Here is a 106,225-nt window from a genome sequence, read left to right on the forward strand (position 1 = left end):
CCTTGCCGGCGTCGATCTCCTCGCCGGACGCCATGTCCTCGAGCCGCTGGTGCGAGAGCTTGCCGTAGCCGGCGAAGCGGCGGACGCGGAAGTACACGCTGCCGCCGGCGACGGGGTAGGCGAGGCCCTTGGCGACGAGCCGCGCGATCATGGCGAGCATGTCGGGCACGTGCGCGGTGGCGCGCGGCTCGTGATCGGGCGGCAGGCAGCCGAGCCAGCGCACGTCCTCCTGGAAGGACGCGATCTCGCGCTCGGTGAGGGCCTGCGGCGTGATCCCCTCCTCGGCGGCGCGGCGGATGATCTTGTCGTCGATGTCGGTGAAGTTGCGCACGAAGGTGACGCGGGTGCCGCGCGCGCGCAGCCAGCGGCAGAGGACGTCGGCGGTGATGAGCGCGCGCGCATGGCCGACGTGGGAGCGCGAGTAGACGGTGACGCCGCACCAGTAGAGCCGCGCGTGACCCGGCTCGCGCAGGACCAGCGGCTCCTTGCGGCCGGAGAGGGTGTTCGTGAGGACCAGGGACACGGGCCGGCTACTCGTCTTCCTCGCGCAGCTTGGCGAGGACGGAGTAGTCCTCCAGCGTGGTGGTGTCCCCGACCGTCTCCTTGCCGGCGGCGATGTCGCGTAGCAGCCGGCGCATGATCTTGCCGCTGCGCGTCTTCGGCAGCGCGTCGGTGAAGCGCAGGTCGTCCGGGCGCGCGAAAGCGCCGATCTCCTTGGCGACGTGCTCCTTCAGCGCCTTCTCGAGCGCCTTGTCGGCCTTGTGGCCGCCCTCGAGCGTGACGAACACCGCGATCGCCTGGCCCTTCAGCTCGTCGGGCCGGCCGACGGCCGCGGCCTCGGCGACGGCGGGGTGGCTCACGAGCGCGCTCTCGATCTCCATCGTGCCGAGCCGGTGCCCGGAGACGTTGACGACGTCGTCGATGCGGCCCATCACCCAGAAGTAGCCGTCGGCGTCGCGGCGGGCGCCGTCGCCGGTGAAGTAGACGCCCGGCTGCTGGCTCCAGTACTGCTGCACGTAGCGATCGGGGTCTCCCCACACCGTGCGCAGCATGCCGGGCCACGGGCGGGTGACGACCAGGTAGCCGCCCTGGTTCGCGGGCAGGCGCTGGCCGTCGCGGCTGCGGATCTCGCACACGATGCCCGGCAGCGGCAGCGTCGCGGAGCCGGGCTTGGTCGGCGTCGCGCCGGGCATGGGCGCGATCATCATGCCGCCCGTCTCCGTCTGCCACCACGTGTCGACGATCGGGCAGCGCTCCTTGCCGATGACGCGGTGGTACCACATCCACGCCTCGGGATTGATCGGCTCACCGACCGAGCCGAGAAGGCGCAGCGACGCGAGCGAGTGCTTGCGCGGCCACTCCTCGCCCCACTTGATGAAGGCGCGGATCGCGGTGGGCGCGGTGTAGAAGATGGTGACGCCGAGCTCGTCGATGACGCGCCAGCAGCGGTCGGGCTCGGGGAAGTTCGGCGCGCCCTCGTACATCACCGTGGTCGCGCCGTTGGCGAGGATACCGTAGACGACGTAGCTGTGCCCCGTCACCCAGCCGATGTCGGCGGTGCACCAGTAGGTGTCCTCCTCCTTCAGGTCGAACACCCACTGCGACGAGCAGGCGGCGTGGAGGAGGTAGCCGGCGGTCGTGTGCACGACGCCCTTCGGCTTCCCGGTGGTGCCGCTGGTGTAGAGGATGAAGAGCGGGTGCTCGCTGTCGAGCGGCACCGGCGGGCAGTCGGCCGAGGCGCCGTCCATGAGCTCGTGCCACCAGTGGTCGCGTCCCGGGTGCATCGGTACGGCGTCGCCGGTGCGGCGCACGACGACGACGTCCTGCACGGTCGGCACCTCGGCGAGCGCGGCGTCGACGTTGCCCTTCAGCGGTACGACGCTGCCGCGGCGCCAGCCGCCGTCGGCCGTGACCAGTACCTTGGCCGCGGCGTCGTTCAGGCGGTCGCGCAGCGCCTCGGCGGAGAAGCCGCCGAAGATCACCGTGTGGGTGGCGCCGATGCGCGCGCAGGCGAGCATCGCGACCGCCGCCTCGGGGATCATCGGCAGGTAGATGCCGACGCGGTCGCCGGCGACCACGCCGAGGCTGCGGAGCACGTTCGCGAAGCGGCAGACCTCGCGGTGCAGCATGGCGTAGGTGAGGACGCGGCGATCGCCTGGCTCGCCCTCGAAGATGATCGCGGCCTTGTTGCGGCGCGGGCCCCTCAGATGCCGGTCGAGGCAGTTCTCGGCCAGGTTGATCTGGCCGCCGACGAACCACTTCGCGAACGGCGGCGTCCAGTCGAGGACGCGCTCCCACGGCTTCGACCAGCTGAGGCGCGCCGCCTGCTCGCCCCAGAAGCCGGTCGGATCCTCGACCGACTGCCGGTACAGCTCGTCGTAGTGGTCGCGGGTCGGGACGTACGCCTCGCTCGCGAAGGGCTCCGGCGGTGGGAAGACCCGATCCTCGCGGAGGACGGAGTCGATGGTGGCGTGGGTCGTCGGATCGCTCATACAGCCCCCTCCGGAACGTCGCGTAAAGTAGTGGCGGGCCCCGTGGGGTGCAAGCTGGAAGTGGCGGCGAAATGCGAATGGCGCCGGGGGCTTGGCGCCGCAGTGGGAACGGGTAGGGTGGCGCACCCTCCATGCGCTTCCAGGCCCTCGACGAGCATCAGCTCCTGGTCTTCTGGACGCAGCTGCTCGTCCTCGTGCTGGTGGCACGCGGGCTCGGCGGCGTCGTCCGCCGCTTCGGTCAGCCCGCGGTGATCGGCGAGCTCGCGGCGGGCGTGATCCTCGGCCCGTCGGTGCTCGGCGTCATCCTGCCGCAGGCCTGGGACTGGCTCTTCCCGCCCGATCCGGTCCTCGCAGGCGTCATGAACGGCGTCGCCTGGCTCGGCGTCTTCCTGCTCCTGATCCTGGCCGGCTTCGAGACGGATCTCGGGCTGATCCGCCGGCTCGGCCGCGCCGCCGCCTGGGTGTCTGCCGGAAGCCTGGTCGTCCCGCTCGGCTTCGGGCTCGCGGTCGGATGGGCGATGCCGGAGCGCTTCCTCGGACGGGCCGAGGATCGCCTCGAGTTCGCGCTCTTCATGGCGACGGCGCTGGCCATCTCGGCGCTGCCGGTCGCGGCGAAGGTGCTCTCCGAGCTCGATCTCATGCGTCGCAACTTCGGGCAGCTGACGCTGGCGGCCGGCATGGTGAACGACGTCGCCGGCTGGGTGCTGCTCGGCATGATCGCGAGCATGGTGCAGTCGGGCGGCGTCGCCGCCGCGCCGCTGCTGGTCACGCTCGGCGGGGTCGCGGCGTTGGCCCTGGCGTCGTTCACGCTCGGGCAACGGGCGATCGACGCGCTGCTACGCGACGTGCGCCGGCATCGCGGCGGCGTCGTCGGCGCGCTGACGGTCGTGCTGCTCGTCGCCCTGGCCGGCGCGGCGCTGGCGCAGGCCATCGGGCTCGAGGGCGTGCTGGGGGCGTTCGTCGCCGGCATTCTGCTCGGCCGCTCGCGCTTCCAGGACAGCGAGGTGTACGCCTACCTCGAAGCGATCACGCTGGCGTTCTTCGCGCCGCTCTTCTTCGCGCGCGCCGGGCTGCGCGTCGAGCTCGGCCTGCTCGCCGACCCGGTCGTGCTGCTGTGGGTGGTGCTCGTGCTGGCGGCGGCGAGCGCCGCGAAGTTCCTCGGCGCAGCGATCGGCGCGCGCTTCGCAGGCCTGTCGCCGCGCGAGGGCTTCGCGCTCGGGGCGGGCCTCAACGCACGCGGTGCGGTCGAGATCGTCATCGCCAGCGTCGGGCTCGGGCTCGGCGTGCTCTCGCCCGCGTCGTACACGGTGATCGTCCTCCTCGCGATCGCGACGTCGATGATGGCGCCGGTGCTCCTGCGCGTCATCGTGCGCGACTGGCAGGGCTCGGCCGAGGAGCAGGAGCGGCTCGGGCGCGAGCGCATGCTGGCGCAGAACGCGCTCGTGCGCGGCGAGCGTCTCCTGCTGCCGAGCCACGGCGGCCCCAACTCGATCCTCGCCGCGCACATCCTCGGCGCGGCGTGGCCCGACGACGTCGAGGCCACGGTGCTCTCGGTGGGCGACGTCGAGGCGGCCGAGGTGGCGCCGGTGCTGGCGGCGTTCGGCGCCCGGCCGGTCGAGCACACGCATCTTCCGGGCACGACGCCGCTCGCCGGCATCGTCGCCCAGGCGCGGCTCGGCTACGGCGCCATCGGTGTCGGCGCGACGGATCGCCGCGTCGCCGGACGGCTCGTGTCCCCCGTCGTCGACGACCTCCTCGGCGCGAGCCCGCTCCCGGTGCTCATGGTACGCCGCGGCGCGCACGCCAACGGTAGCCTGCCGACCTTCCGTCGCATCCTCGTGCCCGCGATCGGGACGGTCGCGGCGCGGGCCGCGCAGGAGGTCGGGTTCGCGCTCGCGCGCCGCATGGACGCCGACGTGCTGCTGGCGCACGTGCTGACGGCGCCGCGATCGGCCGTGATGCCGTCGCTGTGGCCGTTCCGCCGCCGCGCCGACGAGGCGCCGGCGGACGAGCGCATCGCGGTCGCGAACGCCGTTCTCGACGAGGCGGCGGCACGCGCCCGCGCGATGGGTGTCCGCATCGAGCCGGTGCTGCGCCCCGGCACGTCGGTGGCCGAGGAGCTCTTGGCGCTGGCGCGCGAGCGCGGCGTCGACCTCGTCGTGGTGACGGCCAGCCTGCGCCAGCTGTCGGGCCGGCCGTTCCTCGGTCACGGCGTCGAGCACCTGCTCGAGGAGGCGGAGAGCACGCTCGTCATGGTCGCGACGCCGCCCGGATGGGGCGGCGCTCGCACCGCCTGAGGCGGGGTCTCAGGCGCCGGCGCCGCCGCCGCGGCGTACGAACACGACCGTGGCCCAGTCCGGGCGCTCGCCGTCGTCGCCGTCCGGCGGCGCGGACGCCGGCAGCGAGCCGAGCACGCTCGCCGCCTCGTGCGCCAGCGTCTCGAGCGGCCCCGCCAGGCGGTGGAGCGGCTCACGCGCCTCCGACCCCGCGAGCGTCGCGAGCCGGTCTGCGATCGTGCGCAGCAGCACCACCGCCGCGTCTCGCTGTCCCTCGATGCGCCTCGCGGCCAACTCGTCCATGTCAGCCCCTTTCCCCCGGCGCGGAGGCGTACGCCCCGTGGCCGACCGCGTCAAGACGCGTCATTCGACGCCGCGACGGGGTGGCGGCACGGCGGGCGCGTGCCGCAGGTGGCGCGACAGATCGCCGACCAGATCGACGTGGATCGTGCGTGAGGCGAAGCGCCATCCGCGCCCGTCGCGGACGAAGGCGTCGTCGTACCGAGGGTCGCGGCCCCCGACGCGCCCGCCGACGCCGGTTCGACGTCTTCGACGTCGAGGGCGCGGCCCCCGCAGACCTGCTGGCGGTGACGCGGCGCAGCCCGTCGCTCGCGTTGCACGGCCTCGAGGGGCACGCCGCCCGGTCCGTCGTGTCCCTGCCGTCGAATCACGGCGGATCGACGGCGGTGCTCGGCGGGAGCCCGACGGCAGGGGCGATTCGTCTAGTGCGCCCGGAGGGAGTCGAACCCCCAACCCTCAGGTTCGAAGCCTGATGCTCTATCCGGTTGAGCTACGGGCGCAGCGCGGAAGGACGCGGGCTTAGCAGCGGCGCACCCGACGCGGCAACCCCGTTGGTAGAACTTGCGCGAGCGAGGCCGGAACCTACGCGGGCACAGGCCCGGATCCACGCGGGAAAGCCCTCGCCGGCCGTGGCATGCGCGTTGCTCAACCGTGCATGGCGATACCTCATCCCAGGCCCTACGACCCCGAGCCTTCCGCGGCGATGCCGACCGGTGCGTCGCCGCGACGTCACGTGCCCGCGTCGCGCGTGCCCGAGGCGGAGGCGACCACGGGCGGTGCGCGGCGGCTCGACGTCGCGCCCGAGCCGGAGTCGATGCCGGAGGCAGAGGGACACCAGTCGACCACCTCGTTCGCGATCGCCGTCGGGCTGGCGCTCCTCGGCGTCGTCCTGCTGTTCGTGAGTCCGATCCTCGGCGCCGCGGCGCTCGGCTTCAGCGTGGCGGCGCTGCTCTGGGCGGCGTACGGGCTCGGCATCGAGGCGTGGCGCGCGGAGCGTCAGATGCGACGCCGGCCGCACCCGAGCGCTCCCGACGGCATGCCCGAGTAGCGCTGCGTCTTGCCGGCTCCGCCGGCACCGACATAGGCGCCGGCGGAGCCGATGTCCGATTCCGACGCCCACCGCGCGATCGCCGCGCTCGTGTACGCCTATGCCGAGCGCATCGACGCCGGTGACCTCGACGGCGTCGTCGATCTCCTCGCCGAGGCGTATGGTGCTCGGCGGCGGTGCCCGGCGGCGTGCGCGGTCGCGACGCCATCCGCGCCCGCTACGCCGACGTGCTGCTCTACGACGGCGTACCCGCGACCCAGCACGTGGTGACGAACCTCGTCGTCGACGCGCACGGGGACGACGCCACCGCGCGCTCGCGCTTCACCGTCTTCCAGGCGTGTCCCGACTTTCCGCTGCAGGCGATCGTCACCGGCGCATCTTTGTGGGCTGACGGCTCGTCCCGTCGAGGCTAGTCCCATGGCGGGAGGTCGGATGGCCGGGACCGTGAGCGCGCGCATGCGGGGTTGGTGGGAACGGTGGCGGCGCCAGACCCCATCGAGCGTGCTTGCGGCAGGGGGCCCGGTCGTGGTCGCCGCGGCGGAACGAGTCGTCGATCGGGTGCGCCGCCACGGCGCCACGTGGATCAGCGAGGAGAGCACCGTCGCGAGGGTGCTGGCGATCCGGCGGCACGCGGGCCGTGCGGCTCGCGCGGCGGAGCTGGTGGTCGAGGCCCCGTTGGTGGCGCGCGCGTACCGCTACGCCGCCGTGCGCATGGACGCTCCGCCGTCCGCGAGCTTCGCCCGGCTGTCGTGGTACGGAACGGGCGGGCGTGCCCAGGTCGTGTGGCGGCTCGGGTCGGGTTCCGCGACGTGGGTCGTCGACCTGCGCGGCACCGCGTGGGACGGGGCAGGTGCCCTGGCGCGGCTCGAGGTCGCCGCGGATGTCCGGGACGGCGTGCGCCTCGAGTGGTGTGCGCTCCTCGGCGACCTCGGTCAGCTCGGGGGCGGCGACCTGCGCTGGGACCTCGCGTCGCGGCATCTCCGAGGGGTCGGCGTCGAATGCGGCGCGCTCCAGCATCCGCTGCCGTTGCCGCCGCAGGCGCGTGTTTTCTATCTCGACCGCCTGACGGCCGCCGGCGCGCGCGCGGACTATCCCGAGCTGGACGGTCATCCGCTGACCGTCCCGAACGTCGTGGGCGATGTGCAGCGACTGCCGTTGCGTACCGCCAGCGTCGACTTCCATGTCGGCAATCATCTCCTCGAGCACGCGCGGGATCCGATCGGCGGGCTCGAGGAGATGCTCCGGGTGGTGCGCCCGGGGGGTGTTCTGTACGTGTCGGTCCCGGACTGCGCCAATCCCCTCGATCGCCTCCGTCCCGTGACGCCGTTCGAGCATCTGCTCGCGGACCACGAGGTCGAGCACGATCGTGCGGCGGAGGATGCCGCGCACTACCGCGAGGCGCTGCGGAGCGCCCACCCGACGATGGCACGCGCGGAGCTCGACGATTTCGTCGGCCGGATGTGGGCACAGTCCTACAGCATCCACTTCCACACCTTCGACGAGCCTGCCTTCCGCGCGCTCCTACGCTGGGTCGGAGAGCGGTGCGGGGCACGCGTCATCGAGTTCGCGCGCAATCCCGGATCCGAGTTCGACGAGTACGTCGCCTGTCTGCGCCGCGTCGCCTGATCGTCGCACCCGCACGCGTCCCGCCGCGGGCGGCGCGGCGGCTGCCGCATCCCCGCCGGCCTGCTAGACCCGTCGCGTGACCAAGCTCCTCCTCACCATGCTCCTCCTCGTGTGCTCGAATCTGTTCATGACCGCGGCGTGGTACGGGCATCTGCGCTTCGCGAGTGCACCGGTGGTGGTGGCGATCCTGGTCAGCTGGGGCATCGCGCTCTTCGAGTACTGCTTCCAGGTGCCGGCGAACCGCATCGGCTACCAGGTCGCGTCGGCCTATCAGCTGAAGATCATCCAGGAGGCCGTGTCTCTGCTGGTCTTCATGGGCTTCGCGGCGTTCTGGCTGGGGGAGGGGCCGCAGCCGAAGTACGTCCTCTCCTTCCTGCTCGTGCTGGCAGCGGTGGCGGTGGCGCGATGACACGTCGGGGGCTGACAGCGCCTGCGACGGGGGTAGGCTCGGCGGCGTACCGGCAGGCGGCTGCCGGGTCGTCGCGTGCCGCGCGATCATCTGCATCGGGTTCTGCTCGTCGGCTGGCCGGCGGACGTTCGCGCCGCCCACGACCTCGTGTTTCGACGCCACGGGGTGGGTGTCCGGGTCGCGGACGGCGAGACGGAGATGCTGGCCCGCCTCGCCGATGCCTCGCCCTGCCTCGTCCTCCTGTACCTCGGCCCGTCTGTCGATGCGGCCACGCATCTTCGCCGGCGCATGCTCGTGCACGGCCACGCGGGGGTGCCGGCTGCCTTCGTCACGACCTCGCGCTATCCGCCCCGCCCGCCGCCGGACCTCGGCCTCGTCGGCGTGCTGTCGCTCGACGACGCCATCGACCTGGCCGCGGCCATCGCGACCTGCTGCCGGGTGCGCACGCGCGACCGGGGTTGAGGGGGACGCGGTGCCCGCACTACAGTCGGACGCGTGGCCGTTCGCGTGACGACGCACGCCGCCCCGACGGGCGGGTTCCGCTTCTGCGAGGCCCGCTTGCCGCATCTCGCCGGCGTGGCCGACGTGCTGTGGCACTTCGCGGGGCCCACGACCGCGGCGCGCAAACGCATCCTGCCGAGCGCGACCCTGGAGCTGCTGGTGAACCTCGGCGATCCGTACGTCGCCCACGAGCGCGACGGCGACCGCACCCTGCGGTGCGCGTGGGTCGCGGGCGTGCACACGACCGCCGCGGTGTGCTCGCAGCCCGCGCGGCAGGACGTGCTGGGCGTGCGGCTGCGTCCCGCGGCGGCGGCCGCCGTGCTCGGCGTGCCCGTCGGCACGCTCGCCGAGCGGACGGTCGCTCTCGACGACGTCCTCGGCCGCGAGGCCGGGGCGCTCGCCGAGCGCTGCCACGCGGCGCGCTCGATGGAGGCGCGACTGCGCGTCGTCGCCGACTGGGTGCAGGACCGCGTCCGCAAGGCGCACTCGGTGGCGCGGCCGATCGTGTGGGCGACGGCGGAGATCGTGCGGCGCGGCGGGGCGGTGCCGATCGCGGAGCTGCGCGAGGAGACGGGGTTCTCGAAGGCGCGCCTCGTCGGCGGCTTCCGCGAGCACGTCGGCGTGTCGCCGAAGGTCTACGCCCGGCTCGTGCGCTTCCGCCGCGTGAGCGAGCTGCTCCAGCGCGGCGGCATGCCGCTCGCCGAGGTCGCGCTCGCGGCCGGCTACTACGATCAGCCGCACATGACGTCCGACTTCCATGCCCTGAGCGGCCTCACGCCCACGGCGTTCCTGGCCGCCCGCCACCCGGTCGGCGACGGCTCGACGGCCCGCGACGCCGTCGGCTGAGCTCGCTCAGCGCGGCAAGCCCTCGCTCGCGAGCCAGCTCTTGATCGTCTTCGTGACCAGCGCCGGTGCGTCGTGCTGCACGAAATGCGCGGCCTCCGGCACGGTGACCAGCGTCACGCCGCGCGCGACCCAGTTCCACATGCCGTCGAGACAGTCGGCGAGCAGGAACTGATCGCGCAGACCGTGAATGACGAGCGTCGGCATGGTCACCGCCGGCAGCGGCAGGTCGGCGTACGGCGCGCGCGGGTAGTTGGCCTTGTAGTAGGCGACCATGCCTTCGAAGCTCGAGCGCCGGAAGGCCTCGGCGTAGCGCGCGCGCACGGTGGGGTCGGCGAACCCGGATGCGAGGCTCTCCGGGGTGAGCCCGAGGTGCGAGCCCTCCTGCTGGAAGAACCGGGCGTAGGCGCTGTTCGCCTCCTGCCGCGGGTTCTCGCGCAGCTCGCGCAGGAGGCCGCGCGGGTGCGGGGAGTTGAGGATGATGAGACGCGTCGTCATCTCGGGGCGCGTCATGGCGAAGCTCCAGGCGACCGCGCCGCCCCAGTCGTGGCCGACGACGATCGCTTCCGTGGCGCGGTTCGCGCGGATGACGGCGGCGACGTCGTTCACGAGCAGGCCGAGAGCGTACGATGCGACGCCGCTCGGCTGACCGCTCAGGTTGTAGCCGCGGAGGTCCATCGCCACGACGCGGTAGCGCCGCGAGAGCGGGGCCATCTGGTCGCGCCACGAGTACCAGAAGTCCGGGAAGCCGTGGATCATGACGATCAGCGGCCCGCGTCGCCCGAGCGCGGCATAGTGGATCGGGACGCCGTCGCTGTCGGCGTAGCCGTGGCGGACGCGCGTGAAGACGTCGCTGCGCGGCGCGGCCGCGGCCGAGGCGGCGAGGACGAGGGCGAGGACGACGACGAGCAGGGCACGCATCGGGCGAGACCTGTAGCACGCCGTGCCCGCGCACGGGGATCTCGGAAGCCCGAGCGGTCGGAGCGCGGGTGCGAACCCCCCGGCGCCGCTTGCACAGGCGGGGAGCGCACGGCAGCTTCGGCCGGATGCGCGGGGGGCGGGGGCGACTGGTCCTGGCGACGGCCGTCGTCGTGCTCCTGCGTGTGGTCGCGGCGGCCGCGCCGCTGCGGGTGGCCTCGTTCAACATGCTCCACGGCGGGCTGACGTCGGCCCTGGGCGGCGACGGCGAGCGCCTCGAGGATCGCCTGCGGCTGGCGAGCGCCGATCTCGCCGGGCTCGATCTCGACGTCCTCGGCCTCCAGGAGGCATCGGTCGCCCGCGACCGGGGCGACATGGCGGCGCGGCTGGCCGCGGCGCTCGGCATGCCGGCGGTGGTCGGCGCGCCGCCGCTCACCTGGTTCGACCGGCTGACGGCGGCGGTGCTGCGGCTCTCCGAGGGACCGGCGCTCGTGAGTCGCCATCCCCTGATCGCGTCGCGCGTGTGGCCGCTGCCGCGCTGCGGGGACAGCTCGGCGCGCAGCCTCGTCTGCGGTGAGGTCGCGGCCCCGGGCGCAACGGTGACCGTGTGCTCGACCCACATCGACGGCGGCGCCTGCCAGCTCGCGGCGCTCGCCCAGCGCATCGCCGCACGCTGCCCGACGACGCCGCTCGTCGTCCTGGGCGACCTGAACGCGACCCAGCACGCGCCCGCCGTCGTCCAGCTGCTCGCCGTGACCGGGCTGCGCGACACGTTCCGTACGGCGCATCCCGACGAGCCGGGGGCGACCGTCTGGCAGCCGGTGACGAGCGAGCGCTCCACCGTCCATCGCCGCATCGACTACGTGTTCGTCGCGCCGGGCGGCGGCGTCGACTTCGACGTGCGCGACAGCCGCGTGGTGCTCGATCGCCCGCATGCGACGCCGGCGGGACCGCTGTGGCCGTCGGACCACCGCGCCGTGCTCGCGGAGCTGGCGCCGGTGCCCGCACCGGCGCCGGCGTCGCCGCCGCACTGCGTGCGCCTCGGCGGCGTCTGATCCGGCGGCGGCCGGTGCTCCGGCGCCGGCGGTTGGCGGTCGCGCCGCGCGTCGGGCATCGTCGCGCCATGTCGGTCTCCCTGCGCCATGCCTGTCCCGACGATGCGACCACGATCCACGCGCTCGTCACCGCTCTCGCGGTGTACGAGCGGGAGCCCGACGCGGTCCGGGTCACGCCCGAGATCCTGCGGGCCCAGCTCGGCGCGCCGCAGCCGCCGTTCGAGTGCCTGCTCGCCGAGGACGACGGCGTCGTGTGCGGCTTCGCGCTGTTCTTCTCGACTTACTCGACCTGGGTGGGGAAGCCGGGGCTCTGGCTCGAGGATCTGTTCGTGTTGCCGGCGCATCGGCGCCGCGGCGTCGGGCGGCTGCTGCTCCAGCGCCTGGCGCAGCTCGCGGAGGAGCGCGGCGGCGGGCGCCTCGAGTGGTCGGTGCTCGACTGGAACGCGCCGGCGCTCGCCTTCTACCGCGAGCTCGGCGCGCAGGCGATGGATGCGTGGACGATCCACCGCGTGCACGGCCCGGCGCTGCGCGCGCTGGCCGCGGGCTGACCGGCGTCTCAGAGCAGGAAGTTGCCGATGCCGGCCGCGACCGGCTTGGCGGGATCGTCCTGCCAGGCGACGACGCGGACGTTGGCGATGCGCCGCCCGTGCTTCACGATCGCGGCACGCCCGCGCGTCGTGCGCGGCCCGACCGAGCGCAGGTAGTCGACGGCGAAGTTGATCGGCTTCGGCACGCGCTGCGTCTCGCCCACCGCGAGCAGGCCGACGAGCGCGGTCAGCTCGAGGAACGCGCCCACGACGCCGCCGTGGATCGCGGGCAGGGCGGCGTTGCCGACGAGGTCGTCGCGGAACGGCAATACGCAGACGATGCCGTCGGCGTCCTCCTCCACGCCGACGTCGAGGAAGCGGGCATAGGGGATGTTGTCGAGGGCGTCGCGCGGCTTCATGCCGGCTCCTTGTCCGCGCGCAGCGCGCGCGCCACCGGGCTGAGGCTCGAGTTGGCGCCCAGCATGAAGGTCGCGAGGCAGCTCGCGAAGGGATCGTCGGGCGTGACCTCCCATGCGGCGGCGCGCACGAAGGCGACGTGACGGGTGAGCTTGTAGCAGTGCGCCTCGCCGACGAGCGCGTGGTCGGGCGCCGCCGCGCGCAGGTAGTCGACGCGCAGGTCGAGGGTCGCGATCGCGGTGAGCTCGGGCAGGCTGCAGAACACGGCGAGCCCGCTCGCGTGGTCGACGAGCGTCGTGATGGCGCCGCCGAAGACCACGCGCCGGACCGGATCGCCGATCAGCTCGTCGCGCCAGGGCAGCCGCACGCGCGCCATGCGCGGGCCGACGTGCTCCACGACCATCCCGAGGCGGCGGCAGTGCGGGATGTGGTCGATCAGCTCCTGGCGGCCGTCGCCGAAGAGCTCGGCCAGCGCCAGGCGTTGCTCCGGAGGCGGCACAGCTGGACGCGAGTATCGTTCGGCCGTCGGCGAGGCAACCCGCGCGGTCGGCGGCGGCCGCGGCCGACCGACGGCCGCGCGGCTTGACCCCCGGGGCCGGGTCGGGGAACTTCGGGAACGGTGCAGCATCCCTGGCGACACGCCCTCGTGGTGGGGGCCTCCTCCGGCATCGGTGCGGCGGTGGCCCGGCAGCTGGCGGCGGGCGGCTGCCGTGTCGCGCTGGTGGCGCGACGGCAGGCCGAGCTCGATGCGCTGGCGCGCAGCCTCGACGACGCCGGCGGCGGGGCCGGCCCGCGCGCACTGGCGTTCGCGCACGACGTCACCGCCTACGACGAGGTGCCCGAGCGCTTCCGCGCCATCTGCCGCGAGCTCGGCGGGCTCGACCTCGTCGTCTACGCGGCGGGCGTCATGCCGCGCATCGCCCCCGACGAGTACACGTTCGCGAAGGATCGCGAGACCGTGGCGGTGAACGTCCTCGGCGCGATGGCCTGGCTCAACGAGGCCGCGCAGCGCTTCGAGGCGGCGGGGACGGGGACCATCGTCGGCATCGGCTCGGTCGCGGGCGACCGCGGGCGGCGCGGCAATCCCGCCTACCACGCGTCGAAGGCGGCGCTCGACACCTACCTCGAGTCGCTGCGCAACCGGCTCGCGCGGCACGGCGTGCGCGTCGTCACCGTCAAGCCCGGGCCGGTCGACACTCCGATGACGCGCGGCATGGATCGCCTGCCGTTCCTCGTGCCCGCGGACGACGCCGCGCGCGACCTCCTCGCCGCCGCGCGACGCGGCGTGCGCACGGCCTACGTACCGGCGCGCTGGCGGCCGATCATGTTCGTCCTGCGCAACATCCCGTCAGCGATCTTCGAGCGTCTCGACCTCTGAGCCGATGCACGCGCCCCTCTCCCACCTCGCGTCGGACCCGTCGGCGCTGAGCCGCGACCGCCTCCAGCGTGTCGCCGGCTGGGGCGGTGCGTCCAGCGCGATGAGCTGGGTGTACCGGCCGACGACGCTCGAGGGCGTCCACGCGGCGCTCGCGGCGGCGCGCGCGCACGGCCTGTCCGTCGGGCTGCGCGGCGCCGGGCAGAGCTATGGCGACGCGTCGCTGAACGGCGAGAACGTCACCCTCGACCTCTCGCGCATGACGCGCATCCTCGACTGGAACCCGGACACGGGCGTGGCGCGCGTCGAGCCCGGGGTGACGATCCGCCAGCTGTGGGAGTACGCGGTCGAGGACGGGTGGTGGCCGATGGTCGTGCCGGGGACGATGTTCGTCTCCCTCGGCGGCGCCGTCGGCGCGAACGTGCACGGCAAGAACGCCTGGAAGGTCGGCCCGATCGGCGACCACGTCCACGCCGTCGACCTGCTGCTGCCGAGCGGCGAGCAGCGCACGCTCACGCGCGACGCCGACCCGGAGCTGTTCCGCGCGACCATCGGCAGCTTCGGGCTCCTCGGCGTGGTCACCAGCGTCACGCTGTCGCTGAAGCGGGTGTACTCGGGCCAGGTCCTCGTCGAGGCGGCGACCGCGCCCCACCTCGACGCGCTGGTCGACGCGTTCGAGGCGCGCGCGCCCGAGGCCGACTACCTCGTCGGCTGGGTCGACCTCTTCGCGCGCGCCCCCGCGCTGGGGCGCTCCGTCATCCACCAGGCGAGCTATCTCGCTCCCGGCGACGATCTGCGGCCGGCGCGCACGCTGCGGCGCGAGAGCCAGGAGCTGCCGCCGACGCTGTTCGGCGTCGTTCCGAAGACGGTGCTCGGCCCGCTCATGCGCCCGCTGCTGAACGATCTCGGCGCCCGCCTCGTCAATACCGCCAAGTACCGCCTGAGCGTCGCGCAGGGGACGCACCGCTTCCTCCAGCCGCACGCCGCCTTCCACTTCCTGTTCGACTACATCCCGCAGTGGAAGCGCGCCTACGGGCCGGGCGGGCTGATCGAGTGGCAGTGCTTCCTGCCCGCCGCGGCCACGCGGGCGACGCTGCGCGAGATCGTCGAGCGCATGCAGCGTGCCGGCGTGCTGCCCTATCTCGGCGTCTTCAAGAAGCACCGCCCCGACGCCTTCCTCGTGAGCCACGGCGTCGACGGCTACTCGCTCGCCTGCCACTTCAAGGTGACGGCGTCGCGGCGGCCGGCGCTGTGGCGGCTCTGCCGCGAGCTCAACCGGGTGGTGATCGAGGCCGGCGGCCGCTTCTATCTCGCGAAGGACTCGACGCTCGAGCCCGGCGACCTCGAGCGCTCGCTCGGGGCCGGGTCGGTGGCGCGTCTGCTGGCGCTGAAGCGCACGTGCGACCCGGAGACGCTGCTCCAGACCGAGCTCTTCCGCCGCCTGTTCCCCGACGCCCTGCCCGTCGCGCCGTCGCGCGCATGACGGCGCGGCCGTCGGCGCGCATGACGGCGGGGGCGTGGGCGGCGCTCGGGGTGCCGCTCCTCGCGGGGCTCGTCTGGTGGACGTGCGCGCCGGTCTGGCAGCACCCACAGCTCGACCCGGACGACTATCGCTATCTCGCCATCGCGGCGGCGCCGGACGCCTCGCTCGGCTCCGGCTGGGTGGTCGAGAACCGCTGGGACCACCTGTGGTGGGTCGATGCGGCGCCGGTGCGTTTCTTCCGCCCCGCCGTGATCACGAGCTTTCGCCTGGATCATGCCCTGTGGAGCGCCGGCTCGGGCGGCTTCCAGGCGACCAACGTCCTGCTGCACGCGCTCTGCGCGCTGCTCGTCGTCGCCGTCCTGCGGCGCTGGTGGGGTTCGGCGCCGGCCGCGTGGCTCGGCGGACTCGTGTGGGCGAGCCTGGCCTGCCACGCCGAGACCATCTGGTACCTGTCCGGGCGGACCGAGACGCTCGCCGCGGCGGGCTTCCTCGGCGCGCTCGCCGCGCAGGCGCAGCCGCGACCGGCCGTGCGCGTGCTGGCGCCGATCGGCTACGCGCTCGCCCTGCTGTCGAAGGAGCTGACGCTCGCGCTGCCGCTGGTCGCGCTCGCCGCCGATCGTTGCATCCTCGGCCGCGGCCCCACGCTCGGCGCGCTCGTGCGTGCGGACCGCGGGCTCTACGCCGGCTACGCGGCCGTGCTCGTCGGGTGGGCGACGCTGCGGCGCTGGGCGCTCGGTCCCGAGGGTACGGGCATGCTGCCGTTCCCGTATTTCGTCGCGCCCGATGCACCGGGCTTCGCGGCGCACGTCACGACCCAGCTGCGCAGCTATGCGGCCAACCTCGTCGCCGGCGACCTGACGCCGCCGTTCCTCCAGCCGGCGCAGCTCGACGCCTGGCTCTCGCCGGCGGGGCGCTGGCTCGCGCCGGTCCTGGCGGCGGCGCTGCTCGCGAGCCAGGTCGTGCGGCCGGCGGGCCGCGTGCTCGTCGGACTGGGCCTCGCCACCTGGTTGCCGACCGCGCCGGTGTACGTGAGCGAGCGCTACCTCGAGCTGCCGTCGTTCGCCGTCGTCGCGGCGCTGGCGGGAATGGTCGCCGGCCTCGCTCGCCGGCGCGGCGCAGCGGGGGCGCTCGTCGCCCTCCTCGTCGCCTGGGCGCTGCTGCAGGCGGGCGAGCTGGCGCGCAAGAACCGGGTGATGGCGGAGGTGCCGCGTGCGCCGGCGGCGGTGGCGGCGCGCCTCGCCGACCTCGGTCCGGCGCTGCGCGACGGCCGCCCGCTGCTTTTCGTCGACTTCCCCGGCGACTGGGTGCATGCGCAGTTCCTCGAGGATCAGCTGCGGGTCGATTGGCGGCAGCCCGCGGTGCGGGCGCGGGTGCTCGCACCGATGGGACCGCCGTGGCGCGAGCCGGCGCCCGCGGTCACGCCCGAGGGCGCGGCGCGCCTGCGGGTGCGCGCGGCCGGGGCGCTCGTCGACCGCCGCGAGCAGCTCTTCCCGACCGTCCCGCTCGTCGACGGTACCCGGATCGCCGGCCCGCACCTCGGCCTCGACGTCACCATCGTCGACGGCGACGGCGCGCGAGCCCGGGCGATCGTCGCCGATCTGCCGACGCCGGTCGCCGACTGGCACGTCGTGCGCTTCGTGCCCCCCGCGGGCGCGGAGCCGGACACGACGCCGGGCTACGTGATCCTCGGCGGCCGCTTCGAGCTGCTGCGCTGAGCCGGCGCGGCCGATGCTCCGGCAGCAGCGGTCGGGACGGCATTGCGACTCGGCCGGGCGTCGCGTAGGACGGCCAGTGGGGCTGCCATGGGGCAGGGATGGGTCGGGTACGGGGTGTGGGGGGTGACCGCGCTGGCGCTCGCGCTCGGCGGCTGTGCTGCGAAGCGCCCGGTGCTCGAGGTCGAGTCCAACGTCACCAACGTCTGGAGCGGCGATCAGCGCCAACGGGCGGCCGCGGGCGAGACAGGCGAGGCGCCGGCAGAAGGCCTCGGGAGCGGGCCTGCGGCCGGCGGAGCCGGTCCCACGGGTGCGGTGCCGGCGGCGATCGCGCCGGGCGCCCCGACGGAGGTGCCCGCGTCGGCCGGCTGGACCGTCACCGCGGGCAGCGCGGCCGGAGGCCCGATGCCGGCCGCGCCGGAGCCGTCGCGCATGATGCCGGGATATCCACCCGGCTTCGCCGATCCCGAGGCCGTCGCGAGCGACACGGCGGTGCCGGCGCCGGCGGCCGCTTCGGCCACCGTGGGCCGGACCGCACCGCCGCCGCCGGGCGGCGCGGACATCGCGGCCCCGGTCGAGGCGCCAGGGCAGGGAGCGGGCGCGCCGGGTGGGACGGCGTCGGTCCCCGGCTTCCCGGCCCAGAGCGGTACGCCCCAAGGCGGCGTGCCCCGGGACGCTCCCGCCCAGGCCTTTTCGGCGCACGGCACGCCGGCGCAGGCGATCCAGGTGCGCGGCTGGCAGACGCCGGACGGGCGCGGCTGGGCACGTCCCGACCGCCGCCCGGCGGCTCCCGCTGCTGCGACGGCTCCGGCCGTGGGGCCAGGCGCCGGCGCGGGCGCCGACTGACGGCCGGGTCAGAATCACGGTGCGGCAGGCGCATCGGCGCCGCGCAGGTGGGTTCCAGCGCTGTCCACGTCGGCGGCGGGCATGGAGCGCATCGCCTCGGCGGTCGCGCGTACGACGTCGAGGAACGTGTTCCGGCGGCGGGGATGCACGCGGTGCCACAGCTCCATGTACTCGGCGAGGTGCGGTGCCTGGAGCATCCGCAGCCCCCCCACGTCGTCGAGCGTCTCCAGCACACCGCTGCGCTCGTGTGCGAGGGCGGCCTGCGCGTCCGCCGACAGCTGTCGTGGGTCGATGCGGGCGAGACACTGCTGGAACGCCTGCTGGATGCGCACGACGACCATGAGCGGCGTCGACAGCCCGCGTCCGCCTTCGAGGCGGCTCACCGCACCCTGGCTCACCCCGGCGAGACGCCCGAGCTGCTCCTGCGTCAGGCCGAGCAGCGTGCGCAGCCGCCGCGTGCTCGCCCCGAGGCCGTGCATCCAATCGCACCACCGCTCCGCCTCTTCCCGGGATCGGATCCGTCGTGCCATGGGCCCGCTTTGTCGCGCCGGGCGTGGGCCGGCAAGACGCAAACGGACGCGCGACTCTACATAGGTCGGTACTAGCGCGATCGCATGTCGCGCCCGCGTGGCGCGTGCTAGAGCGAGGCATGCCGACCCGTGCCCCGACCCTCGTCGCCGCGCCCACCCGCATCGTCGCCGCCGGCAACAAGCCGAAGGACATCGACGAGTACGTGGGTCGCGTGACGACCGGGACCGCGGGCGTCAGCGTCGCGCACATGCGGAGCCCCGCCGGCTGGGTCGAGCCGGGGCAGACGCCGGCGTTCGACGAGTACACCCTCGTCCTGCACGGCATGCTGCGCGTCGAGCACCGCGACGGGGCGCTCGAGGTGCACGCCGGCCAGGCGGTGATCGCCCATGCCGGCGAGTGGGTGCGCTACGGCTCGCCCGCCCCCGGGGGCGCCGAGTACGTCGCCGTCTGCCTGCCGGCGTTCTCGCCCGACACCGTGCACCGGGACGGTTGAGTCGACGGCCGTCGGACGGCAGGGACGAACGGTGGGCCGGCGCACGCTCCTCGGATACGCCGCGCTCGTCGTCGCGGCGCTCGCGCCCACCGCGGCGGGCGCGCAGGCCGTGTACATGGAGCCGGTGCGCGCCCGCCTGGTGGCCGACGTGCGCGCGGTCGAAGCCGGCCGGCCGTTCCGCGCCGGTGTGCTCTTCGAGGTGCAGCGCGGCTGGCACGTCTACTGGCGCAATCCCGGCGACAGCGGCCTGCCCACCAAGGTCGTGCTCGGCGCGCCGAACGGCTTCGCGGTCGGCACGCTCGGTTGGCCGCTGCCGCAGCGGTTCACGCAGCCCGGCGATCTCGTCGGCTACGGCTACGCCGACCGTCTGCTGCTCGCCGCCGCCGTGACGCCGCCGGCGACGCTCGCGGCCGGCTCGACGGTGGCCCTCACCGCCGACGTCGGCTGGCTCGCGTGCGCACAGCTCTGCCTGCGCGGCACGAAGCAGCTGACGCTCGCGCTGCCGTCCGCGCCCGCCGCAGCGAGCGACGACGCGCCGGCATTCGCGACCTGGGCAGCAGCGCTGCCGATCCCCGCCGCCGAGGCGCGCGACACGGTGGAGGTCGCCTCGCACGGCGCCATCCCGTCCGACGACACGGAGGGCACGGTGACGACGACGCTGCGCTGGCACACGCCGGTCGCCGACGTCGAGTGGTTCCCGCCCGGCGACCGCGCCCTGCTGGTCGCCGCGGCGACCAGCCGCACGACGGGCGATCGCACCGAGCTGGTGTTCCGCGCCCGCCGCGTCGCCGGCCAGACGCCCGACGCGCGCGTGCTCGACGGCGTCGTCACCTGGCGTACCGTGGACGGCGGGCGCCGCGGCGTCGTCGTGCCGCTGCCGCTCGACGCCACCGCAACCAAGGAGGGTCCCTCGTCATGACGACATTCCCCGGGTTCGATCGCGCCCGCCGTACGGGCATGGTGCTGCTGCTCGCGCTGGCCGTCGCGCTGCCGGCGCACGCGGCCACCGTCGGACAGCCGGCGCCGGCGTTCACGCTCAGCGATCAGGACGGTGCCACCGTCGCGCTCGAGTCCTTCGCCGGCAAGGTCGTCGTCCTCGAGTGGACGAACCCGGACTGCCCGTTCGTGAAGCGTCACTACCGCACGAAGACGATGACCACGCTGGCCGAGCGCTTCGGCAAGGAGGGCGTCGTCTGGCTCGCGGTGAGCAGCACGGCGACGCTCGACCCGGCGCGGCTGCGCACGTGGCGCAGCGAGGAGGGCATCACGTACCCCATCCTCGACGACCGCGCCGGCACCGTCGGCCACGCCTACGGCGCCAAGACGACGCCGCACCTGTTCGTCATCGATCCGAAGGGCGTGCTCGTCTACGCCGGCGGCATCGACGACGACCCGGCGGGGGAGAGCGGCGACAAGGCGACCAACTACGTCGCGCTGGCGCTCGAGGACGTGACCGCCGGCAAGCCGGTGCGCACGCCGGAGACGAAGCCGTACGGCTGCTCCGTGAAGTACGCCAACTGACGCGGTCGCTCGGCGGGCGGGTCCGGGACGCGGGCCGCGCCGGCGTCGCGCCGGTGACGGGCGGCGCGTTCTGGTCGGTCCCGGTGGCACCGGCGCCCCGCGCCCACGTGCTGGTGCGGACGGCATGGTTCCTGCTGCCCGCATTCGCCGATGCGGTGCATGCGCGGCGGCGGGCTTCCGCTGTGGCTGCTGGCGTGGCTGCTGGTCGCGGTGCCGGCGGCGGCCAGCATGCTCGTACCGATGTCGGACGCGGACCTGCTGGCGGCCTCCGATCTGGTCGTGCGCGGCACCGTGCGCCGCATCGAGACGGTCGCGCTGGCGGACGGGCGGGTCGTCACCGAGACGGTGCTCCGCGTCCGCGACGTGCTGAAGGGCCGCCTGCGGCGCCAGAAGATCGTCGTCACCCAGCCGGGCGGCTGGCTCGCCGAGCGGCTGGTGTGGATCCACGGCGCCGCGGAGTTCGCGCGCGGCGAGGACGCGATCGTCTTCCTGCGCCGCACCCGCGACCGCCGGCTGCGCACCACGGCGCTCGGGCTCGGCAAGTGGCACGTCGATGCCGCGGGCACGGCGTGGCGGACGATCCCGCGGCGCGAGCGGCGGAGCGCGGCGGCGTTCCTCGCCGAGCTGGCGCGCGCGGGCGCGGCGCAGCCCGCCGCCGCGGTCGTGCCCGACGGCCGCGTCGTCGCCGCGGGCGACCGCCATGCGACGGCGCGCTACACCTTCCTCGGCAGCCCGCCCGGGCGCTGGCCGTCGCCCAAGGTGGTCTTCACGCAGGGCCCGCTCGATCCCGTTCTCGGCGCCGCGCTGACCACCGGCGTGGTCGCGGATGCGCTCGCCGCCTGGAACGGCGTCGCCACGGCCGCCCTGACGCTGTCGACGAAGGGCCTCGCGCCGGCGCGGAGGTCGGTGGCCGGCGGCGTGTGCGACGGCGTCAGCGTGATCCAGTTCGGCGACCCGCTCGACGAGATCGACGATCTCAGCCCCGGCTGCACGGGCGTCCTCGCCGTCGGCGGCTTCTGCGCGTCGGCCACGCCCAGCGTCGTCGGCGGCACGACGTTCCGCACCATCACCGAGGGCGACCTCACCATGAACGACCGCCTCGGCGTCTGCTTCACCGCCGCCGAGGTGGCCGAGGTGGTGACGCACGAGCTCGGCCACGCCATCGGGCTCGGACACTCGTCCGAGAACCCGAAGGAGGCGAACGCCGCCCTCGCGAGCGCGACGATGTACTTCCTCGCGCACTTCGACGGCCGCGGCGCGGCGCTGCGCGCCGACGATCGGGCGGGCGTGACGGCGATCTATCCGGGCCCCGCCGCAGGCGCGCCGGACGCCGACGGCGACGGCGTTCCCGACGCCGCCGACGCCTGCGCTGCGACGCCGCCCGGCGCGGCGGTCGGCGCCGACGGCTGTGCCTGCGCCGACGCCGGGCACCCCGGCTGCGACGACGGCTCGGCCTGCACCGCCGACGCCTGCAACCCGGCGAGCGGCGCCTGCGTGCACACCGCCGTCGCCTGCGACGACGCCGATCCGTGCACCGCCGACGCCTGCCACGCAGCGCTCGGCTGCACGCACGTCCCCGTGCCCGACACCGACGGCGACGGCCTCTGCGACGCCATCGACGACTCCGACGGCGACGGCGTCTTCGACCTCGGCGACCGCTGTCCCGACACCGCGCCGGGCAGCGTCGCCGACGCGACCGGCTGCGCCTGCGCCGACGCCGGCCATCGCGGCTGCGACGATCGCGACGCCTGCACCGCCGACGCCTGCGATCCGGCGACGGCCGGCTGCACGCACGTGGCCCGCAGCTGCGCCGACGACGACCCGTGCACGGCCGACGCCTGCGATCCCGCCGCGGGGTGCCGGCACACGCCCGTCGGCGACACGGACGGCGACGGGCTCTGTGACGCCGAGGACCGCTGCCCGCGATTGCCGAACGCGTCGCAGGACGACGGCGACGGCGACGGCGTCGGCGACGCGTGCTCGTGCAGCGCGGCGCGGCCCGGGGTCTGCGTGCCGGCGGGCGGCAAGGCTTTCGTGCGCTGCCTCGTCGAGTGGCGGCCGGCGGCGCCCACGACGCTGCGCCGCGGCCTGCCGGCGGGCCGCGTCGTGTGCCGCGACGGCGATCCGGCCTGCGACGCCGACGCGCTACCGGGACAGTGCACGCTCGTGGCGCAGCCCTGCATCAACAACGTCGACCCGCGCTTCCCGGACTGCGTCGCGCTGGCGACGAGCCGTCTCGCCCTGGTGGGCGCGAAGGGCGCGCGGGGGCGGCGCGCGGCGGACGCGGCGCTGGCCGTCGCGCTGGCGGCGGCGATCGATCTGCGTGCGCAGACGCCGAACCAGTGCGGCGCACCGCTCTCGCTCGTCGTCCCGACGCGGGGCGCACGGCCGGGCAAGCGCGTCGTCGCACTGCGCGCCGAGACCCGCACCGGCCGCGCCACCGCGACGCTGCGGCTCACCTGCCTGCCCTGAAACGACGAACCCCCGGGCGCCGTGCGGCGCCCGGGGGCCCGGGTTCGGGGGCGGAGGACGTCCTCCGCCCGGGTCAGTGACCTACGGGCACCGGCCTACTTGCACTTGAGCGTGCTGCCGCCGGCGAGGGTGCACGACGGCACGGGCGGCGGCCCGGGGAAGAAGGCCTCGCCGCACTGGCCGCTGGCCGCGAAGGGCGGATCGAAGATCACCGTCACGGTGACCGGGATGTTGGCCGGCAGTACGCCGTAGGAGCCGTTCTTGCCGGAGATGCCGACCTTGAAGAGGCCGGGGGTCTTGGTGATGTTCTTGATGCTGATCTTCTGGATGCCGCCGACGAGCGGCACCGGGTTGCCCGCGTTCTTGTACGTGAACGAGGTGCCGGCCGCGTTGGCCTTCCATCCCGAGCGGGTGGAGACGTTGTAGGCGCCGCCCGGGATCGTGGCGTCGACCACCACGCTCTGGGTGTTGTCGGTGACGAGGATGCGCACCCCGTTCGCGACCGGATCGATCGTGGGCGCGAGCGGGACGTTGCCGAAGGACGTCTTGAACTTGAGCTTGTCGTCGCCGGGCGGCGTCGACAGCTTGGTCACCGTCAGCTTCGGCTTGATGGCGCCGGTGGGGGCGACGTTGGTGCACGGGTCACAGGCGTCGCCGCGCCCGTCGCCGTCCCCGTCGGCCTGGAGCGGATCGGGGATGGTGGGGCAGACGTCCTGCGCGTCGCAGGTGCCGTCGCCGTCGCTGTCCGGCAGGCCGGTGTCGGCCGGACAGGTCGTGCTGCTGCCGTCGCAGGTCTCGGCGACGTCGCAGGCGTCGGCGGCGGCGCGGCAGACGAAGCCGCTCGGCCGCAGGGCGTCGGCCGGGCAGTCGTTGCCCACGCCGTCGCAGCTCTCGGCGACGTCGCAGGCGCCGGCGGCGCCGCGGCAGACCGCCGTGCTCTTGGCGTCGGCCGGACAGTCGGCGCTCGAGCCGTCACAGGTCTCGGCGACGTCGCAGACGCCGCCCGCCGCCCGGCACTCGGTGCCGTTCGGCGAGAGCAGGTTCGCCGGGCAGACGGGGTTGGTGCCGTCGCAGGTCTCGGCTGGATCGCAGGCGCCGGCCGAGGCACGGCACTCGACGAACGCCCCGGCCACGCTGTCGGCGGGGCAGTCGTCGCCGACGCCGTCGCACGACTCGGCGAGGTCGCAGTCGCCGGCCGCCTCACGGCACTCCGCCGTGCTCTTGGCGTCGGCCGGACAGGTCGGATTCGTGCCGTCGCAGGCTTCGGCGACGTCGCAGACGCCGGCGGCGGCGCGGCACTCGGTGCCGGCCGAGACGACGACGTCGGCGGGGCAGTCGTTGCTGACGCCGTCGCAGCTCTCGGCGACGTCGCAGCTTCCGGCCGCGGCGCGGCACTCGCTCGTGGCCTTCAGGTCGGCCGGGCAATTCGCCGACACGCCGGTGCAGTTCTCGGCGACGTCGCAGACGCCCGCGGCGCCGCGGCATTCGACCGAGCTGGGGACGAAGGCGTCGGCCGGACACGCCGGGCTCGAGCCGGTGCAGGTCTCGGCGACGTCACAGACGCCGGCCGAGCTGCGGCAGGGGAAGCCGTTCGGCCGCAGCTGATCGGCCGGGCAGGCCGCGCTGGAGCCGGTGCAGGTCTCCGCCGGGTCGCAGATGCCGGCCGACGGGTTGCAGACCGTTCCGGCGGTGACGAAGGCGTCCGCCGGACACGCGGCGCTGGAGCCGGTGCAGTTCTCGGCAAGGTCGCAGATTCCCGCCGACGCCCGGCACTGCGTCGAGGAGGAGAGGAAGCCGTCGGCGGGGCAGTCGTCGCTGACGCCGTTGCAGCTCTCGGCGACGTCGCACACGCCGGCGACGCCGCGGCACGGGGCCGTGCTCTTGGCGTCGGCCGGACAGGTCGCGCTCGAGCCGGTGCAGGTCTCCTGGAGGTCGCAGACGCCGGCCTGCGCGCGGCAGACCTGGCCGGCGGTGCGGAACTGGCAGGTCGCCGTGCAGCAGGAGCCGCTGGTGCCGTTCGCGGGCCCCTGGTCGCACTGCTCGGTGACCGGGCCGACGTTGTCGATCACGCCGTTGCCGCACAGGGAGGTGTACGTGATGGTCACGAAGTGGCCGTCGTTCTCCAGCGTGCGGCTCGGATCGCCCGGATAATCGCAGGCGCCGCAGCTCGTGGTCGTGCCGTTCTGCTGCCCCATGCGGACGGAAGCCTCGCACGAGTTGGAGCGCACGGCGCCGCTCCAGGTGAAGGTGAGGGTGTGGCTCTTCCCGACGCCGTTGCTCAGGGTGTGGATCACGGCGTTCGCCGTCTGGCTGAACGGCAGCGTGGTCATGCCGCCGCCGTTCGAGATGACGCCGGGGTCGGCGATGCTGAGGCTGCCGCTGGTGATGGTCCCGTCGTTGGTGAGCGCGCCGGTGATTCCGGTCGTGTCCGACGCCCCGTCGCAGCCGGGGGCGTCGTCGTTGCGCTGCATGATGCCGACGCGGGACTGGGCCACGTCGAGGCGGTACCCCCCGGGGGCGACCGCGTTGAAGGTCACGCGATGGCTCGCGTTGCCCGAGGTGTCGCGCGTGCTGCCCACGCCGACGTCGGCGTTGATGTTCCAGGCATAGCGGCTCCGGACCGTGGTCCCGGTGTTCGTCTGCAGGGCCGACGAGAACCCGCAGAAGCCGTCCGAGTTGTTGCTGCCCGTACAGGTCGAGCCCGTCGTCGACGATACCGCCCCGGACATCTGCGCCCACGACGGCGCGCCGAACGCCAGCAGGGCGGTCGCAACGACGACCCAGCCGGTCCCCCCCATGTGCTTACGCATGCCCATGACCTCCCTCGATGCGTGATGCTACTTGCACTTCAGCGTGCTGCCGCCGCCCACGAAGGTGCACGACGGGAACGGCGCCGGCCCGTTGAAGAAGGCCTCGCCGCACTGACCTGTGGTCGCCACCGGCGGATCGATGACGAGGATGCCGCGGACCGGCGCGTCCGCAGGCCCGACCGGGTAGCTGCCGTTCTTGCCGGTGACGCCGAACTTGTAGAGGCCCGGCGTCTTCTGCTTCTTCAGCGTGATCTTGTTGATGCCGTTCTCGAGCGGCACGACCGTGCCGGCGTTGCGATAGGTCCAGCTCGTGCCCGCAGCGTTGCGGGTCCAGCCGGCGCGCGTCGCGACGTTGTAGGCGCCCCCCGGGATGGTTGCGTCGAGCGGCGTGTCGCCCTGCGCGTCGACGAGGAGGACGCGGATGCCCTTCGTCACCGGGTCGACGACCGGCGTCGCCGGCACGCCCGCGAACGAGCCCTTGAACTTGAAGCGGTCGTCGCCGCCCGGGGTGAGCAGCTTCGAGAGGCCGATCTGCGCCTTGATGGCGGTGGTCGGCGCGATGTTCGTGCACGGGTCGCACGCGTCGCCGCGTCCGTCGTGATCGGCGTCGGCCTGCGCCGGGTCGGGCACGTCGGGACATACGTCGACGGCGTCGCAGACGCCGTCGCCGTCGGTGTCCGCGTCGCCGACGTCGGCCGGGCACGCGCCGGAGGTGCCGTTGCAGTATTCGGCGACGTCACACGCGCCGCTCGCGGGGCGGCAGAGCGTGGTCGCCGGCAGGACCGTGTCGGCGGGACAGTTGGCGTCGGCACCGGAGCAGGTCTCGGCGACGTCGCAGTTGCCGGCGAGTGGCCGGCAGGTGAAGCCGTTCGGCCGCAGCTGGTCCGGCGGACAGGTGTTGGACGTGCCGTTGCAGCTCTCCGGCGCGTCGCACAGGCCGGCGGCCGGGCGGCAGACGCCGGTGCTCTTGGCGTCGGCCGGACAGGCGGAGCTGGTGCCGGTGCAGGTGTCGGCGACGTCGCAGACGCCGGCGGCGGCGCGGCACACGAAGCTCGACGGCCGGAAGCCATTCGCAGGGCAGGCGGGGCTGCTGCCGGTGCAGGTCTCGGCGACGTCGCAGTCGCCGACGGCGGGCCGGCAGACGGTGGCCGGGCCGGCGAAGCCGTCGGCCGGGCAGGCGTTGCTGGTCCCGTTGCAGACCTCGGCGACGTCACAGACGCCGACGGCGGCACGGCACGGCGTGCCGAGCGGCATCTTGTCGTCCTGCGCCGGGCAGTCGGGGCCGGTGCCGTTGCAGAGCTCGGGCTTGTCGCAGGGGCCGGCGGCCGGCCGGCAGACGAACGATCCCATCGTGCTGCCGAGGAACGCGTCGGCCGGGCAGCTCTTGTCGACGCCGTTGCAGGACTCGACCTCGTCGCAGACGCCGGCCGCGCCGCGGCAGACCTTCGAGGTGGGCTCGACCGCGTCGTTCGGACAGATCGGCGAGCCGCCGTCGCAGACCTCCGCGATGTCGCAGACGTCGCTCGCCGCGCGGCAGGTGAAGCCCGCCGGACGCAGCATGTCGGCGGGGCAGCTGTCCGACGAGCCGTTGCAGGTCTCGGCGACGTCGCACTGGCCGCTGGCCGCGCGGCAGGTGAAGCCGTTCGGCCGCTTCGCGTCGGCGGGGCAGGCGGCGCTGAGGCCGTTGCAGTTCTCGGGCGCGTCGCAGGGGCCGACGGCGGCCCGGCAGGTGAAGCTCGGCGGCTGGAGGGCGTCGGCGGGACAGGCGTTGCTGACGCCGTTGCAGGTCTCGGCGACGTCGCAGAGGCCGGCGGAGCCGCGGCAGACCGTGCCGCTCGGCTGCTTCGCGTCGGCGGGGCAGACGGCGCTGGCCCCGCTGCAGGCCTCCGCCAGATCGCAGCCGCCGGCGGCGGCGCGACAGGTGGAGCCGGCCGTGCGGAACGTGCAGGTCGACGTGCAGCACGAGGTCGGGTCGCCGTTCAACGCGCCGAGATCGCACTGCTCGCCGCGCGCTCCGTTGACGACGCCGTCGCCGCAGAGCGAGGTGAGCTTCACGGTCACGAAGTGGCCGTCGCTGGCTGCCGTGCGGTTGCCCTGACCGGGATACTTCCCGGCGGTCTCGCCGCCGTAGGCGATCGGGATGCCGAGGCGGACGGCGCACTCGTCGCCACCGGTGAAGGTGCCGTTGCTGCTCGAGCAGCTCGACATCCAGGTGAAGCGCAGCGTGTGGGCGACCGGCGAGCCGTTGCTGACGCCCTGGATGGTGGCGCTGCCGGTCGGGTTGAAGGGCGTGTTGCCGGGCGAGTTGCGCGAGCCGGGGTCGGCGAGGCCGAGCGAGCCGCTCAGCGCGTTGCCGCCGGTGCGCGTGCCGGTGACGGCGGTGACGTCGGCGTTGGCCGGGCCGTCGCCGTCGTCGACGATCGTGAAGGCACCGTTCAGGCTGGTCGTGATGTTGAGGTCGTAGGCGCCCGCCGCGGTGACGTTGAAGCTGATGGTGTAGTCGCTGGAGAGGCTGTTCGAGCCGCTGTCGAACGCGCCCGAGTCGACGCCGACGCCGAGCTGATACCGCGCCCGGAAGAAGCCGAGCCCGTTCTGGATCAGCCCGGCGCTGCTCGTGCGCTGGTAGCTGAGCGTGATCCCGTCCTGGAAGTTGTCCGGGCTGTTGCCGGCGTTCTTGACGACCGAGATGCCCGTCAGCTGGGCCGACGCCGGTACGGTCGTGACGGCCACCACGATGGCGGCACAGGCGACGATCCCGATGCTTCGCAGAAGCCCGACACGCGTCATGCTCTTCCCCCCCTGAAACGACTCACGACGGCGGGCGTTGGTCTGGTACCGCACGCTCGTTCGCGGGGGGCCGTACCATGGACCGCGCCCGCGATGTCAAGAAAAATTGCGCCGTTGGTTGGCGTGGATGCGCCGCGTCGCGCACGTCGTTCGCGCCCCGCTCAGCGGCACTTGATCGCGTCGCCGCTGGGGCTGGTCTTGCAGTCGGCGAGGCTCCACGTGCGCTCGGCACACTGCCCGGTGGTGGCGTACGGCGGATCGAGGACGAGCGAGAGCCCGAGCGGCATGTCCGCCGGCTGGATCGGATAGCTGCCGCTGCGGCCGACGACGGTCACCTTCCAGCGCCCCGCTCGCGACGCCTTCACGCTGGCGCGCACGATGCCGTTCACCGCCGGGATCACCTTGCCGGTGTTGCGATAGGTCCACGACGTCCCGGATGACGCCGCCGACCAGCCCACGCCGCCGAGCGTGCCGGGCGGGAGCATGGCGTCGATGGGCGTGGCGCCGGCGGCGTTGCGCACGATGAGGCGCAGGCCGCGCGCCGCGGGATCGATCCCGCTCGGGACGCCGGCCATGAGCGCCGTCAGCTTGATGCGGTCGTTCCCGGGCGGCGGGCGCAGACGCGAGAAGCCGACCTTCGTCGAGGTGAACGCGCCGGTCGTGAGCGTGCAGGGGTCGCAGAGATCCCCAACGCCGTCGCCGTCGGTGTCGAGCTGGGCGGGGTCGGGGACGAAGGGGCACACGTCCTCGCCGTCGCACACGCCGTCGCCGTCGCTGTCGACGCCGGGGCCGCCGCCCACGTCGGCGGGACACGCCGGATCGGTGCCGGTGCAGGCCTCGGGCAGGTCGCACGCGCCGGTCGCCGGACGGCACTCGACCCCGGCCTCGACGAGCACGTCCGCCGGACAGGCGGTCTCGGCGCCGTCGCACGTCTCGGCGACGTCGCAGGCGCCGGCGGCGGCTCGGCAGGTCGTGCCGGCGGCGGCGCGCGCGTCGGGCGGACAGGTGACGTCGCTGCCGGAGCAGGTCTCCGCGAGATCGCACGCGCCCGCGGCCGGGCGGCAGGTCGCGCCGCTCGCGCGCAGCGCATCGGCGGGACAGGCGACGGCGCTGCCGTCGCAGGTCTCGGGTCGCAGTCGCCGGCGGCGGCCGCGGCACCGTGCCGGCGGGGCGACGCGGGCATCCGGCGGGACACGCCGCTGCGCTGCGCCGTCGCAGGTCTCGGCGAGGTCGCAGTCGCCCGCCGACGCCCGGCACTCGGTGCCTGCCGCCACGACCACGTCGGCGGGACACGCGGCGGCTGCCCGTGCAGTGCTCGGCGACGTCGCAGGCGCCGGCGGCAGCGCGACACTCGACGCCGGCGCCGACCAGCACGTCGGCGGGACGGGCGACGGCGCTGCGTCGCAGTGCTCAGCGACGTCGCAGCTCCCGGCCGCGGCGCGGCAGGTCGTGCCCGCCGGCGCGATCGCGTCGGCGGGACACGCGGCGCTCGTGCCGGTGCAGGTCTCGGCGAGGTCGCACGCGCCGGCGGCGGCGCGGCAGACGACGCCGCTCGCGGCCAGCGCGTCGGCCGGGCATGCGGGGCTGCTGCCGTTGCACGTCTCGGCCGCGTCGCACAGGTCCGTCGCCGCGCGGCAGACGGTCCCCGCCGCGGCGAGCGTGCAGCGGCTCGTGCAGCAGACGCCGGGCTGCCCGTTCTGGGCGCCGAGGTCGCACTGCTCGGCGTAGGACGGGCCGGTGTCGATCGTGCCGTTGCCGCAGAGGCTGGTCAGCGAGACGGTCACGAAGTGCCCGTCGTTCACGGCGGTACGAAACGGCGTGCCGGGATAGTCGTCGGCCGTCGAGCCCGGATCCTGGCCCGCGAGGCCGAGGCGCACCGCGGCCTCGTCGCCACCCGTGAAGAAGAACGTGCTGGTCGCCTGCTGCGTCCAGGTGAAGCGCAGCGTGTGCGGTCGCGGCACGCCGTCGCTGACGCCGAAGATGGAGGCGCTCGCGCTCGGGCCGAAGGCGAAGTTGCAGCCGCCGCTGCAGTCGGCGAGCGCACCGGGATCGGCGATGCCGAGCGCGCCGGTCAGCACGCCGCCCGTGTGTGTGCCGGTGACGGCGCTGATGTCGGCCGAGCCGCTGCCGATGCCGTCGTCGTGGACGTTGAGATCGCCGAGGAGGCGCGTGGTGATCGCGAGCGCGTAGGCGCCGGGTGCGGTGACGTTGAAGGCGACGCTGTAGTCGCTGCTGAGCTCCGTTTGCTGTCCGCCGCCGTTCTGGCAGACGCCCCCGATCGCACCGCAGTCGGCCGAGGTGATCGCGGCGTAGCGCGTGCGCAGCTGGGTTGGGCTCTGGGTGACGACTTGCGTGGTGCTGCGGACCTCCCAGGCGGGGCTCGGGCCGGGAACGAATCGATCGGCGGTGTTGCCGGCGTTGCGCGTGAGGGTGACGTCGTCGATCGACTGGGCGTGTGCGCCGAGGGCGAAGCTCCAGGCGAGGAGCGCGGCGGCAGCGGCGAGGCGGGGCGGGCGGACGGGCATGGGCGTCGGTTCCTCCGAGCGGTGCGCGAGGTGCGCGGCGCGCGGCGACGTTGCCCCCGTCGCGCGCGCGGCTGCGTACCATGCCCCCGGTCGCGCGCGTCAAGCGAAATCGGCCCGAAGCGACGCGGGCCGGGCTCCCGGACGGGAGCCCGGCCCGCGATGGGTCCGCCGAGGGGCCCGCTCAGTTGCAGCGCAGGGTGGCCCCGCCGCCGACGAAGGTGCAGTACGGGCGGGCAGGCGGGCCTGCGTTGAAGATCATCTCGCCGCACTGGCCGGTTGCGGCGATCGGCTGGTCGACGACGAGGGTGAACTTCACCGGCGCGTCGCCCGGGGCGATGGCATAGCTGCCGTTGCGGCTCGCCACGTTCACCTTGGTGAGGCCCTGGCCGTTGCGGAGCACCATCTTGACGCTGGTGATGCCCGCGATGGTCGGGGTGATGCGGCCCGAGTTCTTGTACTGGGCGGTCATGCCGCCGGGGAAGACGTGGGCCTTCCAGCCCGACTTCGTGGCGTTGCTGTAGGCGCCGCCGGGGATCACCGCATCGAAGATGGCCGTTCCCGCGTTGTTCTCGAGGATCAGGCGCACGCCGTTGTTCAGGGGATCGAAGGCGGGCGTCTCGAGGAACGGGATGAAGCGGCCCTTCAGCTTCAGCTTGTCGTCGGCCGCGGGCGTGTTGAGCTTCGAGATGATGATCTTCTGCCGATCCGAGAACGACGGCAGGATGTTGTTGCACGGGTCGCAGGCGTTGCCCTTGCCGTCGCCGTCGTCGTCCGCCTGGGACGGGTCGGGCGTGTCGGGGCAGGTGTCGATGCTGTCGCACACCCCGTCGCCGTCGCTGTCGGGCGAGAGGACGTCGGCCGGGCAGGCGGCGCCGGAGCCGGTGCAGGACTCGGCGACGTCGCACACCCCGGCCGCCGGGCGGCAGACCGTGGTGGCGGGCTCGAAGGCGTCGGCGGGGCAGTCGTCGGCCACGCCGTCGCAGGACTCGGCGACGTCGCAGACGCCGGCCGAGGGGCGGCAGACGCCGGTGCTCTTGGCGTCGGCCGGGCAGGCCGCAGCGCTGCCGGTGCAGGTCTCGGCCACGTCACACATCCCGGCCGAGGCGCGGCACTCGGTGGTGGCGGGCTCGAAGGCGTCGGCCGGGCAGTCGGTGCCCGCACCGTCGCAGCTCTCGGCGACGTCGCAGGGACCGGCGGACGGACGGCAGGTGACGAAGGCGCCGCTCACGCTGTCGGCCGGACAGCCCTGGTCGGCGACGCCGGTGCAGGACTCGGCGACGTCGCAGGCGCCGGCGGCGGCGCGGCACTCGGTGCCGGCCGTAGCGACGGTGTCGGCCGGGCAGGCCTCCCCGGCGTTGCCGGAGCAGGTCTCGTCGGGATCGCAGAGGTCGCCCGAGCCCGGGTTGCAGACGGTGCCCGCCGGCGTGACGACGTCGGCGGGGCAGGCCTCCCCGGCGCTGCCGGAGCAGGTCTCGTCGGGGTCGCAGGCATCGCCGGAGCCGGCGCGGCACAGGGTGCCGGCGGAGGCGACGACGTCGGCGGGGCAGGCCTGGTCGGCGACGCCCGAGCAGGTCTCGTCGGCGTCGCAGAGGTCACCCGAGCCGGTGCGGCAGGTGGTCCCGGCGGGCGCGACCGTGTCCGCCGGACAGGCCTGGCCGGCGCTGCCGGAGCAGGTCTCGTCGGGATCGCAGAGATCGCCCGAGCCCGGATTGCAGACCGTGCCGTTCGGCGCGACCACGTCGCTCGGGCACGCCTGGTCCGCGACGCCGGTGCAGGTCTCGTCGGGGTCGCAGACGTCGCCCGAGCCGGTGCGGCAGATCGTGCTGCTCGGGGCGACGACGTCGGCCGGGCAGGCCTCGCCGGCGACGCCGGTGCAGGTCTCGTCGGGGTCGCAGAGGTCGCCGGAGCCCGGGTTGCAGACGGTGGAGGACGGCGCGACCACGTCGGCGGGGCAGGCCGCGTCGCTGCCGTCGCATACCTCGTCGGGATCGCAGGCGTCGCCCGATCCCGTGCGGCAGGTGGTGCCGGCGGCAACCAGGACGTCGGCGGGACAGTCGTCGTCGACGCCGTCACAGGCCTCGGCGAGATCGCAGGCATCGCTGGCAGCGCGGCAGACCGCGGTGCTCTTGGCGTCGGCGGGACAGGCGGCGCCGGAGCCGGTGCAGGTCTCGGCGACGTCGCAGATGCCGGCGGCGGCGCGGCACTCGGTGCCGGCGGAGACGAAGCCGTCGGCCGGACAGGCCGCGCCGGCACCGGTACACACCTCGGCGACGTCGCAGATGCCGGCGACGGCGCGGCACTCGGTGCCGGCGGAGACGAAGCCGTCGGCGGGGCACGCGGCGCTGGAGCCGGTGCAATTCTCCGCCACGTCGCAGATGCCGGCGGAGGGCCGGCAGGGCGTCGACGACGACGCGAAGCCGTCGGCGGGGCAGTTGTCGTTGACGCCGTCGCACGACTCGACGACGTCGCAGACGCCGGCGGAGCCGCGGCAGGGCGCGGTGCTCTTCAGGTCGGCGGGACACGCCGGGCCGCTGCCGGTGCAGTTCTCGGCGAGGTCGCAGACGCCGGCGGAGGGCCGGCAGGGCGTCGACGACGACGCGAAGCCGTCGGCGGGGCAGTTGTTGTTGACGCCGTCGCACGACTCGACGACGTCGCAGACGCCGGCGGAGCCGCGGCAGGGCGCGGTGCTCTTCAGGTCGGCGGGACACGTGGAGCTGGAGCCCGTGCAATTCTCGGCGAGGTCGCAGACGCCGACCGCGGCGCGGCACAACGTCGCCGACGACGCGAAGCCGTCGGTGGGACACGTCGCGCTGCTGCCGGTGCAGGACTCGGCGACGTCGCAGACGCTGACCGCGCTGCGGCACACCTGGCTGCTGGCGCGGAACTGGCAGTTCGCCGTGCAGCAGGACGTGGCGGTGCCGTTGGCGGCGCCCTGGTCGCACTGCTCGCCCACCGCCCCGTCGACGGTGCCGTTGCCGCACAGCGAGGTGTAGGTGACGGTCACGAAGTGGCCGTCCGCCTCCAGCGTGCGCGACGGATCGCCCGGGTACTCGCAGGCGCCGCAGCTGCTCGTCGAGCCGTTCTGCTGGCCGAGGCGGACCGAGGCCTCGCAGGAGTTCGAGCGCACGCTGCCGTTCCAGGTGAACGTCAGCGTGTGGCCTTGGGCGACGCCGTTGCTGACGCGGAAGATCGTCGCCGAGGAGGTGGAGTTGAAAGGGGTGTTGATCGAGCTGCTCGTGTTGCCGATCGCGCCGGGGTCGGCGACGCTGAGGCTGCCCGAGCTGAGCGCGATGTTGGAGTTGCCGGTGACGCCGCTCACGTCGGCGCGCCCGTCGCAACCGGGGGCGTCGCTGAGCGTACGCATCGCCCCGACGAAGCTGGTCGCGATGTCGAGGCGATAGCCGCCGGGCGCGGTCGCGTTGAAGCTCATGTTGTGCTGGGCGTTGCCGCTGGTGTCGCGCGTGCTGCCCACGCCCACGTCGGCGTTGATGTTCCACGCATAGCGGCTCTGGAACGTGGTGCCGTTGTTGATCGGCACACTGGTGCTGGAGCCGCAGAACCCGTCGCTGTTGTTGGCGCCGGAGCACGTGGAGCTCGCGTTGCTCGACGACGCCGACGTGATCTGCGCGCCGGCGTTGCCTGCGAGGGCGAGAACCAACGCCGCCATGAGCGCGCCGACTCGTCGACCGAAACCCGTTGTCATCTGACGTCCCCCCCCGGCTCGGTGTCGCACCGTGCCCTATGGCTCGTTCGGGATACCGAGCGCGTCGCGGGGTACCATGCACACGCGCCATGGTGTCAAGAAGAAAACCCGGCGGCGGATGGAAAACGATTCGCCGGCGAGGCGCGCCTTGCGCATTTCGCGGCGCGCCGGGTACTCTCGCCGGCCACGATGACCCGATGCGTCGCGCTCGCCCTCGTCGTTGCGCTGCTGGCGGCTCCGCGCGCCGGCGCCGCGGAAGCCGCCAAGGAGCCGCCGCGGCCCACCGTGATCTGGACGCACGACGCGGTGACGGTGCGAGCGGAGCAGGCGCCGGCGTCCACGGTGGTGTCGCTGATCGGCAAGGAGTCGGGGGCGCAGGTGCGCGGAGTGGTGCCGCCGGAGCGCACCGTCACGCTCGACCTCGAGAAGGTGCCGGTGAAGGAGGCCCTCGAGCGCATCCTCGGCGAGCAGAACTTCACGCTCACCTACGCCGACGACGGCACGCTCAAGACCATCGAGCTGAAAGGCTGGCGTCAGGAGGCGCCGCCGACCACCGTGCCGGCGCCCGACGTCGCCGGCCGCGACCGCGGCGACACGCCGGAGATGTGGTACCGGATGTACCTGCTCTTCGAGGATCGGCAGCCGGTTGCGGTCGACGGCAAGGTGGCCGAGGTCTCCGGCAAGGAGCAGCTCAACTGGGACTACCTCGCCAACGTCACCTACGGCGTGAACGACGCGCAGACGCGCCGCGAGGCGGTGCGCACCGCGATGCGGGCCATCGAGTCCGATCCGGAGTTCAAGGCCGCGATCCTGTCCGCGGCACGCGGCGTCAGCGCCGCCGACTTCGCGCAGTTCGCTCGCGCCACGACCTTCGACCGGGCCGAGGAGCTCATGCGCAACATCGCGCGGGAGTCGAAGATCCCGGAGTTCCAGCAGCAGGCGCGCGCGGTGCTGATCGAGCTGCGCAAGATCCCGTTCAAGGGACCCTCGCCGCTCGCCGGCGACGGGCCGAAGTAAGCGGGGCCGGGTGGCCGAGCGACGCCGGCGCCGGTCGCGCCGCGAGGAGTCGCGGCCCGCCGCGGCGGCCGCACGCCTTCCGGTCGCATCCGTCGCGCCGGCGCCGAGCCTACCCGCAGCGGCCGCCGGGCCGCGCTGGCTGCCGTGGCTCGGCGCGCTCGTCCTCGTGCTGCTGACGGTGGTCGCGTACCGGCCCGCGCTCGACGCCGGCTGGGTGTGGGACGACGACGACTACGTGACCGACAACGCCGCGCTGCGGACGCCCGACGGCCTGCGCCGCATCTGGCTCGAGCCGGGCGCCACGCCGCAGTGGTATCCGGCGACCTTCACCAGCCTCTGGCTCGAGTGGCAGGTCCACGGCCTCGATCCGCGCGGCTACCATCGCACCAACGTGCTGCTGCACGCGCTGAACGCGCTGCTGGCCTGGGCGGTGCTGCGCCAGCTCGCCGTGCCGGGGGCCTTCCTCGCGGCGGCGCTGTTCGCGCTCCACCCGGTGCACGTCGAGTCGGTGGCATGGGTGACGGAACGCAAGAACGTCCTCTCGGGGGCGTTCTTCCTCGCGGCGCTGTGGTGCTGGCTGCGCGCCGCGCTCGGCGGCGGGCGGGCGGCGCTGTGGGCGGCGAGCTTCGTGCTGTACGGGGGCGCGCTGCTGGCGAAGTCGGTGACCGTGACCCTGCCGCTGGTGGCGGTCCTGCTGGTCTGGTGGCGGCGCGGGCGCCTCGAGCGCCGCGACCTCCTCGTCGCGCTGCCGTTCGTCCTCGTCGGCGTCGCCGCCGGGCTCATGACGATCTGGGTCGAGCGCACGGTCGTCGGCGCGCAGGGCGTCCACTGGGATCTGTCGCCGCAGGGCCGCGTGCTCATCGCCGGGCGCGCGCTGTGGTTCTACCTGCACGCGCTGGTCTGGCCGCAGAACCTGACCTTCGTCTACCCGCGCTGGGAGGTCGACGCGGCCGTCCCCTGGCAGTGGCTCTTCCCGCTCGCCGCGCTCGGCGCGGCGGCCGTGCTTTGGGCGGCGCGCGGGCGTCTCGGCCTCGGGCCGCTCCTCGCCGCGGCGTGCTTCGCGATCCTGCTCGCGCCGGCGCTCGGCTTCGTCGACGTCTACCCGATGCGCTACTCGTTCGTCGCGGATCACTTCCAGTACCTCGCGAGCCTCGCGCCGCTGGCGCTGGTCGCGGCGATCGTCTGGCGCGGCGGCCGGCCGGCCTGGCTGGCGGCGGGCGTCGCGATCGCCGTGCTCGGCGTGCTCACCTGGCGGCAGGCCCACGCCTATCGCGACGCCGAGACGCTGTGGCGCGACACGCTGGCGAAGAACCCGTCGGCGGCCATGGCGCACGTGAACCTGGGGATGCTGCTCTACGGCCAGGGCCGCGTGCAGGAGGCGGTGCGCGAGTACGAGCAGGCGCTGGCGGTGGCGCCGCCGGAGGCCGACGTCGTCGGCAACCTCGGCATCGCGCTGCACGCGCTGGGGCGGCCGGCGGAGGCGCGGGCGCGCTTCGAGGAGGCGGTGGCGCTGGCGCCGGGCGACGCCGGCGTGCGCCTGAACCTCGCCAACGGGCTGGCCGCGGCAGGCGAGTACGATCGCGCCGTCGCCGAGTACCTGGAGGCCCTGCGCCGGCGGCCCGCCTATCCCGACGCTCACGCGAACCTCGGCAACGTCCTCGTGATGCAGGGACGGGTGAAGGAGGCACGCGCGCACTACGAGGCGGCGCTCGAGCTGGATCCCGAGTTCGCGGAGGCGCATCGCAACCTCGCCCTGCTGCTCGTCCGGCTCGGCAACGTCGAGGGCGCGCGAGCGCACCTGACCGCGGCGATCCGCCTGCGCCCGAGCTGGACGCAGCCGCGCGAGGACCTGGCGCAGCTCGAGGCCGAGGGTGGCGGCGTCGCGGCGCCGTGAGGCGGGAAGCGCGCGCCGCGCGGCGGCCCCGCCGGCGGCGCGCTTCGGCGCGATCCCCGGCCGCGATCTCGTGCTGGCGCTGGCGCTCGCGCTCACGACCCTCGCCGTGTTCGCGCCGGCGCTCCGGCTCGGCTGGGTGAACTACGACGACCCCGAGTACGTCCTCGACAACCCGCACGTCCGCGGCGGCCTCGACGCGGCGAACGTGCGCTGGGCGCTGGGCGCGGTGCATCACGCCACCTGGCATCCGTTGACCACCCTCTCGCACCAGCTCGACGCGACCCTGTTCGGCCTCGATCCGGCGGGGCACCATGCCGGCAACGTGCTGCTGCACGTGGGCAGCACGCTGCTGCTCTTCGCCTTCCTCCGTGCGGCGACCGGTGCGGTGTGGCCCGCGCTGCTCGCCGCGGCGCTCTTCGGCCTCCATCCGCTCCGCGTCGAGTCGGTGGCGTGGGTATCGGAGCGCAAGGACGCACTGTCGACGTTCCTGTGGCTCGCCACGTGCTGCGCCTGGCTCGGCTGGGTCCGGCGCGGCGGGGCCGGGCGCTATGCGCTCACGGTCGCGTGCTTCGCGCTCGGCCTGCTCGCGAAGCCGATGCTGGTGACGCTCCCGGCGGCGCTGCTGCTGCTCGACTGGTGGCCGCTCGCCCGGCTGCGCGGCCGCGCCGACCTCTGGCCGCGGGTGCGGGAGAAGCTGCCGCTCGTGGCGCTGGCGGCGGCGATGGCCGCGATCACCTGGCGGGTGCAGATCGGGGCGGGCGCGGTGGCCGAGGCGACGGCGTGGCCGCTCGGCGTGCGGCTCGCGAACGCGGCCGTCGCCTACGTCGCCTACGTGCGGCAGACGGTGTGGCCTGCCGGGCTGGCGGTGTTCTACCCGCCGCGGCCGCTCGGCGCGGGGGAGACCGCGCTCGCGCTCGCGGCGCTGCTCGCCGCGACGCTCGGTGTGCTGCGCCTGGCGCGCCGCGCACCGTGGCTCGCCGTCGGCTGGCTGTGGTTCCTCGGCACGCTCGTTCCCGTGATCGGCATCGTGAAGGCCGGTGAGCAGGCCATGGCCGATCGCTTCACCTACGTTCCCGGCATCGGGCTCGGGCTCGCGCTCGCATGGAGCGTCGACGCGCTGGTGCGTGCGCGGCCCGCGTGGACCCGCGTCGTCGCGGCCACGGCGGGCGTGGCGCTCGTCGCGCTCGCGGTGGCGACGCGGATGCAGCTCGCGCACTGGCGCAGCAGCGAGGCCCTGTTCCGGCACGCGCTCGCGGTGACCACCGACAACCACCTCGCGCACACGAACCTCGCCGTCGCGCTCGAGGTCGCGGGGCGAGCGGAGGAGGCGCGGTCGCACTGGGAGGCGGCCGTCGCCCTGCGGCCGCGCGCGCCGTCCGCGCACGCGAGCCTGGGGCAGGCGTTGGCGCGTGCCGGCGACGTCGCCGGTGCGGAGCGCGCGTATCGCACCGCCCTGGCGCTCGATCCGCGCTCGTCGCTGGCGCTCGTGAACTACGGCGTGCTGCTCGTCGCGCAGGGACGCCTCGACGACGCGGCCGCGCATTTCGGCGAGGCGACGACGGTCGCACCGGACTACGCCAAGGCGTGGGCCGGCCTGGCGGCGGCGCGCGCGGCGCAGGGCCGGGCCGCGGACGCCGTCGGCGCGGCGCGGCGCGCGCTCGCCCTCGACCCCGGGATGGCCGAGGCGCACCACGCTCGCGATGGCGCTCGAAGCGCAGGGCGACGTCGACGACGCGCTGGCGGCGTACCGGCAGGCGGCGGCCCTGCGGCCCGACGAGCCGCGCGCGGCGCTGAACCTCGGGGCCGCGCTCCTCGCGCACGGCGACGTCGCGGCAGCCGCCCGCGTCGCGGACGCGGTGGTCGCGCGCTGGCCGGCGCTGCCGGAGGGACGGCAGCTCCAGGGCGAGGTCGCACGACGGGCCGGGACGCCTTGACGGCGCGCGCGCGCGGCTGGTTCAAGCGGCGGTGATGCGCGTCCTCGATCTCGCACGCTTCGCCGCCACGTGCGAGGCCGCACGGGCGGCGTTCGCGGCGGCGCAGCCGTTTCCGCACCTCGTGCTCGACGACTTCCTCGCGCCGGCGGCGGCCGCGGCGATGGTGGACGAGTTCGCGGCCGTCGGCGACGGCTGGACGCATCTGCACCACGTCAACGAGAAGAAGCGCATCTGCGGCGCGCCCGCGCACCTCGGTCCCGCCACGCGCGCCGTCGTCGACGCCCTGCACGCGCCGGCGTTCGTGGCCGCGCTCGAGCGGCTCACCGGCACGGCCGGGCTGCGGCCCGATCCGGCGCTCGACGGGGCGGGGCTGGCGGAGATGTTCACCGGCGGCTTCCTCAACGTGCACCGCGACTTCCTCACCCATACGCTCGCGCCGCAGTGGCGGCGCGAGGTGAACCTGCTCGTCTTCCTGAATCCCGAATGGCCGGCCGTCTGGCGCGGCGACCTCGAGCTGTGGGACGCCGGCGTCACGCGGCCGGTGCAGACGATCGCGCCGCGCTGGAACCGCTGCGTGATCTTCCGTACCAGCGCGACCTCGTTCCACGGCGTGCCCGACGCCATCGTGAGCCCGGCGGACCGCCCGCGGCGCTCGCTGGCGCTGTACTACTACCGCGACGAGGGCACGGCGCTCGGGCTCGATCCGACGCGGTACGTGCCGCGCCCGGGCGACGGCCCGCTGCGGCGCGCGCTCATCGCCGCCGACGGCCTCGCGCTGCGCGTGTACTCCTGGGCGAAGCGACGCGGCTGGTTGCGCGACGCCACCGTCGGGCGCTTCCTGCGGCGGCTCTGAGACCGGCGACGCCGCTACGGTGCGGCGGGACGCTTGCTCCAGGCCCAGCCGTCGAGGCCGAGGCCCTTCGCCGCCGTGTAGCCGACCGCGTAGCTCTGCACGCTGCCGTCGGCGCCGACGAGGACGAACGTCGGCATGCCGCTCACGCCGTAGGCGAGGAACGCCTGACGGTCCGTGTCGGTGGCGACGATGGGCGGGAACGGACCCTTGTGCGACTTGAAGAACGGGTCGAGGCGCTCGGCGCCCTCGTCCGTGACCGCCACCACGGGGATGCCGCGCTCGCGCGCGAAGGCGTCGAGCTCCGGCAGCGACGCCTTGCAGACGCCGCACCACGTCGCCCAGAAGAAGAGGAGGTGCGGTGAGCCGGGCGCCACGGCGGCGGTGGCGTCGCCGCGGTAGTGGCTCAGGCGGAGCGGCGGCGCCGGCGCGCCCACCTTGGGCGGCGCGGCGAGCTTCGGCCACTTCTGCGGCATGGGCTTCGGCAGCAGCGTCACCGCGAGCGGACGGCCGTCGCGCAGGACCTCGAGCGGCGCCGGCGTGTCGACCTCCGAGAGCATCGTCCACTCGCGCACCTGATCGCGTTCCTGGAAGGGACGCCCCGGCGGCCCGACGACGATGTCGCCGGCCTGGAGACCGGCGGCCTTGGCGGGCGAGTCGGGATAGACCGCGAGGATCGATGCCGCCCCGGGCGCCAGACCGTGGGCGGCGCGGAGATCGTCCGTCGCCTGGCGGAACTGGATGCCCATCCAGGCGGGCAGGACGCCGTCGGCGAGCTCGACGTCGTCTTCCAGCGCCGGGAAGCGCTCGGGCCGAGCGAGCTCGGCGCCGGGCCGCACGCCCGGGACGGGGACGACGAGCCGCTCGCAGCGACGCAGCGCCTCCCAGGCGTCGCGCTCCGCCGCCGTGGCGTCGTCCGCCAGCCAGACGCGGCCGGCCACGCCGAGCAGGATCGTCCGCATGCGCAGCAGCGCGCCCAGCCGCACCTCCATCCGATAGGAGACCTCGCGCGCCGTCCGTGCCTGCGTCCGCAGGCGCCGCAGGCGATTGGACGTCGTCGTGTCCTTGCGCGTGGCGGGTCCGAGATCGGCGAGCAGGTCGTGGGTCAGGGCGCGGGCCTCGGGCTGGGGCAGGTCGCGCACCTTCGGCTCGGCGAGGCGCTCGCGCCAGGCGGGGTGCGCGGTCGTGAAGCGGTCGAGGTTGGCGCGGCGCGCGGAGTCGAGGGCGGCGTCCCAGGCCTTGCCGTGCTGGCGCAGCTGGCCGCCGCTGGCCGCCAGCTGCTGCGCCTGCGCCTCGACCTCCGCGAGCGAGCGCGGGCTGAACGAGCCGAAGGCGCGGCCGATGTCGTCGAGCAGGCGGATGTCGGGCTCGAAGCGCCCCTGGTCCTTCCAGGCCCGGCGCAGGAGAAGGTCGGCGTACACGTTGAGCGGCTGGCCCGCCGCCGCGGCCGCCGCGGTGAGGCGGGCTTCGAGCCACACGTCGGAGGTGCGCAGCGGCACGTCGGGCGTCGCGTCGAGGACCAGCACCTCGCGATGCGCCTCCTCGAGCTGGCCCGTGCGCGCGAGGCCGTCGAGGAAGTGGAAGGAGTGTCCGACGTTGTTCTTGCCGCGGTTCTCCGGGTAGCAGCCGTAGGCCGGGCGATCCGCGGTCGAGGAGAAGTAGCCGCACGTCTTGCCGTCGGGCAGCTCGCGGCCGCTGCGCGCCTTCGGCAGGTTCGCGAAGCTGCCGGAGAAGCACTGCGACATCACGGTGACGACCCGCACGCCGGGATCGAGCGTCGCCAGCAGCGCGCCCAGCTCGCGCACCGAGATCGACTCGCCGACGCCCCAGAGGGTGATCGCGTTGTCGCCGAGGTCCTTCGCGTTCCTGGTGCCGTGGTCGGTGACGTAGAGCAGCAGCGTGTCGTCGGACGTCAGCGTGCGGCCGGCGGTGTCGAACCAGCGTCGCAGCTCTGCCTGCGTGGCCGGCGCGAGGACCGTTCCTTCGACGGTCGAGTCCTCGTAGACGATCGGGGTGCGCAGGGGCGCCTCGAGACGGCTGCCCTCGAGGAGCCAGAACTCCTCCTCGGGTTGGGTCTGCCGCACGGCGACGTCCTGGCCCGGGTCGTCGCCGTCGCTCGTCAGCACCGCGACGCGCGCGTCGGGCACGCCCATGCGAGTGAGCATCGCGCGCAGCTCGCGCACGTGGAGCAGGTGCGACTGGTAGTTCTGCGCGGGCAACCCGCCGCCGTTCAGCAGGAGGGCGTAGAGACGGGCCGTGTCGGTCGGTGGCGGGGCCGGTGCCGGCCGCACCCGACAGCTGGTGCCGGCGAGAAGCACGAGCGCCACCGCCAGGAGGTGGCGGGCCCGGAAACAGGAGGGGGAACGCATGCGGACCGCGATCGCGATCCGAGTGTAGCAGCGGTCTCCCGAGGGGCAAACGCACGCGCGGGCACGCGTGCGGCGGGATCAGGAGGTGGCGGACTCGGCGCCCAGGGACGCGGGCGGCAGGCGGGCGTCGCTGGCGGTTCGGGCGCGCATCCGGGTCAGCGTGCGGCGCAGCTCGGGTCCGAAGGCGACGCCGACGGCGAGCGCTGCGAGGAAGCCACCGATGACCATTCTTTCCAGGAAGTACGGATCCATCATGCTCGGCACCTATGAACCTCCAGCGTGCGTGATGAGGCGTCTTTCTGACCTGTGATCGCCCGGCGCGTCAACAGAAATCTGCATGACGTGGCTCTCTGGAGCGCGGGTGAATGGGCAGTGCCTTGCGCCCGCCGACGGCAGGCGTCACAAGGCGCGCATGCGGGGCGGCAGGACGCGCAGGGCATGCCGCAGCGGCGCGTCCGTGGTCCTGCTGCCATTCGTGTTCGCATGTCCCCTGCGTCCGGCGACGCCGGCGGCGCCGCGCGTGCTCGTCGGTGCGGTGGAGTCGCGGGGGCTGCCCGGCTTCCTCGCCGCGCATCCCCTCGCTCCCGGTCAGGGCCTTCGCGCCGACGAGGTCGGTCGCACCGCCGCCGCGAGCCATCACGTCGTGCAGGTCGCGACCGCCGAGACGCCGCATCGCCACCGCAGCCACGATCTCACGGTCACGGTGCTCGAGGGCGAGGGCGTGCTCCACGTCGAGGAGCGCGCATTGCCGATGCGCGCGGGCGACGTCGCCGTCGTCGCCCGCGGCGTGCCGCATTGGTTCGCGCGCACGGGCGCGCGCACGGCCGTCGCGTTCGTGGTGTTCACGCCCCCGCTCGACGCGCCGGACACCCAGCCGGTCGAGCCGCTCGCACCCGCCGCGGTTGACAGCGCAAAGGGCCGCCGTTAGCCGACACCTCGAAGGAGGCTCTGCATGCGGAACTCGTGTTGGTCGGCCATGCGCGCGTGCGTCGTCGCGGGCGCGATCGCGGCGGCGACGATGGGACCGGCCGGCGTCGCGCACGCCGCCGACGCCGTCACCGGCGAGGTGGTCGACATGTCCTGCTACCTCGGCCATCCGGAGACCGGGCGTGGCGCCGGGCACCGGAAGTGCGCCGAGACGTGCGCGAAGAAGGGGCTGCCGATGGGCGTCCTCGCGGAGGACCAGACCGTCTGGCTGCTCCTCGAGGATCACGACAACCCGAAGGCCTACGCCACCGCGCTCGAGGGCGCGGCGAAGACGATCACCGTCGAGGGACGCAAGGTCACCGTCGGCGGCGTCAACGGGATCGTCGTCGAAGGCGTGAAGTAACGCGAACGGACGGCGCGCCCGCCGCGCGCGGGTGCGCCGTCAGAAGAACATGTGGAGCTCGAAGAGGAGCTCCGGCTGGTTCTGCTCGGGCTTGTTCGCCGGGCCGTTGTTGATCCGGTACTGGATCCGCGGCTGCAGGAAGCGGTCGATGAACGGCTCGAGCCCGATCGCGTAGCGCACCCGGCTGTTGTCGTTCGACACCTTCACGAAGTCGAAGGTGCCGCGCACGTTGAGCCAGTCGAACAAGAGCCAGTCGACCTCGCCGTAGGCCGCGTACTCGGGGCGCGCGTTGGTGGTCGCGACGGTCCGGTCGTCGATGAGGTCGAACTCGGCGAGGTAGGTGAACTTCCAGAGATTCGCCCCGGCATAGAATGCCGACACCCAGCGCTTGTTCGACTGCCGGGCGTAGGACGCGCCCGCCAGCACGTTGCGCACGACCGGCACGTCCTCCCACACGCCGTACCCGTTGACGCTGGTGAGCACGTCGCGATCGCCGCCCGCCCCGTTCGTGATCGTGGTGGCGAGGAAGAACGGCCCCGGGATGATGCCGATCTCGGCACCCTCGTCCGGGTTCGCGAAAGTGAACCCGGTCTGGGAGCGCACGAACGCCTCGTCGTCCCACAGGCGGAGGCCGAAGGCCGGATAGAGACGGCCGGCCTTCAGGTAGACGTCCTCGGCGTACTTCCAGGGCATGAAGTTGCGCAGGATGCCCACCGTCTCGCGGGCGGTGACGCCGCCGTTGAGATTGAAGTCGCCGTAGAACTGGAGCATGTCCGGGATGAGGTCGACCTGGAGGTAGGCGAGCGCCTCCTGGACCTCGAGGTCGGACGACTTCACCCTCGAACGGAACGCCTTGTTGCGCGGTACGCGCCCCTGGGCGTTCGGCGTGTCCTCGAAGATGATGTCCTCGCGCACGCGCAGGTCGCCGCCGATGGAGATGTAGCGGTTCACCTCGCCGTTGAAGCCCTTCACGCCCTGCGGGATCGGCAGGATCTGGAGGTCGTGGAGGATGTCGTGGGCGTGGATGTGGGCGAACGCGGTGCGCTTGCCGCCGCCGTCGAGGTTGGTGTGACAGTCGCTGCACTTCGCACCGCTGCGCACGGCCATGTACGGCTCGGCGGCGGCGGGCGACGCGCCCAGCACGAGGGCCGCCAGCATGAGCGCGGCGGCGCCAGGGATCAGTTGTTGGGCGCGCATTCCTGGATCCAGGTGCGGATGGCCGCGATGTCGTCGCCGCTGAGGCACACCGCGCCGCTGTCGCCGCTGCCGGGACAGCCCTGCGGCATGAGCGCGCCCGGGAAGGTTCTTCCCGGCTTCCCCGCGCCGATCTTGATGACGAGGAAGCTGTCGTCGGGGTCGCCGGGTTTGATGCGCAGGATGGACGGATCCTCGACCGAGCGCACGCGCACCCAGTTGGGGATCACCTGCCCGACGGACAGGTTGCTGCCGCCGAACGAGGCCGGTCCGGCGTGACACGCCGCCGCGACGGCGCAGGAGCGATTGAAGATCGGCTGGACGTTCGCCGACAGCGAGATCGTCGGCGTCGGCGGGTTCTTGCAGTTCGTGGTGCCGCCGCCCCCGCCGCCGCCCCCACCGCCGCCCCCACCGCCCGCGCAGCCGCCGACGGCAGCGACGAGCGCGAGCGCGAGCAGCGTGCGTGCCGCCGTGTGCATCCGTGCAGGGGCGGGGACGTTCCGCGGAGCCGAGCGGCTCAGTGGCCGGTCTGCAGCGCCGCCTTGAGCGCCGCCAGATGACCGAGCTCGTCCGACAGCTTCTTCAGGCTCTCGAGCACTCGCGCGACCTCGCCCTGCGCCCACTCGATCTCCTGCGCGCTCACCTTCGCCAGCGCGCTGCGCAGCTGGTCGTAGAGGCTCACGAGACCGTCGACGCCCTGGACGCCCGACTCCGACATCCGGCGATTGATCTCGCGCGTGAAGTTGATGATTTGATCGGTTTGACGAACCATCTCTTCCATCGTCGGCTCCTCTACGTATGTAAACTGGGGCGCGTCCATAGCACCCGATCCGATGGGTGACAACAGTTTCCAACCGCGGCGTATCGACGGATTCGACGCGATCTGCGCGGCCCTGCGCGTCGGCGGCGCGCGTGCGGACGCGATCGCGTTGTGGACGGTCGAAAACCTCGCGCGACACGTCGATCGCGACGCGCTGCTGGCCGGCGAGAATCCGCCCGAGCCGCCGTACTGGGCGCATCTGTGGAGCGGGGCGCGCGTGCTCGCCGCCGCCATACCCCGCGACGCGGGTGCGGCCGTCGAGCTCGGCTGCGGGCTCGGGCTGCCCGGTGTCGTCGCCGCCCGGCGCGGCGCGCGCGTGACGTTCGTCGACCGCGTCGCGACGCCGCTGCGCTTCGCGCGAGCGAGCATGGCGGCCAACGGGCTCGCCGCCGCGGGCTTCGTCGTCGCCGATTTCACCGGCGCCGCGCTGCGCGGGCAGTGGGACCTCGTCCTCGCCGCCGAGGTGCTCTACGACCGCGCGGCGTTCCCGACGGTGGCGGCCACCCTGGCCGCGCGCCTGCGACCCGGCGGCCTCGCGCTGCTCGCCGACGCCGCGCGCATCGACACGCGCGCGTTCTGGCCGCACCTCGAGGCCGTCGGGCTGCGGGCCACGATCGGCGAGCATCGCGTGGTCGAGGAGGGCTTCCCCGTCATCGTGCGCCTCGCGGCGCTGCGCCACGCCTGACCGCCCGTGCGGCGGATCAGAGGTGGTACTTGGCGATCTTCCGGTAGAGCCGCTGGCGGTCGATGCCGAGCATGCGGGCGGCTTCGTTCTTGTTGCCGCCCGCGCGCTGGAGGGCGGCGCCGACGAGGCGACGCTCCGCCTCGGCGAGGGTCGGCACCGGCCCGTCGGCGTCGGGCAGGGGGGCCGATCCCAGCGACGCCGCCCTCGGCCCGGGCTCGGCGACGCTCGCGGGCGACGCCTGCACCGCCGCCGGCAGGTCGGCGAGCGCGATGACGTCGGACTGCGAGAGCGCGAAGGCGCGCTCGATCGCGTTCTGGAGCTCGCGGATGTTGCCGGGCCAGGGATAGTGCTGGAGCGCGGCGTAGGCGTCGGGCGCGATCGACTTCGGCTCGACCTGATACTGCGCGGCGTAGCGCGCGACGAAGTGCTCGACGAGGAGCGGTACGTCCTCGCGGCGCGCGCGCAGCGGCGGCAGCTCGATGTGGACCACGTTCAGCCGGTAGTAGAGATCCTGGCGGAAGCGCCCGGTGCGGACCTCGTCGGCGAGGTCGCGGTTGGTCGCGGCGATGAGGCGGACGTCGACGGGCACCGGGCGGCTCGAGCCGAGCGGCGTCACCTCGCGCTCCTGGATCGCGCGCAGGAACTTCGCTTGCAGCGAGAGCGGGATCTCGCCCACCTCGTCGAGCAGCAGCGTGCCGCCGGTCGCGGCGCGGAAGACGCCGTCGTGGTCGCTGGTCGCGCCGGTGAAGGCGCCGCGGCGATGGCCGAAGAGCTGGCTGTCGAGCAGGGTCTCGGAGAGGCCGGCGCAGTTGATGGCCACGAAGGCCGCGTCGGGCGTCGGCCCGCGGGCGTGGATGGTGCGCGCGATGAGCTCCTTGCCGGTGCCGCTCTCGCCGGTGAGGAGCACGGTGCTCTTGTTCGGCGCGACCGCGTCGACCAGCCGGTACACCTCGTGCAGCGCCGGGCTGCGGCCGACGATCTCGCCGAAGGGCTCGCGGCGGCCGAGCTCGCGGCGCAGGCGCTGGTTCTCGCGCTGGAGCGACGCCAGCTTGAGGACCCGCGCGAGGGTCATGAGCACTTCCTGCGGGCGGGCGTCCTTGATGAGGTAGTCGGCGGCGCCGAGCTTCATCGCCTCGACGGCGGTCTCGATGGTGCCGAACCCGGTCAGGACGACGGCCTGCGCGCTCACGTGGCGCGCGTGCATCGCGCGCAGCAGCGCCATGCCGTCCATCACCGGCATCTTGAGATCGGTGAGGACGACGTCGAACTCGTCGGTGGCGAGGCGGGCGAGGGCGGCTTCGCCGTGCGGCGCGTGCTCGACGCGGTGGCCCGCGCGCTCGAGGTTGCGGGCGAGCGTGCGCGCCATGTTGGGCTCGTCCTCGACGAGCAGGATGCGCGCGGCGCCGCTCACACGCCGCCGGTGTGGACGCCGGGATCGGCGTCGTCGTGACAGGGACAGGGCAGCTCGATGCTGAACGTCGTGCCGACGCCGACCTCGCTGGCGACGAAGATCTGCCCGCGATAGCGCTTCACGATCGCGTCGACGACGGACAGCCCGAGCCCCGTACCCTGTCCGGGATCCTTGGTGGTGTAGAACGGGTTCCAGATGTCGTTCAGGTGCGCGGACGGGATGCCGATGCCCGTGTCGCCGACCTCGAGCCGCATGCGGTCGCCGGCCACCTTCGCCGTACGCAGCGTCAGCTCGCCGCCCTGCGGCATCGCCTGGACCGCGTTGGTGACCAGGTTCAGGAGGATCTGGCGCATCGCATTCGCGTTCGCGACGCAGGGCGGGACCGGGCCGAGATCCGCCGTCACGCGCACACCGGCGTTCTGCAGGTACTTCTGCATCAGCTGGAGCGTGCGCGTCAGCATGTCGTTGACGTTGACGCGCTCGACCTCGGCGCCCGACTCGCGCGAGAACTCGAGGAGGTTCTTGATGATCGCCTGCGCGCGCGTGATCTCCTCCTCGGCGATGTGGAGGTCCTCGCCGACCTCGGGGCCGGGATCCGGCAGGAGCTGGTGGAGGTCGTAGAGCGCGTTCATCACGATCGCCAGCGGGTTGCGCAGCTCGTGCGCGATGCCGGCGGCGAGCTGGCCGATGGCCGCCATCTTCTCGGACTGGATGAGCTGGGTTTCGAGGCGCTCCCGGTCGGAGATGTCGACGCACATCAGCTGGATCCAGTGGCGGTCCCCGTAGTCGATGTAGCCGGCGCTGCACACGATCGGGACGCGTCGGCCGTCGCGGCCGAGCAGGTGGACGTCGTCGCGGCTCGCATAGCCGTGCTGCTCGGCGGTGCGCAGCAGCGTCTCGACGCGCGGGCGCTCGTCGGACGGGTAGCAGTCGACGAGGAGCCGCCCCTCGAGGCCGCCGCGCGGGCTGCCGATCAGGCGCTCGGCGACCTGGTTCGCGAGGAAGATGCGCCGCTCGGCGGCGTCGGCCATGAGGATCACCGACGGCGCGTTGTCGATGGCGCGGCGGTAGCTCGTCTCCTGCTCCAGCAGCAGCTCCTCGCGGCCCTCGACGAAGAAGTCGGTGATGTGGAGGACGCGGACGTTGAACTCCTGCTCGAGCAGGCGCGCGATCTCGGCGCCGCGGGCGGGGTCGGCCGCGTACTGCTCGGCGAGATCCGCCCGCAGCACCTGGAGAAAGCGCATCTGTGCGGCGAGGAAGCGCGAGGCGGGGAACTGGGCGATGAAGCCGCGTCGCGTGTGGCTGCGCAGGAAGAGGTAGGTCTCGAGGTTCGCCGGGTTGGCGATGTGGCGGGCCCAGCGCACGAGCGCCGCCTCCTGGTCGGCCTTGATCCCCGCCCAGTCGCGCTCGGGGATGGCGAGCGTGGTGCCGACGTCGCGGATCCAGCCGTCGAGCACCATGGGCGAGCGGTTGGTGATGAAGGAGGCGAGAGCCCGGCGCAGGTCCGGGCGGTCGACCGCCGGGTCCACCAGACCGGTCCCCTGCGCATACGCCGTGATCCGTTCCAGGTGGCTCGCCAGGGACGGGTCCGTGGGTCCCGCGCTCACATTTTCGGGGGTTACCAGCTTCCCCGAGGCCAGGCCAGCCGCGCGCAACGGCGTCGGGCTCCGGGTGTTCATGCCCGCGTGTCGTGCGCGACGATCTGTCCCACCCCGGGAACTTGGCCTACAATCCGCGCTCCGATGACCCGGCTCCCGGTGCGGGAGGCCACCGGCCGCCGGGTCGCCGACCCGTCCGCCGGCGCCGCCTCCGATCCCGACGTCGCCCTCATGCTGGCCGTCCAGCAGGGCGACGGCGCCGCGTTCCCGGAGCTGTTCCGCCGCTTCGGTCCCCGCGTCCATCAGTATGTGCGCCGCCTGCTGTCGGGGCACGAGGCGCGGGCCGAGGAGATCACCCAGGACGTATTCGTCCAGGTGTACCGCTTCCGCGAGCGCTACCGTCCGGAGAGCCGGCTCGCGACCTGGATCTTCACCATCGCCACCAATCTCTGCCTGAACGAGCTGCGCCGTCCCGAGCGCCAGCTGCGCGTCGACCTGTGGGACGATCGGCGCGCACCCGACGGTCCGGGCGAGGGCCCGCCGTTGCCCGACCCCGAGGCGATCACCCCCGAGGAGGGGGCGGCCAGCCGCGAGCTGGCCGAGGCGCTCGAGCGCGCGATCACCGAGCTGCCGCCGAAGCAGCGCGCGGCGTTGCTGCTCTCGCGCGTCGACGGTCTCGCCTACCGCGACGTGGCGGCGGCGCTCGGCAGCACGGAGGGGGCCATCAAGGCGCTGCTGTTCCGCGCCACGCACGCGTTGAAGGAACGGCTGCGGGATTTCCTGTAATGGAAGGGACGACGCCCATGCGATGCGGCACGGCTCGGGAATGGTTCACCGCGGCGGTCGACGGCGAGCTCGCCGTGCGCCAGCGCCAGGAGCTCGACGCGCACCTGGCGGCATGCCCGGCGTGTGCGGCCGAGCGCGCCCGGACGGCTCGCCTCCTCGGTGCCCTCTCGGTCCTGGCGGCCGACGCCGCCCTGCCGCCGCACCTCGAGCAGGACACGCTGCGCCGCGTGCGTCAGCTGGCCGCCGCCGATCGCGAGCGCTCCGCGGCACGGGTGCGCGGCGGCGTCGGCCGCTGGCTCGGGCTGGCGGCGCCCGCGTTGGCCGCGGCGGCCGTGCTCGTGCTGGCGGTGCGGCCTGCGCCGCCGCCGGTCCCGGCGGTGGTCGTCGAGCCGGCGGCATCCGTTGCGCCTCCCGCCCCGCCGCCCGTCCGCGTGGCACGCAAGACGACACCTGCACCGCGGGCGTCGGGGCCAGCGGCGGTCCGGCCGGAGGCGCCTGCCGATGCGCCCGCGGCGATGGCACGGCGTGAGGCGATGCCGAGCCCGGAGCGGGCGGACGATGTCGCGCTGAGCGAGCCGCCGCCGGAGCTGATCGCGCGCCCGGACCTCTATCGCGACCTGCCGATCCTCCAGAACCTCGAGAAGCTCGAGAACTACGACGCCATCGAGACGACCACGCTCGATGCGGCACACCGGGGCCCGAACGGGTGACGCGCCGCGCGCTCCTCGCGCTGTGCCTCGGCGCCGTGCTGGCGGCGCCCGCGCTGGCGCAGCCGCCGCCCCGGCGCTGGGACCAGCTCTCGCCGGAGGAGCGCGCACGGGCGTGGGACAACTACCGCCGCTACCAGAAGCTGCCCCCCGAGCGGCAGCAGTTCCTGGAGAAGCGCTACCAGCGCTATCAGCAGCTTCCGCCCGACGAGCGCCAGCGCCTGCGTCAGAACTACGATCAGTACGAACGCCAGGCGCCGGACCAGCGCCGGCAGTTCAACCAGAAATACAAGCGCTGGAAGCAGGAGAAGAAGTAGCGCGCCGGCCGGGCTACTTCGCGTGGCAGTTCGCGCACGCCTCGGCGCGGGCGCCGATGATGGGGGGATCGTTCGCCGGGTCGGCGTCCTGGTACAGCGCGGCCCGTCCCGCGGGGTCGGCCAGGCGCCGGTCGAGCGCGCTCTGGAACCTGTATGGAGCGGGGTTGCGGGCGGCGAGGGCTGCCGCCAGGCCGTACCACTGGGTCGCCTGCGCGACCTCGCCGCCCTTGGCGTAGATGTCGCCGAAGAGGATGAGCGCGCCGGCAGCGTTGTGCGGGGCGAGGCCGGCGTCGCCGCAGATCTCGGGTTGCGTCGCGATGCAGGTCGCGTTCGCCGGGTTGGCGAGGTAGGCGTCCATGCGCGCCAGGATGTCGGCGAACATCGGGTCGCTCGCCGGAACGGCCTGTGCCACCGGAATGTAGTCGAAGAAGTTGAAGATCTCGTTGATCGCCACGGCGTACTCCAGCTCGGCGAGGCCCTGGGCCTGCAGCGCGGGGTCGCCGGTGACGAAGCCGAGGCCGAACGTGGTCGCGGCGGCGAAGCCGGGTACGCGCGAGTCGCCCGCGTTGGTGGCGGGGTTCCAGAGCATCGGGACCGCGGCGCCGAAGGCGTCGGCCGCGGCGGCGAGATCGGCCGTCGCCTCCGGCGTGGCGTCGTGGTAGCCGTCGACGGCCTGCCCGAAGCGATAGAGGCGCATCATCGCGAGCAGGAAGCGCGAGCGACCGTCGCGCTTGTCGCGCTTCGCCGCCTTCGCCAGCAGGGCGAGGGCCTCGGCTTCGCGCGCGGCCTTCGCGGCGCCGGTGACGTTCTGGTGCAGCACGTCCCAGAACGCCGCCTCGCCGTCGGCCGCCGCCTTCGACGGCTGGCGGGTGAGCAGCGCGGTCGCGTCGTTGCGGCGGAAGTTGTGGAAGCGCGTGTGCAGGCGGGTGTCGCCGATGGTGAGCCAGGTGTGCACGTAGCCGACCGGGCCTGCCGGCGCGTCGAAAGCGACGCCGGAGAACTTCACCAGCAGCTTCTTGGGCGCGTAGACGACCTTGCGGATGGCGCCGTTGCCGCTCGGATCCTCCCAGACGAAGCCGCCCGCGGCGGTGCGCCAGCCCTCGCAGGCGAGCGCGACGTCGAGGTGCACCTTCACGAGCTTCGTCGCCTGCGGGTACGACGACAGCGAGAGGCGCGACGTCTCTGGGCAGAGCGGCGACGTCGGCGCCGCGAGCCCGCGGTCCTTGCCGACGCGGATCATGCCCTTGCCGTTCTTGAAGGTCGCGACCTTGCCGGTGTTGAGGACCGTGAGCGCATGGACGGGCGGCGCCCAGACGAGAGCGAGGGCGAGCAGGGCGAGACGGACGGGCATCGGCGGGACCTCCCGGGTCGACGTGGGCGCGCGGACGCTATCCGTGGCGCCTCCGGGGTGTCAATGAATCCGTCGTCCCGATCGCCGCGGGCCGTTAGGCGAGCGACGTGCGGCGCGAGCGTCCGCGGGCGGCCGCCGCGCGTTGAGCGACGGGTCCGCCCTGCTATGATCCGCCTCCGCCATGCGCCGGGAAGGGACGTTCCAGCTCCGTGCCGACTTCGCGCCGCAGGGCGATCAGCCGCAGGCGATCGCGCAGCTCGCCGCGGGCGTTCGGGCCGGCGAGCCGCATCAGGTCCTGCTCGGCGTGACCGGCAGCGGCAAGACGTTCACGGTCTCGCAGGTGGTCGCCGCGGTCAACCGGCCGACGCTGGTGATCGCGCCGAACAAGACGCTGGCGGCGCAGCTCTTCCACGAGTTCCGCACCTTCTTCCCCGAGAACGCGGTGCGCTACTTCGTGAGCTATTACGACTACTACCAGCCCGAGGCGTACGTGCCCTCGACGGACACCTACATCGCCAAGGACTCGTCCATCAACGACGAGATCGACAAGATGCGCCACGCCGCCACGAAGGCGCTGCTCGAGCGCAACGACGTGCTGGTGGTCGCGAGCGTCTCGTGCATCTACGGCCTCGGCTCGCCGGCGTCGTACTTCGACATGCTCGTGGTGGTGGAGCGCGACGACGTCATCGAGCGCGACGCTCTGCTGCGCAAGCTGGTCGACATGCAGTACCAGCGCAACGACTACGACTTCCACCGCGGCACGTTCCGCGTGCGCGGGGACGTGGTCGAGATCTATCCGTCGTACGAAGAGGGCCGGGCGGTGCGCGTCGAGCTGTTCGGCGACCAGGTCGAGGCGATCGCCGAGATCGATCCGCTGCGCGGCACGGTGCAGCGCCGGCTCGAGCGCATCGCCATCTATCCGGCCAGCCACTACGTCGCGACCGCGCCCACCCTGAAGCGCGCGGTCGACTCGATCCGCGTCGAGCTGAAGGAGCGGCTCGCCGAGCTGCGCGACGCGAACAAGCTGCTCGAGGCGCAGCGGCTCGAGCAGCGCACGCTCTACGACCTCGAGCTGCTCGCGGAGATGGGCTTCTGCCCCGGCATCGAGAACTACTCGCGCCATCTCGACGGGCGCCAGCCCGGCGAGCCGCCCTACACGCTGCTCGACTACTTCCCGAAGGACTTCCTCCTCGTCATCGACGAGAGCCACGTCACCGTGTCGCAGATCGGCGCGATGTACCGCGGCGACCGCTCGCGCAAGACGACGCTCGTCGACTTCGGCTTCCGGCTGCCGTCGGCGCTCGACAACCGGCCGCTCGACTTCGAGGAGTTCCGCGCCCGCGTCGGGCAGTCGCTGTACGTGTCGGCCACCCCCGGCGACTGGGAGGTGCGCCTGGCGCACGGACACGTCGTCGAGCAGCTCATCCGGCCGACCGGCCTCGTCGACCCGGAGGTCGTCGTGCGGCCCGCCCGCCATCAGGTCGACGACCTGGTCGAGGAGATCCGCCAGCGCGTCGCCGCCGAGGAGCGGGTGCTGGTGACCACGCTCACCAAGAAGATGGCCGAGGATCTGACCGACTACTTCCAGGACATCGGCATCCGCGTGCGCTACATCCACGCCGACATCGACACCATCGAGCGCACCGAGATCATCCGCGACCTGCGCAAGGGGCTGTTCGACGTCCTCGTCGGCATCAACCTGCTGCGCGAGGGCCTCGACCTGCCGGAGGTGTCGCTGGTCGCGATCCTCGACGCCGACAAGGAAGGCTACCTGCGCTCGGAGCGCTCGCTCATCCAGACGATCGGCCGCGCGGCGCGCAACGCCAACGGCCGCGTGCTGATGTACGCCGACACGGTGACGGACTCGATGCGCAAGGCGCTCGACGAGACCGCCCGCCGCCGTACCGTGCAGATGGAGTACAACCGGACGCACGGGATCACGCCGACCACGATCAAGAAGAAGATCGCCGAAGGCCTCGTGGTCGCGTGCGAGGGCGACTACCTGACCGTGCCGCTCGCTGCCGACGCCGCGGCGAACCTGCCGGTCGATCCGGCGGAGCTGGCCCGCACCGTACAGAAGCTGCGCGGCGAGATGCGCGAGGCGGCGCGCCAGCTCGAGTTCGAGCGCGCGGCGGTGCTGCGCGACGAGATCCGCGTCCTCGAGGAGCGGCTGCTCGGCGTCGCGCCCGAGGCAGAGCCCGCGTCGTGACGGTCGACGACGCGAGCGCGCCGCCGGCGGCGGAGCGGCCCGCGCCGTCGCTCGAGGACCGCCTCGCGTCGGTGCCCGCGGCGCCGGGCGTGTACCTGCTGAAGGACACCGGCGGCAAGGTGATCTACGTCGGCAAGGCGGTGAACCTGCGCAGCCGCGTGCGCACCTACCTGCGCGGCGGCGACGAGCGCAGCCAGGTGCGCTTCCTCGTCGGCAAGCTCGCCGACTTCGACACCCTCGTCACGGCGTCCGAGAAGGAAGCGCTGATCCTCGAGAACAACCTCATCAAGCAGTACAAGCCGCGCTACAACATCCGGCTGAAGGACGACAAGAGCTACGTCAGCGTCAAGGTCACGATCGCCGAGGCGTGGCCGCGCGTCCTCGTCACCCGGCGGATCGTGAAGGACGGCAGCCGCTACTTCGGCCCGTTCCACAGCGCGTCGGCGGTGCGCGAGACGCTCGACGCCATCCGCAAGATCTTCCCGCTGCGCACGTGCAGCGACCCGGTCTTCAAGAACCGCAGCCGCCCGTGCATCGAGTACGACATCAAGCGCTGCCTGGCGCCGTGCGTGCTGCCGGTCGACCGTGCCGCCTACGGCGAGCATCTGCGCGAGGCGATGCTGCTGCTCGAGGGGCGCAGCCGCGAGGTGGGGGCGAACCTGCGCGCACGCATGGCCGCCGCCGCCGAGGCCGAGCGCTTCGAGGAGGCGGCGCGCCTGCGCGACCAGCTGCGCGCCATCGACAAGACGCAGGAGCGCCAGCAGGTCGTCGCGCACTGGGGCGTCGATCAGGACGTGTTCGGGCTCTACCGCGAGGGGGGCGCCATCGAGGTGCAGGTGCTCTTCGTGCGCGACGGCAAGCTGGTCTCGAACCAGGCCTACGCCTTCGACGACTGGGAGCAGAGCGACGCCGAGGTGCTGGAGGCCGTGCTGACGCAGTTCTACCAGGCGACGGCGCGCGACGTGCCGGACGAGATCCTGCTGCCCGTCGCGGTCTCCGACGCCGCCGTGCGCGCCGAGTATCTCGGCGAGAAGCGGGGACGCAAGGTCGTGATCCTCGTGCCCCAGCGTGGCGACAAGCTGCGGCTCGTCGAGATGGCGCAGGCGAACGCGCGCCAGGGCTTCGTCTCACGGCGCGCGGCCGTCGACGAAGGCGGGCGGCAGGTGGGCGAGCTGCAACGCCGGCTCCATCTGCGCCGGGCGCCGGAGCGCATCGAATGCGTCGACATCGCGACCTTCCAGGGCGGCGAGACCGTGGGCGCGGTGGTGGCGTTCGCCGGCGGACGGCCGGACAAGGACGGCTACCGGCGCTTTCGCATTCGCACCGTGGAGGGTACGGACGACTTCGCGTCGATGCGCGAGGTGCTGGAGCGACGTTTTCGCGCCGGCCCGCGCCGGCGCGAGCCGCCGGACCTGCTCGTCATCGACGGCGGCCTCGGGCAGCTCGCGGCGGCGCAGGCGGCGCTGGCCGAGGTCGGGCTGTCCGAGCTGGCGGTCGTCGGGCTCGCGAAGGAGCGCGTCGCGCGCGACCCGCTGGCCCGCGAGGTCCAGACGCGGCCGGAGCGCATCTTTCTCCCGGGACGGAAGAACCCGGTGATCCTGCGCCAGAACTCGACGGCCCTGTTCCTGCTCCAGCGCGTGCGCGACGAGGCCCACCGCTTCGCCAACACCTACCACCGCGCGTTGCGGCGGCGGGCGCGGCTCACGTCGCGGCTCGACGCCGTCACCGGGGTGGGGCCGCAGCGGCGTCGAGCGTTGCTGCGCGCGCTCGGCAGCATCGCGCGCGTGCGGACGGCGTCGATCGAGGAGCTGTGCACGGTGTCGGGAATCACGCCGGCGATCGCCGCGCGCATCAAGGAGCAGCTCGGGCAGGGCTGACGCGGGGCCTGCCGGGGCTCCGCCCACCCCGGTCGGCGAAGGAGCAGCGGCACGGTGGACGTGCGCGGGGCGGTGTACTGCATGGCGGTCGGGGTGGTGGGGGCGCAGCTGATGCCGCCCGCACCGGCGTGGCTCGCCGCGGTCACCGGGCTGGCGGCCGGCGGCGCGCTGGGCCTCGGGTGGATGGGACGCAGCGGCGACCGGGCCCTCGGTGGGGCCGGCCGCGCGCTGCTCGGGGTCGCGCTCACGACGGCGGCCGGAGCGGTCGCGGCATGGCGGCTGGCGGCAGTGCTCGCCCCCGTTCTGCCGCCCGACCACGTCGCCGCCGGGACGCTGCCGCGGGGCGCGACGATCGCCGGCCGCGTCGCGGCGCTGCCCGTGGCGCGCGGTACGCGCACCTTCATCGTGGTCGACGTCGAGGAGGAAGGCGGCGTCCCGGCGCGCGGCCGTGTGCGGCTGGCGGTGCGGGGCCGGCCGTCGAAGGTGCGCTCCGGCGACACCGTGCGCGTCACCACCACGCTGCGACGGCCGCGCGGCTTCGCGAACCCCGGCGGCTTCGACGTCGCCGGTCATCTCGCGCGCCGCGGCGTCCACGTCATCGCGGCGGCGTGGGAGCCGGCGCTGGTCGTGCGCCGGAGTCGGCCGCCGCGGAGCCCGGGCGACCGCCTCGAGCGCTGGCGCGGCCGACTCGTGCGTGCCATCGCGCGCGCCGTTCCGGGCGCCGAGGGCGCCGTGCTGCGCGCGCTCGTGATCGGCGACCAGAGCGCGATCCCAGCGGCGCTGCGCGACGCGTTCGCGCGTGCGGGCGTGGTGCACGTCCTGTCGGTGTCCGGGCTGCACGTGGCGCTCGTGGGCGGGGCGAGCTGGGTGCTGCTGCGCTGGCTGCTCGCGCGCAGCACCTGGCTCCTCCTGCGCGTCGACGTGCGCGCGCTCGCCGCCGTCGCGAGCCTCGGGCCCGTGACGGGATACGCGGCGCTCGCCGGTCTCGAGTCGGCGACGGTGCGCTCGGCGCTCATGGCCGCGGCCGGGGTGGCGGCGCTGCTCGCGGGCCGGCGGCTCGGGCCGCTGCGCGCGCTCGCGCTCGCCGCGATCGCGCTCGGACTCGCGGTCCCGGGGTCGCCGCGCGAGATCGCCTTCCAGCTGTCGTTCGCCTCCGTCCTCGCGATCGCGCTCGCGACCACGCGCTGGAGCGGCAGCGGCGACGGCTGGCGCGCGCGCATCCGCGCCGGTCTCGTGGTGTCGGCGGCGGCCCTCGTCGGGACGGCGCCGCTGACCGCGCTCCACTTCGGGCAGGTCGCGCCGATGGCGCTGGCGGCGAATCCGCTCGTGGTCCCGCTCTGCGGCGGCCCCGTCGTCGGCCTCGGGCTCGTCGGCGCCGCGCTCGAGCCGGTGCTGCCCGCGGTCGCGGCCGCGGCCTGGCGCGTGGCCGGCGTCGCGCTCCGGCCGACGCTCGCCGTCGTCGAGACGCTGGCGGCCGTGCCCGGCGCGGCGGTCGGCGTGCCCGCGCCGAGCCCGGCGGCGCTCACGACGCTGGCGGTGCTGCTCGGGGCGCTGGTCGCGCCGCCGGGGTGCGGGCGCCGCGCGGCGCTCGCGGTCGCCGCGGCGTTGCTCGTCGCGCTCGCCGCGCATGACGTGCGGGCGCGCTGGGCGCCGGAGCGGCTGCGCCTGACGATCCTCGACGTCGGGCAGGGCGACGCCGCGGTCGCGGAGCTACCGAACGGCCGCGTCCTCGTGGTCGACGCGGGCGGCTTTCCCGGCGGCGACTTCGACCCCGGCGCGGCCATCGTCGCGCCGTTCCTGCGCACGCGCTCGATCGCGCGCATCGACGCTCTCGTCATGACCCACGCCCATCCCGATCACTTCGGCGGGCTCGCCGCGCTGCTGGCGTCGCCAGGCGCCGCGGAGCTGTGGTGGAGCGGGCACGCCGGGCGCGGCGTCGCCTGGGCGGCCCTCGAGACGGCGATCGCGCGCAGCGGGGTGCGGCTGCGTCGCCTGCGCGCCGGCCGGCCGCTGCCCGCCTTGGCCGGTCACGGCCGGGTGCTGCATCCGCCTGCGGGCTGGCCCGGGGGGCGCGCGAACGACGACTCGGTCGTCCTGCGGCTGCGCCTCGGGCGCGTCGCCTTCCTCCTGACCGGCGACGTGGAGGCACGCGCCGAGCGGGCGATGCTCGCCCGCGGGGCGCGGCTCCGCGCCGACGTCGTCAAGGTGCCGCACCACGGCAGCCGCACGTCGAGCACGCCGGGGCTGGTGGCGGCGACCGGCGCTGCGGTCGCCGTGATCCCGGTGGGTGCCGAGAACCGCTACGGGCACCCGGCGCCGGACGTGACGGCGCGCTGGCGCGCCGCCGGGGCATGCGTGCTGCGCACCGACGCGTGCGGCGCGGTCACGCTCGAGACCGACGGCCGCTCGCTGGCCGTGACGTCGGTCCGCGGCTGCGGCTGTCCCGAGGTCAGTACGCCCCGGCCGTGAGGTTGTGCTTCAGCGCATACATCACGAGCCCGACGCGGTCGCGCACGCCCAGCTTCTGGAAGATGTTCGTGAGGTGCGTCTTCACGGTGCGCTCGCTGATGGCGAGGGTGTTGCCGACCTCCTTGTTCTTGAAGCCGGAGGCGACGAGCTTCACGATCTCGAGCTCGCGCTCGGTGAGCCCGTTCTCGTGCCGCGTGCCGATGGGCTCGCTGTCGCCGCCCAGGTGGCTCAGCTCCTCGGCGAGTGCGCCGCTCATGCGCGGGTCCATCCAGACCTCACCGTGGCAGACGGTACGGATCGCCTGGATCAGCGTCTGGCGCGCGGAGTCCTTCAGGATCACGCCCTTCGCCCCGAGGCGGAACGCGCGCACGTGCTCCTCCTTCTCGTCGGACGCGGTCAGCACCAGCACCTGCGTGTTCGGGCTGATCTTCAGCACCGCCGGGATCGCGTCGAGCCCGCTGCCCTGCGGCATGCGGATGTCGAGCAGGAGCAGGTCCGGCCGGCTCTGCCACACCAGCTCGACGATGTCCTCGGCGCTCTCGACGTCGGCGACGACCTCGAGATCCTCCTCGGTGGCGAGAATGGTCTTCAGTCCCTCGCGGAAGAGCGTGTGATCGTCGACGATCACGATGCGCCGCTTGCGTAGCCCGATGGTCATACCTGTCCCCTTGCGACAGCGGCGGGGCGCCCGCCGCTGCCGGTCACTGGAATGAAGAGTGAAACCTCCGCGCCGCGGCCCGGCTCGGTCCAGATGCGGAGCGAGCCCCCCAGGGCCGCGGTACGTTCGCGGATGGACCACGGCGCGCTCGCCGGGCGCAGGAAGCCGTCGGCGTCGATGACGCCCGGCGCGCCCGGGAAGCCGCGGCCGTTGTCGCGGATGACGAGATAGACGTGCGACGGTCGTGCCGCCAGCTTCACCACCGCCTGCGTCGCCTGGCCGTGGCGGACGGCGTTGTGCAACGCCTCGCGCACGATCTGCGTCAGCTCGTACGCCGTCGAGGCCGGCAGTCCCGGATCGTGCTGCGGCCGCGCCATGTGCACCCGCAGGCGCTCACGGATGGCGAACTCGGCGGCGAGGCGGTCGAGGGTCGACCCGAGGTCGTCGGCGCGCCGGCTCGCGCTGCGCAGGACCGTCAGGTAGTGCCGCACCTCGCGGTAGCCGGCGTCGACGGCCTGATGCAGGTCTTCCAGCGACTTCGGCACCTTGCCGGGATCACGCTGGAGGAGATGCTTGGTCGCCTCGACGCGCAGGTCGATGCCGGCGAGCGCCTGGATGAAGCCGTCGTGGAGGTCGCGCGCGATGCGCGCCCGCTCCTCGAGCACGGCGACCTCCTCGGCCTTCTCCTGCAGGCGCACGGCTTCGAAGGCCGCTGCGGCCTGGCCGACGAGGACGAGGAGGAACTCGAGGTCGTCGCGCGTGAACTTTCGGCGCGAGCCGCGCGCCACGACGGCGCGCCCGCGCAGCTCGCGCTGGATCAGGATCGGCGCCATGAGCAGCGCCTGCGCGGGCATGGCCGGCAGGCCGGCGGGATCGTCGACCGGCCGGCGCTGCATGACGCCGGTGCGGACGTCGTAGCAGAGCGCGGTCTCGCGGCCGGGGCGCAGCTCGTTGGCGAGGAAGCTCTCGGTGTCGGCGCAGAAGCCGGAGGGGAAGGGCTCGCGCTCGGTGATGCGGATCGAGTAGCGCAGGCGGCGGCCCTGACGCTTCGCGGTCCAGGTGAACCAGCGCCCGCTCTCGGGATCGCGCAGCACGAGTACGCCGTGGTCGGCCTCGAAGAACGTGAGCGTGCGGCGGCCGAGGCGCGCGAGGGCGAGGAAGGGCGTGCGGCTGCGGCGCAGCGGCATCGTGAGGTCGAGCAGGAAGCCGAGCTTCCGTTTCGACCGCCGCTCGTGCTCGCCGAGGTAGCCGAGGAGGTAGCCGACCGCGAGAAGGTAGAGCGGCCGCACCAGGTGCGCCCGGTGGAATACCAGATCGTCGTCGACGAAGCGTCCGGCGATCATGATCGTCGCCGGATAGAGGAGGGCCAGGAGGATGGTCACCGGGATCGCGGCCGCGAGGCCCCAGCGCACGCTGACGCTCGAGATGACGAAGACGTGCAGGAGGAAGAACGGGCTCGGCCCGCGCTCGGTGAACAGGGTGATCACCGAGACCCAGACGATGTCGGCGGCCGCCGACAAGTAGCCCATGCGCTCCTGGGCGACGTACTCGCCGCGCACCAGGAAGAACAGGACGAGGCTGAAGACCAGGTAGCCGCCAAGGACGAAGTAGGCCAGGTCGGGCCGGAACGACGGCTGCTTCGGGTCGACGACCACCACCGACAGCGCCACCAGCGCCAGCAGCACGCGGCAGAAGGCGATCACCTTCTCGGTGCGCGAGAACGCCTCGAGCGGCGTCGCGCGCCGCGGGCCGCGGGGGCGGGGGAGCGAGATATTCATGTCGGAGCTTGGGCGCTGCGGCGAAGAGCAACCCATGTGCCACCGGACGGTGGTGTGGGCGCTGCATCGCTGCCACGCATTTCATGGCAGTGGTGCACGAAACGGAAGCGGGGCAACGTCGTCTGACCAGTGGGCAGTCGCTCCGCCCGGCGCGCGTTGACTTCACGGAACCCGGTCCCTATCGTCCAAAGCATGGCAGCGAGCTCCTCCGAGGCCACCATCACGCTCACACCCCTTGCCGTCGATGCGGTCAAGCGGGTGCGCGCGAAGGAGGGACTCGGCGAGGAGCACGCGCTGCGCGTCGCCGTCGTCGGCGGGGGGTGCTCGGGCTTCAGCTACCAGCTCGACTTCGACGACAAGGTCCAGGAGGGCGACCTCGTGGTCGAGTACGACGGGGTCCGCGTCCGGGTCGATCCCGAGAGCCTCCAGTACCTGGCCGGCATGGAGATCGACTTCGTGAGCAGCCTGCACGGAGGCGGCTTCAAGTTCCGCAATCCGAAGGCGACCAACACCTGCGGGTGCGGGTCGTCGTTCTCGGCCTGATCCGCCGCGCCGGTTCGGCTCCGGTCCTCGCGTGCGCTACCGGCACGTCGCCTTCGATCTCGACGGCACCCTCGCGGATACGCGCGCCGACATCGTCGCCGCGGCGAACGCCATGCTGACCGAGCTCGGGCGCCCGCCGCAGCCCCTCGAGGTCGTTCAGGGGTACGTGGGCGAGGGCGCGCGCCGTCTGGTCGAGCGGCTCCTCGGCGCGCCGGAGCCGGCCGCCGTCGCGGGCGGCCTGCGCCGGTTCCTCGATTTCTACGCTCGCCACCTGCTCGACGCCACCCGGCTCTATCCCGGCGTCGCCGACGCGCTGGCCGCGCTGGCGGCGCGGGGCATCGTGCTCACGGTCTGCACGAACAAGCCCGAGGCGATGAGCCGCACCATTCTCGACGGTCTCCGTGTGGGCAGGCTCTTCCGCGAGGTCGTCGGCGGCGACACGCTGCCGACGCGCAAGCCGGACCCGCAGGGGCTGCTCCTGCTCTGCGAGCGCGTCGGCATTCCCCCGGGCGATGCGCTGCTCGTCGGCGATTCCGGGATCGACGTGCACACGGCGCGGGCTGCGGGGGTCGCCTTCTGCGGCGTCGCGTGGGGGCTCACGCCGGAGGGCATGTGGGCCGCCGAGCCGTCGTTGGTGATCGACGACGCGGCGGCGCTTCTCGGCGTGGTCGAGGGCTGAGCCCGCTCACTCGCGTGACAAGGCGGCGTAGAGGTCGACGTACGCTGCCGCGGAGCGGTCCCAGGAGAAGTCGCAGGCCATCCCGTTGGCGATCAGCCGCCGCCACGCGGCCGTGTCGGTGCGGATCGCGAGCGCGGCGCGGGTCGCGGCGACGAGGGCCGGCGTGGTGCAGGGACGGAAGAGGAAGCCCGTGCCGTGCCCGGTCTCCGCATCCCATGGGGTCACCGTGTCGGCGAGGCCTCCCGTCTCGTGCACGATCGGCACCGCCCCGTAGCGCAGGCTGTAGAGCTGGGTCAGGCCGCAGGGCTCGAAACGTGACGGCATCCAGAAGAGGTCGGCGCCGGCTTCGAGGCGGCGCGCCAGCGGCTCGTCGAAGCCGATGCGTACGGCGACGCGGCCGGGATGCCGCGCCGCCAGCTCGTGCAGCGCATGCTCCCAGTGCGGATCGCCGCTCCCGAGGACGGCGAGCTGGATCGCCCCGCCGCCGACGAGCCCCCACGCGGCGCCGAGCGCGGTGTCGATGCCCTTCTGCTCCGCGAGGCGCGTCACCATGGCGACCAGCGCGGGGGCTTCGTCCGGCGTGAGCCCGAGCTCGCCTCGCAAGGCCGCGCGGCAGGCCGCCTTGCCGTCGAGCGTGGTCGCGTCGTAGTGCGCCGGCAGCGCAGGATCGCCGGCCGGATCCCACGCGACCGTGTCGATGCCGTTCAGGATGCCGTGCACGCGCTCGGCGCGCGCGCGCAGCACGCCGTCGAGACCTTCGCCGAGGGCGGGCGTCTGGATCTCGCGGGCGTAGCGCGGGCTCACCGTGGTGATCGCATCGGCGAAGACGAGCCCGGCCTTCAGAAAGTTGATCTGGCCGTGGAACTCGAGGAACTCCGCGGTGAACCAGCGCGGGTCGAGGTTCAGGAGGTGCCAGTCCGCCGCCCAGAATCGGCCCTGGTAGGCGAGATTGTGGACCGTCTGTACCGTTCGCGTCGCCGCCAGCTCGGGATACAGCGCCTGCGTGCCGCGCAGGAAGGCGAGCGCGGGCGCCGCCTGCCAATCGTGCGCGTGCAGCACGTCGGGCGGCGTCGCCAGCTCGCGCAGCCACTCGAGCGCCGCACGGCAGAAGACGACGAAGCGCTCCGCGTTGTCGGGGTGGTCGCGGCCGCCGTCGCCGTAGAGGCCCTCGCGGTCGAAGTAGCGCGGCGCCGCGAGGAGCAGCGTCGGCACCGGGGCGTTCGCGACGCGCAGGACGTCGACCGGCTCCATGCGGCTGCCGACCGGCGCGTGCACGCGGCCGAGCCGCTCGACCGTGCCCGCGGTGCGCAGCGCCGTACGGTACGCGGGCAGCATGACCGTGACGTCGGCCCCGCGGCTGGCGAGGGCCGGCGGCAGCGAGCCGAGCACGTCCGCGAGGCCCCCGGTCTTGGCCCATGGCTGGGCCTCCGAGGCCAGGTGGACGACGCGCACGCAGCGCTACTCCGGGGCGTCGCGCAGGAAGCGGGCGGCGTCCTCGGGCGGCACCGGGTTCGTGTGCAGCCCGCTCTCCCACTCGAAGCCGGCGGTGGCGGCGAGGCGCGGGATCACCTCGACGTGCCAGTGGAAGAAGGGGCTGTCGGCGTCGGCGAACGGCGCGGTGTGCAGGAGAACCGAGTAGGGCGGGTCGCCGAGGAGCGTGCGCATCCGGCGCAGGACGCCGCGCAGCGCCTTCGCGAGGTCGGCGTGCTCGATCGGGTCCGCGTTCTCGAAGGCGCCGAGGTGCCGGCGCGGCAGGATCCAGGTCTCGAACGGGAAGCGGGCCGCGAACGGCGCGAACGCCATCAGGTGGTCGGTCTCGAGGACGAGGCGGCTCTGCTCTTCCGTTTCCTGGTGCATGATGTCGCAGAAGAGGCAGCGCTCGCGGTAGTCGTGGTAGGCGCGCGCGTGGTGCAGCTCGTCGTTGAGACGCTGCGGGGGGATCGGCGTGGCCAGGAGCTGCGAGTGCGGATGCTCGTGCATCGGGCCGCGGTCGAGGCCGTGCGTCTTCACCACCACCGCGGCGCGGAAGCGCGGATCGCGCTTCAGGTCGCGGATGCGCTCGCGCCAGGCGCCGATCACGTCCTCGACGACCTGGAGCGGCAGGCTCGCGAGCACGTCGTCGTGCTTCGGCGACTCGACGATGAGCTCGTGCGCTCCGACGCCGTTCATGAGGTCGTAGAGGCCGTGTCCGCGACGCTCGAGATCGCCTTCGACGCGCAGCGAGGGGAACTTGTTGGGCACGACGCGTACGCGCCAGCCGTCGGCGGCGTCGCCGCCGACGGTCAGGATCGCGGGCGGCGTCTCCACCTCGTGGCCGCCGCAGAGCAGGCAGGGACCGCCGCGACGCTGGGGTCGCGCCTCGCGGAAGTCCTGGGGACGGCGCACACGTTCGGTATCGACGATCACCCAGCGACCGACGACGGGATCTCTACGTAGCTCGGGCATGATGGAAGCGCTTCAGGCTCGGACCGCACGCGCCTCGGGCGCGGCGGCGGGAAGGAGGGCGTGCTCGATGACCTCGGCGATGGTGTCGACGAAATGGAACTGGAGATGCTCGCGCACGCCCGCGGGCACGTCCTCCAGGTCCTTCTGGTTGCGGTGCGGCAGCAGGACGGTCGTGATGCCGGCGCGGCGCGCCGCCAGGACCTTCTCCTTGATGCCCCCCACGGGCAGCACCTTGCCGCGCAGGGTGATCTCGCCGGTCATGGCGAGGTTCGGCCGCACGGGGCGGTTCGTGAGCAGCGACGTCAGCGCCGTCACCATCGTGACGCCTGCGGACGGCCCGTCCTTGGGGATCGATCCCTGCGGCACGTGCAGATGGATGTCGCTGTTCTCGAAGAAGTCGGGCGCGACGCCGAGCTGGTCGGCATGGGCGCGCACGTAGCTGAGCGCCGCCTGCGCCGATTCTTTCATCACGTCGCCGAGCTGGCCGGTGAGCGTCAGGCCCTTCTTGCCGGTCATGCGCGTCGCCTCGACGAAGAGGATCTCGCCGCCGACGGGCGTCCACGCGAGGCCGACGGCGATCCCGGCCTCGTCGGTGCGCTCGGCCAGCTCCGAGAAGTAGACCTCGGGCCCGAGCAGCTCGCGCACCAGCGCCGGCGTGCAGACCGTCGGCTCGGTGCGGCCCTCGGTGATGAGGCGCGCGACCTTGCGGCAGACGCTGCCGATGCGCTGCTCGAGCTTCCGCAGGCCAGCCTCGCGCGTGTAGTCGTGGATCAGCTTGTGGAGCGCGTCGTCCTCGAACTGGAGCTGCTCCGGTCCGAGCCCGTGCTCGCGCAGCTGCTTCGGCACGACGTGGCGCTTGGCGATCTCGAGCTTGTCCTCCTCGGTGTAGCCGGCGAGGTCGATGACCTCCATGCGGTCGCGCAGCGGCGCGGGGATGGGGTCCATCATGTTCGCCGTGGTGACGAACATCACCTTCTGGAGATCGAACGGGACGTCGAGGTAGTGATCCTGGAAGGTCGCGTTCTGCTCGGGGTCGAGCACCTCGAGCAGGGCCGAGGCGGGGTCGCCGCGGAAGTCCATGCCGAGCTTGTCGATCTCGTCGAGGACGAAGAGCGGGTTGTTCGAGCCGGCGTTGCGGAGATTCTGGATGATGCGGCCGGGGAGGGCGCCGATGTAGGTGCGGCGGTGGCCGCGGATCTCGGCTTCGTCGCGGATACCGCCCAGCGACAGGCGCACGAACTTGCGGCCCATGGCGCGCGCGATCGAGCGGCCGAGCGACGTCTTGCCGACGCCCGGCGGCCCGACGAAGCAGAGGATCGGGCCCTTCGGGTCCTGCCGCAGCTTGCGCACCGCGAGGTACTCGAGGATGCGCTCCTTGATCTTCTCGAGGTCGAAGTGGTCCTCGTCGAGCACCTGGCGCGCGTGGTGGAGGTCGAGGTTGTCCTCGGTGGACGTGGCCCACGGCATCGCGGCGAGCCACTCGAGGTACGTGCGCACGACGCTGTGCTCGGCCGATTCGGGCGGGATCAGCTTCAGGCGGTCGAACTCGTGGTCGGCGGCCCTGCGCGCCTCGTCGGGCAGGCTCGCCTCGTCGAGCTTGCGGCGCAGCTCGTCGAGCTCGGCGGTGCGCGTGTCGCCCTCGCCGAGCTCGCGCTGGATCGCCTTCATCTGCTGCCGCAGGTAGAAGTCCTTCTGGTTCTTGTTCAGCTCGGACTGGACCTGCGACTGGATGCGGTGGCCGAGCTCGAGCAGCTCGATCTCGCGGGTGAGGATCGTCGTCAGCCGCTCGAGCCGCTGGCGGACGTTCAGCGTCGACACCAGCTCCTGCTTCTCCTCGAGCGCGATGTTGAGATTCGAGGCGATCAGGTCGCTGACCTTGCCGGGGTCCTTGATGTTCATCACCACGACCTGCAGCTCGTCCGGCAGGTAGGGGATCATGGAGACGAACTTGGCGAACTGGTTCACCATGTGAACCTGCATCGCCTCGAGGTCCGGCGAGGGCTCGTGGACGTCCTGCAGCTGGCGGATCGACGCGAGGAGGTACGGTTCGCGCTGCGTGTACTGCTGTACCTCGATGCGGCGTAGACCCTGCACCAGGATGCGCACGCTGCCGTCGGGGTACTTCAGCATCTTGAGGATGCGCCCGGCGGTGCCGCGCGCGTAGAGGCCGTCCGGCTCCGGATGCTCCTCTTCCGGGTTCTTCTGCGAGACCAGGCCGAGCATGCGGTCGCTCGCGAGGCGCTCCTCGACGAGCTTCAGCGACGCACCCCGCGAGATCAAGAGCGGCACGATCGCGGAGGGGAAGATGACGACCCCGCGCAGCGGCAGGATCGGCAGCACGTCCGGGACGACGATCCCGCTGATGTCCTCGTCGAAGCCGTAGAAGCGCTGCTGCGACTCGGGATCGCTGCCGGCGCCGGGCCCCTGGATCGGATCGTCGTCGGCCATCGTCGGCGGGCGGACTGTAACCCAGCCCCCTGACGCCGACAAGGTACGACGGCACCTCGACTCCGGTCGCGGGGCCCTGCTACGATCGCCCACGGTGCAGGGGCGAAAGCTGTTCTCGCTGGAGGAAGCGAACGCGTGCGTCCCCCAGCTGGCGATGCGCGTCGAGCGCCTCCAACGTGCGGCGTTGCGGCTCGAAGCGGAGCGCACCGGCCTCGCGCAGGAGCGCGGCGTCGACCCCGATCTCGTCGACACCGCCGACCTGCTGCGTGCGCGCCCCGCGGTCCGCATCCTGATCGAGGAGCTCGACGCGCTCGTCGGCGAGATCGAGGAGACCGGCGCGCAGCTGAAGGACGTGCGCCTCGGCCTCGTCGATTTCCCGCATCGGCGCGACGGCGAGGTGGTGCTCCTCTGCTGGCAGTTCGGCGAGCCCGAGGTCGCGTTCTGGCACGGCGAGGCCGACGGCTTCGCCGGTCGCCGGCCTCTGCCGGGCGCGCAGCGGGCGCGCTGGCTCCAGTAGCGTGTCGGCGTACCGCGGCGTCCTCTTCGACCTGTTCGGTACGCTCGTCCTGGTCGACGAGAGCCGGCTGTCCGAGCTGACGATCGACGGTCGGACGACCCGCACGACGCTCGGCGACGTGGTGCCGCTCGTGCAGGAGCTGATTCCGGAGGTGGCGCCGGCGGCGCTGTGGCACGCGCTGCGCACCGTGTCCGCCGAGATGGCGGCGAGCCGCGAGGACACGCACGTCGAGCATCCGTCGCGCGAGCGCTTCCGGCGCGCGCTGGCGACGCTCGGTATCCACGGCGCGCACGGTGCCGAGGTGGCGGTCGCGCTCTCGCGCGCCCACATGCGCGGCATCGCCGCCGCGACGGTGTTCCCGCCGTCGCACGCGGCCGTGCTCGCGGCCGCGCGGCGCGACGGCCCGGTGGGTGTGGTGTCGAACTTCGACGACACCGCGACCGCGTACGAGATACTCCGCCGCCACGGCATCCTGCCGCACCTCGCGACCGTCGTCGTCTCCGAGGCGGTCGGCGTGCGCAAGCCGCATCCCGCGATCGTGCGCGAGGCGCTCCGCTGCGTCGGCGTGGCCGCGTCCGAGGCGCTCTTCGTCGGCGACACGCTGGGTGAGGACGTTGCGGCGGCGGTCGCGGCCGGGGTCGACGCCGCGTGGATCGATCGGCACGGCCGCGGCGTTCCCGCCGGGACGCCGCCGCCGCGCTACGTGCTGCACGCGTTGCCCGACCTGCTGCCCGTGCTGGCATGAGCCGGCCGCTCCAGATCGCCGTCGCGGGCGGGGGAACGTGCGGACCGCGGGCGGCCCGCCAGGCGGAGACGCTCGGCCGCGCGCTCGCCGAGGGCGGGGCGGTCGTGATCTGCGGCGGGCTCGGCGGCGCGATGGCCGCGGTGTCGCGCGGGGCGCGTGCGGCGGGCGGGCTCGTGGTCGGGCTCCTGCCGGGCTACGCGCACGCCGACGGCAACCCGTGGCTCGGCGTCGCGCTGCCGACGGGGATCGGCCACGCGCGCAACGTCCTGGTCGCGGCGGCGGGTGACGTCCTCGTCGCGCTGCCGGGCGCGCACGGGACGCTCTCGGAGATCGCGCTCGCGCGCGTGCTCGGGCGACCCGTCGTGGTGCTGGGCGGCCGCGTGCCCGTGGCGGGCGTGGTGCGGGCGCGCTCGCCGGAGGACGCCGCACGCCGGGCGCTGCGCCTCGCCGCTACAGGCGGCGCGGCGAGGGCGAGCCGGACGCGCCGCGCTTGAGGCGCTTGCGCAGCAGCGGGATGGCATTGATGCGCAGCGCTCGGAGGAGGTCCCAGTAGATGCCGCGTGGGCGCGGGTGCGCCGGTCGCGTGGCGATCACCTCGGTCGGCGTGACCAGGAAGTCGACCGGCAGGTCGTGCGGCAGCATCGCGATGCGTTCGCCGAGGATCTGCACCGGGTGGACCGTCGTCAGGATGGGCGTCGACTCGCGGACCTTGCCCTCCTCGCGCAGGAGGCCATACTCGAGGTCGCAGTAGCCGCCGCCCTTGCCGAGCCGGGCGCCGTCGCGGCCGACCGCCACCGAGCCGCAGACGACGAGGTCGATCGGCCGCATCTCGCGCGGCGACACCGCGCGCCCGTACTTGCAGGCGCCGGCGATGCTGGCGGCGAGCGCGGCGCGGCGGCCGAAGCGCTGCGGATCGATCTCGATGAAGCACTTCTCGGTCCGCAGCTGCGGCACCGCCATGTAGACGATCTTGCCCTCGAGGAGGGCGAGGCGTCTCACCGGCAGCTGGGGCGCGTCGGGATTGATCTTGACGACGAGCGCGCGACGCCAGACGGCCATCTCACGGAGCAGCTGTGCGGCCTGCTCGGCACCCTCGAAGTTGGGGATGCGTCCGGGTGCCCAGGGGAAGCGACCGACGCCTTCGCGCTCAATCGTCTTCCAGACCTTCTGGCGGATCTCCGCCTTCGTCATCACGCGCTGGCCCCGCCGCGCGAGTGCGGCCGTCCCGTTCATCGGTACCGTAGGGGTCCCGGGGAGTCAATTCGGAACGCAGGTTCGCGCCGTCGGCGAGGCGCCGTGCGAAGACGAGGAAGCCGGTATGGGCGACCATCCGATGCTCGGGCCGCAGGCTGCGACCGCCGACGTGCCAGTGGCGCAGCATGGTCTCGAAGGCCTCGACGGCGCCGAAGCGGCCGTCGGCGCGGAGGGCGTCGACCAGGCTCTTCACCTGGAGCGCGGTCGGCACGAAGCCGGTGAAGCTGCCGCCCGGGCGCAGGGCGTCGGCGGCGTGGGGCAGCAGCTGCCAGGGCTCGGCGAGATCGACCACGATGCGGTCGACGTCGCGCTCGACGAGGCCGGCGAGGGCGTCCTGCACGCGGAGCGTCCAGTTCGGGGTCGGGCCGTGGAAGCGGGCGACGTTCTCGCGCGCCATCGCCGCGAAGTCCTCCCGCAGCTCGTACGACACCAGGCGGCCGCCCGGGCCGACGGCGTGGAGCAGGGCGAGCGTCAGCGCCGCCGGGCCGGTGCCGATCTCGAGCACGGTGTCGCCAGGGACGATGCCGGTCCACAGGATGATCGGCCCGACGTCCTTGGGATAGATCGGCTGGGCCTGGCGGGGGAGGCTCGGGATCAGCTGCGCGTAGGTCGGCCGCAGGACGAGCAGACGCTCGCCGGTCGGCAGGTCGACGCTCGTCCCCTCGGGGCGGCCGATCAGGAGATCACATGCGAGCGGCATGCCGCGCACGGTGATGCGGCCGCCGCGGCGCAAGGTGCGCAGGTAGGTGCGATCCTTGCGGTCGATCAGCAGGACGGCGTCGCGGTCGGCGAGCGCCGCCGCGTCCGTTCGCGCCTCGGGCACGCTCACGCCGACGCCGCGTGCCGGGCGCGCTTGCGCGCCACTTCGTCGACCAGCTTGCAGTACGCGCAGCGCGCGCCCCACGACGGCATGCCGCAGCTCTCGCAGGTGGACGGGGCCGACTCGGTGGCCGCCTGGGCGGCGGCGAACGCTGGTTGGCCGACGCGCAGGAAGTCACGCACGAAGGCCTGCTTGCTTCCGGGGCTCGCGGCCTCGAGACGGTTCAGGACGTCCTTGTGCGCGAGCTGCGTCGCACCCGCCGCGTTCGGGCACTCGTCGACGACGTAGTCGATGCCGCGCATGAAGGCATAGACCGCGGTCTCGTACTCCGAAAGGAGATGCAGCGGCTTCGCCTTGCGTACGAAACGCGGATGCGACGGCTCCAGCACCGGGCGCTGCCGGGCCAGGTGGTCGACCTGCCAGTGGAGGACGTTGCCGAGCAGGCGTGCGGCCTCGTCGTCGAGGTTGTGGCCGGTGACGAGGACGTCGAACTCGCCGCCGTACGCGGCCTCGTCGAAGAAGTGGCGCTTCAGCATGCCGCAGGCGGAGCAGGCGGAGCGGTTCGTGAGCGCGGCGACGCCGGGGATGTCGAGCCCCGGTCCCTCGTCGGCCAGCGTCACGATGCGCAGCTCGAGGTCGTGGGCGCGCGCGAACGCCTCGCACAGGGCCTGCGAGCGTGCGGAGTACTCGCCGATGCCCTGGGCGAGGTAGAGGCCGGTGGTCTTGTGTCCGAGGCGCACGAGCACGTCCCAGAGGGCGAGGCTGTCCTTGCCGCCCGAGACGGCAACCAGCACGCGGTCGTCGGGCCCGAACATGCGTCCCCTGTGGATCGCGCGCTCGACCTGACGCGGGAACCACTCGAGGTAGCACGGCCGGCAGAAGCCCGCGTTGTGCGCGCGCAGATGCACCTCGGCGCGCGTCCGGCAGCGCACGCACTTCACAGGGCGCCTCCGGAGATGACGGCGCGGATCTCGAGCTCGTCGTCCTCCTCCACCATCTCGCCGTCGGTGAGGAGCTCGTCGCGGCGGATCACCATCGCGGTATTGGGCAGGACGCCGAGCTCGCCGAGCAGGCGTCCCACGGTGCGGCGTCCGTGGATCTCGACCGTGCGACGCTCCGGTAGCAGCAGGACCCGCATGACGTGCGGCCCGGCTACCACGGGGTCCTGGACGCCACAAGGCGGTCGCGCCCGGCCGGCGTCGCGCCCGCCCGCACCTTGACAGGGTGCAACCTCGCCCATAGAAGACCGAAATTCCGCTCCAGCGCGGGGCGACCGAGATCATGGCAGAGAAGAAAGCGAAGACCGCGGAGAAGGGTGGCGACGCAGGCCGCAAGGTCGTGTGTCCCGAGTGTGGTGCCGAGTGCCGCGTCGTGCAGCAGGTCGGCGCCGGTCCGCGCGGGTTCTTCTGGACCTGCGACAAGGCCTGCGGCTTCTCTCGACGCACCCGCTGAGAGCCGTACGGAAGGAGCCACGCATGGCGCGTGCGCGGAAGGGCGACAAGGGCTCCAGCTCCAAGTCCAAGGCGACGGGCCTCTTCGACGAGGAGGAGTCCGGCGGCGACGAGACCGAAGAGGAGCTGCCGAAGGACGAGGCCGGGCGGCGCAAGATCAAGCGGCAGTACGAGGAGCTGCTCGGTATCCGCATCGAGAAGCTCAAGGGCCGCATCCTCAATCGTGAGCGCATCAACAAGACGATCGAGGGCATCTACTTCATCTGCGCCAACTGCAAGAAGGTCTGTCACAACATCGACGACGGCCTCGTCGAGGATCCGAACAACGTGAACAACCTCTGCACCGCGTGCGCGACCGCCAAGGAGCCGCGCGGCGGCAAGGGCGGCAAGAACGCCGCCGCCTGATCGGCGCTCAGCCGATCCCGAGCGTCGCCGCGAGCGCGGCGAGATCGTCCGGCAGGGGCGACCAGAACGACCACGCCGCGGCGCCGTCGCGCGAGGGCAGCGTCACACCGGCCGCGTGCAGCGCGTGACGCGTGAGCGGCAGGGCCGCGGCGACGCCGCCGTAGCGCGCATCGCCGACGACGGGGCAGCCGAGCGCGGCGAGGTGTGCGCGCACCTGGTGCGTGACGCCGGTGCGGATGGTCACGCCGACCAGCGCGGCGGCGTCCGCGCGGCGCAGCGTCGTGACCTCGCTGCGCGCCTCCCAGGCGCGGTCGCCCGGGCGCGCGACGCGCATGCGGCCGCGGATGCTGCGGTCGTGTGCGAGAGCGTGCGTCACCGTCGTCGTCGCGGGCGGCGTGCCCGTGACCAGCGCGAGATATCGCTTGGTCACGCTGCCGCGCGCGAATGCGGCGCGCAGGCGATCGTGCGCCGCGGCGTGTCGCGCCGCGACGAGGAGCCCGGACGTCCCGGTGTCGAGCCGGTGCACGAGGCCGCTGGCGAGGGCGTCGCCGACCGCGGCGGTCTCGGGGAAGCGCGCGGCGAGGAATGCCGCCACCGTGCCCGTCTGGCGCGGATCGAGCGCGTGGCCTCGCATGCCGCCCGGCTTGGCGACGACGACGAGGTCGCGCTCGACGTGCAGGACGTCGACCGCGAGGTCGGGCTCGGGATGCAGCCCGTCGAGAGGCGGCAGGGTGACGACGTCGCCGGCGACGAGCCGTGCGCCCTTCGCGGTGCGACGACCGTTGACGCGCACGGAGCCGTCCGCCACGAGCGCGCGCAGGACGCGACGCGAGCAGCCGAGCGCCGCGCGCGCGAGGAACGCGTCGAGACGCATCGGCGCGTCGACGCGGAGCGTGCGGGCGGCGGACATGCGTGGCGACGACAGCGGCGTCGTCGCGGACTGTCAAGCGCCTTGCTTTTCACCCGACGCGTGCCTACACGGATCGCGGGCGGCGCCTCCGGATGACACGCCAGTCGGGCACATCACGCGTTGCCGTCGTGCTGGCGGGCGGCTCAGGCACCCGCTTCTGGCCGCGCAGCCGGGCACGCGCGCCGAAGCAGCTGCTGGCGCTCGGCGGACGGCGCACGCTGCTCCAGGAAACGGTGCGGCGGCTGCGCCCGCTCGTGGGTACGCGCGGCGTGTGGGTGGTCACCGGACGCGCGCACGCCGCCGCGGTGCGGCGACAGCTCCCCGGGTTGGAAGCCGCGCGCGTCGTCGTCGAGCCGCAGGGGCGCAACACCGCGGCGGCGATCGCTCTCGCCGCGTTGCGCATGGAGGCGTGCACGCCCGACGCCGTCATGATCGTCGCGCCGTCGGACCACGTCGTCGGCGACGCGCCGGCGCTCCGGCGCGCGCTCGAGACCGCCTGTCGCGTGGCGGCCCGCCACGAGGCGCTGGTGACGATCGGTATCCCGCCGACGCATCCCGAGACCGGCTTCGGCTATGTGCGGCCGGGTGCGCCGATCGGCCGCGGCGCGGCCGGGGCACGATGGGCGAAGGGCTTCGTCGAGAAGCCGCCGGCGGTGACGGCGCGCCGTCTCGTCGCGGGCGGCGCGCTCTGGAACGGTGGCATCTTCGTCTGGCGGACCCGCGTCATCCTCGAGGCGCTGCGGGCGCATCTGCCGGCAGTGACGGCGCCGCTCGAGACGGCGCTGGCGCGGGGAGGCCCGCGTGCGCTCGCGGCGGCGTATCGCCGCGTGCCTGCGGTCTCGATCGACCACGGCGTCCTGGAGCGCGCCGAGCGGGTGGCGGTCGTGCCGGCGCGCTGCGGCTGGAACGACGTCGGCAGCTGGGCGGCGCTCGAGGCGCTGTGGCGCGACGGCGACGTCAACGCGGTGCGCGGCCGGACGGTGATGGTCGACAGCCGCGGGTGCGTCGTCGATGGTGGGCGGCGGCTCGTCGCCGTGCTCGGCGTCGACGATCTGGTCGTCGTCGATGCGCCCGACGCGCTCCTGGTGTGTGCGAAGGATCGCGCGCAGGATGTGCGGCTCGTCGTCGCCGAGCTGCGGCGACGCAACCTGGAGCGCTACCTGTGACCCCTGAAGCCAACGCCCTCGGTGCCACCGTCGCCTCCGCTCCGGCCCCGGCCGCGGTCTCCGAGCAGCGCTCGGCGATGCTCGCGCGCTTCGGGCTGCTCGCGCGCGTGCTCGTGCGGCTGGCGCTCGGCCAGGTGCGCATCCGGCCCGAGCTCGTCGAGCGCGTCCGCCAGCTCGCCAGCCAGGGCACCGTCATCTACGTGATGCGCTACCGCTCGACGATCGACTACCTGCTCGTCAACGCGGTGCTGCTGCGCGAGGGGCTGCCGCTGGCGCGCTTCGCGCCGGGCGTGTCGCTCACCTGGGCGCGGCCGCTCGGCGACCTCCTGCGCTGGGCGTTCCGGCCGCGGGCGCGACCCGGCGCCGGCCACAAGGCGTGTCAGCAGCTGGTCGCTGCCGGCGAGCCGGTGCTCGTCTTCATGCGCAGCCATGTGGTCGCGGGCCGCCGCCGGCGTGCGCTCGCGGCGGCGCGGCTCGGGCCGCAGTACCTGCGCGACGTCGTCCGCGCGGCGGGATCGTCGCCGCGCCCGACCTTCCTCGTGCCGGTCGCGATCTTCCGCGGCCAGGGCTTCCGCCGCCGCGAGTCGCGCTTCGCGACGATGCTCTACAGCGTGCAGGAGGCGCCGGGGGAGGCGAAGCGGCTGTTCACGTACCTGTGGAACGCCGGGCAGATGCAGCTGACGCTCGGGCGCGAGGTCGCGCTCGGGCGCTTCGTCGAGGAGCACCGCCGCGCCGGCGAGGAGCGCACCGTGCGGCGCCTCGCGCGCGCGCTCCAGATCGTCCTGTATCGCGAGGAGCGGGTGGTGCAGGGCCCGGCGCTGATGCCGCGGCGGGTGGTGCGCGAGACGGTGCTGCGCGATCCCGAGCTGGCGCGTCTCACCCGGCGCATCGCCGCCGAGCGCGGCGTTCCGCGCCGCAAGGTGGTGAAGGAGGCGCGCGGCTACGTCGACGAGATGGCCGCGAGCTTCAACGGCCTCTACTTCGGCGTCCTCGAGTTCCTCTTCAACCGCGTCTTCCCGCGCGTGTTCTCGGGGCTCGAGGTGGTCGGCCTCGAGCAGACCATCGAGCGGATGAAGGAGCACCCGATCGTCCTGGTGCCCTGCCACCGCAGCCACTTCGACTACCTGATCCTCACCTACATCTTCCACAGCAACTACCTCTCGCCGCCCCATATCGCCGCCGGCATCAACCTCAGCTTCTGGCCGATGGGGCCGCTCTTCCGCGGCGCGGGAGCGTATTTCATCCGGCGGACCTTCGACGACAACGAGCTCTACAAGATGGTGTTCCGGAAGTACCTCACGTTCCTCATCCGCGAGGGGTACACGCAGGAGTTCTTCATCGAGGGAGGTCGTACGCGCACGGGCAAGATCCTCACGCCGAAGCTCGGCATGTTGACGGCGATCGTGAACGCCTTCGTGCAGGGCATCCGCCGCGATCTCTATCTCGTGCCGGTGTCGATCCACTATGGCCGCATTCCCGAGGAGGAGTCCTACCGGCGCGAGGTGTCGGGCGAGGAGAAGGAGCGCGAGTCGCTCGGCGCGCTGCTGCGGGCGCGGGCGATCCTCTCCAAGCGCTTCGGCACCGCGTACGTCAGCTTCGGCACGCCGATCTCGCTCACCGACGCGCTCGGACCGCAGCGCGACGCGTTCGCGCACGGCGCCGGCCAGCCGCCGGTCGAGGAGGACAAGCGTCGCTTCGTGCAGCGGCTCGGCTTCCGCATCCTGCGCGAGGTGAACTCGGTCGCGATGGCGGGGGCGACGTCGGTGAGCGCCACCGCGCTGCTCGGCGCGCCGCGCCAGGCGTGTCGGCTGGCCGAGTTCCTCGAGGCCGCGCACGCGCTCGTCGCGCTGCTTCGTATGCAGGGCGTGCACCTCACCGAATCGCTCGTGCGCAACGAGGCGTCCGATTTCCGCGAGAGCCTCGCCTGGCTGGAGAGCGGCGGACTCGTCACGCGGCTCCAGGACGGCGAGGGCGTGGTGCTGCACGTGCCCGCCGACCGCCGCACGAACCTCGACTTCTACAAGAACAACACGATCCACTTCTTCCTGTTGCCCTGCCTCGTGGCGCGCGCGCTCCAGGCGGGCGTCGGTCTCGGCCACATGCGCGAGCACGTCTGGCAGTGGCTCGATCTCTATCGCTGGGAGTTCCCGCTGCCGGACCGCGAAACGCTGTCGGCGGAGATCGGCCGTTGGGTGTCCTACTACCGCGAGATCGGTGCGGTGAGCGGCGAGGTCGCCGACCCGGATCACGTGATGATGCGGGTGACGAGCGGTCTCCTCGAGAACTTCCGCGAGACGTACCTCGTCGCCGCGCGTACCGTGGGCGCGAACGCGGAGTGGCCGCAGAAGCAGACCGACCTCGTGAAGGTGATGCAGCGACAGTTCGCCACGAGCCTCCTGCTCGCCGAGGCCCGCCGCCCCGAGGGCAACTCGGTGGTCACCTTCGGGAATGCGTTGTCGCGGCTCGCCGAGCTGGGGTACGTCGAGTTCAGCCGCCGGCGGGGCAGCAGGGAACGTTGGCTCGAGCGCGGGCCGGCGTTCGATCGCCTGCCGGAGCTGGTGAGACGCCTGCGCGACTGAGAGGCCGGGACGTGCACGGCCGCACGATCCCTGCACGCTCGTCACGGCGCCGCGCGGTGCATGCGGCATTGCGCGGCCCAGGGCTGGCATCGGTCTTGCGACGCAGCGTGGGCACCGTGTGGAACGGATTCCTCGTCATCACGCTGCTGCTGGCGCTGCGCATGCCGGCTGCCGCGGCGAGCGCGCTGCTCGCGGCCGGTGATCCCTCGCCGCTCGGCCTCCCGTTCTCCACCTTCAGCACCGCCGCGCTCGACGCCGACGGCCGCCTCGTTCTGCACGGCGCCTCGACGGCGGCCTTCCATCGCGACGGCGACCGCCTCGTGCACCTGCTCGCCGCCGGCGACGTCCTTCCCTCCGGGCGGCGCGTGGCGGGCGTCGGCGTGCCGATCCAGGGCCCGCCCGGATGCGCGGTCGTCATCGGCTTCCTCGTCGGCGGCGGTGGTGCGGTGGTCCGCCGCTGCGGCGACGGGCTCGACGTCCTCGCGCAGACGGGCGACGTCCTCGACGCCGACGGTCCGCTCGGCGAGCTGCAGTCCGACGTCGCCTACGGCACCGCCGGCCACGTCGCGTTCACCGCACTGCTGTCCGACGGCCGGACGGTGATCGTGCGCGTGACGGAGCAGAGCCTGTCGGCGATCGTGCGCACGGGCGATCCCGCGCCGAGCGGCGGGAGCTTCGCCTCGCTGCGCACCGTCGGCGTCTCGGCGACGGGTCGTGTCGGCTTCCGCGCCTCGGTGTCGGCGGGCCGTGACGGCTTGTTCGTCGGCAGCGGCGGCATCGTCACGCCGGTCGTGGTGGTGGGCGAGCCCAGCCCGATCGGCGGGACGTTCACCGCCGTCGGCGGGGCGACGTTGAACGCCGCCGACGTCTGGGCGTTCCGCGGCGTCATCTCGAACGGCAGCGTCGCGGGCGTGTTCCGCGCCGTCGCCGCCGGCCCCATCCCGCAGGTGAGCGCCGTGGCAGTCGAGGGGCAGGGCACCGGCGAGCCCGACGTCACCTACCGCCAGTTCGCGTCGTCGCTCGTGCCGTCGATCAACGTCGGCGGCACGATCGCCTTCCGTGCGACGCTGGGCGGTGCGGGAAGCGGCTCGGCGATCTTCGCCGCGGCGCCCGCGGGGGCGCCGATCGCGCTCCTCAAAACCCGCGACGGGACCCCCGGCACGCCGTCGCTGGTCCGCTTCCGCGACCCGAGCCTCGCCGACGACGGCAGCCTCGTGGTGCCGGCGTCGATCAGCGGCAGCGGCCCCGGACTGTTCGTCTACCGCTCCGGCGCCGTGACCACCCTCGCGCAGGTCGGCGATCGCACCGACGTCGACACCGGACAGGAGCGCTTCCGCTTCGGCAGCCCGAGCGCGCGTCAGGCCGCCGAGGGCGCCGTCTTCCTCGGCAGCCGCGAAGGCATCTTCGTGCGTGAGTCCAGCGGCACGCTGAGGACGCTCGCGTTCGTCGGCGGCCCGACGCCGCTCGGCGGGACCTTCGCCGCGCTCGATCCGCCGGCGGTGGACGGCGCCGGGCAGGTGGCCTTCGGCGCCGAGATCCGCACCGCACCGGGCGACAGCCCGCGTGCGAGCCGTGCGCTCGTCGGCACCACGCGCCGCGGCGGCCTGCGTGCGCTCGCGGTCGCCAGCGAGCGCGTCGGCAAGGCGGGCCGGTTCGTCGACTTCTTCGCCGCCACCCTCGACTCCCTCGCCCGCGGCGGCGTCGGGCCGCGCGGCGAGGTCGCGTTCGAGGCGACGCTCCAGGGCGGCAAGACGCCGCGCGGGATCTTCCTCGTGACCGGCCGCAAGCCACGCATCCTCGCTCAGGCGCGCCGCAAGGCGCCCGGCGGCGGTCTCTTCGATACCTTCGGTACGCCGGCCGTCGAGCGCGGCGCCCGGGTCGCGTTCGTCGCCCAGATCGACCGCGACGGCACGCGCCTCCCGGCGCTCTTCCAGAAGCGCGGCGGCGGCATGCGGCGGATCGCCGTGCGCGGAGAGCGTGCGCCGGGCCGCCTCGTCGACCGCTTCGGCGATTTCGATCCGCCCGACTCCAGCTCGAGCGTGACCTACTGTCGCGCGACGCTCCTCGACACCGGGCGCGAGGGCATCTGGATGCTGCGGCGCAACTCCTTCGGCTTGCTCGTCGGCAGCGGCGATGCGCTGCCGGACGGCACCACCGTGCGCAGCGTCGGCCGGCCGCAGGCCACCGACGGCGGGGTGGTGTTCACGGCGCGCGTGAACGGTGCGAGCACGGGGCCGGGGCTCTACCGCGTCGCGGCCGACACGGTGCCGGGCCCGAGCGCGCCCGCACCGGCGATCGAGCGGCTGCTCGGTCCCGGCACGCCGTCGCCGCTCGGTGGGGCGATCGCGGCGATCTCCGGCGTCGAGGCGAGCCGCAAGGGTGGCATCGTCGTCATTGCCGAGCTCACGGGCGCGAGCGCGCGGAGCGCGATCCTCCTCGTCGATTGAGCGTCGCCGGGCTTCCTTGACCGGCCGGGGGCCCCCCGATAGAAACCCTCGACTTTTCCAACGTCGAGGATGCCGGACGACCACGAGCAGATCGTGGTCAGGCGGCGGAAGCTGGACGCGCTCCGCGCGCGCGGCATCACCCCGTATCCGAACGGGTTCCGCCCTGACCATACCGCCGCCGAGGTGCATGCGCGCTTCGGCGGGCTCGACGACGCCGGTCTGGCCGCGGCGCTCGACGTCGCCGTGGGTGGACGCGTGCTCGCGGTGCGCGACTTCGGCAAGGCCGGCTTCCTGCGCCTCCAGGACCGCGGCGACGTGATCCAGGTGCACGCGCGTCGCGACCGCCTCTCCGAGGACGACTTCGCGCACTACCGGCAGGTCGACGTCGGTGACCTGGTCGGGGTCACGGGGCGTCCCTTCCGCACGCGGACGGGCGAGCTGACGCTGGAAGCGCACGCCCTCGTCCATCTCGTCAAGTCGCTCCAGCCGCTGCCGGAGAAGTGGCACGGCCTCCAGGACGTCGAGGCGCGCTACCGCCAGCGCTACGTCGACCTCATCGTCAACCCCGAGGCACGCCGCATCTTCGTGCAGCGGGCGGCGATCCAGCGCTACGTGCGCGAGTTCCTCGTCGGGCGCGGCTTTCTCGAGGTCGAGACGCCGATGATGCAGCCGATCGCCGGCGGCGCGGCGGCACGCCCGTTCGTCACGCACCACAACGCGCTCGACATCGACCTCTATCTTCGCATCGCCCCCGAGCTCTATCTGAAGCGGCTCGTGGTCGGCGGCTTCGATCGGGTCTTCGAGATGGGCCGCGTGTTCCGCAACGAGGGCCTCTCCACGCGGCACAACCCGGAGTTCAGCCTGCTCGAGTTCTATCAGGCGTACGCCACCTACGAGGACCTCATGGACCTCACCGAGGAGCTGTTGGTCGGGTGCGCCCGGGCCGTGACCGGCGGGCTCCAGGTGACGTGGGGCGAGATGGCGATCGATCTCACGCCGCCCTGGCCGCGGCGGTCGATGGCGGAGCTGGTCGGGGAGCGGGCGGGCATCCCGGCCGAGCGCCTCCTCGACGCGGACGTGGTGCGGGACCTCGCGCAGCGCACCGGCGGCATCGAGCGCGCGAGCATGACGCCCGGCGAGCTGCTCGGCCTCTGCTTCGAGCGTCTCGTCGAGCCGCACCTGATCCAGCCGACGTTCGTCACGCAGTTTCCGGTCGAGCTCTCGCCGCTCGCGCGGCGCAACGACGCCGACCCGCGCGTCGTCGACCGCTTCGAGCTGTTCGTCGGGCAAAAGGAGCTGGCGAACGCCTTCTCCGAGCTGAACGATCCCGACGACCAGCGGGCGCGCTTCGAGGGGCAGCTCCAGGCGCGCGCGGCGGGCGACGAAGAGGCGCACGCGATGGACGACGACTACGTCCGCGCCCTCGAGTACGGCATGCCGCCGACGGCCGGTGAGGGCATCGGCATCGACCGCCTCGTCATGTTGCTCACCGGCGCGACGAGCATTCGCGAGGTCATCCTCTTTCCGCAGCTGCGGCCGGAGCGCGCGTGAGCTGGGAGCTGATGGTCGGCGTCCGCTACCTGCGCTCGCGGCGGCGCGGGGGCCTGCTGTCGCTGATCTCGGCGCTGTCGCTCGCCGGCGTGACGATCGGGGTCGCCACGCTGCTGATCGTCCTCGCGGTGATGACCGGCCTCGAGGTCGAGCTGCGCAAGAAGATCCTCGGCTTCAACCCGCACGTCACCGTGCAGAGCTATGCCGGGCCGGTGGAGCAGTGGCAGGACGCGCTCGCCAAGGTGCGGGCGGTGCCCGACGTCATGGCGGCGGCGCCGGTGGTCTACGGCCAGGCGATGGTCGGGATCGGCCGCACGGTGTCCGGCGTGGTCGTTCGCGGCATCGATCCGAGCTCGGTGGGCGGCGTGATCGAGCTTGAGAATCATCTCGCGCGCGGCAGCATGGAAGGCCTGAAGACGCCCCACCGCATCCCGCGCGAGGAGTCGGAGGGCGGCGGGTTCGTCGAGCTGCCCGGCCTGCTGGTCGGGCAGGAGCTGGCGCGCCAGCTCGGCGTCGGCCCGGGCGACGTCGTCAACGTGATCTCGCCCCTGGCGACGCCGACGCCCGCCGGCATGGTGCCGCGCCTGAAGCGCTTCGTCGTCGGCGGCGTGTTCGACTCCGGCATGTTCGATTACGACGCCACCCTCGTCTACATGAACCTCGCGGACGCGCAGCGCTTCTTCGATCTCGGCGAGGGCATCGGCGGCATCGAGGTGCGGGTGAAGGACGTCTACGACGCGCGCACCGCGGCGCGCGCCGTCGAGGACGCGCTGGGCGGCTTCCCGTACCGGGCGCGCGACTGGATGGAGCAGAACCGCAACCTCTTCTCCGCGCTGCGGCTGGAGAAGGTGGTCTACGCGATCGTGCTCTGTCTCATCGTCGTGGTGGCGGCGTTCAACATCCTCGCCTCGCTGACGATGCTCGTGAAGGAGAAGCGCCGCGACATCGCGGTCCTCAAGTCGATGGGGGCGTCCGGCGCGGCGATCGGGCGCGTCTTCATCCTGAACGGCGCCGTGATCGGCGTCGCGGGCACCGTGCTCGGCAACCTCCTCGGCCTCGCCGGCTGCTGGCTCCTCGCGCGCTATCAGTTCGTCGAGCTGCCGAAGGACGTCTTCCTCGTCACCACGCTCCCGGTGCGCATGGAGCCGGCGAACTTCCTCGTCGTGGCGCTGGTGGCGGTGGGCATCTGTCTCGTGGCGGCGCTCTCCCCCGCCCGACGGGCGGCGAATCTGGTCCCCGTCGAGGTGATCCGATATGAGTAGCGCCGCATGTCGGGCCGCATGACCCCGCTCGTGCAGGCGGAGGGCCTGGGGAAGACCTATGTCGACGGTCCGACCGAGGTGCAGGTGCTGCGGGGGCTCGACCTCCTCGTCGCACCCGGCGAGTCCGTGGCGATCATGGGCGAGTCGGGCGTCGGCAAGAGCACGCTGCTCCACATCCTCGGGCTGCTCGACGCGCCGAACGGCGGCCGGCTCCTGTTCGACGGCACCGACGTGCTCCGGCTCTCCGAGTCCGAGCAGGCGGCGCTGCGCAATCGGGCGGTGGGCTTCGTCTTCCAGTTCCATCATCTGCTCCCCGACTTCACGGCCCTCGAGAACGTGATGCTGCCCGCGCTGATCGGCCGCGAGCCGCTGCGCGGCGCACGGGAGCGCGCCGAGGCGCTGCTCGCGCGCGTCGGCCTCGGCGATCGCCGCGAGCACCGTCCGGGCGAGATGTCCGGCGGCGAGCAGCAGCGCGTCGCCGTGGCGCGCGCGATGATGCGGCGGCCGCGTCTCCTCCTCGCCGACGAGCCGACGGGCAGCCTCGACCCTGCGACGGGCGAGCGGGTCCAGGCCCTCATGATGGAGCTGAACGCCGCGGCCGGATCGGCGCTGGTCGTCGCCACGCACAACGCCCGGCTCGCGGCGACGATGGGACGCACGCTGCGTCTCGTCGACGGGCGGCTCGAGGAGAGCACGGCGCAGGTCGAGGGGCTGCGGGGGACGGCGGGCGGCGTGTGATGGGCGGGTTCGGTGCAGAGACACGAGGGAGCGGTATGGGGCGGAACGTCTCGGGGGTGATCGGGCTCGCGATGGCGCTCGGGCTGGCGCTGGCGCCGGGCGTCTGGGCCCAGGGCACGGCGCCGGCGCGGCGTGCGCCGGGCGCGCCGAAGCCCGCGCAGCCGGAGCCGGCCGCCCAGGCGACGGGGCAGCCCGTCGTCCGTATCGTCGTCGACGGCAACGTCCGCGTCGAGGAGGACGCGATCCGCGTCCACATGAAGACGCGCGACGGGCAGCCCTTCTCGCAAGAGGCGCTCGACGAGGACATCAAGGCCGTCTACCGGATGGGCTTCTTCGATCAGGTGACGGCCGAGGTGACGCCCGATCCCGGCGGCAAGGGCGTCGACGTGGTCTTCACGGTGAAGGAGCGGCCGCTCGTCCGCGCCGTCACGCTCGAAGGCAACGACAAGCTCACCAAGGAGGAGCTCGACGGCGCCCTGCGCGTGCGCCCGCACACCATCCTCGACGCCGAGAAGGCGCGCCAGGGCATCGAGGCGGCGAAGAAGCTCTACGCCGAGAAGGGCTATCTCGACGCGCGCATCACCTACACGACGACGCCCGTGGGCGAGAACGAGGTCGACGTCGTCTACACGATCGAGGAGCAGGAGCCGGTTCGCGTCCAGGAGATCGAGTTCGAGGGCAACGAGGCGTTCTCGGACCGCCAGCTGAGCCGCCTGCTCCAGACCCAGGAGGAGTGGATCCTCACGCCCTTCACCGGCGCCGGCAACCTCAACAAGGACGTCCTGCGCACCGACGTCGAGCGCCTCACCGCGTTCTACTACGACAACGGCTACGTCACCGTGCGCATCGACGAGCCGCAGATCGAGCGCAGCGACGCGGGCCTCAAGATCACCATCAAGATCGACGAGGGCGACCAGTTCAACGTCGGCAGGGTCGGCATCGAGGGCAGGGATCTGCCGCCCGACGTCGACGCCATGGCCGGCAGCCTCACCACCAAGTCGGGCGAGACGTTCAGCGCCAGCACCCTGCGCCAGGACGTCCAGACGCTCACCGAGCGGCTCTCCGAAGACGGCTTCGCGTTCGCGAGCATCGAGCCGGCCACGACGATCGAGCCGGAGGCGAAGACCGTCGACGTGATCTTCGAGGTCGAGCGCGGCAAGCCCGTCGTCGTCGACAAGATCGAGGTCACCGGCAACACCAAGACGCGCGACTACGTCGTGCGGCGCGAGATGCGGCTCCAGGAGCAGGAGCTGTTCTCCGGCACCCGGCTGCGCAAGAGCCGCGAGGCGCTCCAGCGCCTCGGCTTCTTCAACGAGGTCAACGTCACGACGCGCAAGGCGCCGGCGTCGGAAGACCGCATGGACGTCGTCGTGGACGTGAAGGAGGCGCAGACCGGCGCCTTCAGCGCCGGCGCCGGCTTCAGCTCGGCGGACTCGCTGCTCTTCAACGTCCGCATCCAGGAGAACAATCTCTTCGGCCGCGGCCAGCGCCTGGTCCTCAACGCCGACGTCGGCTCCATCCGTCGCAACATCATCCTGTCCTTCACCGAGCCGTACTTCATGGGCACCCCGCTCACGGCGGGCTTCGATGTGTTCAGCTGGCGGCTGCGGTTCGAGGACTTCGCCCGCGACGGTACGGGCGGCGGCGTGCAGTTCACGTATCCCGTCACCGCCTTCGGATGGGACTCGCTCTGGGGCTTCCCGCTCGACGAGGTGCGTATCGGCGCCGACTATCGGCTCGAGCGCGCGGCGATCGAGGACATCGACTTCGACGCCACCGCCTCGATCCGCGCGGAAGAGGGCAGCAGCCTGATCAGCAGCATCACGCCGCGCATCTCGCGCAACACCCTGAACCACTTCTTCGACCCGACGTCCGGCTCGGTGCAGGACCTCTCGATCGAGATCGCGGGGCTCGGCGGCGAGCAGTTCTACAAGGCCGAAGCGCGCTCGCGCTGGTACTGGACGTTCCTCAAGACGAAGACCTTCGGCGACTTCACCTACTCGCTGGGCGCGACGGCGGGCTACGGCGTCGGCAACGCGGGTGCGGACGGCGACGAGCTGCCGCTGTTCGAGCGCTACTTCCCCGGAGGCATCAACTCCATCCGCGGCTTCGAGACCCGCACCCTGGGTCCGCGCGAGCTGCGCAAGAACCGCTACGGCACCGTAATCTCGTCGTCGCCCATCGGCGGCAGCTCGCAGTTCATCCTGAACAACGAGGTCATCTTTCCGCTGGTGCCCAGCATCGGCCTGAAGGGCGTCGTCTTCGTCGATGCCGGCAACGCCTACGGCGGCGACCAGGACATCTCGCTCGACAACACGCGGGCCGCGGCGGGCGGCGGCGTCCGCTGGCTCTCGCCGCTCGGCCCCCTGCGGGTCGAGCTCGGCGTGCCGATCAAGGACAAGAAGCGGGATCAGACCAGCCTGCTCCTCTTCTCGTTCGGCGGCCCGTTCCAGTTCTGATTTTCTCGGGAGGAGAACACACAGCATGCGTCGGACGGACCGGATCGGGGCCCACTGGGCCCGGGGGGCCGCGCTCGTCGTGGCCGGCGTGCTCGCGTGTGCCGGCGTGGCACGCGCGGACAGCAAGGTGGGCATCGTCGACATGCAGCGCGCGCTCAACGAGTGCGACGCCGGGCGGCGAGCCAAGGATCAGGTGAAGTCGAAGTTCGAGCGCGCGCAGAATCAGCTGAAGAACCAGCGCGAGGAGCTCGATCGGGCGCGCGAGGACTACGAGAAGCGCGCCACCGTGATGCGCGAGGAGCAGCGCCGCGACCTGGAGAAGGATCTCGAGGGGCGCACGCTCGACTTCAAGCGCAAGTATGAGGACTTCCAGCGCGACCTGAAGCGCACCGACGCGGAGCTGACGTCGGGGATCGTCGAGGAACTCTACAACATCGTCGCCGACTACGGACAGCAGCAGCAGTACACGTTCATCCTCGAAGCCTCGAGCGGGGCGCTGCTCTACGGCGAGAAGTCGCTCGACATCACCGACGAGATCATCCGCCTGCACAACGGCGGCGCCGGCCGCGGCAGCGGCGGCAAGCGCGCGCCCTCGCGCCGCGGGGACGAATAGGGCTCCGTGCAGCACCGTGGTGCAACGCCCGCGTTCCCGTACCCGCTGCTCGACCGCGTGCTCGAGGTCGAGGCGGGGGTGCGGGGGCGCGCGGCGAAGCTCGTCTCGTCCAACGAGCCGTACTTCGTCGGACACTTCCCGGGCGTGCCGGTCATGCCCGGCGTGCTCCTGTGCGAGGCGCTCGCGCAGCTCGGCGCGGCGGTGACGGGCGAGGAGGACGCGACCCTCGCCTCGGTGGAGCGGGCCCGCTTCCGCCGGCCCGTCGTGCCGGGCGACGCCCTTCGTCTGGAGGTCGAAGCGCTCTCGGCAGGCCCCCCGGCCCGCCTGCGCGGGACGATCACCTCGGCCGACGCGGCGGTCGCGGAGGTCCTGTTCACGCTCGCGGTGCCGGAGGGGGCGCGCATCCATCCCACGGCCGTCGTCTCGCCACGCGCCGAGCTGGCCGCCGGGGTGCGCGTCGGCGCCTACGCCGTGGTCGGGCCCCACGTGGTGGTGGGGCCGGACACCCGGATCGCGCCGCACGCGGTGGTCGACGGACGCACCACCCTCGGGGCGCGCAACCGCATCTTCTCCTTCGCCAGCGTCGGCACCGTGCCCCAGGACCTCAAGTACCGCGGCGAGCCGAGCACGCTCGTGGTGGGTGACGACAACCTCGTGCGGGAGTACGTATCGCTGAACCCCGGGACCACCGGGGGCGGCATGGAGACGCGTATCGGCAATGGCTGTCTCTTCATGGTGTCGTCGCACGTCGCGCACGACTGCCGGGTGGGAGACCACGTGATCCTCGCCAACGGGGCGGCGCTGGGCGGCCACGTCACCGTGGAGTCGTACGCGATCGTCAACGGGCTCGCCGGCGTGCATCAGTTCGTGCGGGTCGGCGAGTCGGCGTTCTGCGCGGCGGGCGCCATGGTGTCGCAGGACGTGCCGCCGTTCTGCACGGTCGCCGGCGATCGGGCGCGGCTGTACGGGCTGAACCTCCTCGGGCTGCGCCGGCGCGGCTTCGAGACCGACACGATCGTAGCGCTGAAGCGCGCCTACCGCCTGCTGTTCCTCGGCCGCAGCGCGCAGCGTGAGGCGCTCGAGCGCACCGAGGCCGAGCTCGGGCAGGTCCCGGAGGTGGCGCGGATGGTCGGCTTCGTGCGGGCTTCGGAGCGGGGGGTCTGTCGGGCGTGAGCGAGCGCATCGGCCTCATCGCCGGCAGCGGCCGGTTCCCTGTCCTGTTCGCCGAGACGGCGCGCCGCAACGGCGTGAAGGTCGTGGCCGTGGCCCACGGCGGCGAGACCGACGAGCGTCTCGCCGCGGTGGTCGACTCGATCACCTGGGTAGTGCCCGGCCAGCTGGAGGCGCTCATCGCGGCGTTGAAGGCGGGCGGCGTGCGACGGACCGTCATGGTCGGCGGCATCGCCAAGCCGAAGCTGTTCCGCGAGTTCCAGCCCGACGCGCGCGCGCTCGCCGCCATCATGCGCGTCGGCAAGCTGCGCGACGACCTCCTCCTGCGCGCGCTCGCGGAGGAGCTCGAGTCGGAGGGGATCGCGGTCGTCGAGTCCACGCTGTTCCTCCAGGAGATCGTGCCGCAGCCCGGCGTGCTGTCGCGGCGCGTGCCCACCGAGGAGGAGTGGCAGGACATCCGTTTCGGCTTCCGCGCCGCGAAGCTGATCGGCCAGTTCGACATCGGCCAGAGCGTCGTCGTGCGCGGCGGCGCCGTGGTCGCCGTCGAGGGCATCGAAGGCACGGATGCGACGATCCGCCGCGCCGGCCATCTCGTGAACGGCGACATCGTCGTGGTGAAGGCCTGCAAGCCCACCCAGGACCTGCGCTTCGATCTGCCGGCGATCGGCCCCGAGACGATCCGCACCATCGTCGAGATGCGCGGGCGCGTGCTCGCCGTCGAGGCCGGGCGGACGGTGGTGCTCGACCGCGCCGAGATGCTGGCGCTCGCCGATGCCGCCGAGCTCGCCGTCGTGGCGGTCGATCCGGCGAAGGAGGCGCCATGAGCGCGCGTCTCCGCGCGGCCGTGGTCGGGGTCGGGTACCTCGGCCGCTTCCACGCCCAGAAGTACCGCGCGAACCCGCAGGCCGAGCTCGTGGCCGTCGTCGACGCCGACCCGGAGCGCGCGGCGGTCGTCGCCGGCGAGCTCGGCGTCGGGGCGCTCGCCGACCACTGGCAGCTCGCCGGCCGGGTCGACTGCGCGAGCGTCTCGGTGCCGACGCCGCTCCACCACGACGTCGCACGCGATCTCATGGAGATGGGAATCGACGTGCTGGTGGAGAAGCCGCTCACCACCACCGTCGAGGCCGGCAAGGCGCTCGTCGAGCTGGCGGTCCGCGGGGGCCGCGTGCTCCAGGTCGGCCACCTCGAGCGCTTCAACCCGGCGATCCAGGCCATCGTCGGACGCGTCACGCAGCCGCGCTTCCTCGAGTGCCAGCGCCTGGCGCCGTTCAGCGAGCGCGGCACCGACGTCGACGTCGTGCTCGACCTGATGATCCACGACCTCGACCTGATCCTCTCGATGGTGCAGTCGCCGGTGCGCGCCGTCGACGCCATCGGCGTGCCGGTGCTGACGCCGTCGGTCGACATCGCGAACGCGCGCATCCGCTTCGCCAACGGCTGCATCGCCAACGTCACGGCCAGCCGCGTCTCGCTGAAACGCGAGCGCAAGCTACGCCTGTTCCAGGAGGACGCCTACCTGTCCGTCGACTTCGACGAGCGGCGCGTGCGCATGTGCCGGCGCGAGCCGATGCCCGACGGCCAGTTCTCGCTCAGCTTCGAGGACCTCGAGGTGGCCGAGGGGGACGCGCTACGCCTCGAGATCGACGCCTTCCTGCGCGCGGTGCGCGCCCGCGAGACCCCGCCCGTGTCGGGTTGGGACGGCCTGCGGGCGCTGGAGGTCGCCGAGGTGATCCGGGAGAGCGTGGAGATGGAGGTGCGCGCGGCCCAGGCAGCTGCTCCGGGATGACCGTGCCGGCCGACGCCACGACCGCGGTGCCGGCGGCGGCCCCGCGCCGGGTGATGCTCGTGGCCGGCGAGGCCTCGGGCGACGTCCACGGGGCCGACTTCCTGCGTGCGCTGCGCCGCCGTCTGCCCGACGTCGAGGTCTTCGGCGTCGGCGGCGAGGAGCTGCGGGCCGGGGGCATGCAGACGTTCGCCGACGCCGCCGAGGTGGCGACGGTCGGCGTGATCGAGGGCGCGCGCAGCCTCGGCACCCTGCTGCGGCTCTATCGTCAGCTCGTGCGCCGGCTGCGTGAGGAGCCGCCCGACCTCTGCGTGCTCATCGATTTCCCGGAGTTCAACCTCCGCCTCGCCGCGCGCGCGAAGGCCGCCGGCGTGCCGGTCCTCTACTACATCGGTCCGCAGGTGTGGGCCTGGCGGCGGGGGCGGGTGCGCAAGATCGCCCGGCGCGTCGACCGCCTCGCCGTGGTGTTCCCGTTCGAGCCCGACCTCTATGCGGGGCGGGGCGTCGGCGTCGAGTTCGTCGGCCATCCGCTGCTCGACCGGGTCGCGGTCACGCGCGGGCGCGACGCGACGCTCGCCGCGCACGGTCTCGATCCGCGCCGGCACACGGTGCTCCTCCTGCCCGGCAGCCGTGCGAAGGAGATCGAGTACATCCTGCCGCCGATGCTGGGCGCGGTGCGCAGCCTGGCGGCGGCGATGCCCGACCTCCAGTTCGCGCTGGCGCTCGCGCACACGGTGTCGCGCGCGCACCTCGAGGCGACGGTGGCGGCGTCGCACCTGCCCGTGCCGGTACCGGTGATTCCGGGCGACGCCCACAATCTCATCGCCGCGGCCGACGTCGCGCTCGTCGCGTCGGGTACCGCGACGCTCGAGTGCGCGCTCCTCGAGCGGCCGATGGTGATCGTCTATCGCCTGTCGCCGCTCACCTACGGGCTCGCGCGCATGCTGGTGCGGGGCGTGTCGCACGTCGGCATGCCGAACATCGTCGCGGGACGCGAGGTCGTTCCCGAGCTGCTCCAGGGCCGTGCCACCGGGGCGGCGATCGCGGCGGCGGCGCGCGCCATCCTCGACGATCCGGCGCGCCGGGAGCGTATGATCGCCGACCTGCGCGAGGTGCGCCGCCGGCTCGGCCGCGGCGGCGCCGCGGATCGGGCGGCGGCGATCGCCTGCGAGATGCTCGGGGTGGGGGCGGCGTGACGTCGTACCGGCGCCTGCTCGCCTACCTGCGCCCCTACATCTGGCCGCAGGGCGTGGTGGCCGTGCTCTTCATGCTGGCGTTCAGCGCCACCGAGGGCGCGGCGCCCTTCCTCGTGCGCTTCACCTTCGACAAGGTCTTCACCGAGCAGAACCCGGACAACCTGAAGATCGCCGTCGCCCTGGCGCTGCTGCTCGGCGTGGTGCGCGGCGTGGTCGGCTTCGTCGCCTCGTACCTGAACGACTGGATCGGGCAGCGCATCGTCACCGACCTCCGCAACCAGGTGACGACCCACCTCCAGACGCTCGACCTGGCGTTCTTCAACGGCCAGCGGGCGGGGCAGATCGTCTCGCGCGTCACCGCCGACGTGACGCTGGTGCGCAGCTCGGTCACCGACGCGGTCCGCTCGCTGTTCCAGGACTCGACGACGCTGATCGTCCTCATCGGGACCGCGATCTACCTCGACTGGTTCCTCGCGCTGCTCGCCATCCTGCTCTTCCCGATCGCCGCCGTGCCGATCATCACGTTCTCGCGCCAGCTGCGCCAGAACGCCCGCCGCCAGCAGGAGGCGACGGCCCGGCTCAACGCGATGCTGCACGAGAACATCCAGGGCAACCGGGTGGTGAAGCTGTTCGACCAGGCGGCGTACGAGGCGGCGCGCTTCCACGCCCAGGACGAGAAGATATTCCAGCTCTACATGCGCAGCAGCCGGCTGCGGTCGCTGCCGGTCACCGAGGTCCTGGCGGGCTTCGCGATCGCGGGCATCATCTGGTACGGCGGGGCGAGCGTCATCGCGGACCCGGCGCGCAAGGGCAGCTTCTTCGCGTTCCTCGCGGCGGTCGTGTTCCTCTACGACCCGTTCAAGAAGCTGGTGCGGACGAACTACACGATCCAGCAGGGGCTCGCCGGCGCCGAGCGCGTCTTCGCGCTGCTCGACACGCGTCCGGCAGTGGCCGACCGTCCGGGCGCGCGCGAGCTCACGACCGTGGGCGAGGGCGTGCGGCTCGAGGACGTGGGGTTCGCCTACGAGCCCGGACGTCCGGTGCTCGAGCACGTCGACCTCGAGATCCCGCGCGGCCACGTGGTGGCGCTGGTCGGCATGAGCGGCGGCGGCAAGAGCACGATCGCCGATCTGATCCCGCGCCTCTACGACGTCACCAGCGGCCGCATCACGATCGACGGGATCGACGTGCGCGACCTCACCTTGACGAGCCTGCGCCGGCACATCGCGGTGGTCACGCAGTTCACGTTCCTGTTCAACGACACGGTGCGGGCGAACATCGCCTACGGCGACACCAGCGCCGACGCCGCGCGGGTGGAGGCGGCCGCCCGCGCCGCGAACGCGCACGACTTCATCGCGGCGCTGCCGAAGGGCTACGACACCGCCATCGGCGACCTCGGCGTGCGGCTCTCGGGCGGCCAGCGCCAGCGCCTCGCCATCGCGCGCGCGCTCCTCGCCAACGCGCCGATCCTGATCCTCGACGAGGCGACGTCGGCCCTCGACACGGAGTCGGAAGGCCTCGTCCAGGAGGCGCTGGAGCGTCTCATGGCGAACCGCACGAGCGTCGTCGTCGCGCACCGGCTCTCGACGGTGCGGCGCGCGAACCGCATCGTCGTCGTCGCCAACGGCGGGATCGTCGAGTCGGGCACGCACGACGAGCTGCTGGCGACGGGCCGTGAGTACCGGCGGCTGTACGAGCTCCAGTTCGGCGAGACCGCGGAGTCGCCGGACGAGCCGGCGTCGCGACTCGGCGGCGGGCGGGGCTGACCATGGCGACGGCCCGCGACGGCGGGGGCACGGCCCGGCGGGCGGCCGCCCGCGAGAGCGCGCGCGCCGAGGGCTCGGCCTTTCGCCGCCGGTGGACGTGGCGCGATCGTCTGGTCGTCGCCGTCGGCGGGGCCCTCATCGCCGCCATCCTGCGCCTGCTCTACCGCACGCTGCGCCTCGAGGTGGCCGATCCGGCGGGCGTGCTCGCTGCGCGCGCGCGCGGAGAGCGCGTCGTCTGGGCGACGTGGCACGAGGGCATCATCCTGCTGCCGCTCATGGTCTGGAAGGTCGATCCGCGCCTGCGCCCGCGGGTCATGCTCTCCTGGCACCGCGACGGCGAGATTGCGGCGCAGGCAGTGCGCCGGTTCGGCGTCGAGGTGATCCGCGGCTCGTCGACGCGCGGCTGGCTCGGCGCGCTGCGCGGGCTGCTCGACGCCGACGCACGCGGCGAGGACCTCGTCGTCGTGCCCGACGGGCCGCGTGGGCCGCGGCGCGAGGCGAAGGACGGCGTCGTGCAGCTCGCGCGCGCCACCGGCCTGCCGGTGGTGGCGATCGGCATCGCGGCCAGCGACGGACATCGCTTCGGCACCTGGGATCGGCTGCTCCTGCCGCGGCCGTTCGCGCGCGCCGCGCTCGTCCTCGGCTCGCCGGTGGCGGTGCCGCGACGGGACGTGGGCGACGCGCTCGGGCGCGTGCAGGCGGCGCTCGCGGCGGCGACCGCGGCGGCGGCGGAGATCGTCGGCAAGGCGGTCTGAGTGAGCCTCGTCGAAGCGGCGTATCGCGGCGTCATGGGCGGGGCGGCGCTGGCCGCCGGTGTGGCGGCGGCGGTCCCGGGGCTGCCGGTCGGATGGCGGGCAGCAGGCGACCGGCTCGGCCGCCTCGACGCCGGCGAGCGCGCCGCCGCGTCCAGCATGCCGGCGCTCTGGATGCACGCCGCGTCGGTGGGAGAGCTGACCGCCGTACGCCCGCTCCTCGGCGCGCTGCGCGAGCGCTTCCCCGGACGCCTGGCGGTGGTGACGACGCTGACCCGCACCGGGCTCGCGCTGGCGCGCACGCTCCCGGAGGCACACCTCGCCTTCCTCTTTCCCCTCGACGCGCCGGGGCCCGTCGCGCGCGTGCTCGACACCCTGCGCGTCGAGGCCTTCCTCTTCACCGAGACCGAGATCTGGCCGACGACCCTGGCCGCCCTGGCCGCGCGCCGCATCCCCGCGCTCATGGTGAGCGGCCGGGTGAGCGCGCGCACGGCGGCGCGGGCGCGTTTCCTGCGGCCGCTGTTCGCGCCGGCGCTCGAGACCGTCACCTGCTGCATGCAGACGCCGGAGGACGCCGCCCGCGTGGTCACGCTCGGCGCCGACCCGCGCCGCGTGCAGGTGGCGGGCAGCCTCAAGTTCGAGGTCGCCGGCACGCCGCCGCCGCCGGCCGTCGAGGCGCTGCGCGCGCGGCTTCTCGATCGGCCCGTCCTCGTCGCGGGCAGCACGCACGAGGGCGAGGAGGAGGTCCTGCTCGACGTCGCCCAGCGGCTCGCGCTCGGCCATCCGGGGCTCGTCCTGGTGCTGGCCCCGCGGCATCCGGAGCGGCTCGAGCGCGTCGCGGCGCAGGTGCGGGCGCGCGGGCTGGCGCTGCTGCGCTGGAGCCGGCTGGAGTCGGACGCGCTGCCCGAGGCGGCGGCCGGCGTCGTGCTGCTCGACGAGATGGGCGTGCTGGCGCACGCCTACGCGCTCGGCCGGGTGGCCTTCGTGGGCGGGAGCCTCGTCCCGGTGGGCGGCCACAACGTGCTCGAGCCGGCCCGGGCGAGCCGTCCGGTCGTCGTCGGGCCGCACACGGCGAACGCCGCGGACGCCGTCGACCGCCTCGTCGCGGCGGGGGGGGCGATGCGCGCAGCGTCGGCCGACGGCCTCGCGCTCGCGCTCGATCATCTCCTCGGCGATCCCGCCCGCGCGCGCGAGATGGGTCGGCGCGCGTGGGGCGCGGCGCAGACGGGGCAGGGCGCGCTCGAGCGGCACCTCAAGATCATCGCCGCCCGCCTCGAGTCGGCGACCTTCGCCCGCGCCGCCTCGGGATGAGCGCCGACGGCGGCCTGCACGACGCCGTCACGGCGGCCTGGACGTCGCCGGCGGTGGCGGCGCGGGTGGCGCGCGCGCTGCTGCTGCCGGCGGCCGGTGCCTACGCGGCGGTGATCGCCGCCCGCAACGCGGCGTACGATCGTGGCTGGCTGCCGGCGACGCGCGTGCCGGCGCACGTGGTGAGCGTCGGCAACCTGACCGTCGGCGGCAGCGGCAAGACGCCGCTGACGCTGTGGATCGCCGAGCAGCTGCAGGCGCGCGGCCACCGCGTGGCGATCGTCGCGCGCGGCTATCGCAAGCGGCTGCGCGGCGTCGTCGTGGTGTCGGCGGGCCACGGGCCTCTCGTCTCGGCGGCGGACGGCGGCGACGAGGCCGTCATGCTCGCGCATCGCTTCGCGGGGCCCGTGGTCACGGCGGAGCGGCGCGCCGAGGGCGCCGCGCATGCCTGCACCGCGCTCGGCTGCGACACCATCGTGCTCGACGACGGCTTCCAGCACCGCGCGCTGCGGCGCGACGTCGACGTCGCGGTCGTGGCCGACGACCCGGCGGCGGCGCACCTCCTGCCCGCGGGCAGCCGGCGCGAGCCGTGGTCGGCGTTGCAGCGCGCGCAGCTCGTCGTCGCCATGGACGGGGCAGCGGTGCCGGTGCCGGGTCACCCCGTGGTACGCGCCGCCACCCAGCCGCTCGCCCTCGTGACCGCGCACGCCGACGGCTGGGAGGCCTCGCCCCTGGCGGCGCTCGCCGGCGCCGAGGTGGTCGCGGTCGCGGGCGTGGCCCGCCCCGGCCGCTTCGTCGCGACGCTCGAGGCCCTCGGCGCGCGCGTCGTCGCCACCCTGGCGTTCCCGGATCACCACGCCTACGGCCCCGCGGATCTGGCCGCGATCGGCGCCGTCGCCGCGCGCGGGCGCCTGGTGACGACGGAAAAGGATCTGGTGAAGCTGGGCGGCGCGGGGCTTCCCGGGCTGTGCGCGCTGCGCATCGGTGTCGCGGTCGCGGACCCCGCGGCGCTCCTCGCGCGCCTGGCGCCGTCGGCGTCGGGCTCGGTGGCATTCCCGCCGGTTTGACGATAGACGGCAGCCCATGGCGATCCATCAGGAGCTGCTCGAGATCCTCGCCTGCCCGCAGTGCAAGGGCGAGGTCGTCCTGACGGAGGCGCAGGATGGGCTCGTGTGCGAGGCCTGCAAGCTGCGCTATCCGATCAAGGACGACATCCCGATCATGCTGATCGATGAGGCCGAGCGCCTCGCCTGAGCCGACGCCGGCCGGCCCGAAGCTCCTGGTCGTCCAGACCAGCTTCCTCGGGGACGTGGTGCTCACGACCCCGCTCCTCACGGCCCTGCGGCAGCGGCTCCGCCCGCGCGAGCTGGTGGTGCTGGTGCGGCGGGACGCGGCGGCACTGCTCGCCGGCCATCCCGACGTCGATCGCGTGCTGGTGGACGACAAGCACGGCGCCGAGCGCGGGACAGGCGGGCTCTGGCGCGTGGCGCGGCGCCTGCGTGCGGAAGGGTTCGACCTGGTGGTCTCGCCGCACCGCTCCCTGCGCACGGCGCTCGTGCTCGCGGCCGCCGGCATTCCGCGGCGGGTCGGGTTCGACGTCGCGCGGGGCGCGTGGCTCTACCACGTGCGCGTGCCGCGCGACCGGCGACAGCACGACGTGCGCCGCAACCTCGCGCTGCTCGCCGCGTTCGGTGACGTGCCCGAGCCGCCGCCGCTGCACCTGCCGGTCGACGCCGGGGCGGCGCGGCGCATCGCCGAGCTGCTGCCGCCGGGCGCGGGGCCGCTCGTGGGCCTGGCGCCGGGCTCGGTGTGGCCGACGAAGCGCTGGACCGTCGACGGCTTCGCCGCGCTCGCGCGCGCGCTCGTCGCCGGGGGCGCGCAGGTCGTGCTCGTCGGCGGGCCGGACGACGTGGGGCGCTGCGCGGCCGTCGCGACGGCGGCGGGGGCGGGTGTCGTCTCGCTCGCGGGACGCACGGATCTTCCGGGGCTGGTCGCGCTGGTCGATCGGCTCGCGCTCCTGGTCGCCAACGACAGCGCGCCGATGCACGTGGCGTGCGCGCGCGACGTGCCGGTCGTCGCCGTGTTCTGCGCGACCACGCCGGCCCTCGGCTACGGGCCGTGGGGGCGTCGCACGGCGGTGGTCGAGGCCGATCTCGCATGTCGGCCGTGCGCGCGGCACGGCGGCCGACGCTGCCCGCGCGGCACCGAGGACTGCATGCGCCTCGTGTCGGCGGCGGCGGTGTTGGCGACGGCGCGCGCGCTGCTCGGCGGGCGCATGGCGGGCTCGGCGGCATGAGCGGGACGCCGCCGCCGGTGTGCGCGGTCGTCCTGGCGCAGGGTGATCACGCGCGGCTCGCGCGCGCCCTGGCGGCCGTCGCCTGGGCGGCGGAGCGGGTGGTGCTCGACCCGGCCGAGCGCATGGCCGACGCGGATCTGCCGGCGGGCGTCGGGCGCTGCGTCGATCCGGCCGCGATCGCGTCGGTGGCGCGCAGCGCGTGGGTGCTCCTGCTGTGCGAGAACGAGGTGCCGTCGCCGGCGTTCGTCGCCGCGGTCGTGGCGGCGGTGGACGACGTGCCCGTCGCCTGGGCCGTGCGCCGCGACCTGCACGGGCTCGGCGTGCAGCTCGCCATGCGCGGCGCACCGGTGCGGCTCGCCCCGCGGCAGGGCGTGCGCGTGTCGCTGCGCATCGGGCTCCAGCTCGTGCTCGAGCTGCCGGCGCCCCTGCTCGTGCAGCGCATCGGCGCGCCGCTGGTCGTCGACTACGTGCCGACGCTCGACGAGGCCGTGCGCACGCTCGACGCCGAGTCGACCACCTTCGCGGCGCTGCTGGAGCGCATCGGGCGCCGGCCGCGGCTGCGCGGGCTGCTGGTGAACCCGTGGGTCGCCGCGGGTTGCGTGCTCGCGGGCCGGGCGGCGACGCGCGTCGGTCTCGGACGGTGGATCCTGGCGGTGCTGCTCGGCTACCGTGTCGTGGTGGCGCACGCGAAGCTGTGGGAGCGGGGACGCGACCGCGTCCTCGCGGCGGAGGCGGCGTGACCTTGCCGCCCGCGTACACGCTGCTGCGCGCCGGCACGGTGCAGGCGGCCGTGCGCTGCGATCTCGCGGATACCCTGGCGGCCTGGCTGCTCGCGCCCGAGCTGTGCGCGCCGGGCGACGCCGAGCCGATCGCCGGCGGCCGCGGCGCCGCCTGGCGGCTGTGCCTGCCGGGCGGCGCGCGCGCGGTGCTGCGCCGCTACCGGCGCGGCGGCTTCTTCGCGCGCTGGGTGACCGAGACGTACGTCGACCGGCCGCTGCGGCCCCTGCGCGAGCTGGCGGTGACGGTCGAGGCGCGCGCGCGCGGCGCGGCGGTGCCCGAGGTGCTGGCCGCGCGCGTGGAGGGCCGCGTCCTCTATCGCGGCGCGATCCTCACCGCCGAGATCCCCGGGGCGACGCCGGTGCTCGACGCCCTGGCCGCGACGCCCGATGCGGAGGCGCGCCGCGCGTTGGCGCGCCGGGCCGGGGAGGCGGTGGCCTCGCTGCACGTCGCGGGGGTCGTGCACGCCGACCTCAACTGCGGCAACATCCTGCTCGCGCCCGGTGCGACCGCCGGCGCGACGGTGATCGACCTCGACCGCGCTTCGCTGCGGCGGGGGCCTCTCGGTCGGTGGCGCCGCCGGCGCGCGCTGCGCCGGCTGCACCGCTCGCTCGCGAAGCTCGACCCGGGCGGCGCGCGGGCCGGCTCCGACGCGGTCGCGGCGTTCCGCGACGGGTATGCGGCGCGGGCGGGGGGACCGTGCGCCTGCTGATCGTGCTGCCCGGCGCCATCGGCGACGTCGTGCGCGCGCTGCCGCTGCTCGGCCGCCTGCGCCGAGCCTGGCCGCAGGCGCATCTCGGGTGGGCGGTCGAGCCGCCGTCGGCGCCGCTGCTCGAGGGGCATCCATGGCTCGACGAGGTGCTGGTCTTCCAGCGCCGCGGCGGGGTGCGCGCGTTCGGCCCGTTCCTGGCGCGCGTGCGCGGCGGGCGCTGGGACGTGGCGCTCGACCTCGGGCGGGGCATCAAGAGCGCGCTCGTGGCGTGGGCGTCGGGGGCGAGCGACCGGCTCGGGTTCGCGCGCGCCGACGGGCGCGAGCTGGGCTGGCTCTTCGCCACGCGCCACCTGGCTCCGCAGGGCGTCGCGGTCGCGAAGCTGGAGCAGTTCCTCGGCTTCGCCGACCTGCTGGGGGCGCCGGCGGCGCCGGTCGAGTTCGGGCTGGCGGCGCGCGACGCCGAGGCGCGCGACGCGGCGGCGCTGCTGGCGTCGTTGCCGCGGCCGCTGGTCGCGGCCTGTGGGCTCGTCGTGTCCGTCGCGCGCGTGGTTCCCGGAGCGCACGGCGGCGGTGCTCGGGGCGCTCGCGCGGCGGCACGGCGGCAGCGCCGTCCTGCTCGGCACCCCGGCGGACGCGGGCTTCGCGACGGCGGTGGAGCGGGCCGCGACGAGCCCGGTGCGCGACCTCGTCGGCCGCACGTCGCTGCGCCAGCTGCTGGCGCTGCTGCCGCACACGGCGCTGGCCTTCGGGCCCGACTCGGGGGCGCTGCATCTCGCGGCGGCGGTCGGGGTGCCGGTGGTCTCCCTATGGGGCGCGACGAGCGCGTGGCGCTCCGCACCCTTCGGCTCGGAGGCCCGCGTCGTGGAGGGCGCGTCGCCGTGCCGGCCCTGCTTTCTTTCGACCTGTCCGATCGGTCGCGTCTGCATGCAGGCCATCGACGCCGCCGCGGTGCTCGCGCACGCGGACCCGGCGCTGGACGGGGCCGCCGCGGCCGGAGGGCCGGCGTGAGCACGACGGCGACGACGTGGGCGCCGTGGCGCCGCGAGGGCTGGGCGGGAACGTGGCGCCCCGACGCGGGCGTCGACCTCGCCGCCGTGCTCGCGCTGGTCGCGAGCGGCGTCGGGCGCACCTCGCGCACGCGCGCAGCGTCGCCTGCGACCCCCGCCGGCACGGTGTGGGTGAAGTGACGCCCGCACCCGGCGCGCGGCGGCGCGGCGCGCCTTCGCTGCACCGGGCGCTCGCCGCGGCCGGATTCGCGGCGCCGGAGCCGCTGCTGCTCGGGACCCGCGCGCGGGCCGGGCTGCTCGTGACCGCCGACGTCGGCGGCGAGGAGCTGCTCGCGGCGGTGGTACGCCCGGGCGCCCGCGGCGCGAAGCGCGCGCTGCTCGCGCACCTGGGCCGCGAAGTGGCGCGCCTGCACCGCGCCGGCTTCGTACACGGCGATCTCGTGCCGCCGAACCTGCGCGTGCGCGGCGGCCAGCTCGTCTTCCTCGACAACGACCGCACGCGGCGGCTGCCGTTCGCCTTCGGCGCGCGGCGCAACCTCGTGCAGCTCGGACGCTTCGTGGTGCCGGGGCTGAGTCTCACCGACCGCGTGCGCGTGCTGGCGGCCTACGCCGCCGTGCGCGGCTTCGGCGGCGCCCGGCGCCGGCGGCTCGCGCGCTGGGTGGCGCGCAAGGTGACGCAGCGCCGCTGCGCCATCGACCGCATCGCGCCCGCCGACGCCGCGCGCGCGGGCTTCCGCGAGCTCATGCGCAGCGGCGGCCCGTTCGACCCGGGAAGGGCGGCGGCGTGAGGCGGGCGGTCGTCACGCTGGCGCACCCGCAGCACGCGGGCATGCTGCGCGCCCTGCGCATCCTCGACGATGCGGCGCCCGCACACGGCTGGACGCTGCACTTCGCCGTCCCGCAGCCGCACCCGCTCCTCGCCGAGGCCGGGATCGATCCGGCGCGCACGAGCGTGGTGCCGGGTCTCGGCCGCTGGCGGCGCTGGCGCAGCCGGCTGGCCGCGCCGCTCGTCGTGGGGCGTCTCGCGGCGCTCGCGCGGGACGCCGCCGTGTTCTACTCCGAGACGCTGTCGACGTTCCCGTACTGCTGGCTCGCCGGTCGGGTCACCGGCGTGCCGACGGTGGTGCACGTGTACTCGAGCTATCCGCAGGCGCGCCCGTATCGAAAGCACTGGCTGGGCCGCGCGCGCCACGTGATCGCGCCGTCGGCCGACTCGCTCGAGCTGGCGCGCCGGGCGATCGGCGGATTCGCGCCCGGCACGCGGGCGCTGGTGGCCTACAACGGCATGGACATCGGCCGCCTGGAGCGCGAGGCGGCCGCGCCGGTGCCGCCCGGGCTGCCGCCGATCCCGGCCGGGCCGCGCATCGGCATGGTGGGCAATCTCGACCCGCGCAAGAACCCGGCGACGCTGCTGGCGGCGCTGCCCGCGATCCGCGCCGCGGTGCCGGACGTGCACGTGCTCCTCGTCGGCGCCTTCCCCGACGCGGCCACCGAGGCGCGGGCGCGCGCCGAGATCGCCGCGCTCGGCGTCGGCGACGCGGTGACCGTGACCGGCTTCCTGCCGAACCCCTTCCCGCTCGTGCGTACGCTCGACGTGCTCGTGCACCCGGCCCTGCGCGATCCATTCCCGCTCGCGCTGCTCGAGGGCATGGCGCTGGCGCGGCCGATCGTGGCGTCGGCGGTGGGCGGCATCCCGGAGATGCTCGTCGACGGGGAGAGCGGCGTCCTGATGGCGCCCGAGGATCCGGCCGCGCTCGCGCAGGCGGTGATCGGGCTGCTGCGCGATCCGGGGCGCCGGGCGGCGATCGGTGCGGCGGCGCACGCCCGGCTCGCGGGGACCTTCTCGCTCGCCGGCTTCGCGGCGACCATGTTCGCCGCCTTCGACGCGGCGGCGGGGGAGGCGGGCCGATGAGCCGCGTCGCGGTGATCGTGCCGACGTGGAATCGGGCCCACACGCTGGCGGCCAGCGTCGAGAGCCTGCTCGGGCAGGAGGGCGTCGAGCCGCAGGTCGTCGTCGTCGACGACGGCTCGACGGACGACACCCCGGCGGTGCTCGCGCGCCTCGGCGAGGATCCGCGCGTGCACGTGGTGCGCGGCACGCATCAGGGCATCGCCGCCGCACGCAACGCCGGGCTCGCCGCCGTGACCGACGCGCCGTACGTCGCCTTCCACGACTCGGACGACCTGGCGCTGCCGGGCCGTCTGGCGGTGCCGACGGCGTACCTCGACGCGCATCGTGAGATCGATCTCGTCATGATGAACGGCCGCATGCTGCCGCCGGAGGACGCGCCGCACGAGCCCGAGGAGCCGTGGATCCGGCCCGAGGTAGCCCGCGCCCTGGCGTCGCGGCCGATCGGCGTGGCGGAGGTGTTCCGCTGGAACCTCGGCCAGCTCCAGGGGATGTGCTTCACGCGGCGCGCGCTCGCGGCGGTCGGCCCGCTCGACGGCTCGTTCACCATCCTCGACGACCTGGACCTCGTGCTGCGGGTGACGGCCCGCTTCCAGGCGGTCTTCCTCGACGTGCCGGCGTTCGCCTATCGCCGGCATCCCGGCGGCGTCGCACGCAACCGCGAGCGCGTGCGCGAGGAGTCGATCCGGCTCGCCGACAAGCTCGCCGCCGGGCATCCCGAGGTGCTCGAGGTGCTCGGGAGGGAGACCTTCCGCCGCCGCCAGGCACGGCGCTGGGCCCGGCTCGCACGCGCGCGGGCGAAGGCCGGCGACGTCGAGGGGGCGCGGACGGCGATCGAGCGGGCGCAGCGCCTGGAGCCGCAGAACGTCCGCTGGCGCCTGCAGGCGCTGTGGCTGCGGCTGCGGGGCTGATGCGGATCGCGTTTCTGCACCGCAGCCTCGCGGGCGGCGGCACCGAGGCGGACCTGCGTCGCATGGCATCCGGGCTGGTCGCCCGCGGGCACGCCGTCACCGTCTTCTGCGCCAAGCCGCGCGGCGCGCCGGAAGGGGTCGCGGTGCGCCGGGTGCCGGTCGTGCGCGCCGGGCGCCTGCTGCGGCTGCTCTCGTTCGCGCTGCTCGCCCCGCGCCTGGCGGCGAGCGAGCCGTGGGACGTGGTGGTCGGGTTCGGGCGCACGCTGCGCCAGGACGTCGTGCGGGTCGGGGGCGGTACGCACCGCAGCTACCTGGCGCGCATGGAGGCGGACGGCTTCCGCGCGGCGGCGCGCGGGCCGTACCATCGCGCGATCCTCGCGCTCGAGCGGCGCATGTTCGCGCCGGGCGCGTACCGGCGCGTGCTGACGGTGTCGGCGCTCGCGGCCGACGAGGTGGTGCACGACTACGCGGTGCCGCGCGCCCGCGTCGCGGTGGTCTACAACGGCGTCGACCTCGTGCGCTTCGATCCGGCGGCGCGCGCGCGCCTCGGACCGCCGCTGCGCGCGGCGCTCGGCATCGCCGCCGACCGGCGCGTGTGCGCGGCGGTCGGCAGCGGCTTCGTGCGCAAGGGCTTCGACCTGCTGCTCGAGCTGTGGGCGACGCAGGCGCCGCCCGCCACGGTCCTCGTCCTCGTCGGCGACGACGAGCGCCTCGGCCGCTGGCGGCGCCGCGCGGCGGCGCCCGAGCTCGCCGGCCGCGTCGTGGTGACGGGGCCGCGCGCGGACGTCGAGGCGGTGTACGCGCTGGCGGACGCGGTCTGCGTGCCGTCGCGGCAGGAGGCGTTCGGCAACGTCGTGCTCGAAGCCTGCGCCGCCGGCGTGCCGGTGGTGACGACGCGCCGGGCGGGCGCGGCGGAGCTGCTCGACGGTCCGCTCGCGACGCTGGTCGTCGCGTCGCCCGACGACCGCGCGGTCTCGCCGCGGCCCTGGCGCGCGCTCGGGCCCGAAAGGGCCGGCCCTCGGCGCCGCGGCGCGCCGGCGCGCCGCGACGCTCACCTGGGACACGCACGTGGCGGCGGTGGAGCGGGTGCTCGCGGAGGCGGCGCATGCGCGCGCCTGACGCGCCGACGATCGTGCACGGGCCGCTGCGCGCCTGGGTCGCACCGGGCGAGCGGCTCACGGACGCGGTCGGGCCCGACGGCGATCCGGACCGGCTGCTGACGCATCCGCACTGCCGGGTGGTGAAGTTCCAGCGCAAGGTGGCGGTCGGCGACATCGACACGCCGGTCGGGACCCTGTTCGTGAAGCGCTACAACGTGCACGCCTGGCGCGTGCTCGTCGCCAGCCTCGGGCAGCCGTCGCCGGCGGTGCGCGCGTTCATGGCGGCGGCGGCGCTGGCGGAGCGCGGCTTCGGCGTGCCGCCGGTGGTGGCGGCGGTCGAGTACCGGCGCGCGGGCCTGTGCATGCGCAGCTTCTTCGTGACCCGCGCCGTCACCGAGGCGGAGACGGCGGACGTGCGCTGGCAGGCCCTCACGCGGCGAGCGGCCGATCGGGCGTGCCGGCACGCACGCCGGGCGTTGGCGCGGGCGCTGGGGACGCTGTTTCGCGCCCTGCACGCGCGCGGCGTCTACCACGCGGATCTGAAGGACGTGAACATCCTCGTGCGCGGCGCGCCGGAGGCGCCCGAGCTGGTGCTGCTCGATCTCGAGCGGGTCACCGTCGGGCCTGCGCCGTCGCTGCGGCGGCGGACGAAGAACCTGGTCCAGCTGGAGCGCACGCTCGGCCGGCTGGCGAGCCGTACGGATCGGCTGCGCATCCTCGTCGCCTACCTCGGCCCCGAGGCCGAGCGCGCGGTGCGGCGCCGCTGGGCGAAGCGCGTGCTGCGCGCGGCGGCGCGCAAGGAGCGCGCGCGCCGCCGTCCCGCGCCGCCCGTGCGGCGGGACACGGTGTCCTGCACGGTGGTCTGCCAGGACGAGGCGGGGCAGATCGCCGGCTGCCTCTCGAGCGTCGCGTGGTGCGACGAGATCGTGGTCGTCGACGGCGGCTCGCACGACGACACGCCCGCGATCGCGCGCCGCTTCACGCCGAAGGTGATCCACAACGCCTGGCCCGGGTATCGCGCCCAGAAGCAGTTCGCGCTCGAGCACTCGAGCGCGCAGTGGGTGCTGAACCTCGACGCCGACGAGCGCGTCACGGCGGAGCTCGCCACCGAGATCCAGCGTGCGCTGCGCGAGGTGCCGGTGCCGATCGACGGCTTCCGCATCCCGCGCCTGGTGTCGTACCTCGGACGCTGGTGGTACCGGGGCGGCTGGTACCCGCGCCCGGTGCTGCGCCTGGTGCGCCGCGCGCACACCACCTGGGGGGGGACCGACCCGCACGACCGTGCCGAGGTGCCGGGGCGGGTGGTCGGCATGCGCCACCCCATCCTCCACTACACGTACGACGACATCGCCGATCATCTGCGCTCGGTGGACAAGCTCACCGCGGTCGCGGCGACCCAGGTGCCGCGGGGACGACGGGTGGGGACGGCCCGCCTGATCGGCGAGCCCGCCTGGCGCTTCGTGCGCGCCTTCGTCGTCAAGCGGGGCGCGTTGGAGGGGCTGCCGGGGCTGTTCGTCGCGGCGACCGACGCGTTCTACACCTTCCTGCGCTGGGCGCGGGTGTGGGAGCGGGAGCGGCGCCCGTGACCCGTGCGCGGGTGTCGGTGGTGGTGGTCAACTGGAACGCGGGCGAGGCGCTCGGCGCCTGCCTCGACAGCCTCGCCGCCGACCCGCCGCGCGACGGCCCCGGACGGCGCGAGGTCGTGGTCGTCGACAACGCCTCGGAGGACGCGAGCCTCGGGCTGGCGCGGGCGCGCGGGCCGGCGATCCGGCTCGTCGAGACCGGCAGCAACCTCGGCTTCGCCGCCGGCGCCAACCGCGGCGCGGAGGCGGCGACGGGCGACGTGCTCGTCTTCCTCAACCCGGACGCCCGCGTGCGCCCGGGCGCCCTCGACGCCCTCGTCGACGCGCTCGGCTCCGTGCCCGGCGCCGGCATCGCCGGCGGCGGGCTCTGCGACGCCCGCGGGCGCTGGCAGCCCGCGTCGGCACGCTTCGGCCCCATCCGCCACCTGTTGCTCGACACCACGCCCGGCCGCGCGGCCGCGCGCCGCCGCCGGGCCCCGCACGTCGTCGAGTGGGTGTACGGGACGTTCGTGGCGGTGCGGCGCGACGTCTTCGCCCGGCTCGGGGGCTTCGACGCGAGCTACTTCTGCTACGGCGAGGACATGGACCTGTGTCACCGCGCCGCGGAGCTCGGCATCCGGACGATCCAGGTGCCCGGCGCGGTGGCCGAGCACGGCACCAACGTCTCGGCGACGCGGCGTTTCGGCAGCGGGCGCGAAGCCGCGGTCGTCGCCGGCGAGCTGCGCTTCTATACCCGCCGCGGCCGCCGGCTCGACGTGCCGCTCTTCCGCGCCCTCGCCGTGGCGAAGTTCGGGACCAAGGCGGCGCTCGCGGCGCTCACCGGACGGCCGGCGGCGGTCGAGGTCTACGGCCGCGTGGTACGCGCCTGCCTCGCGCCGGTGGCGGCATGAGCGCGCCGGCGCGCGCCGGCGCGGTGGTGACGCTGGCAGTGCCGTGCCGCACCGACGAGCCGGAGCTGGGGCACACGCTCGCGACCGCGTGGCGCAGCTGGCGAGCGGC

At 73.9% G+C, this 106,225-nt stretch carries 94 protein-coding genes and 1 tRNA gene (1 of these 95 cut by a window edge); 65 read left to right on the forward strand and 30 right to left on the reverse strand.

The window, feature by feature from the left end:
* Both cysS and acs read right to left on the reverse strand, forming a co-directional pair.
* A protein-coding gene (gene cysS, locus KIT14_18510; protein ID MCW5892511.1) for a cysteine--tRNA ligase crosses the window boundary here: on the reverse strand, positions 1-523 show its 5' portion. 911 nt of this gene lie to the left of the window's left edge; the window shows 523 of its 1,434 coding nt (coding positions 1-523); its start codon is at positions 521-523; its stop codon lies beyond the left edge, outside the window.
* 7 nt (positions 524-530) lie between these two features.
* Positions 531-2,492 carry an acetate--CoA ligase gene (gene acs / locus KIT14_18515; GenBank protein MCW5892512.1) on the reverse strand — a complete coding sequence of 654 codons (1,962 nt, stop codon included), beginning with the start codon at positions 2,490-2,492 and terminating at the stop codon, positions 531-533.
* Positions 2,493-2,623: 131 nt separating this feature from the next.
* Between acs and KIT14_18520 the strand changes: the two genes are divergently transcribed.
* A complete protein-coding gene (locus tag KIT14_18520) occupies positions 2,624-4,789 on the forward strand; it encodes a cation:proton antiporter (protein MCW5892513.1) in 2,166 nt (721 codons plus the stop codon).
* Positions 4,790-4,798: 9 nt separating this feature from the next.
* On the opposite strand, the gene KIT14_18525 is transcribed toward KIT14_18520, so the two are convergent.
* Both KIT14_18525 and KIT14_18530 read right to left on the reverse strand, forming a co-directional pair.
* Complete coding sequence (locus tag KIT14_18525; GenBank protein MCW5892514.1) at positions 4,799-5,071, reverse strand: hypothetical protein; 273 nt, start codon at positions 5,069-5,071, stop codon at positions 4,799-4,801.
* Positions 5,072-5,494: 423 nt separating this feature from the next.
* Positions 5,495-5,568, reverse strand: a tRNA-Arg gene (locus KIT14_18530).
* A gap of 248 nt (positions 5,569-5,816) precedes the next feature.
* Here KIT14_18530 and KIT14_18535 point away from each other — a divergent pair.
* The 6 genes from KIT14_18535 (at position 5,817) to KIT14_18560 (ending at position 9,498) form a co-directional block, all read left to right on the forward strand.
* Complete coding sequence (locus KIT14_18535; protein ID MCW5892515.1) at positions 5,817-6,116, forward strand: hypothetical protein; 300 nt, start codon at positions 5,817-5,819, stop codon at positions 6,114-6,116.
* 176 nt (positions 6,117-6,292) lie between these two features.
* Entirely contained in the window at positions 6,293-6,529 is a 237-nt protein-coding gene (locus KIT14_18540; protein ID MCW5892516.1) for a nuclear transport factor 2 family protein, read from the forward strand.
* A 145-nt stretch (positions 6,530-6,674) separates the two neighbouring features.
* Entirely contained in the window at positions 6,675-7,742 is a 1,068-nt protein-coding gene (locus KIT14_18545) for a methyltransferase domain-containing protein (GenBank protein ID MCW5892517.1), read from the forward strand.
* Between the two features lie 97 nt (positions 7,743-7,839).
* The gene (locus tag KIT14_18550; GenBank protein ID MCW5892518.1) at positions 7,840-8,151 is read left to right on the forward strand and encodes a DMT family protein; all 312 of its coding nucleotides are present in this window, start codon (positions 7,840-7,842) and stop codon (positions 8,149-8,151) included.
* A 165-nt stretch (positions 8,152-8,316) separates the two neighbouring features.
* A complete protein-coding gene (locus tag KIT14_18555) occupies positions 8,317-8,613 on the forward strand; it encodes a hypothetical protein (protein ID MCW5892519.1) in 297 nt (98 codons plus the stop codon).
* A 33-nt stretch (positions 8,614-8,646) separates the two neighbouring features.
* Positions 8,647-9,498: a helix-turn-helix transcriptional regulator gene (locus KIT14_18560; protein MCW5892520.1), complete on the forward strand. Its 852-nt coding sequence runs from the start codon at positions 8,647-8,649 to the stop codon at positions 9,496-9,498.
* 6 nt (positions 9,499-9,504) lie between these two features.
* Here the strand turns inward: KIT14_18560 and KIT14_18565 are convergent, their stop codons facing one another.
* Positions 9,505-10,416 (reverse strand): alpha/beta hydrolase, encoded by a 912-nt coding sequence (locus KIT14_18565; GenBank protein MCW5892521.1) that lies wholly within the window; start codon positions 10,414-10,416, stop codon positions 9,505-9,507.
* A 125-nt stretch (positions 10,417-10,541) separates the two neighbouring features.
* Here KIT14_18565 and KIT14_18570 point away from each other — a divergent pair, with 125 nt between their 5' ends.
* A complete protein-coding gene (locus tag KIT14_18570; GenBank protein ID MCW5892522.1) occupies positions 10,542-11,468 on the forward strand; it encodes an endonuclease/exonuclease/phosphatase family protein in 927 nt (308 codons plus the stop codon).
* Positions 11,469-11,536: 68 nt separating this feature from the next.
* A complete protein-coding gene (locus KIT14_18575; protein MCW5892523.1) occupies positions 11,537-12,016 on the forward strand; it encodes a GNAT family N-acetyltransferase in 480 nt (159 codons plus the stop codon).
* Positions 12,017-12,024: 8 nt separating this feature from the next.
* On the opposite strand, the gene KIT14_18580 is transcribed toward KIT14_18575, so the two are convergent.
* Positions 12,025-12,414 carry a PaaI family thioesterase gene (locus KIT14_18580; protein MCW5892524.1) on the reverse strand — a complete coding sequence of 130 codons (390 nt, stop codon included), beginning with the start codon at positions 12,412-12,414 and terminating at the stop codon, positions 12,025-12,027.
* Entirely contained in the window at positions 12,411-12,911 is a 501-nt protein-coding gene (locus KIT14_18585; protein ID MCW5892525.1) for a PaaI family thioesterase, read from the reverse strand. The genes KIT14_18580 and KIT14_18585 overlap by 4 nt, the downstream gene beginning before the upstream one ends.
* Before the next feature lie 120 nt (positions 12,912-13,031).
* Between KIT14_18585 and KIT14_18590 the strand changes: the two genes are divergently transcribed.
* The 4 genes from KIT14_18590 to KIT14_18605 all read left to right on the forward strand — a co-directional run bounded on the left by KIT14_18590 (position 13,032) and on the right by KIT14_18605 (position 17,828).
* Complete coding sequence (locus KIT14_18590; GenBank protein ID MCW5892526.1) at positions 13,032-13,790, forward strand: SDR family NAD(P)-dependent oxidoreductase; 759 nt, start codon at positions 13,032-13,034, stop codon at positions 13,788-13,790.
* Between the two features lie 4 nt (positions 13,791-13,794).
* Entirely contained in the window at positions 13,795-15,270 is a 1,476-nt protein-coding gene (locus KIT14_18595; protein ID MCW5892527.1) for an FAD-binding oxidoreductase, read from the forward strand.
* Positions 15,267-16,985 carry a hypothetical protein gene (locus KIT14_18600; protein ID MCW5892528.1) on the forward strand — a complete coding sequence of 573 codons (1,719 nt, stop codon included), beginning with the start codon at positions 15,267-15,269 and terminating at the stop codon, positions 16,983-16,985. Before KIT14_18595 ends, KIT14_18600 begins: the two co-directional genes overlap by 4 nt.
* Positions 16,986-17,072: 87 nt before the next feature.
* Positions 17,073-17,828 (forward strand): hypothetical protein, encoded by a 756-nt coding sequence (locus KIT14_18605; GenBank protein MCW5892529.1) that lies wholly within the window; start codon positions 17,073-17,075, stop codon positions 17,826-17,828.
* Positions 17,829-17,842: 14 nt separating this feature from the next.
* Here the strand turns inward: KIT14_18605 and KIT14_18610 are convergent, their stop codons facing one another.
* Complete coding sequence (locus tag KIT14_18610; protein MCW5892530.1) at positions 17,843-18,358, reverse strand: helix-turn-helix domain-containing protein; 516 nt, start codon at positions 18,356-18,358, stop codon at positions 17,843-17,845.
* 119 nt (positions 18,359-18,477) lie between these two features.
* Between KIT14_18610 and KIT14_18615 the strand changes: the two genes are divergently transcribed.
* From KIT14_18615 to KIT14_18630, 4 genes are all read left to right on the forward strand, one after another.
* Positions 18,478-18,852 carry a cupin gene (locus tag KIT14_18615; protein ID MCW5892531.1) on the forward strand — a complete coding sequence of 125 codons (375 nt, stop codon included), beginning with the start codon at positions 18,478-18,480 and terminating at the stop codon, positions 18,850-18,852.
* Positions 18,853-18,883: 31 nt separating this feature from the next.
* Positions 18,884-19,771, forward strand: a complete 888-nt coding sequence (locus KIT14_18620) for a hypothetical protein (protein MCW5892532.1) — start codon at positions 18,884-18,886, stop codon at positions 19,769-19,771.
* Positions 19,772-19,809: 38 nt separating this feature from the next.
* Positions 19,810-20,373, forward strand: a complete 564-nt coding sequence (locus KIT14_18625) for a thioredoxin family protein (protein ID MCW5892533.1) — start codon at positions 19,810-19,812, stop codon at positions 20,371-20,373.
* 150 nt (positions 20,374-20,523) lie between these two features.
* The gene (locus tag KIT14_18630; GenBank protein ID MCW5892534.1) at positions 20,524-22,845 is read left to right on the forward strand and encodes a matrixin family metalloprotease; all 2,322 of its coding nucleotides are present in this window, start codon (positions 20,524-20,526) and stop codon (positions 22,843-22,845) included.
* 95 nt (positions 22,846-22,940) lie between these two features.
* Here the strand turns inward: KIT14_18630 and KIT14_18635 are convergent, their stop codons facing one another.
* The 4 genes from KIT14_18635 to KIT14_18650 all read right to left on the reverse strand — a co-directional run bounded on the left by KIT14_18635 (position 22,941) and on the right by KIT14_18650 (position 34,634).
* Positions 22,941-25,655: a hypothetical protein gene (locus KIT14_18635; protein MCW5892535.1), complete on the reverse strand. Its 2,715-nt coding sequence runs from the start codon at positions 25,653-25,655 to the stop codon at positions 22,941-22,943.
* Between the two features lie 27 nt (positions 25,656-25,682).
* A complete protein-coding gene (locus KIT14_18640; protein MCW5892536.1) occupies positions 25,683-28,388 on the reverse strand; it encodes a hypothetical protein in 2,706 nt (901 codons plus the stop codon).
* Positions 28,389-28,603: 215 nt separating this feature from the next.
* Positions 28,604-30,967, reverse strand: a complete 2,364-nt coding sequence (locus KIT14_18645; protein ID MCW5892537.1) for a hypothetical protein — start codon at positions 30,965-30,967, stop codon at positions 28,604-28,606.
* 181 nt (positions 30,968-31,148) lie between these two features.
* The gene (locus KIT14_18650; GenBank protein MCW5892538.1) at positions 31,149-34,634 is read right to left on the reverse strand and encodes a hypothetical protein; all 3,486 of its coding nucleotides are present in this window, start codon (positions 34,632-34,634) and stop codon (positions 31,149-31,151) included.
* 225 nt (positions 34,635-34,859) lie between these two features.
* On the opposite strand from KIT14_18650, the gene KIT14_18655 reads away from it, so the two are divergent.
* Genes KIT14_18655 through KIT14_18670 form a run of 4 tightly spaced genes read left to right on the forward strand, consistent with a single transcriptional unit; the run spans position 34,860 to position 40,368 of the window.
* Positions 34,860-35,687 carry a hypothetical protein gene (locus KIT14_18655; GenBank protein ID MCW5892539.1) on the forward strand — a complete coding sequence of 276 codons (828 nt, stop codon included), beginning with the start codon at positions 34,860-34,862 and terminating at the stop codon, positions 35,685-35,687.
* Between the two features lie 10 nt (positions 35,688-35,697).
* On the forward strand, positions 35,698-37,581 hold the full coding sequence (locus KIT14_18660; protein MCW5892540.1) for a tetratricopeptide repeat protein: 1,884 nt from the start codon (positions 35,698-35,700) through the stop codon (positions 37,579-37,581).
* Positions 37,559-39,550 (forward strand): tetratricopeptide repeat protein, encoded by a 1,992-nt coding sequence (locus tag KIT14_18665; GenBank protein ID MCW5892541.1) that lies wholly within the window; start codon positions 37,559-37,561, stop codon positions 39,548-39,550. Before KIT14_18660 ends, KIT14_18665 begins: the two co-directional genes overlap by 23 nt.
* Positions 39,550-40,368 carry a 2OG-Fe(II) oxygenase gene (locus tag KIT14_18670; GenBank protein MCW5892542.1) on the forward strand — a complete coding sequence of 273 codons (819 nt, stop codon included), beginning with the start codon at positions 39,550-39,552 and terminating at the stop codon, positions 40,366-40,368. Before KIT14_18665 ends, KIT14_18670 begins: the two co-directional genes overlap by 1 nt.
* Positions 40,369-40,382: 14 nt before the next feature.
* On the opposite strand, the gene KIT14_18675 is transcribed toward KIT14_18670, so the two are convergent.
* On the reverse strand, positions 40,383-42,734 hold the full coding sequence (locus KIT14_18675; protein ID MCW5892543.1) for a redoxin family protein: 2,352 nt from the start codon (positions 42,732-42,734) through the stop codon (positions 40,383-40,385).
* A 78-nt stretch (positions 42,735-42,812) separates the two neighbouring features.
* Positions 42,813-42,989: a hypothetical protein gene (locus tag KIT14_18680; protein ID MCW5892544.1), complete on the reverse strand. Its 177-nt coding sequence runs from the start codon at positions 42,987-42,989 to the stop codon at positions 42,813-42,815.
* A 202-nt stretch (positions 42,990-43,191) separates the two neighbouring features.
* Here KIT14_18680 and KIT14_18685 point away from each other — a divergent pair, with 202 nt between their 5' ends.
* Both KIT14_18685 and KIT14_18690 read left to right on the forward strand, forming a co-directional pair.
* Positions 43,192-43,662 (forward strand): cupin domain-containing protein, encoded by a 471-nt coding sequence (locus KIT14_18685; protein MCW5892545.1) that lies wholly within the window; start codon positions 43,192-43,194, stop codon positions 43,660-43,662.
* Positions 43,663-43,686: 24 nt separating this feature from the next.
* Positions 43,687-44,064, forward strand: coding sequence for a hypothetical protein (locus KIT14_18690; GenBank protein MCW5892546.1), 378 nt, complete (start codon positions 43,687-43,689; stop codon positions 44,062-44,064).
* Positions 44,065-44,103: 39 nt separating this feature from the next.
* On the opposite strand, the gene KIT14_18695 is transcribed toward KIT14_18690, so the two are convergent.
* Genes KIT14_18695 through KIT14_18705 form a run of 3 tightly spaced genes read right to left on the reverse strand, consistent with a single transcriptional unit; the run spans position 44,104 to position 46,039 of the window.
* Positions 44,104-45,261 (reverse strand): hypothetical protein, encoded by a 1,158-nt coding sequence (locus KIT14_18695; protein MCW5892547.1) that lies wholly within the window; start codon positions 45,259-45,261, stop codon positions 44,104-44,106.
* Positions 45,243-45,737: a hypothetical protein gene (locus tag KIT14_18700; protein ID MCW5892548.1), complete on the reverse strand. Its 495-nt coding sequence runs from the start codon at positions 45,735-45,737 to the stop codon at positions 45,243-45,245. Before KIT14_18700 ends, KIT14_18695 begins: the two co-directional genes overlap by 19 nt.
* 38 nt (positions 45,738-45,775) lie before the next feature.
* Positions 45,776-46,039 (reverse strand): hypothetical protein, encoded by a 264-nt coding sequence (locus tag KIT14_18705; protein MCW5892549.1) that lies wholly within the window; start codon positions 46,037-46,039, stop codon positions 45,776-45,778.
* A gap of 52 nt (positions 46,040-46,091) precedes the next feature.
* Here KIT14_18705 and KIT14_18710 point away from each other — a divergent pair, with 52 nt between their 5' ends.
* Positions 46,092-46,763: a class I SAM-dependent methyltransferase gene (locus tag KIT14_18710; GenBank protein ID MCW5892550.1), complete on the forward strand. Its 672-nt coding sequence runs from the start codon at positions 46,092-46,094 to the stop codon at positions 46,761-46,763.
* 16 nt (positions 46,764-46,779) lie between these two features.
* Here the strand turns inward: KIT14_18710 and KIT14_18715 are convergent, their stop codons facing one another.
* Both KIT14_18715 and KIT14_18720 read right to left on the reverse strand, forming a co-directional pair.
* Positions 46,780-48,174, reverse strand: a complete 1,395-nt coding sequence (locus KIT14_18715) for a sigma-54-dependent Fis family transcriptional regulator (protein MCW5892551.1) — start codon at positions 48,172-48,174, stop codon at positions 46,780-46,782.
* The gene (locus tag KIT14_18720; GenBank protein ID MCW5892552.1) at positions 48,171-49,703 is read right to left on the reverse strand and encodes a PAS domain S-box protein; all 1,533 of its coding nucleotides are present in this window, start codon (positions 49,701-49,703) and stop codon (positions 48,171-48,173) included. The genes KIT14_18715 and KIT14_18720 overlap by 4 nt, the downstream gene beginning before the upstream one ends.
* Before the next feature lie 213 nt (positions 49,704-49,916).
* On the opposite strand from KIT14_18720, the gene KIT14_18725 reads away from it, so the two are divergent.
* Genes KIT14_18725 through KIT14_18735 form a run of 3 tightly spaced genes read left to right on the forward strand, consistent with a single transcriptional unit; the run spans position 49,917 to position 51,582 of the window.
* Entirely contained in the window at positions 49,917-50,558 is a 642-nt protein-coding gene (locus KIT14_18725; protein MCW5892553.1) for a sigma-70 family RNA polymerase sigma factor, read from the forward strand.
* A gap of 17 nt (positions 50,559-50,575) precedes the next feature.
* A complete protein-coding gene (locus KIT14_18730) occupies positions 50,576-51,268 on the forward strand; it encodes a zf-HC2 domain-containing protein (protein MCW5892554.1) in 693 nt (230 codons plus the stop codon).
* The gene (locus KIT14_18735) at positions 51,265-51,582 is read left to right on the forward strand and encodes a DUF3106 domain-containing protein (protein MCW5892555.1); all 318 of its coding nucleotides are present in this window, start codon (positions 51,265-51,267) and stop codon (positions 51,580-51,582) included. Before KIT14_18730 ends, KIT14_18735 begins: the two co-directional genes overlap by 4 nt.
* A gap of 13 nt (positions 51,583-51,595) precedes the next feature.
* Here KIT14_18735 and KIT14_18740 read toward each other — a convergent pair whose 3' ends face one another.
* Complete coding sequence (locus tag KIT14_18740) at positions 51,596-52,933, reverse strand: hypothetical protein (protein MCW5892556.1); 1,338 nt, start codon at positions 52,931-52,933, stop codon at positions 51,596-51,598.
* A gap of 181 nt (positions 52,934-53,114) precedes the next feature.
* Here KIT14_18740 and uvrB point away from each other — a divergent pair, with 181 nt between their 5' ends.
* From uvrB to KIT14_18755, 3 genes are read left to right on the forward strand one after another with little or no spacing between them, the layout of a single operon-like run.
* Positions 53,115-55,142, forward strand: a complete 2,028-nt coding sequence (gene uvrB / locus KIT14_18745) for an excinuclease ABC subunit UvrB (GenBank protein MCW5892557.1) — start codon at positions 53,115-53,117, stop codon at positions 55,140-55,142.
* On the forward strand, positions 55,139-57,019 hold the full coding sequence (gene uvrC / locus KIT14_18750; GenBank protein MCW5892558.1) for an excinuclease ABC subunit UvrC: 1,881 nt from the start codon (positions 55,139-55,141) through the stop codon (positions 57,017-57,019). The genes uvrB and uvrC overlap by 4 nt, the downstream gene beginning before the upstream one ends.
* 54 nt (positions 57,020-57,073) lie before the next feature.
* Positions 57,074-59,488: a DNA internalization-related competence protein ComEC/Rec2 gene (locus KIT14_18755; GenBank protein ID MCW5892559.1), complete on the forward strand. Its 2,415-nt coding sequence runs from the start codon at positions 57,074-57,076 to the stop codon at positions 59,486-59,488.
* Here KIT14_18755 and KIT14_18760 read toward each other — a convergent pair.
* Both KIT14_18760 and KIT14_18765 read right to left on the reverse strand, forming a co-directional pair.
* Positions 59,469-60,146: a response regulator transcription factor gene (locus tag KIT14_18760; GenBank protein ID MCW5892560.1), complete on the reverse strand. Its 678-nt coding sequence runs from the start codon at positions 60,144-60,146 to the stop codon at positions 59,469-59,471. The two genes, KIT14_18755 and KIT14_18760, sit on opposite strands and share 20 nt — an antisense overlap.
* Positions 60,143-61,924, reverse strand: coding sequence for a GAF domain-containing sensor histidine kinase (locus tag KIT14_18765; GenBank protein MCW5892561.1), 1,782 nt, complete (start codon positions 61,922-61,924; stop codon positions 60,143-60,145). The genes KIT14_18760 and KIT14_18765 overlap by 4 nt, the downstream gene beginning before the upstream one ends.
* Before the next feature lie 192 nt (positions 61,925-62,116).
* Between KIT14_18765 and erpA the strand changes: the two genes are divergently transcribed.
* Both erpA and gph read left to right on the forward strand, forming a co-directional pair.
* Positions 62,117-62,467, forward strand: coding sequence for an iron-sulfur cluster insertion protein ErpA (gene erpA / locus KIT14_18770; GenBank protein ID MCW5892562.1), 351 nt, complete (start codon positions 62,117-62,119; stop codon positions 62,465-62,467).
* A gap of 31 nt (positions 62,468-62,498) precedes the next feature.
* Complete coding sequence (gene gph / locus KIT14_18775; GenBank protein ID MCW5892563.1) at positions 62,499-63,146, forward strand: phosphoglycolate phosphatase; 648 nt, start codon at positions 62,499-62,501, stop codon at positions 63,144-63,146.
* Positions 63,147-63,152: 6 nt separating this feature from the next.
* Here gph and glgA read toward each other — a convergent pair whose 3' ends face one another.
* The 3 genes from glgA to lon are packed head-to-tail and all read right to left on the reverse strand — an operon-like array spanning position 63,153 to position 68,039.
* Complete coding sequence (gene glgA / locus KIT14_18780) at positions 63,153-64,598, reverse strand: glycogen synthase GlgA (protein MCW5892564.1); 1,446 nt, start codon at positions 64,596-64,598, stop codon at positions 63,153-63,155.
* A 6-nt stretch (positions 64,599-64,604) separates the two neighbouring features.
* Positions 64,605-65,591 carry a galactose-1-phosphate uridylyltransferase gene (gene galT / locus KIT14_18785; protein MCW5892565.1) on the reverse strand — a complete coding sequence of 329 codons (987 nt, stop codon included), beginning with the start codon at positions 65,589-65,591 and terminating at the stop codon, positions 64,605-64,607.
* Positions 65,592-65,603: 12 nt separating this feature from the next.
* Positions 65,604-68,039, reverse strand: coding sequence for an endopeptidase La (gene lon, locus KIT14_18790; GenBank protein MCW5892566.1), 2,436 nt, complete (start codon positions 68,037-68,039; stop codon positions 65,604-65,606).
* A gap of 94 nt (positions 68,040-68,133) precedes the next feature.
* On the opposite strand from lon, the gene KIT14_18795 reads away from it, so the two are divergent.
* From KIT14_18795 to KIT14_18805, 3 genes are read left to right on the forward strand one after another with little or no spacing between them, the layout of a single operon-like run.
* Complete coding sequence (locus KIT14_18795) at positions 68,134-68,556, forward strand: DUF2203 domain-containing protein (protein ID MCW5892567.1); 423 nt, start codon at positions 68,134-68,136, stop codon at positions 68,554-68,556.
* A gap of 1 nt (position 68,557) precedes the next feature.
* The gene (locus KIT14_18800) at positions 68,558-69,301 is read left to right on the forward strand and encodes an HAD family hydrolase (GenBank protein ID MCW5892568.1); all 744 of its coding nucleotides are present in this window, start codon (positions 68,558-68,560) and stop codon (positions 69,299-69,301) included.
* Positions 69,298-69,795, forward strand: coding sequence for a TIGR00725 family protein (locus KIT14_18805; GenBank protein ID MCW5892569.1), 498 nt, complete (start codon positions 69,298-69,300; stop codon positions 69,793-69,795). Before KIT14_18800 ends, KIT14_18805 begins: the two co-directional genes overlap by 4 nt.
* Here the strand turns inward: KIT14_18805 and KIT14_18810 are convergent.
* From KIT14_18810 to KIT14_18825, 4 genes are read right to left on the reverse strand one after another with little or no spacing between them, the layout of a single operon-like run.
* A complete protein-coding gene (locus KIT14_18810) occupies positions 69,752-70,492 on the reverse strand; it encodes a 5-formyltetrahydrofolate cyclo-ligase (protein ID MCW5892570.1) in 741 nt (246 codons plus the stop codon). The genes KIT14_18805 and KIT14_18810 overlap by 44 nt on opposite strands.
* Complete coding sequence (locus KIT14_18815; GenBank protein ID MCW5892571.1) at positions 70,449-71,384, reverse strand: tRNA (adenine-N1)-methyltransferase; 936 nt, start codon at positions 71,382-71,384, stop codon at positions 70,449-70,451. The genes KIT14_18810 and KIT14_18815 overlap by 44 nt, the downstream gene beginning before the upstream one ends.
* Complete coding sequence (locus KIT14_18820) at positions 71,381-72,316, reverse strand: adenine nucleotide alpha hydrolase family protein (GenBank protein ID MCW5892572.1); 936 nt, start codon at positions 72,314-72,316, stop codon at positions 71,381-71,383. The genes KIT14_18815 and KIT14_18820 overlap by 4 nt, the downstream gene beginning before the upstream one ends.
* On the reverse strand, positions 72,313-72,513 hold the full coding sequence (locus tag KIT14_18825) for a thiamine biosynthesis protein ThiS (GenBank protein ID MCW5892573.1): 201 nt from the start codon (positions 72,511-72,513) through the stop codon (positions 72,313-72,315). Before KIT14_18825 ends, KIT14_18820 begins: the two co-directional genes overlap by 4 nt.
* 143 nt (positions 72,514-72,656) lie before the next feature.
* Between KIT14_18825 and KIT14_18830 the strand changes: the two genes are divergently transcribed.
* Positions 72,657-72,827, forward strand: coding sequence for a hypothetical protein (locus tag KIT14_18830; GenBank protein MCW5892574.1), 171 nt, complete (start codon positions 72,657-72,659; stop codon positions 72,825-72,827).
* A gap of 23 nt (positions 72,828-72,850) precedes the next feature.
* Entirely contained in the window at positions 72,851-73,231 is a 381-nt protein-coding gene (locus KIT14_18835) for a hypothetical protein (protein ID MCW5892575.1), read from the forward strand.
* A gap of 7 nt (positions 73,232-73,238) precedes the next feature.
* Here the strand turns inward: KIT14_18835 and KIT14_18840 are convergent, their stop codons facing one another.
* On the reverse strand, positions 73,239-74,141 hold the full coding sequence (locus tag KIT14_18840; protein MCW5892576.1) for an RluA family pseudouridine synthase: 903 nt from the start codon (positions 74,139-74,141) through the stop codon (positions 73,239-73,241).
* Positions 74,142-74,233: 92 nt separating this feature from the next.
* Here KIT14_18840 and KIT14_18845 point away from each other — a divergent pair, with 92 nt between their 5' ends.
* The 28 genes from KIT14_18845 (at position 74,234) to KIT14_18980 (ending at position 106,116) form a co-directional block, all read left to right on the forward strand.
* Positions 74,234-75,307: a mannose-1-phosphate guanylyltransferase gene (locus tag KIT14_18845; protein ID MCW5892577.1), complete on the forward strand. Its 1,074-nt coding sequence runs from the start codon at positions 74,234-74,236 to the stop codon at positions 75,305-75,307.
* Positions 75,304-77,886: a 1-acyl-sn-glycerol-3-phosphate acyltransferase gene (locus KIT14_18850; protein MCW5892578.1), complete on the forward strand. Its 2,583-nt coding sequence runs from the start codon at positions 75,304-75,306 to the stop codon at positions 77,884-77,886. The genes KIT14_18845 and KIT14_18850 overlap by 4 nt, the downstream gene beginning before the upstream one ends.
* A 107-nt stretch (positions 77,887-77,993) precedes the next feature.
* Positions 77,994-80,333 (forward strand): hypothetical protein, encoded by a 2,340-nt coding sequence (locus tag KIT14_18855; protein ID MCW5892579.1) that lies wholly within the window; start codon positions 77,994-77,996, stop codon positions 80,331-80,333.
* 69 nt (positions 80,334-80,402) lie between these two features.
* On the forward strand, positions 80,403-81,884 hold the full coding sequence (gene lysS, locus KIT14_18860; protein ID MCW5892580.1) for a lysine--tRNA ligase: 1,482 nt from the start codon (positions 80,403-80,405) through the stop codon (positions 81,882-81,884).
* Complete coding sequence (locus KIT14_18865; protein MCW5892581.1) at positions 81,881-83,146, forward strand: lipoprotein-releasing ABC transporter permease subunit; 1,266 nt, start codon at positions 81,881-81,883, stop codon at positions 83,144-83,146. Before lysS ends, KIT14_18865 begins: the two co-directional genes overlap by 4 nt.
* An 18-nt stretch (positions 83,147-83,164) precedes the next feature.
* A complete protein-coding gene (locus KIT14_18870) occupies positions 83,165-83,884 on the forward strand; it encodes an ABC transporter ATP-binding protein (GenBank protein MCW5892582.1) in 720 nt (239 codons plus the stop codon).
* Positions 83,885-83,919: 35 nt separating this feature from the next.
* The gene (gene bamA, locus KIT14_18875) at positions 83,920-86,343 is read left to right on the forward strand and encodes an outer membrane protein assembly factor BamA (protein MCW5892583.1); all 2,424 of its coding nucleotides are present in this window, start codon (positions 83,920-83,922) and stop codon (positions 86,341-86,343) included.
* A 25-nt stretch (positions 86,344-86,368) separates the two neighbouring features.
* Positions 86,369-86,956 (forward strand): OmpH family outer membrane protein, encoded by a 588-nt coding sequence (locus KIT14_18880; GenBank protein ID MCW5892584.1) that lies wholly within the window; start codon positions 86,369-86,371, stop codon positions 86,954-86,956.
* Between the two features lie 6 nt (positions 86,957-86,962).
* On the forward strand, positions 86,963-88,129 hold the full coding sequence (gene lpxA, locus KIT14_18885) for an acyl-ACP--UDP-N-acetylglucosamine O-acyltransferase (GenBank protein ID MCW5892585.1): 1,167 nt from the start codon (positions 86,963-86,965) through the stop codon (positions 88,127-88,129).
* Positions 88,126-88,950, forward strand: a complete 825-nt coding sequence (gene lpxI, locus KIT14_18890; GenBank protein MCW5892586.1) for a UDP-2,3-diacylglucosamine diphosphatase LpxI — start codon at positions 88,126-88,128, stop codon at positions 88,948-88,950. The genes lpxA and lpxI overlap by 4 nt, the downstream gene beginning before the upstream one ends.
* On the forward strand, positions 88,947-89,912 hold the full coding sequence (locus tag KIT14_18895) for a Gfo/Idh/MocA family oxidoreductase (GenBank protein ID MCW5892587.1): 966 nt from the start codon (positions 88,947-88,949) through the stop codon (positions 89,910-89,912). Before lpxI ends, KIT14_18895 begins: the two co-directional genes overlap by 4 nt.
* Complete coding sequence (lpxB, locus tag KIT14_18900; protein MCW5892588.1) at positions 89,909-91,105, forward strand: lipid-A-disaccharide synthase; 1,197 nt, start codon at positions 89,909-89,911, stop codon at positions 91,103-91,105. Before KIT14_18895 ends, lpxB begins: the two co-directional genes overlap by 4 nt.
* The gene (locus tag KIT14_18905; protein ID MCW5892589.1) at positions 91,102-92,871 is read left to right on the forward strand and encodes an ABC transporter ATP-binding protein; all 1,770 of its coding nucleotides are present in this window, start codon (positions 91,102-91,104) and stop codon (positions 92,869-92,871) included. Before lpxB ends, KIT14_18905 begins: the two co-directional genes overlap by 4 nt.
* Before the next feature lie 2 nt (positions 92,872-92,873).
* Positions 92,874-93,626: a DUF374 domain-containing protein gene (locus KIT14_18910; GenBank protein ID MCW5892590.1), complete on the forward strand. Its 753-nt coding sequence runs from the start codon at positions 92,874-92,876 to the stop codon at positions 93,624-93,626.
* Positions 93,627-94,934 (forward strand): 3-deoxy-D-manno-octulosonic acid transferase, encoded by a 1,308-nt coding sequence (locus tag KIT14_18915; GenBank protein ID MCW5892591.1) that lies wholly within the window; start codon positions 93,627-93,629, stop codon positions 94,932-94,934.
* Positions 94,931-95,998 (forward strand): tetraacyldisaccharide 4'-kinase, encoded by a 1,068-nt coding sequence (gene lpxK / locus KIT14_18920; protein MCW5892592.1) that lies wholly within the window; start codon positions 94,931-94,933, stop codon positions 95,996-95,998. The genes KIT14_18915 and lpxK overlap by 4 nt, the downstream gene beginning before the upstream one ends.
* Positions 95,999-96,014: 16 nt before the next feature.
* Positions 96,015-96,185 carry a Trm112 family protein gene (locus KIT14_18925; GenBank protein MCW5892593.1) on the forward strand — a complete coding sequence of 57 codons (171 nt, stop codon included), beginning with the start codon at positions 96,015-96,017 and terminating at the stop codon, positions 96,183-96,185.
* The gene (waaF, locus tag KIT14_18930) at positions 96,163-97,227 is read left to right on the forward strand and encodes a lipopolysaccharide heptosyltransferase II (GenBank protein ID MCW5892594.1); all 1,065 of its coding nucleotides are present in this window, start codon (positions 96,163-96,165) and stop codon (positions 97,225-97,227) included. The genes KIT14_18925 and waaF overlap by 23 nt, the downstream gene beginning before the upstream one ends.
* Positions 97,224-97,967 carry a hypothetical protein gene (locus tag KIT14_18935; protein ID MCW5892595.1) on the forward strand — a complete coding sequence of 248 codons (744 nt, stop codon included), beginning with the start codon at positions 97,224-97,226 and terminating at the stop codon, positions 97,965-97,967. The genes waaF and KIT14_18935 overlap by 4 nt, the downstream gene beginning before the upstream one ends.
* Complete coding sequence (locus KIT14_18940) at positions 97,964-98,716, forward strand: 3-deoxy-D-manno-octulosonic acid kinase (GenBank protein MCW5892596.1); 753 nt, start codon at positions 97,964-97,966, stop codon at positions 98,714-98,716. Before KIT14_18935 ends, KIT14_18940 begins: the two co-directional genes overlap by 4 nt.
* A gap of 519 nt (positions 98,717-99,235) precedes the next feature.
* A complete protein-coding gene (locus KIT14_18945) occupies positions 99,236-99,724 on the forward strand; it encodes a glycosyltransferase family 9 protein (protein ID MCW5892597.1) in 489 nt (162 codons plus the stop codon).
* On the forward strand, positions 99,721-99,903 hold the full coding sequence (locus tag KIT14_18950) for a hypothetical protein (protein ID MCW5892598.1): 183 nt from the start codon (positions 99,721-99,723) through the stop codon (positions 99,901-99,903). The genes KIT14_18945 and KIT14_18950 overlap by 4 nt, the downstream gene beginning before the upstream one ends.
* A complete protein-coding gene (locus KIT14_18955) occupies positions 99,900-100,511 on the forward strand; it encodes a hypothetical protein (GenBank protein MCW5892599.1) in 612 nt (203 codons plus the stop codon). Before KIT14_18950 ends, KIT14_18955 begins: the two co-directional genes overlap by 4 nt.
* A complete protein-coding gene (locus KIT14_18960) occupies positions 100,508-101,635 on the forward strand; it encodes a glycosyltransferase family 4 protein (GenBank protein ID MCW5892600.1) in 1,128 nt (375 codons plus the stop codon). Before KIT14_18955 ends, KIT14_18960 begins: the two co-directional genes overlap by 4 nt.
* The gene (locus tag KIT14_18965; GenBank protein ID MCW5892601.1) at positions 101,632-102,543 is read left to right on the forward strand and encodes a glycosyltransferase family 2 protein; all 912 of its coding nucleotides are present in this window, start codon (positions 101,632-101,634) and stop codon (positions 102,541-102,543) included. Before KIT14_18960 ends, KIT14_18965 begins: the two co-directional genes overlap by 4 nt.
* Positions 102,543-103,763: a glycosyltransferase family 4 protein gene (locus KIT14_18970; GenBank protein MCW5892602.1), complete on the forward strand. Its 1,221-nt coding sequence runs from the start codon at positions 102,543-102,545 to the stop codon at positions 103,761-103,763. Before KIT14_18965 ends, KIT14_18970 begins: the two co-directional genes overlap by 1 nt.
* Positions 103,649-105,229, forward strand: a complete 1,581-nt coding sequence (locus KIT14_18975) for a glycosyltransferase (GenBank protein ID MCW5892603.1) — start codon at positions 103,649-103,651, stop codon at positions 105,227-105,229. The genes KIT14_18970 and KIT14_18975 overlap by 115 nt, the downstream gene beginning before the upstream one ends.
* Positions 105,226-106,116 (forward strand): glycosyltransferase family 2 protein, encoded by an 891-nt coding sequence (locus KIT14_18980; GenBank protein MCW5892604.1) that lies wholly within the window; start codon positions 105,226-105,228, stop codon positions 106,114-106,116. The genes KIT14_18975 and KIT14_18980 overlap by 4 nt, the downstream gene beginning before the upstream one ends.
* Positions 106,117-106,225: the final 109 nt, after the last annotated feature.

This window comes from bacterium (assembly GCA_026129405.1).
In the GTDB taxonomy this organism is placed as follows: domain Bacteria; phylum Desulfobacterota; class Binatia; order DP-6; family DP-6; genus JAHCID01.

What these genes read in the sequence shown, in the direction of transcription:
- acs (MCW5892512.1), bottom strand. Translation starts at nt 2,492, where the DNA reads ATGAGCGATCCGACGACCCACGCCACCATCGACTCCGTCCTCCGCGAG.
- KIT14_18520 (MCW5892513.1), top strand. Translation starts at nt 2,624, where the DNA reads ATGCGCTTCCAGGCCCTCGACGAGCATCAGCTCCTGGTCTTCTGGACG.
- KIT14_18525 (MCW5892514.1), bottom strand. Translation starts at nt 5,071, where the DNA reads ATGGACGAGTTGGCCGCGAGGCGCATCGAGGGACAGCGAGACGCGGCG.
- KIT14_18550 (MCW5892518.1), top strand. Translation starts at nt 7,840, where the DNA reads ATGCTCCTCCTCGTGTGCTCGAATCTGTTCATGACCGCGGCGTGGTAC.
- KIT14_18565 (MCW5892521.1), bottom strand. Translation starts at nt 10,416, where the DNA reads ATGCGTGCCCTGCTCGTCGTCGTCCTCGCCCTCGTCCTCGCCGCCTCG.
- KIT14_18570 (MCW5892522.1), top strand. Translation starts at nt 10,542, where the DNA reads ATGCGCGGGGGGCGGGGGCGACTGGTCCTGGCGACGGCCGTCGTCGTG.
- KIT14_18575 (MCW5892523.1), top strand. Translation starts at nt 11,537, where the DNA reads ATGTCGGTCTCCCTGCGCCATGCCTGTCCCGACGATGCGACCACGATC.
- KIT14_18580 (MCW5892524.1), bottom strand. Translation starts at nt 12,414, where the DNA reads ATGAAGCCGCGCGACGCCCTCGACAACATCCCCTATGCCCGCTTCCTC.
- KIT14_18595 (MCW5892527.1), top strand. Translation starts at nt 13,795, where the DNA reads ATGCACGCGCCCCTCTCCCACCTCGCGTCGGACCCGTCGGCGCTGAGC.
- KIT14_18600 (MCW5892528.1), top strand. Translation starts at nt 15,267, where the DNA reads ATGACGGCGCGGCCGTCGGCGCGCATGACGGCGGGGGCGTGGGCGGCG.
- KIT14_18605 (MCW5892529.1), top strand. Translation starts at nt 17,073, where the DNA reads ATGGGGCAGGGATGGGTCGGGTACGGGGTGTGGGGGGTGACCGCGCTG.
- KIT14_18610 (MCW5892530.1), bottom strand. Translation starts at nt 18,358, where the DNA reads ATGGCACGACGGATCCGATCCCGGGAAGAGGCGGAGCGGTGGTGCGAT.
- KIT14_18615 (MCW5892531.1), top strand. Translation starts at nt 18,478, where the DNA reads ATGCCGACCCGTGCCCCGACCCTCGTCGCCGCGCCCACCCGCATCGTC.
- KIT14_18625 (MCW5892533.1), top strand. Translation starts at nt 19,810, where the DNA reads ATGGTGCTGCTGCTCGCGCTGGCCGTCGCGCTGCCGGCGCACGCGGCC.
- KIT14_18630 (MCW5892534.1), top strand. Translation starts at nt 20,524, where the DNA reads ATGCGGTGCATGCGCGGCGGCGGGCTTCCGCTGTGGCTGCTGGCGTGG.
- KIT14_18635 (MCW5892535.1), bottom strand. Translation starts at nt 25,655, where the DNA reads ATGCGTAAGCACATGGGGGGGACCGGCTGGGTCGTCGTTGCGACCGCC.
- KIT14_18645 (MCW5892537.1), bottom strand. Translation starts at nt 30,967, where the DNA reads ATGCCCGTCCGCCCGCCCCGCCTCGCCGCTGCCGCCGCGCTCCTCGCC.
- KIT14_18650 (MCW5892538.1), bottom strand. Translation starts at nt 34,634, where the DNA reads ATGGCGGCGTTGGTTCTCGCCCTCGCAGGCAACGCCGGCGCGCAGATC.
- KIT14_18655 (MCW5892539.1), top strand. Translation starts at nt 34,860, where the DNA reads ATGACCCGATGCGTCGCGCTCGCCCTCGTCGTTGCGCTGCTGGCGGCT.
- KIT14_18670 (MCW5892542.1), top strand. Translation starts at nt 39,550, where the DNA reads ATGCGCGTCCTCGATCTCGCACGCTTCGCCGCCACGTGCGAGGCCGCA.
- KIT14_18675 (MCW5892543.1), bottom strand. Translation starts at nt 42,734, where the DNA reads ATGCGTTCCCCCTCCTGTTTCCGGGCCCGCCACCTCCTGGCGGTGGCG.
- KIT14_18680 (MCW5892544.1), bottom strand. Translation starts at nt 42,989, where the DNA reads ATGATGGATCCGTACTTCCTGGAAAGAATGGTCATCGGTGGCTTCCTC.
- KIT14_18690 (MCW5892546.1), top strand. Translation starts at nt 43,687, where the DNA reads ATGCGGAACTCGTGTTGGTCGGCCATGCGCGCGTGCGTCGTCGCGGGC.
- KIT14_18695 (MCW5892547.1), bottom strand. Translation starts at nt 45,261, where the DNA reads ATGCGCGCCCAACAACTGATCCCTGGCGCCGCCGCGCTCATGCTGGCG.
- KIT14_18700 (MCW5892548.1), bottom strand. Translation starts at nt 45,737, where the DNA reads ATGCACACGGCGGCACGCACGCTGCTCGCGCTCGCGCTCGTCGCTGCC.
- KIT14_18705 (MCW5892549.1), bottom strand. Translation starts at nt 46,039, where the DNA reads ATGGAAGAGATGGTTCGTCAAACCGATCAAATCATCAACTTCACGCGC.
- KIT14_18710 (MCW5892550.1), top strand. Translation starts at nt 46,092, where the DNA reads ATGGGTGACAACAGTTTCCAACCGCGGCGTATCGACGGATTCGACGCG.
- KIT14_18725 (MCW5892553.1), top strand. Translation starts at nt 49,917, where the DNA reads ATGACCCGGCTCCCGGTGCGGGAGGCCACCGGCCGCCGGGTCGCCGAC.
- KIT14_18730 (MCW5892554.1), top strand. Translation starts at nt 50,576, where the DNA reads ATGCGATGCGGCACGGCTCGGGAATGGTTCACCGCGGCGGTCGACGGC.
- KIT14_18740 (MCW5892556.1), bottom strand. Translation starts at nt 52,933, where the DNA reads ATGCCCGTCCGTCTCGCCCTGCTCGCCCTCGCTCTCGTCTGGGCGCCG.
- uvrB (MCW5892557.1), top strand. Translation starts at nt 53,115, where the DNA reads ATGCGCCGGGAAGGGACGTTCCAGCTCCGTGCCGACTTCGCGCCGCAG.
- KIT14_18760 (MCW5892560.1), bottom strand. Translation starts at nt 60,146, where the DNA reads ATGACCATCGGGCTACGCAAGCGGCGCATCGTGATCGTCGACGATCAC.
- KIT14_18765 (MCW5892561.1), bottom strand. Translation starts at nt 61,924, where the DNA reads ATGAATATCTCGCTCCCCCGCCCCCGCGGCCCGCGGCGCGCGACGCCG.
- erpA (MCW5892562.1), top strand. Translation starts at nt 62,117, where the DNA reads ATGGCAGCGAGCTCCTCCGAGGCCACCATCACGCTCACACCCCTTGCC.
- galT (MCW5892565.1), bottom strand. Translation starts at nt 65,591, where the DNA reads ATGCCCGAGCTACGTAGAGATCCCGTCGTCGGTCGCTGGGTGATCGTC.
- lon (MCW5892566.1), bottom strand. Translation starts at nt 68,039, where the DNA reads ATGGCCGACGACGATCCGATCCAGGGGCCCGGCGCCGGCAGCGATCCC.
- KIT14_18805 (MCW5892569.1), top strand. Translation starts at nt 69,298, where the DNA reads ATGAGCCGGCCGCTCCAGATCGCCGTCGCGGGCGGGGGAACGTGCGGA.
- KIT14_18810 (MCW5892570.1), bottom strand. Translation starts at nt 70,492, where the DNA reads ATGACGAAGGCGGAGATCCGCCAGAAGGTCTGGAAGACGATTGAGCGC.
- KIT14_18825 (MCW5892573.1), bottom strand. Translation starts at nt 72,513, where the DNA reads ATGCGGGTCCTGCTGCTACCGGAGCGTCGCACGGTCGAGATCCACGGA.
- KIT14_18830 (MCW5892574.1), top strand. Translation starts at nt 72,657, where the DNA reads ATGGCAGAGAAGAAAGCGAAGACCGCGGAGAAGGGTGGCGACGCAGGC.
- KIT14_18835 (MCW5892575.1), top strand. Translation starts at nt 72,851, where the DNA reads ATGGCGCGTGCGCGGAAGGGCGACAAGGGCTCCAGCTCCAAGTCCAAG.
- KIT14_18840 (MCW5892576.1), bottom strand. Translation starts at nt 74,141, where the DNA reads ATGTCCGCCGCCCGCACGCTCCGCGTCGACGCGCCGATGCGTCTCGAC.
- KIT14_18845 (MCW5892577.1), top strand. Translation starts at nt 74,234, where the DNA reads ATGACACGCCAGTCGGGCACATCACGCGTTGCCGTCGTGCTGGCGGGC.
- lysS (MCW5892580.1), top strand. Translation starts at nt 80,403, where the DNA reads ATGCCGGACGACCACGAGCAGATCGTGGTCAGGCGGCGGAAGCTGGAC.
- KIT14_18870 (MCW5892582.1), top strand. Translation starts at nt 83,165, where the DNA reads ATGACCCCGCTCGTGCAGGCGGAGGGCCTGGGGAAGACCTATGTCGAC.
- bamA (MCW5892583.1), top strand. Translation starts at nt 83,920, where the DNA reads ATGGGGCGGAACGTCTCGGGGGTGATCGGGCTCGCGATGGCGCTCGGG.
- KIT14_18880 (MCW5892584.1), top strand. Translation starts at nt 86,369, where the DNA reads ATGCGTCGGACGGACCGGATCGGGGCCCACTGGGCCCGGGGGGCCGCG.
- KIT14_18895 (MCW5892587.1), top strand. Translation starts at nt 88,947, where the DNA reads ATGAGCGCGCGTCTCCGCGCGGCCGTGGTCGGGGTCGGGTACCTCGGC.
- lpxB (MCW5892588.1), top strand. Translation starts at nt 89,909, where the DNA reads ATGACCGTGCCGGCCGACGCCACGACCGCGGTGCCGGCGGCGGCCCCG.
- KIT14_18910 (MCW5892590.1), top strand. Translation starts at nt 92,874, where the DNA reads ATGGCGACGGCCCGCGACGGCGGGGGCACGGCCCGGCGGGCGGCCGCC.
- lpxK (MCW5892592.1), top strand. Translation starts at nt 94,931, where the DNA reads ATGAGCGCCGACGGCGGCCTGCACGACGCCGTCACGGCGGCCTGGACG.
- KIT14_18925 (MCW5892593.1), top strand. Translation starts at nt 96,015, where the DNA reads ATGGCGATCCATCAGGAGCTGCTCGAGATCCTCGCCTGCCCGCAGTGC.
- waaF (MCW5892594.1), top strand. Translation starts at nt 96,163, where the DNA reads ATGAGGCCGAGCGCCTCGCCTGAGCCGACGCCGGCCGGCCCGAAGCTC.
- KIT14_18935 (MCW5892595.1), top strand. Translation starts at nt 97,224, where the DNA reads ATGAGCGGGACGCCGCCGCCGGTGTGCGCGGTCGTCCTGGCGCAGGGT.
- KIT14_18965 (MCW5892601.1), top strand. Translation starts at nt 101,632, where the DNA reads ATGAGCCGCGTCGCGGTGATCGTGCCGACGTGGAATCGGGCCCACACG.
- KIT14_18970 (MCW5892602.1), top strand. Translation starts at nt 102,543, where the DNA reads ATGCGGATCGCGTTTCTGCACCGCAGCCTCGCGGGCGGCGGCACCGAG.
- KIT14_18975 (MCW5892603.1), top strand. Translation starts at nt 103,649, where the DNA reads ATGCGCGCGCCTGACGCGCCGACGATCGTGCACGGGCCGCTGCGCGCC.